The following is a 115,343-nucleotide window of genomic DNA, read 5'->3' on the forward strand; positions in this document are numbered from 1 at the left end:
CATCGGCCAGCAGTACGCGAGGGGCATGGCGACGGCCCACGTCATGGGCGATATTCAGCTGGTGGGGGATCAGGCTGGTGCGCTGACCGCGCAGGCCGCTCCACGGCATACGGTACTGTTCACTCTGGAACTTGCGCGCGCGATAGCGCAGCGAGAAGCGATCCATACGGTCAATTTGCCCGGCAAACAGGCGGTCCTGCGGCTTACTGAAAACCAGTTTGCTGTCGAGCAGCACTTCACGCAGGATGACATTGGCTTCGTCTGTATCAAGACGCGTACCAATGTAAGCGAGCAGTCCATTCTCTTCTTTTACGTCTTCAATCTTGAGCTGCCAGCCGTCATGGCTGGTCACGGTGTCACCCGGATTGAACATCACGCGGGTTACAGGGGAGTCATTGCGAGCGTACAGGCGGTTTTCACCGGTGGCAGGGAAGAGGAGGGTAACCATACGCGCATCGACGGCAACGACGGTTCCTAATCCAAGTTCGCTTTCTGTATCGCTGATCCAGCGTTGACCAAGTGTAAAAGGCATAGTTGTTCGGCTCTAATCTTTAATTGCAGGCAATAGTTCGACCCCCGTCAAAAAAAGACGGTCATCGAAAAATGGGTCCGGGAATGGAAAGGGCGCTATGGTACTGGATGGCAGCCATTTCGTCACGTGTCAAAATAGGCCAAGTTGCCCTGTCACTAGTGTAGCAAAATCGTCGTCGATGAAGGGCAAAATTCCGTCGGCGACCGGCTGAAGCTGACGCGTCAGGTAGTGATCGTAATCGAGCGGTGAGTATTGATAATCCACCGGTTCCGGACCGTTAATTGTCCAGACGTATTTGATCGTCCCCCGGTTCTGATACTGCGGGGCGCGGCCGCGCTTCACGTTCTCTTCATCCGCCAGGCGCGCGGCGCGTACGTGGGGAGGCACATTACGTTGATACTCTGCCAGCGGGCGGCGCAGGCGTTTGCGGTAAACCAGTTGGTTATCCAGATCACCCGCCATCAGGCTGGCGATGGTTTCGCGCACGTAATCCTGATAGGGCTCGTTGCGGAATACCCGCAGGTAAAGCGTTTGCTGGAACTGCTGCGCCAGCGGGGTCCAGTCGGTGCGAACCGTCTCCAGCCCTTTGAACACCATCCGCTGCGTGTCACCTTCCTGAATCAGCCCGGCGTAGCGCTTCTTGCTGCCCTGGTCGGTACCGCGAATGGTGGGCATTAAAAAGCGGGCGAAATGGGTTTCAAATTCCAGTTCTAACGTGCTGGTTAACCGCTCTTTTTGCAAACTTTCGCGCCACCAGGCGTTCACGAAGGCGACCAGTTCTTTGCCGATTCGCGCGGCGTCCTCTTCAGAATGGGCGGCTTTCAGCCAGACAAAGGTGGAGTCGGTATCGCCATAAATGACGTCATAGCCCCGGGATTCAATCAGCGCTTTGGTTTGACGCATGATTTCATGCCCGCGCATGGTGATGGATGACGCCAGTCTGGGGTCGAAAAAGCGGCAGGCGCTGGTGCCCAGCACGCCGTAAAAAGCATTCATAATGATTTTCAGCGCCTGCGAGAGGGGCTTATTGCCGTGACGCTTCGCCTCGTCGCGCCCGTGCCAGATGTTTCCCACAATTTCAGGCAGGCAGTGTTTTTCACGCGAGAAACGGGCGCCGAGAAAGCCTTCAGTGCTGTGCGCGTCGTCCGGCTGCGCCATCCCTTCCACCAGCCCCACCGGGTCAATCAGGTACGTGCGGATAATCGACGGATACAGGCTTTTATAATCCAGAACCAGCACCGAATCGTAAAGCCCTGGCCGGGAGTCCATCACATACCCGCCGGGGCTGGCCTGTGGCGGTACGTCCCCGAGGTTGGGGGCAACGTACCCTGCCCGGTGCATGCGGGGGAAATAGAGGTGGCTAAAGGCCGCTACCGAGCCGCCGTGCCTGTCGGCCGCGAGGCCGTTTACCGTCGCGCGCTCCAGCAGGAATGGCATGATCTCGGTTTTGTGGAAAATCTGCGTAACCAGCTCGCAATCTTTCAGGTTATAGGTGGCGAGCGCCGGTTTATCTTCGTTAAAGCGTCGGTCAATCTCATCCATTCTGTCCCAGGGGTTGTCAATGGATTTGCCCTCGCCAAGCAGCGCCTGTGCTACGGCTTCAAGAGAGAATGACGAGAAGTTCCAGAAGGCGGATTTCAGTGCCTCGATGCCGTCGATAATCAGGCGGCCATTGGCCTGGGCGAAGAAGACGCCATTCTTAAAGCCGTGCTCGCGCCACTCCAGCTCGCCGTTGCCGCGCCCGAGTATCAGCGGAATGCGATACCGCTCGGCATGTTTTTGCAGCACGCGCAGGTCGAACTGCACCACGTTCCAGCCGATCAGGACATCGGGATCGTAGTCGGCAAACCACTGGTTAAGCTTCTCCAGCAGCTGGGGTCGGCTATTGACATATTCAAGCCGGAAATCCAGCGTGGACGCATCGCCATTTGGCGGCCCAAGCATGTACACAACCCGATCGCCGCAGCCTTCCAGACCAATGCAGTACAGCTCGCCGTGGCGGGTGGTTTCAATGTCCAGGGAGACCCATTTTAGCGGCGGGCGATAGCCCGGGTTAGGCTTCAGACGAGCGTTAACGAGGCGACCGTTTTGCGCTGTGCCATCCACCCAGACGGGCGCGGTAATAAACCGTTCCATCAGGAAACGCTCGGGGGGGCGGATATCCGCTTCGTAGAGCGTTACGCCCGCCTCGCGCAGCAGCTTTTCATAGCGCATCAGTTGACGATGGGCGCGACAGTAAAGGCCATATACCGGCTGACGGTGGAAATCTTTCAGCTCAAGAGGGGTGATGCGCCAGCCGTTTTCGCCGCGCAGCAGTTGTTTGACTTTTTCGACGTGCGATTCAGGAATAAACGCCACGGACTCCTGCGGCGGCAGCGTTACGTGCACCGGGCCGCTGTCCGTCGCCAGCCAGAATTCAACCTCAGTGCCCTGGGGTGTATCCCGCCAGTGCCGGGTCAGTAAAAAGCCTTCTTGCGCCTGCGTCACACCGTTATTCCATAAACAAAACCAGGCTTGATTATAGCCTGGTTAAGGGGTGTTTGCTGGGGTTTTATACAGTGTCTTTTTTGCCGGATGGCGCTGCGCTTATCCGGCCTACAAGCTACTGCCCGTAATACGCTTTCGCGCCGTGCTTGCGCAGGTAATGCTTATCCAGCAGGGTTTGCTGCATATCCGGTAGCTGTGGCGCGAGCTGGCGACAGAAGATCCCCATATAGGCGACCTCTTCCAACACGATGGCGTTATGTACCGCGTCTTCCGCGTTTTTACCCCAGGCGAAGGGACCATGGGAGTGCACCAGCACGCCAGGCATCTGCGCCGCGTCGATACCCTGTTTTTCGAAGGTTTCGACAATCACGTTGCCGGTTTCCCACTCGTACTCACCGTTGATTTCCGCCTCGGTCATTAAGCGCGTGCAGGGAATGGTGCCGTAAAAGTAATCCGCGTGGGTGGTACCCGTGGCCGGAATGGACTGGCCCGCCTGCGCCCAGATGGTGGCGTGACGCGAATGGGTATGCACGATGCCGCCGATGGTCGGGAATGACTGATACAGCAGACGGTGGGTAGGCGTATCGGAGGAGGGTTTTTTGTTGCCTTCCACCACTTCACCCGTTTCGATGCTGACCACCACCATATCGTCTGCCGTCATCACCGTGTAATCCACGCCAGAGGGCTTGATCACGAACACACCTTTTTCGCGGTCAACGGCACTGACGTTGCCCCAGGTCAGGGTCACCAGGTTATGTTTCGGCAGCGCCAGGTTGGCTTCGAGCACCTGTCGTTTGAGATCGTCTAACATTGTTGTCTCCCTGCCCGGTGAACACGGTGCCACCGGGCATTTCGTACTTAGCGTTTCGAACCGTAATAGACTTCGTTCCAGCGCAGCGCATCTTTGAACGCAGGCAGGCGGGTGTCGTTATCAATCACGGTCAGTTCGATATCGTGCAGCTCGGCGAACTGACGCATGTCATTCAGATCCAGCGCGTGGCTGAACACCGTGTGGTGCGCGCCACCGGCCAGGATCCAGGCTTCTGACGCGGTTGGCAGGTCTGGCTGTGCTTTCCACAGGGCGTTGGCGACAGGAAGTTTTGGCAGTGAATGCGGCGTTTCAACTGCATCGACGCAGTTCACCAGCAGGCGGAAACGATCGCCCAGGTCGATCAGACTGGCGTTGATGGCCGGGCCCGTGCGGGTGTTGAAGATCAGACGAGCCGGATCGGCTTTACCGCCAATGCCGAGGTACTGCACGTCAAGAATCGGTTTCTCTTCCACCGCAATAGACGGGCACACTTCCAGCATGTGCGAGCCGAGTACCAGGTCGTTGCCGTTTTCGAAGTGGTAGGTGTAATCCTCCATAAAGGAGGTGCCGCCCTGCAGACCGGTTGACATCACCTTCATGATGCGAAGCAGAGCGGCAGTTTTCCAGTCGCCTTCGCCTGCAAAGCCGTAGCCCTGCTGCATCAGACGTTGTACTGCCAGACCCGGGAGCTGTTTCAGGCCGTGGAGGTCTTCAAACGTTGTCGTAAAGGCGTGGAAGCCGCCCTGTTCCAGGAAGCGCTTCATGCCAAGCTCAATGCGCGCGGCATCCAGCACGTTCTGGCGCTTGTCGCCGTTGATTTGTGCCGCAGGCGTCAGGCGGTAACGGCTTTCGTACTCGTCTACCAGCGCGCTCACGTCGCCATCGCTGATTTCATTCACTACCTGCACCAGGTCGCCCACCGCCCATGTATTGACGGAGAAACCGAACTTGATTTGTGCTGCGACTTTATCGCCATCGGTGACCGCCACTTCACGCATGTTGTCACCGAAACGCACCACTTTCAGATGGCGGGTATCTTGTTTCGATACCGCCTGACGCATCCACGAGCCGATACGGTTTTGCGCCTGGCTGTCCTGCCAGTGACCAGTCACGACGGCATGCTGCTGACGCATACGCGCGCCGATGAAGCCGAACTCGCGGCCGCCGTGCGCGGTCTGGTTCAGGTTCATGAAGTCCATATCGATGCTGTCCCACGGCAGGGAGGCGTTAAACTGGGTATGGAACTGCAGCAGCGGTTTGTTGAGGATAGACAGGCCGTTGATCCACATTTTGGCCGGTGAGAAGGTGTGCAGCCACACGACCAGACCGGCGCACTTGTCGTCGTAGTTCGCGTCGCGACAGATATGGGTGATCTCATCCGGCGTTGTACCCAGGGGTTTCAGCACCAGTTTGCATGGCAGTTTGGCTTCCGCGTTGAGGGCATTAACGACGTGCTCCGCATGTTTCGTCACCTGCTGCAGCGCTTCCGGCCCGTACAGGTGCTGGCTGCCAATCACAAACCACACTTCATAATTATTAAAAATGGTCATCATCGTGTCCTTAATGGGTCAGGGTTGCCGTCGTGTCCGCGGTGTGTTTTGACGGGGCGGCGACAGGGAGATAGTGAAGTTCGGCGCTTTTTGCCCATTGCTGGTAGCGCTGATAAAGCTGTTCAAAGCGTTGTGCCTGCTGGGCACGCGGCTGGAGTGTGTTTTCGACGGCGCTCGCCATATGCTGCTGCGCGGTGGGGATATCCGCGTGGACACCGGCTGCCACGGCGGCGAAAATCGCCGCGCCCAGCGCGCAGCATTGATCGGACGCGACAATCTGCAGCGGACGGTTCAGCACGTCGCAGCAGGCCTGCATAATGACCGGATTTTTACGGGCGATGCCGCCCAGTGCCATCACGTTATTCACGTCGATACCCTGTTCGGTGAAGCACTCCATAATGGCGCGCGCGCCGAAGGCAGTGGCGGCAATCAGGCCACCGAACAGCGCTGGGGCGTCGGTCGCCAGGTTGAGATCGGTAATCACCCCTTTCAGTCGCTGGTTGGCAAACGGCGTGCGGCGGCCGTTAAACCAGTCCAGCACCACCGGCAGGTGATCGAGAGACGGATTTTTCGCCCAGGCTTCCGTGAGCTGTGGCAGAAGCTGTTTTTTACTATCGGCGATCTGGCTTTTCAGTTCAGGATGCGCAGCCGCGAGCTGATCCAGCGGCCAGCCCAGCACGCGGCCAAACCAGGCGTAGATATCGCCGAACGCGGATTGACCCGCTTCGAGACCGATGAAGTCCGGCACCACGCTGCCGTCAACCTGGCCGCAAATGCCTTTTACCGCGCGATCGCCAACGGTGGCTTTATCCGCCGTCAGAATGTCGCAGGTGGAGGTGCCGATAACTTTCACTAGCGTGTTAGGTTGTGCGCCCGCCCCCACGGCACCCATATGGCAGTCAAACGCGCCCCCGGAAATCGCCACGTTCTGCGGCAGGCCGAGGCGTTTTGCCCACTCTTCGCAGAGCGTGCCCACCGGAATATCGGCTGTGAAGGTGTCGGTAAACAGCGGGTAGGTCAGGTTTTTATTGATAATTGGATCGAGTTCATCGAAGAAGGCTGCCGGAGGCAGACCGCCCCAGCTTTCATGCCACAGGGATTTATGCCCGGCGCTGCAGCGTCCGCGGCGAATATCCTGCGGACGGGTGGTGCCGGAGAGCAGGGCGGGAACCCAGTCACACAGCTCAATCCACGATGCCGCAGCCTGCGCAACGGTCGCATCGGCACGGGTGACATGCAGGATTTTGGCCCAGAACCATTCGCTGGAGTAAATTCCGCCGATATAGCGTGAGTAGTCTGTTTTGCCCGGCTGATGGCAAAGACGGGTGATGGCTTCGGCCTCTTCCACGGCGGTATGGTCTTTCCACAGCACGAACATGGCGTTCGGGTTGTCGGCGAATTCCGGGCGCAGCGCCAGTACGCGGCCTTCGGCATCCACCGGGGCTGGCGTTGAGCCGGTGCTGTCGACGCCAATCCCAACGACATCGGCCCGCTGGGCATCCGTCAGCTCCGCCAGAACGGTTTTGACGGCCGCTTCCATCGACTCGATATAGTCACGCGGGTGGTGACGGAACTGGTTATTTGGCGCATCACAGTAGCGCCCCTCTTGCCAGCGCGGGTACCACTCAACGCTGGTTGCTATTTCCTGGCCAGTCGTACAGTCCACTGCCAGCGCGCGAACCGAGTCGCTGCCAAAATCGAGGCCAATTGCAATTGCCATGGTGTTGCTCCATCCGAAAAACAGGTATGGAAGAACATTAGAGACTGGGGACAAAAATCGTCAGGCAGGATCCGCTAATCTTATGGATTAAATTGCTGTTACAGCGGAAAGTGTGACGCCGTGCAAATATTCAATGTGGACATTTCTGCCGCACTTATAGACACTTTTGTTACTGCTTATCTGCCTCCTCTGGCGGAGAAATCAGGGGGAAAGGCTGAAACATGGCGGACGTAAAAGAGGCGTGATGCTTTCTGGATCTTTTCGCAGACCATTTTTGACCTGCTTTTAGTGATATGGACAATTGGTTTCCTTCAGGACCGTTGGGAGAACTGAATCTATGGCCGAAACGCAAAACGATCCCTTGTTGCCGGGATACTCGTTTAACGCGCACCTTGTGGCAGGGCTGACCCCTATCGAGGCTGAGGGATATCTCGATTTTTACGTCGACCGACCGCTCGGGATGAAAGGGTATATCCTCAATCTGACCGTACGCGGAGAGGGGATCATCAAGAATGGCGACCAGCAGTTCGTCTGCCGCCCCGGCGATATCCTGCTGTTCCCGCCGGGGGAGATCCACCACTACGGCCGTCATCCGGATGCCAAAGAGTGGTATCACCAGTGGGTCTATTTCCGTCCGCGCGCCTACTGGCAGGAGTGGCTTACCTGGCCGGCTATTTTTGCGCACACCGGTTTTTATCGCCCGGATGAAGTGCATCTGGCGCAGTTCCGTGAGCTGTTCGCGCAGATTATTGACGCAGGGCAGGCTGGTGGTCGCTACGCTGAACTGCTGGCGATAAACCTGCTTGAACAACTGCTGCTGCGACGGATGGAGGCCATTAACGAGTCGCTTAATCCTCCGCTGGATAACCGCGTGCGCGACGCCTGCCAGTACATCAGCGACCATCTCGCCGACAGTCAGTTCGATATTGCCAGCGTCGCCCAGCATGTGTGTCTGTCGCCGTCACGGCTGTCACATCTGTTTCGCCAGCAGCTTGGCGTCAGCGTCCTGAGCTGGCGTGAGGATCAGCGTATCAGCCAGGCGAAACTGTTGCTCAGCACCACCCGGATGCCGATTGCCACCGTGGGGCGTAACGTTGGCTTTGAAGATCAGCTCTATTTTTCTCGCGTCTTTAAAAAATGCACCGGTGCCAGCCCGAGTGAATTCCGCGCGGGATGTGAATAAACGGTAAAAAAAGATAAACAAACAGGTGAACGTAGAAAGCTACCTGTAAACTATTCAGACAATTGTTGCCTTGACGCAGTGCGGGGCGCTAAGCAGAATCGCTGATTCGTTTTCTGACCGGAATAGTTATGCAGGCATTGCTGGAACACTTTATTACCCAGTCCGTTATGTATTCGCTCATCGCCGTGGCGCTGGTGGCCTTTCTGGAGTCGCTGGCGCTCGTGGGGTTAATCCTGCCCGGCACCGTGATGATGGCGGGTCTTGGCGCGCTGATTGGCAGCGGCGAGGTCAATTTCTGGCAGGCGTGGCTGGCCGGGATAATCGGCTGCCTGCTGGGCGACTGGATCTCCTTCTGGCTGGGCTGGCGCTTTAAGAAGCCGCTGCACCGCTGGTCGTTCATGAAAAAGAACAAAGCGCTGCTGGATAAAACCGAGCATGCGCTGCATCAGCACAGCATGTTTACTATTCTCGTCGGCCGCTTTGTGGGACCCACGCGTCCTCTGGTGCCGATGGTTGCCGGAATGCTGGATCTGCCCGTTGCAAAGTTTGTGGTGCCGAACATCATCGGCTGCGTCTTCTGGCCGCCGTTCTACTTCCTGCCGGGGATCCTGGCCGGTGCGGCCATCGATATTCCTGACGGCATGCAAAGCGGTGAGTTTAAGTGGCTGTTGCTGGCAACGGCGGTGCTGCTGTGGCTGGCTGCGTGGCTGTGCTGGCGGTTATGGCGCAGCGCGAAAGCCAGTGTCGATCGCCTGACACGCTATCTTCCGCGCACTCGTCTTTTGTGGCTGGCCCCGCTGATGCTGGGCGTTGCGGTGGTGGCGCTCGTCGCACTGATTCGCCATCCTCTGATGCCGGTGTACGGTGAAATCCTGTTGAAGGTGGTGAGCCGTTAATGTGTTTCCCTCTCCCTGCGGGAGAGGGCCAGAGTGATGGCATCAGACTGCGCTGATGCCCAGCAGCGACGACGCGGTAGCGTTACCCTTCAGAAGTTCTTCTGTCATCCCATCCCACACAATTCGTCCTTCGGCAATGACCACCGATCTGGGAGCAATCCGTGCGGCATCTTCGATGCTGTGCGAAACCATCAGCATCGTCAGCTGCTGGCGCTGAGAGACGTCCTGCACAAGCGTCAGCATCTCCTGGCGCAGCGCCGGGTCGAGCGCAGAGAACGGTTCATCCAGCAGCAGTATCGGCTGTTCGCGGACCAGACAACGGGCAAGCGCCACGCGCTGACGCTGGCCGCCGGAAAGCTCGCCGGGCAGCCTGTCGAGAAATTCCGCGATCCCCATCTGAGCGGCAATGACCTCTAGCTTCTGGCGCTGGGGGGCGTTCAGCTTGAGTCCCGGATGCATCCCCAGCGCGATGTTTTGCCGCACCGTCAGGTGGGTAAACAGGTTGTTTTCCTGAAACAGCATGGAGACAGGACGTTTTGCAGGCGGCGTATGGGTATGGTCCCGATTTTCAATGATTATCGATCCGCTTGCTGGCTGCAGAAACCCCGCAACCAAATTGAGCAGCGTGCTTTTTCCCGCACCGCTTGGGCCAAGCACCGCAATAATCTCTCCCTGACGCACGGAGAGCGTGAAGCGCATCGGCAGATGCTGGTAAAGCCAGGTTACATCAGTCAGTTTTAACATCACGCCCCGGAAGTTTTTCGATAACGGTAAAGAGTCCAAAGCACAGCAGGAGCAGCAGCAGCGCCGTGACGGCCCCGTCCTGGCTGCGGTAGGAGCCAATCTGCTGATAAAGCCAGAACGGCAGCGTGCGGAAATCGTCATTGCCGAAAAGGGCCACCACGCCAAAATCCCCGATGGAGAGTACGCAGGCGAAGGCCAGTGCCTGGGCGAGGGGTCGTTTCAGGGCGCGAAGTTCCACCACCTTTAACCGCCGCCAGCCGGTTATCCCAAGGGACTGACACAGGACGCTGTAGCGGCTGTTGACATCCCGCATAGGATTTTCCAGTACTTTCAGCGCGTAGGGGATGGCCATTAAGGCATTGGTAAAAATGACGATGCCGTCAGCACTTTCCGGCAGGCCGACGGTGGTGTTAAACAGCAGGAAGAAACCGGTCGCCAGCACAATGCCCGGCATCGCCAGGATCAGCATGCCCGTTAGCTCCAGCGCTTGTCCGGCTTTACGGGCATGACGCGCGTAGAGCTCGCGGCTGCTCCAGAGCAACATCATGGTCAGGATCACGCATAGCGCTCCGGCTGCCAGCGCAATGCGTACCGAGGTCCACGTCGCTTGCCACAGCACGGGCTGTTGCAGTACTGACACCACATTCCTGTTCAGGCCATCAACGATAACGGCCAGCAGCGGTGGCAACAGAAGCAGGAGTGCCAGCACGATCAGGATAAAATCGGAGACGCGGCTGTGCAGGCTATCCTGCGGATCGCGCCAGCCCGAGAGGCTATTGCTGCCCGGGGGAATCGCTTTGCTCAGGCGCTGGCTCAGCAGCACCAGCACCAGACAGCACGCCATCTGCACGATCGCCAGAAGCGCGGCGCGGCCCGGATCGTAGTCGTAACTTAAGGCCTGATAAATCGCCAGCTCAATGGTGGTCGCCTGTGGCCCGCCGCCGAGAGAAAGCACGGTGGCGAAGCTGGCGAAGCAGAGCATAAAGATCAGCGCGGCAACCGGGGCAATCTGACGTCTTAACCAAGGCCATTCGACAAAGCGGAAAAACGACCATCCACGCATGCCAAGCTGAGCGGCAATCTGGCGTTGTTCGCCGGGAATATTCTCCAGTGCCTGCAAAAAGAGGCGCGTTGCCATCGGCATATTGAAAAACACGTGCGCCAGCAGAATGCCCTGCAGGCCGTATGGCGAGAAGGTCCATTCCAGGCCAAGCCGGGCAAAGAGCAACGCCAGCCAGCCCTGTCGACCGTAAACACTCAGGATACCAAATACCGCGACCAGCACGGGCAGGATCAGCGTCATGGCGCACAGGCGCAGCAGGACTACTCTTCCGGGGAAACGCCGACGATACAGAGCCCGCGCAAGAAAAATAGCCGGGAGCGCTGACAGCAGGGCAGAAAGAAACGCCTGCCAGAAGGAGAAACGAATGACGTGCCAGAGATAGCTATCGCGCCAGAGCGCGAGCAGATCGCTCTCCGGCGCGTTGAACCACAACGCAAGGAATGCTCCCAGACTGACTACCACCATCAGCATGGCGGCGAGCAGTCCGGGAAGTAACCAGCCGGGAATTAACGGCTGACGGCGCGTTGCCATTCACTTACCCATGCTGCTCGCTGCGCGGCCACCTGCTGCGGCGTAAACTCCAGCGACGTTTGTGGTTTGGTTAACTGGTCGAAACCGGCTGGCAGTGCAACGTGGGTGACGGGATACATCCAGTTGCCCGCAGGAATGGCATTCTGGAACGCCGGAGAAACCATAAATTTCAGGAACTTCTCGGCGAGTTCCGGCTGTTTGCTGGCAGCGGTACGCGCGGCAACCTCCACCTGCAGATAATGCCCTTCGGCAAAATTCGCGGCGGCGTAGTTGTCTTTCTTCTCGGCGATAATGTGGTAAGCCGGCGAGGTGGTGTAGCTTAGCACCAGATCGCTTTCGCCTTTCAGGAACAGACCATACGCTTCACTCCAGCCTTTGGTCACAGTGACGGTTTTGGCGGCCAGCTTCTGCCACGCTTGCGGCGCGTTCTCCCCGTAGACCTTCTGCATCCAAAGCAGCAGTCCCAGGCCTGGCGTGCTGGTACGCGGATCTTCATAAATCACGCGCCATTTCTGGTCGCTCTCCACCAGCTCCTTCAGGCTCTTCGGCGGATTTTTCAGCTTGTTTTTGTCATAGACGAAAGCAAAGTAGCCGTAGTCGAACGGCACAAAGGTGTCGTTGTTCCAGCCGCCCGGCACGTTGACGGCCTCTGCCGCTACGCCGCTTTTGGCAAACAGTTTGGTGTGCGTGGCGGCTTCCAGCAGGTTGTTATCCAGCCCGAGCACCACGTCGGCTTTGCTGTTTTTCCCTTCCATACGCAGACGGTTAAGCAGCGACACGCCATCTTCCAGCGCCACGAATTTCAGCTCGCAATTACAGTCAGCTTCAAAGGCTTTTTTTATTACCGGGCCTGGGCCCCAGTCGGCAGAGAACGAGTCGTAGGTATAGACCGTCAGGACGGGTTTCGCGAACGCAGGCAGCGCAAACAGCGCCAGCAGAGGAAGAACTTTTTTTAACACTTTGCACCTCAGGGTTGAGTGGCAAAGGATTTTGAGAGACAGCCTCAAATCCCTTCGCCGGCGTTATCCGGATCAGGTTCGACGGGTATTATCTCAGCGCACATCTGTGATGCAGCACCCCGTTGAGAACGGCGCTATTGTAATGATTTGGTGAATATTACGAAAGCGTTATGGCTCCGGCGGCGCAAACCAGGCTGATTTGAAATCAAACCAGCCCAGGGTGTTCATCCGCAGACCGCGCATACTGCGTTGACCCTGGATCATCAGCCAGTGGTGTATCAGAGGTACAATCGCCTGTTCAGCCAGCAATTGCTGGCACCACACGGCAAGATTCATGTCGCCAGCGCGCCACTGGGCAGCGTCCTGCTGCCAGTCACGGTTGATACAGTGCTGGATCAGCGGGATCTCATACAGATGAGAAAAGAGCGAGAAATCGAGCGGCAGGGTGAAGTTGGCGCTGTTTAGCCAGATATCACTGACGATCTCCCCTCGGTGCCATTCGTCATAGTCCACTTCTCTGATCTCCAGCGTCACGCCTTCGGCTGCCAGCAGCCTGGCCATGATTCCGGCGATAAAACGATGCTCCACGTGCTCGCGGTAGTAGGTCAGGGTGATGGACTCCAGCCCGGCAGGTTTGTCGCAGTGCGCCGGGCGGGCGTGGTGCCAGCGCGGAAGCAGGCCGTACGCCGGGAACCAGTATGTCTGGTACTGCTCTTCCGCATGGTAGATCAGATTGGAGGGGGACAGCACGTGGCTGACCCACTGACGAACGGCCTGGTTTGCCCCGCGGTGGGTGCGGCTATCAAACAGCAGGTAGTAGCATCCCTCCTCCAGACGACTCTCCACCGCTTTTTCTCCCGTGGTGGGGCCTTCCAGCGTCAGCCCGCAGCTGAGATCTTCATTGAGATCCGGTAATACCCAGACGTTCACTTCGTCGATCAGTGCCCGATAGCCAAAGTAGTCATCAAACGCGCGAATTTTCAGCTGGTTGTTGTTATTGCGGGACACGGAGTAGGGGCCGGTGCCAATCGGCAGGCTGGCGAAATTGTTCAGCGACTCCCACTCGGCGGGCAAAATCATCGACGGCACATAGCCCAGCAGCCAGGGAAGCCATTTGTCCTGCTGCGACAGCTCAATATCCAGCGTCCATGCCGTCGGGGAATGAACGCGGGAAATGTGTGAATAAAGCGGTAGCTTGCGGGCACGTTCCAGAGAGGCGATGACGTCGCGCATGTCCAGCTCGCGACCGTGGTGAAAGTGGATGCCGGGGCGTAAGAAGAAGCGCCAGTGGCACGGGGAAAGTTGCTGCCAGTGATGCGCGATATCCGCTTCCAGTTCCCCATTTTCCTCATTTATCCGCGTCAGGCCGCTGAAAATCTGCCGGGCCATGTGGGTTTCAGAACGCCGTAACGCCGTGCCGGGTAACAGATTTTTCATCGGACGGTAGTAGAGCACCCGCAGAATGTGGCGGCCCTGACGAAAGCTACGTCCAAGATGTGAGACCAGCATCTGGCGCACGGCGGCTTTGTCGCCCACCAGCTGCACCAGCTGGTCGATGCGATCCTGCTCCAGCAGATCCTCCGCGCGCTGCTGCTGCAACGCCAGACCGGTATAGAGAAAGGTCAAACGTGAGCGCTTCCCGCGTCCTGCCTCCGCTTCCCAGCTTAACCAGCCCTGCTGCTGCATGGTGTTAAGCAGCGTGCGCATATGACGGCGCGAACAGTTGAGCAGGTCAGCCAGCTCGTTGAGCGTGGTCTCCTGCGATTGCCCCTCGCAGCACTGCCAGAGGCGGATAAATTGTTGTTGCAGACGACCAGAAGGCATAAAAGGGGAACTCCTGACAAAAAACCAGCAATTTATTTATCCCTATATTAGGCCAATAATTCTCCCCGATGAAGTGAGGAGGTAAATTATGAAGAGGTCTACCGCACGTCAGTTTTATCAGCAGTACTTTTCAGCGACAAAAGGAGCGTCCTGGCTGGCCCGCCGGTGTGCAGAGCAGCGGCTGAAAATGTTAGAAGAACTGATGCAGTGGGACGTTACGAAACCGACCTCTTCCCGCTAACTCGCCTCGATCATGTGTGACTGAGTATTGGTGTTTATCACCCGCCAGCAAAATGTTTTTGCTGGCTTTTTTCGTTTATTCTTTCACCCAATTTCGATTCGCTTTCACAAGGACTTGCGTATGCTGTGGTTGATGACGATGGGGCGCCGCCTGAATGGCGTATATGCCGCTTTTATGCTGGTAGCCTTTATGATGGGCGTGGCGGGGGCGTTGCAGGCGCCGACGTTGAGCCTGTTCCTCAGCCGCGAGGTGGGGGCGCAGCCGTTTTGGGTCGGCCTGTTTTACACCGTTAACGCCATTGCCGGGATCCTGGTCAGCCTCGCGCTGGCGAAACGATCGGACAGCCAGGGCGATCGCCGCAAGCTGATCCTCTTTTGCTGCGCCATGGCCGTGGGCAACGCGCTACTCTTTGCGTTCAATCGCCATTACCTGACGCTCATTACCTGCGGTGTCCTGCTGGCATCGCTGGCGAATACCGCCATGCCGCAGCTTTTCGCCCTGGCCCGAGAATACGCAGATAACTCCGCGCGGGAAGTGGTGATGTTCAGCTCGGTGATGCGTGCTCAGCTTTCACTTGCATGGGTCATCGGCCCGCCGCTGGCCTTCATGCTGGCGTTGAACTACGGTTTTACCGCCATGTTCGCCATTGCCGCGGCCATTTTTGCCATCAGCCTGGCGTTGATTGCCTTCGTGCTGCCGTCTGTGGCGCGCGTCGAACAGACGACGGATAAGCCGATTACGCAAGTGAGCGGCTGGCAGGACAAAAACGTCCGTATGTTGTTTATCGCCTCCACGCTGATGTGGACCTGCAATACCATGTACATCATTGATATGCCACTGTGGATCAGCAGCGATCTCGGTCTGCCGGACAAGCTCGCCGGGATCTTAATGGGAACGGCTGCCGGGCTGGAGATTCCGGCGATGATTCTTGCAGGGTATTACGTAAAGCGCTTCGGTAAACGCAAAATGATGGTGGTTGCGGTTGCCGCCGGGGTGTTGTTCTATCTTGGGCTGATCTTCTTCCATTCGCGCGAAGCACTGCTGGCGCTGCAGCTGTTCAATGCCATATTCATCGGGATCGTGGCCGGGATCGGCATGCTCTGGTTCCAGGACTTAATGCCGGGACGCGCTGGCTCGGCGACCACGCTTTTCACCAACAGCATTTCGACAGGCGTCATTCTGGCGGGGGTGATTCAGGGAGCGCTGGCGCAGAGCTACGGACATGCCTCGGTTTACTGGATGATTGCCGCGATTTCGGTCATCACGCTTGGGCTGACATGCCGGGTTAAGGATGTTTGATTCTGGAAGGCGGCTTCACGAAATGAAACGACTTTCTGACAGATGAAGGGAAGGCGCATAGAGTGCGTGGCGGGTGCTTGAGGCTGTTTGCCTCAGGCTTTCGCAAGAGGCAAACAGTGGAGAGTCCCACATCAATAAAACTGATGGGGAGACCAACTTCACAACCCACATTGCGAGGTTAGTCTCTTCATTGCCGAAAAGCAATAAGGAGGCTGGAATGCCAAAACGTACTCTGCTGTTAGGTTTGTTTCTGATCTGTACGACGCTGTTGATCTTCACCTGGATGGTGCGTGATTCGCTATGTGAATTGCATTTCAGACAGGAGAAAACAGAGCTGGCAGCAGTGTTGGCTTACGAAGCAAAACGTTAGCGGTATTGGCGGGGAAGGTTTCCCCGCCTCTCCAGAGTGGTTGAGCCTCAACGCACCCTTATCAATGGCCCGCTTTTCGCGGGCCATTGCCTTTAGCCCATAAACGCAGGCTGTTTTTTCTCGTACGCTGAGATGGCGTCTTCGTGCTGGAGCGTCAGACCAATACTGTCCAGACCGTTCAGCATGCAGTGACGGCGGAATGCATCAATGCTGAAGCTGTAGGTCTTCTCACCCGCTTTAACCACTTCCGCTTCCAGATCCACTTCAAACGCCATGCCCGGATTCGCCTTAACCAGCGCAAACAGCTCATCAACCTGTTCGTCACTCAGCGTCACCGGCAGCAACTGGTTGTTGAAGCTGTTACCGTAGAAGATATCCGCGAAGCTCGGGGCGATAACCACCTTAAAGCCGTAATCGGTGAGCGCCCAGGGAGCATGTTCACGCGAAGAACCGCAGCCAAAGTTTTCCCGCGCCAGCAGAATGGACGCGCCTGTGTATTCCGGGAAGTTCAGAACAAATTCTGGATTAGGCACTTCGCCTTTGTCATCCAGGAAACGCCAGTCGTTGAACAGGTGTGCACCAAAACCGGTGCGGGTCACTTTCTGCAAAAACTGCTTAGGAATGATGGCGTCAGTATCGACGTTAGCGGCATCCAGGGGGACAACCCGGCCTGTGTGTTGGGTAAATTTCTCTGCCATGATTGTCTCCTTATTTCAGGCTGCGAATGTCGGCGAAATGGCCGGTAACGGCTGCAGCGGCGGCCATTGCCGGGCTGACCAGATGGGTACGCCCACCGCGGCCCTGACGGCCTTCAAAGTTACGGTTGCTGGTGGAAGCACAACGTTCGCCTGGATTCAGACGGTCGTTGTTCATGGCCAGACACATGGAGCATCCCGGCAAACGCCACTCAAAACCTGCTTCGATAAAGATCTTATCCAGCCCTTCCGCTTCTGCCTGAGCCTTCACCGGACCGGAACCGGGAACCACCAGCGCCTGCACGCCCGGCGCAACTTTGCGGCCTTTAGCAATCTCTGCAGCAGCACGTAAATCTTCGATACGGGAGTTGGTACAGGATCCAATGAAGACTTTATCAATGGTCACGTCGGTCAACGGCACACCGGGCTCCAGTCCCATATAGGCCAGCGCTTTCTCCGCACTGGCACGCTCGACCGGATCGGCAAAGGAGGCCGGGTCAGGAATGCTGTCGTTAACGGAAATCACCTGACCCGGGTTGGTGCCCCAGGTCACCTGAGGCGCAATCTCTTCTGCCTGCAGCGTGACAACGGTGTCAAAGGTTGCCCCGTCGTCGGTTTTCAGGGTTTTCCAGTACGCGACCGCATCGTCAAAATCCTGGCCTTTTGGCGCGTGCAGACGACCTTTCACATAGTTGAAGGTCGTTTCGTCTGGTGCCACCAGGCCTGCTTTGGCGCCCATCTCAATGGCCATATTGCACAGGGTCATCCGACCTTCCATGCTCAGCGCCTGAATAGCGTCGCCGCAAAATTCCACTACGTGACCGGTACCGCCTGCGCTGCCGGTTTTGCCGATGATAGCCAGCACGATGTCTTTCGCCGTGATCCCCGGTGCGGCTTTACCTTTCACTTCAATCTTCATGGTTTTGGCGCGGCCCTGTTTCAGGGTCTGCGTCGCCAGAACGTGTTCCACTTCAGACGTACCGATACCAAACGCCAGCGCGCCAAACGCGCCGTGCGTTGCGGTATGAGAGTCACCGCAGACGATGGTCATGCCCGGCAGGGTAATCCCTTGCTCCGGCCCCATCACGTGGACGATGCCCTGATAAGGGTGGTTCAGATCGTACAACTCCACGCCAAATTCGTTGCAGTTCTTAATCAGTTCCTGCATCTGGATACGAGCCATCTCACCCGACGCATTGATGTCTTTGGTCTGAGTGGAAACGTTATGATCCATCGTCGCGAAGGTTTTTCCCGGCTGACGCACGGGACGCTTGTGCGCACGCAGGCCGTCAAATGCCTGCGGGGAGGTCACTTCGTGTACCAGATGACGGTCGATATACAGCAGTGGGGTTTCGTTTGGTGCTTCGTAGACAACGTGTGCATCAAACAACTTTTCATATAAGGTTTTGGCCATGATTACACCCCTTCAGCGACATAGCGGGCAATGATGTCGCCCATTTCATCAGTACTGACTGCTGCCGTGCCGCGTGCTAAATCACCGGTACGGACGCCTTCTTCTAACGCCCGGTTAATGGCGTTTTCAATTGCGGTTGCTGCATCACCTGCATCAAGGCTGTATCGCAGCAGCAGAGCCAGGGAGAGGATCTGTGCAATCGGGTTGGCGATGTTTTTGCCTGCGATATCCGGTGCGGAGCCCCCGGCAGGTTCGTACAGCCCGAAGCCTTCTTCATTCAGGCTGGCGGATGGCAACATCCCCATGGAGCCGGTGATCATCGCGCACTCGTCAGACAGGATATCGCCGAACAGGTTAGAGCAGAGCAGCACGTCAAACTGGGAGGGATCCTTAATCAGCTGCATGGTCGCGTTATCAATGTACATATGCGACAGCTCAACGTCCGGATACTGCTTCGCGACTTCGCTGACGATCTCACGCCACAAAATGGACGACTGCAGCACGTTTGCTTTATCAATGGAGGTCACTTTATGACGGCGTTTACGCGCCGACTCAAAGGCGATATGGGCGATACGTTCAATTTCGAAACGGTGATATACCTCGGTATCGAATGCTTTTTCATGCTGGCCGCTGCCTTCGCGGCCCTTTGGCTGACCGAAGTAAATTCCGCCGGTCAGCTCGCGTACGCAGAGAATATCGAAACCGTTAGCGGCGATATCCGCGCGCAGCGGGCAGAATTCTTCCAGCCCCTGATAGAGCTTCGCCGGACGCAGGTTGCTGAACAGCTTAAAGTGTTTACGCAGCGGCAGCAGCGCGCCGCGCTCTGGCTGCTCAGCCGGCGGCAGGTGTTCCCATTTTGGGCCGCCGACGGAGCCAAACAGCACGGCGTCGGCATTTTCGCAGCCTTCGACGGTGGCTTTTGGCAGCGGCGTACCGTGGTTATCAATGGCAATACCGCCCACGTCGTAATGGCTGGTGGTGATTTTCATCGCAAAACGCGAGCGAACGGCTTCCAGTACTTTCAGCGCCTGTGCCATCACTTCCGGGCCAATACCGTCACCCGGCAACACAGCAATATGGTAATTCTTCGACATTACACGGTTTCCTTGTTGTTCTCTTTATTCTGAGCTTTGCGTTGCAACTCTTTTTCGACTTCAGCGGCGCGCCAGATGTTGTTCAGGACATGCACCATTGCTTTCGCGGAGGATTCGACAATATCCGTCGCCAGACCCACTCCGTGGAAACGGCGACCGTTGTAATTGACGACGATATCCACCTGGCCTAAAGCGTCTTTACCATGCCCTTTCGCCGTCAGGTCATATTTCACCAGCTCAACGTCGTACTCGGTGACGCGGTTGATTGCCTGATAGATGGCGTCGACAGGGCCGTTACCGTTTGCCGCTTCGGCTTTAATCTCGTCACCACAGGCCAGTTTTACCGAGGCGGTGGCGATGTCGCTGGAGCCAGACTGCACGTTGAAGTAATCCAGACGGAAGTGCTCTGGCTCTTCCTGCTGTTTGTTAATAAAGGCCAGCGCTTCCAGGTCATAGTCGAACACCTGACCTTTTTTGTCGGCCAGCTTCAGGAATGCGTCGTACAGCTGATCCATGTTGTAATCGCTGTCCTGATAACCCATCTCTTCCATACGGTGTTTCACCGCGGCGCGGCCGGAACGGGAGGTCAGGTTCAACTGCACCTGGTTCAGACCGATAGATTCCGGGGTCATGATTTCGTAGTTTTCGCGGTTTTTCAGTACGCCGTCCTGGTGGATACCAGAGGAATGCGCGAACGCGCCCGTGCCGACAATCGCTTTGTTGGCCGGGATCGGCATGTTGCAAATCTGGCTGACGGTCTGGCTGGTGCGCCAGATTTCGTTGTGATTGATGCGGGTGTGCACGTTCATGATGTCTTTGCGCACTTTGATCGCCATGATCACTTCTTCCAGCGAACAGTTGCCCGCGCGTTCACCGATACCGTTCATCGCGCCTTCTACCTGGCGCGCACCGGCGTGGACAGCGGCGATGGCATTGCCCACCGCCAGCCCTAAATCATCGTGGGTGTGGACGGAGATAATTGCTTTATCAATATTCGGTACGCGGTCATACAGGCCGGTGATGATGTTAGAGAACTCAAACGGCATGGTGTAGCCGACGGTGTCCGGGATGTTGATGGTTTTCGCGCCCGCGTTGATGGCGGCTTCCACAACGCGCGCCAGGTCTTCGATTGGCGTACGGCCCGCGTCTTCGCAAGAGAATTCAACGTCATCGGTATAGTTACGTGCGCGCTTAACCATATACACCGCGCGTTCAATCACCTCATCCAGCGTGCTGCGCAATTTGGTTGCGATATGCATTGGCGAGGTAGCAATGAAGGTGTGAATACGGAAGGCTTCGGCCACTTTCAGCGACTCGGCCGCAACGTCGATGTCTTTCTCTACACAGCGTGCCAGGCCACAGACGCGGCTATTTTTAATGGTGCGCGCAATGGTCTGTACGGATTCGAAATCACCCGGAGAAGAGACCGGGAACCCCACCTCCATGACGTCGACGCCCATTCGCTCGAGAGCCAGCGCAATCTGCAGTTTCTCTTTTACACTCAGGCTTGCCTGTAATGCCTGTTCACCGTCACGTAAAGTAGTATCGAAAATAATGACTTGCTGGCTCATGGGTTAGGTCCTTGTCAGTCTTAGGGCGCCTTGCTACGAGCATAAAAAAACCCGCGCAGTGGCGCGGGTTTTTAGTCTTACTGGTGACGATTCAACGCTGAATTTCGCCCGCCAGTCTACCGCGCACAGAAGATGCGTTTAGTAGTAGTAGACCGGTGAAACGATGGGTGCGTGTCATGAATCGTGCTCCGTTAAATTCAATATACTTTTAGTGGTACTGGATACGGCTGTTCATGTCAACCCCTGACGGTAAAAACGGTTCCGACAGACTGAACAGACAGGTTATAGGCTTTAGCTTATTGTGCTGGATTTTGCTTTTCGGGCTATATGAATTGTCTAAAATTGGACTCAAAAAACATTTGCAGAAATAAGTACATTTAGCAGGTATTTTGAAATATGTATTTTTCGTCGTGGATGTTTTCTTTTTAAAGCATTTAATATCATTGATTTACCATTCACATAGGCATTCTTTCTCTCTGGCCTTGAATGAATGGGAATAACAGATTATTAACGTAAGTATACGCAAAGTCGATAACAGTTTAATTATACTTAAGTCATCCTTAACCAGATGACCATTGTATATTGACTTGGTTTATGGTTTCATTCTAACTATAAAGTCAAATATATCTGTTATGCCGGTTTTTATTTGTGTCTTATCGCGTGATCTTTATATATTCCGATTTTTAAACAATTCTCTTTTGTTGGACGTATTGGCATGGTAAATCATATTTTTCGGGATTATTACAATGCGTCGGCGAAGGACGTGCTGTGTAGCGTGACAGTGGAGTCAGAAGTGTCAGAAAATAATATTAAACAACCTCAAGTTACAGATGGGATTAAACCCCAGCTACGCACGGTGGATCTTAATCTACTGACGGTGTTTGATGCTGTCATGCAGGAGCAGAATATCACCCGGGCGGCGCAAGCGTTGGGGATGTCACAACCTGCCGTGAGTAATGCCGTTGCCAGGCTTAAGGTGATGTTCAACGACGAATTATTCGTTCGCTACGGACGAGGGATTCAGCCTACTGCGCGGGCATTCCAGCTCTTCGGCTCTATTCGCCAGGCTCTGCAACTGGTGCAAAATGAGCTGCCGGGCTCGGGTTTTGAACCGCTAAGCAGTGAACGCGTATTCCATCTCTGCGTCTGCAGCCCGTTAGATAATTATCTGACATCTATTATTTATAATAAGGTTGAAGAGATTGCGCCAAATATTAATCTGGTGTTCAAATCATCCTTAAATCAAAACACAGAACACCAGTTACGTTACCAGGAAACCGAATTTGTTCTGGGATACGAAGAGTTCCGTCGCCCTGAATTTTCGTGCGTGCCGTTGTTTAAAGATGAAATGGTATTGGTTGCCAGTAAAAAACATCCACGACTGAATGCTCCGCTACGTGAAAGTGATGTTTATAGCGAACAACATGCCGTGGTTGCGCTCGACAGATATGCCTCATTTAGTCTGCCGTGGTACGACACAGCAGATAAACAGGCGAGCGTGGCATATCAAGGAATGGCTATGGTCAGCGTATTAAACGTCGTTTCCCAGACGCAGCTGGTGGCTATTGCCCCGCGCTGGCTGGCGGAAGAGTTCTCTGACGCGTTAAATCTGCAAATTTTGCCTCTGCCGCTTAAGCTTAATAGCCGTACCTGTTATCTCTCCTGGCATGAAGCTGCAGGGCGGGACAAAGGGCATCAGTGGATGGAAGAATTACTTATCAGCATCTGCCGCCGTTAATCAGGTCAGGATAAATTGCATCTTTGCATGTGGTTTATCCTGGTTTTGTTTTGTTAACTACTATTTTATTCTGTTCTGGATCTTTTCTGACGGTTGCCAGACCTGTAAAAATAGATGATTTCCTGAATCATTGCGCTTTTCAGCGATGATTTATCATCTCCTCCTCTAATTACAGATGAATTAACCATATCCTCTGGCAATGTCTGTTTTTTCTGCTTTAACCGCCTCTTCGCTCTCCGGGTTTGCTAATTGCCTGCCTCATAACGAGCGGTTAAGGTAAGTATCACTCAGCTAATAGAAGACGGGTTCATCCCGATCGCAAGACGGTGCAGAAATGAATTCGGCGGTCCGTCTATAACAAAATGCCTGGAGGCAAAGCATGGAGATGTTGTCTGGCGCGGAAATGGTCGTCCGATCGCTTATCGATCAGGGCGTGAAACAAGTGTTCGGCTATCCTGGCGGCGCGGTCCTTGATATTTATGATGCACTGCATACGGTAGGCGGCATTGACCATATCCTTGTACGTCATGAACAGGCGGCGGTGCATATGGCTGATGGCCTGGCGCGTGCGACGGGGGAAGTGGGCGTGGTGTTAGTCACGTCGGGCCCCGGCGCGACAAACGCTATTACCGGCATTGCGACCGCGTACATGGACTCTATTCCTCTGGTGATCCTCTCCGGGCAGGTGGCAACCTCACTGATTGGCTACGACGCATTTCAGGAGTGCGACATGGTCGGGATATCGCGTCCCGTTGTGAAGCACAGCTTCCTGGTCAAGCAAACCGAAGACATTCCTGGCGTGCTGAAAAAAGCATTCTGGCTGGCGGCAAGCGGACGTCCGGGACCGGTGGTGGTCGATCTGCCTAAAGATATCCTGAATCCGGCAAACAAGCTGCCTTATGTCTGGCCGGAATCGGTAAGCATGCGTTCTTACAACCCCACCACGCAGGGCCACAAAGGCCAGATCAAACGTGCACTGCAGACGCTATTGACCGCTAAAAAACCGGTGGTCTATGTCGGCGGTGGGGCAATCAATTCTGCGTGTGAGCCACAGCTTCGTGAACTGATCGAAAAGCTCAATCTTCCTGTTGCGTCGTCGCTGATGGGACTCGGGGCGTTTCCCGCCACCCACCGTCAGGCGCTGGGCATGCTGGGTATGCACGGTACCTATGAAGCCAACATGACGATGCATTATTCCGATGTGATCTTTGCCGTCGGCGTGCGCTTTGACGATCGTACGACCAACAATCTGGCGAAGTATTGCCCGAACGCCACGGTGTTGCACATTGATATCGACCCCACGTCGATTTCAAAAACGGTGTCAGCTGATGTGCCTATCGTCGGCGATGCCCGGCAGGTACTGGAGCAAATGCTGGATCTGCTGACCCAGGAGAGCACGACTCAACCGCTGGATGAGATCCGCGACTGGTGGCTGCAAATTGAGCAGTGGCGCGCGCGCCAGTGTCTGAAATATGACACTCAAAGTGAGCATATTAAGCCTCAGGCCGTGATTGAAGCGGTCTGGCGACTGACGAAAGGCGACGCCTATGTCACTTCAGACGTGGGTCAGCATCAAATGTTCGCCGCCCTCTATTATCCCTTTGATAAACCGCGTCACTGGATCAATTCGGGGGGGTTAGGAACGATGGGGTTTGGTTTGCCTGCCGCGCTGGGCGTGAAGCTGGCACTGCCAAATGAAACCGTCGTCTGCGTGACCGGGGACGGCAGTATCCAGATGAACATTCAGGAACTTTCCACCGCGCTGCAATATGAGTTGCCGGTACTGGTGCTTAACCTCAACAACGGCTATCTCGGTATGGTGAAGCAGTGGCAGGATATGATCTACTCTGGCCGTCACTCTCAGTCATACATGCAGTCGCTGCCGGATTTTGTTCGTCTTGCTGAAGCTTATGGCCACGTGGGGATGCGGGTGACCGATCCCGCTTTGCTGGAATCGTCGCTCGCACAAGCGCTTGAGCAGGTTAAAAACAACCGCCTCGTCTTTATGGATGTCATCGTTGATGGGACCGAGCACGTTTATCCGATGCATATTCGCGGCGGTGGTATGGATGAAATGTGGTTAAGCAAAACGGAGAGAACCTGATATGCGCCGGATATTATCTGTATTGCTGGAAAACGAGTCTGGCGCACTGTCGCGCGTCATTGGGCTTTTCGCGCAGCGCGGCTATAACATAGAAAGCCTGACCGTTGCCCCCACGGACGACCCGACGCTGTCGCGTATGACGATTCAGACCGTTGGTGATGCCAAAGTGCTTGAGCAGATTGAGAAACAGCTGCATAAACTGGTTGATGTCCTGCGCGTGAGCGAGCTGGGGCAGGGGGCTTACGTTGAGCGTGAGGTCATGCTGGTAAAAATTCAGGCCAGCGGCTACGGGCGTGAAGAGGTCAAACGCAATGCGGATATTTTCCGCGGGCAGATCATTGACGTCACGCCTTCTCTTTATACGGTTCAACTGGTCGGGACCAGTGACAAGCTGGACGCTTTTCTGGCGTCCGTGCGGGATGTAGCAAAAATTGTTGAAGTGGCCAGATCGGGCGTTGTGGGTCTGTCACGCGGCGAGAAAATCATGCGTTAGTTGTCAAAAAGGTTCGCCTCTTTCTGCCCGGTCACCAAAGCCGGGCTTTTTTTTGCGTAATCAGCCAATAACGCAGATAAAAGCGGTTGCCGCGAAGGCTTTTCTGCGTTTAGATGTTAAAAGATTTAACCATAACCTTGACAGGGCCATGGACTCTTTTCTTTTTTTAAGGGGCAATTGTGAAACTGGATGAAATCGCCCGGCTAGCCGGCGTGTCACGAACAACGGCCAGCTATGTGATTAACGGTAAAGCAAAGCAGTACCGTGTCAGCGATAAAACCGTTGAAAAAGTTATGGCGGTGGTTCGTGAGCATAACTACCATCCGAATGCTGTCGCTGCCGGCCTGCGCGCCGGGCGCACCCGATCGATTGGTCTGGTGATCCCCGATCTGGAAAATACCAGCTATACCCGTATCGCCAACTATCTTGAGCGTCAGGCTCGCCAGCGCGGCTACCAGTTGCTGATTGCCTGTTCTGAAGATCAGCCGGACAACGAGATGCGCTGCATTGAACATCTGCTCCAGCGCCAGGTGGATGCCATCATTGTATCGACCTCCTTACCGCCAGAGCATCCATTCTACCAGCGCTGGGCGAACGATCCTTTCCCTATCGTTGCGCTGGATCGTGCGCTCGATCGCGAGCATTTCACTAGCGTAGTGGGTGCCGACCAGGATGATGCGGAAATGCTTGCCGCGGAGCTGAGAACCTTCCCTGCTGAAACGGTACTCTATCTTGGCGCATTGCCTGAACTTTCAGTGAGCTTCCTGCGTGAACAGGGGTTCCGAACCGCCTGGAAAGACGATCCGCGTGAAGTTCACTATCTCTACGCCAATAGCTATGAACGTGAAGCCGCTGCGCAGCTCTTTGAGAAATGGCTGGAAACGCACCCGATGCCCCAGGCGCTGTTCACGACATCCTTTGCACTCTTGCAGGGGGTGATGGATGTGACCCTGCGCCGTGAAGGTAAGCTTCCCTCCGACCTGGCTATTGCCACTTTCGGGGATAACGAGCTGCTCGACTTCCTGCAGTGTCCGGTGCTGGCCGTGGCACAGCGTCACCGTGATGTGGCTGAACGCGTACTGGAGATTGTTCTGGCGAGCCTGGATGAGCCGAGAAAACCGAAGCCGGGTCTGACACGTATCAAACGTAATCTCTATCATCGCGGAATTCTTAGCCGCCATAAATGAAATGACGGGGCGGTGAAAACGGCCCCTTATTGCGGGAATAATTCGCTGAGTTAATTCCCGCAATGAAATTAGGATAATTCCTGCAGGATCATAATCTCCTCATTTTCTTAATTCATTTTGGCTTTTAAACTGCCCTTTAAGGAGCTTGAAAGCGATTTTAAACCGCTATCTTTGTATTATTTTGTTACAAACCGGCTTCGGTCGATGAATATTCAGACGTTTTTCCGGAACCCTGACCAGCCAGCGTGGCAACGGCCGCCTTAACCACGCGTCTGAATGAATCTGGCGCTGTTATCCCCTGAGAATCTGTCATAAAATGCTGCCCGCGTCGCAAACTGACACTTTATATTTATCTGCGATGATATTGAGTGAGCTTTAACGCTAGTGTGCATATTCGGTTTTTTTCTTACAAATATTCATAACGTTAATTTTGCCTCGCCAGTTGTTCAGTTATTAGTCAGGTCTGTTTATCTCTGTAAATAGAGGGCTTTCGGGTCCTTATAGGGAGAGTCCTGGCTTGACAAGCTTTTCCCTCGCTCCGTAAACTCCTTTAGGTGGGAATTTGTGGGTTAAAGTGGTGAGGAGGGGTGAGACTGGCATGTTCCGTGGAGCTACGTTAGTCAATCTCGACAGCAAAGGGCGTTTATCGGTGCCAACCCGATACCGCGACCAGCTGATTGAGAACGCTTCGGGTCAAATGGTTTGCACCATTGACATCAACTCCCCCTGCCTGCTGCTTTACCCCTTACCCGAATGGGAAATTATTGAGCAAAAGCTGTCGCGACTGTCGAGCATGAACCCGCAAGAGCGCCGCGTACAGCGGCTGTTATTGGGACATGCCAGTGAGTGTCAGATGGATAGCGCCGGGCGATTACTGATTGCGCCTGTGCTGCGGCAACATGCCGGTCTGACTAAAGAAGTGATGCTGGTCGGGCAGTTCAACAAGTTTGAACTGTGGGATGAAACGACCTGGTATCAACAGGTCAAGGAAGATATCGACGCTGAGCAGTCCGATTCCGCAACTTTATCGGAACGGCTGCAGGACTTGTCTCTATAAATATGATGGAAAATTATAAACACAAAACGGTGTTACTGGATGAGGCCGTGAACGGCCTGAATATTCGTCCGGATGGCATCTACATTGATGGTACGTTTGGTCGCGGTGGTCACTCGCGTTTGATTCTCTCCCAGCTTGGAGAGGAAGGACGTCTGCTGGCAATTGATCGCGATCCGCAGGCGATTGCCGTTGCACAGACCATCAATGACCCTCGCTTTTCCATCGTGCATGGACCTTTCTCTGCGCTCGCCGATTACGTTGCCGAGCGCGGCCTGACGGGCAAGATCGACGGGATTCTTCTCGATCTTGGCGTCTCTTCACCACAGCTTGATGATGCTGAACGCGGTTTCTCCTTTATGCGTGATGGTCCGCTGGATATGCGTATGGACCCGACGCGCGGCCAGTCTGCTGCCGAATGGCTGCAGACCGCTGACGAAGCGGATATTGCATGGGTGATCAAAACCTTTGGCGAAGAACGTTTTGGCAAGCGCATTGCGCGCGCCATCGTTGAGCGCAACCGCGTTGAGCCCATGACCCGTACCAAAGAGCTGGCCGAAGTGATCGCGGCGGCGACGCCGGTGAAGGATAAGCACAAACATCCCGCGACCCGTACCTTCCAGGCGGTGCGCATCTGGGTAAACAGTGAACTGGAGGAAATAGAGCTGGCGCTAAAAAGCTCGCTCGACGTACTGGCCCCGGGTGGGCGGTTATCCATCATCAGCTTCCATTCGCTGGAAGACCGCATTGTGAAGCGCTTTATGCGTGAGCAAAGCCGCGGTCCTCAGGTTCCTGCGGGGTTGCCGATGACGGAAGAACAACTCAGGAAGCTGGGTGGTCGTCAGTTGCGAGCATTAGGCAAGTTGATGCCGGGCGAAGAAGAGGTGGCAGAGAATCCACGCGCCCGTAGTTCAGTGCTGCGAGTTGCAGAGAGGACGAACGCATGATCAGCAGAGTGACAGAAACCCTAAGCAAAGTTAAGGGATCGTTAGGAAGCAACGAGCGCCATGCCTTGCCTGGCGTGATCGGCGACGATCTTTTGCGGTTCGGGAAACTGCCACTCTGCCTGTTCATTTGCATCATTGTTACGGCAGTCACGGTGGTCACCACAGCCCACCATACACGTTTATTGACTGCGCAACGCGAGCAGATGGTACTGGAACGCGATGCGCTGGATATTGAATGGCGAAATCTGATCCTTGAAGAAAACGCGCTCGGCGATCACAGCCGGGTTGAACGGATCGCAACGGAAAAGCTGCAACTGCAGCATGTTGATCCTTCCCAGGAAAATATCGTAGTACAAAAATAAGGGAAAACGCGACGCATGAAAGCAGCGGCAAAAACGCTAAAACCAAAACGTCAGGAAGAACAGGCCAACTTTGTCAGTTGGCGTTTTGCGTTGCTTTGCGGCTGCATTTTACTGGCGCTGGGTTTCCTGCTGGGACGTGTGGCGTGGTTGCAAATCATCGCCCCTGACATGCTGGTACGTCAGGGGGATATGCGCTCTCTGCGTGTGCAGGAAGTGTCGACATCACGTGGGATGATCACTGACCGTTCTGGTCGCCCGCTGGCCGTGAGTGTGCCGGTAAAAGCGATTTGGGCCGACCCGAAAGAGCTGCACGACGCTGGTGGCATTACGCTGGACAACCGCTGGAAAGCGCTGTCAGATGCCCTGAAAATGCCGCTGGATCAGCTGGCTTCCCGCGTTAACGCCAACCCGAAAGGGCGTTTTATCTATCTGGCGCGTCAGGTTAACCCTGACATGGCGGACTACATTCGTAAACTGAAGCTGCCGGGCATACATCTGCGTGAGGAATCCCGTCGTTATTATCCGTCCGGCGAAGTAACCGCTCACCTCATCGGCTTCACTAACGTCGATAGCCAAGGGATTGAGGGCGTTGAAAAAAGCTTCGATAAGTGGCTCACCGGCCAGCCGGGCGAGCGCATTGTGCGTAAAGACCGCTATGGGCGCGTCATCGAAGATATTTCCTCTACGGACAGCCAGGCGGCACACAACCTGGCACTGAGTATCGACGAGCGCTTGCAGGCGCTGGTTTATCGCGAGCTGAACAACGCCGTAGCGTTCAACAAAGCGGAGTCTGGCAGTGCCGTGCTGGTTGATGTCAGCACCGGTGAAGTGCTGGCGATGGCTAACAGTCCGTCCTACAACCCGAATAACTTTACCGGTACCGCAAAAGATGCGATGCGTAACCGGGCAATTACCGACGTGTTCGAACCTGGCTCCACGGTGAAACCGATGGTGGTGATGACGGCGCTTCAGCGCGGCATCGTCAATGAAAACACGGTTCTGAACACGATCCCTTACCGTATCAACGGCCACGAGATTAAAGACGTGGCGCGCTACAGCGAATTGACCCTGACCGGGGTGTTACAGAAGTCGAGTAACGTCGGTGTTTCAAAGCTGGCGTTAGCGATGCCGTCCTCAGCGTTAGTAGAGACTTACTCACGTTTTGGACTGGGAAAGGCGACCAATTTGGGGTTGGTCGGAGAACGCAGTGGCTTATATCCTCAAAAACAACGGTGGTCTGACATAGAGAGGGCCACCTTCTCTTTCGGCTATGGGCTAATGGTAACGCCGTTACAGTTAGCGCGAGTCTACGCAACGATTGGCAGCTATGGCGTCTATCGCCCGCTGTCGATTACCAAAGTTGATCCACCGGTTCCGGGCGAGCGTATCTTCCCGGAATCCATCGTTCGTACCGTTGTGCACATGATGGAAAGCGTGGCGCTGCCCGGCGGCGGCGGCGTGAAGGCGGCGATCAAAGGCTATCGCATTGCCATTAAAACCGGTACAGCGAAAAAGGTGGGGCCAGACGGCCGCTACATCAACAAATACATTGCCTATACCGCAGGCGTAGCGCCTGCAAGCAATCCGCGTTTTGCGCTGGTGGTCGTCATAAACGATCCACAGGCGGGTAAATACTACGGCGGCGCCGTCTCCGCGCCTGTATTCGGCGCTATCATGGGCGGCGTGTTACGTACCATGAACATTGAACCGGATGCGCTGGCGACGGGCGAAAAAAGTGAATTTGTAATTAATCAAGGCGAGGGTACAGGTGGCAGATCGTAATTTGCGCGACCTTCTCGCTCCGTGGGTGCCAAATGCACCGGAGCGAGCACTGCGAGAGATGGTACTGGACAGCCGCGTTGCGGCTTCTGGCGATCTTTTTGTGGCGGTGGTCGGTCATCAGGCGGACGGGCGTCGTTATATCCCGCAGGCGATTGCGCAAGGTGTTGCTGCCATTATTGCTGAGGCCAAAGATGAGGCAACCGACGGTGAGATCCGTGAAATGCACGGTGTGCCGGTTATCTATCTCAGCCAGTTGAATGAACGTCTCTCTGCTCTGGCAGGACGTTTTTATCACGAACCTTCCGACCAGCTGCGTCTGGTTGGCGTGACGGGCACGAACGGAAAAACCACCACCACGCAGCTGATGGCGCAATGGGCCCAGTTGCTGGCTGAAACTGGCGCGGTAATGGGCACCGTGGGTAACGGCCTGCTGGGCAAAGTCAGCCCAACAGAAAACACCACCGGCTCGGCAGTTGACGTACAGCATGTTCTTGCCGGTCTGGCAGGGCAGGGGGCAACCTTTGCCGCGATGGAAGTTTCTTCGCACGGTCTGGTACAGCATCGCGTTGCGGCGCTGAAGTTTGCCGCGTCTGTGTTTACCAACCTGAGTCGCGATCATCTTGATTATCATGGTGATATGGAGCATTACGAAGCCGCGAAATGGCTGCTGTTCTCTACTCACCATTACGGACAAGCCATCATCAACGCCGATGATGAAGTCGGTCGCCGCTGGCTTGCGAAGCTGCCAGACGCGGTTGCGGTGTCGATGGAAGACCATATCAATCCCAACTGCCACGGCCGCTGGCTGAAGGCCGTTGACGTTAACTATCACGACAGCGGGGCGACGATCCGCTTTGCCTCTTCATGGGGCGAAGGTGAAATTGAAAGTCGCCTGATGGGCGCCTTTAACGTCAGCAATCTGCTGCTGGCACTGGCGACGCTGCTGGCGCTGGGCTACCCGATGGCTGAACTGCTGAAGACCTCCGCACGTCTGCAGCCTGTTTGCGGTCGTATGGAAGTGTTTAGCGCGCCGGGCAAACCGACCGTGGTTGTCGATTATGCCCACACGCCGGATGCGCTGGAAAAAGCGCTGGAAGCGGCCCGCCTGCACTGTACCGGTAAACTGTGGTGCGTCTTTGGCTGCGGCGGCGATCGCGATAAAGGCAAACGTCCACTGATGGGCGCCATTGCGGAACAGTTCGCGGATATTCCGGTAGTAACCGATGACAACCCGCGTACGGAAGAGCCGCGCGCCATCATCAACGACATTCTGGCGGGCATGCTGGACGCCGGTCGCGCCCGCGTGGTGGAGGGCCGTGCAGAAGCCGTGACCAACACCATCATGCAGGCCAAAGAAAATGATGTGGTTCTGCTGGCAGGTAAAGGCCACGAAGATTATCAGATTGTTGGCAATCGTCGTCTGGACTACTCCGACCGCGTAACGGCAGCGCGTCTGCTGGGAGTCGTCGCATGATTAGCATCACCTTAAGCCGGGCCGCTGCGGTACTGCACGGCGAACTGTTGGGTCCAGATCTGACCATTGACGCGGTAACCACCGACACCCGCAAAGTGACCGCGGGTTGTCTGTTTGTGGCGCTGAAAGGCGAGCGTTTTGACGCGCATGATTTTGCCGGGCAGGCTAAAGAAAACGGCGCAGGCGCGCTGCTGGTCAGCCGTAAACTCGATATCGAACTGCCGCAAATTGTAGTGAAAGATACGCGTCTCGCCTTCGGTGAACTGGCCGCCTGGGTTCGTCAGCAGGTGCCAGCTCGCGTTGTCGCGCTAACCGGATCATCAGGCAAAACGTCAGTGAAAGAGATGACGGCGGCGATCCTCAGCCAGTGCGGCAATACACTTTATACCGCGGGCAACCTCAATAATGACATCGGCGTGCCGATGACATTACTTCGCCTGACCAACGAGCACGAATTTGCGGTGATCGAGCTAGGGGCAAACCACCAGGGGGAAATCGCCTGGACCGTGAGCCTGACGCGCCCGGAAGCGGCGCTGGTGAATAACCTGGCGGCGGCACATCTGGAAGGCTTTGGCTCGCTGGAAGGCGTGGCGAAAGCGAAAGGCGAGATCTACACCGGTCTGCCCGCTGACGGTATTGCCATTCTCAATGCCGACAACAACGACTGGCTGAACTGGCAGAACATCATTGGCTCGCGTAAAACCTGGCGCTTCTCGCCGAATGCGCCCAACAGTGATTTTACCGCGACCAATATTCATGTGACGTCGCACGGTACAGAGTTCACGCTCACGACCCCAACGGGTGACGTAGACGTGCTGTTACCGCTGCCGGGTCGCCATAACATCGCCAATGCGCTTGCGGCTGCGGCGTTGTCGACGGCCGTGGGCGCGTCGCATGAGGCGATTAAAACCGGGCTGGCAACGTTAAAAGCCGTGCCGGGACGCCTGTTCCCGATCCCGCTTGCGGAAAACAAGCTGCTGCTGGATGACTCTTATAACGCGAACGTTGGCTCAATGACGGCGGCGGTGCAGGTGTTATCTGAAATGCCGGGTTACCGCGTCATGGTGGTTGGCGATATGGCCGAGCTGGGCGACGAAAGCGAAGCCTGTCATATCCAGGTCGGGGAAGCGGCGAAAGCGTCAGGGCTGGACTGTGTGCTGAGCGCAGGAAAACTGAGCGAGGCGATTAGCCGTGCCAGCGGCGTTGGCGAACATTTTGCCGATAAAGCTGCGTTGATTGAGCGCCTGAAGGCGTTGATTACAGAAAAACAAATTGTGACTGTGTTAGTGAAAGGTTCACGTAGTGCCGCCATGGAAGAGGTTGTGCACGCATTACAGGAGAACGGGACATGTTAGTTTGGCTGGCCGAACATTTGGTCAAATATTATTCAGGCTTTAACGTCTTTTCCTATCTGACGTTTCGTGCCATCGTCAGCCTGCTGACTGCGCTGTTCATCTCATTGTGGATGGGCCCGCGCATGATTGCCCGTCTGCAAAAACTCTCTTTCGGCCAGGTGGTGCGTAACGACGGTCCTGAGTCGCACTTCAGTAAACGCGGTACGCCGACCATGGGCGGGATTATGATCCTGACTGCGATCGTTGTCTCCGTGCTGCTGTGGGCGTATCCGTCTAACCCATACGTCTGGTGCGTGCTTACCGTGCTGGTGGGCTATGGGATCATTGGTTTTGTGGATGATTACCGCAAAGTCGTTCGCAAAGATACTAAAGGCCTGATTGCCCGCTGGAAGTACTTCTGGATGTCGGTGATCGCGCTTGGTGTGGCCTTCGCGCTCTATCTGGCAGGAAAAGACACGCCCGCGACCGAGCTGGTGGTGCCGTTCTTTAAAGACGTCATGCCGCAGCTGGGGCTGTTCTATATCCTGCTGGCCTACTTTGTGATCGTCGGAACCGGCAACGCCGTCAACCTGACCGATGGCCTGGATGGTCTGGCCATTATGCCAACCGTCTTTGTGGCGGCCGGTTTTGCACTGGTGGCGTGGGCGACCGGTAACATGAACTTTGCTAACTACCTGCACATCCCTTATCTGCGACACGCGGGTGAACTGGTGATCGTCTGTACGGCGATTGTCGGCGCGGGGCTGGGCTTCCTGTGGTTCAACACCTATCCGGCGCAGGTCTTTATGGGCGACGTCGGTTCTCTGGCGCTGGGCGGCGCGCTGGGCATCATCGCCGTGCTGCTGCGTCAGGAGTTCCTGCTGGTGATCATGGGCGGTGTGTTTGTGGTCGAGACCCTGTCGGTGATTTTGCAGGTCGGCTCCTTTAAGCTGCGCGGTCAGCGCATCTTCCGTATGGCGCCGATTCACCACCACTATGAACTGAAAGGCTGGCCGGAGCCGCGCGTGATTGTGCGCTTCTGGATTATTTCGCTGATGCTGGTGCTGATTGGCCTGGCAACGCTGAAGGTACGTTAATCATGGCAGATTACCAGGGCAAAAAAGTCGTTATCATCGGGTTGGGCCTTACCGGCCTTTCCTGCGTGGACTTTTTCCTTGCGCGTGGCGTGACGCCGCGCGTGATGGATACGCGTGTCTCTCCGCCGGGTCTGGACAAGCTGCCGGAACAGGTTGAACGCCACCTTGGTGGTCTGAATGATGACTGGCTGCTGGCCGCCGATCTGATTGTCGCCAGCCCGGGGATGGCGCTGGCGCACCCTTCACTCAGCGCTGCGGCTGATGCGGGGGTTGAGATTGTCGGTGATATCGAGCTGTTCTGCCGTGAAGTGCAGGCGCCCGTTATTGCGATTACCGGTTCTAATGGTAAAAGCACCGTCACCACTCTGGTGGGCGAAATGGCGAAAGCCGCAGGCATGAACGTCGGCGTGGGCGGTAATATCGGTCTGCCCGCGCTGATGCTGCTGGACAAAGGCTGCGAGCTGTATGTCCTTGAGCTTTCCAGCTTCCAGCTGGAAACCACCTCCAGCCTGCGCGCAGCTGCCGCGACGATCCTTAACGTGACCGAAGATCATATGGACAGGTATCCATTTGGTCTTCAGCAGTACCGCGCCGCCAAGCTGCGCGTGTATGAAAATGCCAAAGTCTGCGTGGTTAACGCCGATGATGCGCTGACCATGCCGGTGCGCGGCGCGGACGATCGCTGCATTAGCTTCGGTATCACCATGGGGGATTATCATCTGAACCGTCAGTTGGGTGAAACCTGGCTGCGCGTGAAAGGTGAGAAAGTGCTGAACGTGAAAGAGATGAAGCTCTCCGGCCAGCATAACTACACAAATGCTCTGGCAGCACTGGCGCTGGCGGATGCTGTTGGCCTGCCGCGCTCTTCCAGCCTGAAAGCGTTAACCACGTTTTCCGGTCTGGCGCACCGTTTCCAGCTGGCGCTGGAGCACAACGGCGTGCGCTGGATTAACGACTCCAAAGCCACCAACGTGGGAAGTACGGAGGCCGCGCTGAACGGTCTGCATGTTGACGGCACCCTGCATCTGCTGTTGGGCGGTGACGGCAAATCCGCTGATTTCTCCTCCCTGAAGCCGTACCTTTCAGGCGATAACATCCGCCTGTACTGTTTCGGTCGTGACGGCAGCGAGCTGGCTGAATTACGCCCGGAGATTGCCGAGCAAACTGAAACGATGGAACAGGCGATGCGGCTGATCGCCCCGCGCGTGAAGCCGGGGGATATGGTGCTGCTCTCTCCAGCGTGCGCGAGTCTCGATCAGTTTAAGAATTTCGAACAGCGTGGCGATATCTTTACTCGCCTGGCGAAGGAGTTAGGCTGATGCGTTTATCTCTCCCTCGCCTGAAAATGCCGCGCCTGCCAGGATTTGGAATTCTGGTGTGGCTGTTTGCGGCACTGAAAGGCTGGGTGATGGCTTCGCGGGAAAAAGACTCCGATAGCCTGATTATGTACGACCGCACCCTGTTCTGGCTTACGCTGGGGCTGGCGGCGATCGGCTTTATCATGGTGACCTCGGCCTCGATGCCCGTTGGACAGCGTCTGGCTAACGATCCTTTCCTGTTCGCCAAGCGTGACGGGCTGTACATCATTCTGGCGTTCTGTCTGGCGCTGGTGACGCTTCGTCTGCCGATGGCGTTCTGGCAGCGGCACAGTACGGCGATGCTGATTGCGTCAATTATCATGCTGCTGATCGTACTGGTTGTCGGGAGCTCCGTTAACGGGGCATCGCGCTGGATTGCGTTTGGCCCGCTGCGTATTCAGCCGGCGGAATTCACCAAGCTTTCGCTGTTCTGCTACCTGGCGAACTACCTGGTGCGTAAGGTCGACGAAGTGCGTAATAACCTTCGCGGCTTCTTAAAACCGATGGGCGTAATTCTGGTGCTCGCGATCCTGCTGCTGGCGCAGCCTGACCTCGGTACCGTGGTGGTGCTGTTTGTCACGACGCTGGCGATGCTTTTCCTGGCAGGGGCCAAGCTTTGGCAGTTCATCGCCATCATCGGAATGGGGATTTCAGCGGTAGTGCTGCTGATCCTCGCCGAGCCTTACCGTATCCGCCGTGTGACCTCGTTCTGGAACCCATGGGAAGATCCGTTCGGCAGTGGTTATCAGCTGACGCAGTCGCTGATGGCGTTTGGCCGCGGTGAGGTCTGGGGGCAAGGGCTGGGTAACTCGGTACAGAAACTGGAGTATTTACCGGAAGCGCACACTGACTTCATCTTCTCCATTATTGGGGAAGAACTGGGTTATATCGGTGTGGTATTGGCGTTATTAATGGTATTCTTCGTCGCTTTCCGCGCCATGTCGATTGGCCGAAAAGCGCTGGAGATCGATCACCGCTTCTCAGGTTTCTTAGCCTGTTCAATTGGGATCTGGTTTAGCTTCCAGGCACTGGTTAACGTCGGCGCCGCAGCGGGTATGCTTCCGACCAAAGGTCTGACGTTGCCGTTGATCAGTTATGGTGGTTCGAGCCTGTTGATCATGTCGACGGCCATTATGTTTTTGTTACGCATAGATTATGAGACGCGTCTGGAGAAAGCCCAGGCGTTTACACGAGGTTCACGATGAATCAACCGAAGCGGTTAATGGTGATGGCAGGCGGTACCGGCGGACATGTGTTCCCGGGGCTGGCGGTTGCGCACCATTTAATGGAGCAGGGCTGGCAGGTACGCTGGCTGGGAACCGCAGACCGCATGGAAGCCGATCTGGTACCGAAGCACGGTATTGAGATCGACTTTATTCGTATTTCCGGCCTTCGTGGCAAAGGTCTTAAGGCGCTGCTGCTGTCTCCGGTGCGTATTTTTAACGCCTGGCGTCAGGCACGCACCATCATGAAGCGTTTTAAGCCTGATGTGGTACTGGGCATGGGTGGCTACGTCTCTGGCCCAGGCGGGTTGGCTGCGTGGTCACTAGGTATTCCCGTCGTACTGCATGAGCAGAACGGTATTGCCGGTCTGACCAACAAGTGGCTGGCGAAAATCGCCACCAAAGTTATGCAGGCGTTTCCCGGTGCGTTCCCGAAAGCGGACGTGGTGGGTAACCCGGTGCGTGTGGATGTGCTGGCGCTGCCGCTGCCGGACACCCGCCTGACGGGGCGTGAAGGACCGGTACGCGTTCTGGTTGTGGGCGGCTCTCAAGGGGCACGCATTTTAAACCAGACGATGCCGCAGGTGGCTGCAAAGCTGGGTGATGCCGTGACCATTTGGCATCAAAGCGGGAAAGGCGCGCAACAGACCGTTGAGCAGGCTTACGCCGCTGAAGGCCAGCCGCAGCACAAAGTGACCGAATTTATTGACGATATGGCTGCAGCCTATGCCTGGGCCGATGTCGTGGTTTGCCGCTCTGGCGCACTGACGGTAAGCGAAATCGCTGCCGCCGGTTTGCCCGCGGTGTTTGTCCCGTTCCAGCACAAAGACCGACAGCAGTACTGGAACGCGCTGCCGCTTGAGAAAGCCGGTGCGGCGAAGATATTTGAACAGCCACAATTTACCGCCGACGCGGTCGCCACTACCCTGGCGGGCTGGAACAGAGATGCATTGCTGGAGATGGCACAACGCGCGCGCGCGGTGGCAATCCCGGATGCGACTGAACGGGTGGCAAAAGAAGTGAGCCTGGCAGCCCAGGCTTAACCCTCGCAGCGCGTGTTGCGCTGCACGAATTTTAAGTAGTCGATGGCGTTTAGAGAATGAATACACAACAACTGGCAAAACTGCGTTCAATCGTGCCCGAGATGCGTCGCGTCCGGCACATTCACTTTGTTGGCATCGGTGGTGCTGGCATGGGCGGTATTGCCGAAGTGTTAGCTAACGAAGGTTATCAGATCAGCGGGTCTGACCTGGCGCCAAACCCTGTTACGCAGCAACTGGCGTCGCTTGGGGCGACTATCTATTTCAACCATCGCCCTGAAAACGTGCGCGATGCAAGCGTGGTGGTGGTATCGAGCGCTATCTCCTCTGACAACCCGGAAATCGTTGCCGCGCATGAAGCGCGCATTCCGGTGATCCGCCGTGCTGAAATGTTGGCGGAACTGATGCGTTTTCGTCACGGCATCGCGATTGCCGGGACCCACGGTAAAACCACGACGACTGCGATGGTGTCCAGTATTTATGCCGAAGCGGGTCTCGACCCGACGTTCGTCAATGGCGGTCTGGTCAAAGCCGCAGGCGTGCACGCGCGTCTGGGTCACAGCCGTTACCTGATTGCGGAAGCAGATGAGAGCGATGCGTCGTTCCTGCATCTGCAGCCGATGGTGGCGATTGTCACCAATATCGAAGCCGACCATATGGATACCTACCAGGGCGACTTTGAGAATTTAAAGCAGACCTTTATCAACTTCCTGCACAACCTGCCGTTTTATGGCCGCGCGGTGATGTGTGTGGATGACCCGGTCATCCGCGAACTGCTGCCGCGAGTGGGGCGTCAAATCACCACTTACGGCTTCAGTGAGGATGCTGACGTTCGCGTGGAAGAGTACAAACAGGTTGGTGCGCAGGGGCACTTCACGCTGGCGCGTCAGGACAAAGAGCTGCTGCACGTTACGCTGAATGCGCCAGGGCGTCATAACGCTCTCAACGCCGCAGCGGCGGTGGCGGTGGCGACAGAAGAAGGCATCGATGATGAAGCGATCCTGCGCGCGCTGGAAAGCTTCCAGGGCACTGGACGTCGTTTCGATTTCCTCGGCGAATTCCCGCTGGAGGCAGTAAACGGTAAAGCCGGCACCGCTATGCTGGTGGATGACTACGGCCACCATCCAACCGAAGTGGACGCGACCATCAAAGCTGCACGCGCTGGCTGGCCTGAAAAAAATCTTGTCATGATCTTCCAGCCGCACCGCTATACGCGCACCCGCGATCTGTATGACGATTTCGCCAGCGTACTGTCGCAGGTGGATACGCTGCTGATGCTGGATGTTTATGCAGCGGGCGAAACTCCGATTCCGGGGGCTGACAGTCGTTCTTTGTGTCGCACGATTCGCGGACGCGGTAAAGTTGACCCTATTTTGGTTTCTGACCCGGTACAGGTGGCGGAAATTCTGGCACCGGTGCTGACCGGTAACGATCTGATTCTGATTCAGGGTGCGGGAAATATCGGCAAAATCGCCCGTACCTTAGCTGAAATCAAACTGAAGCCGCAAACTCAGGAGGATGAGCATCATGGCTGATAAGATTGCTGTCCTGTCTGGCGGCACGTCCGCCGAGCGCGAGGTTTCTCTGAATTCCGGCGCTGCCGTACTGGCGGGTCTGCGTGAAGGGGGCGTCAATGCGCACCTGGTCGATCCAAAAGAGGTCGACGTGACGCAGTTAAAAGCAATGGGCTTCGATAAAGTCTTTATCGCATTACATGGCCGTGGCGGAGAAGACGGAACCCTGCAGGGGCTTCTGGAGTTGATCGGCATGCCGTACACCGGCAGCGGCGTGATGGCGTCTGCCATCTCTATGGATAAACTGCGCAGTAAGTTACTGTGGCAGGGCGCGGGGCTACCGGTTGCACCGTGGGTGGCGCTGACGCGTCGCGAATTTGAATTGGGCCTGTCTGACAGCGTTAATACACGCATTGCGGCACTGGGCTTACCGGTTATTGTAAAGCCGAGCCGGGAAGGGTCGAGCGTAGGAATGTCAAAAGTCGATAAAGCTGAAGATTTAGCGTCGGCTTTAGCATTGGCATTTCAACACGATGAAGAAGTTCTGATTGAAAAATGGCTCAGCGGGCCGGAATTTACCGTCGCGATGCTTGGCGAAGAAATTTTACCGTCAATTCGCATCCAACCCGCCGGAGTCTTCTATGATTATGAGGCGAAGTATCTCTCTGATGAGACGCAATATTTCTGCCCTTGTGGTCTGGAAGCTGAGCGTGAAGCGGATTTACAGTCCCTGGTGCTTAAAGCCTGGAATATTCTCGGGTGTCGCGGCTGGGGACGCATTGATGTGATGCAGGACAGTGACGGGCAATTTTACCTGCTGGAAGCCAATACCTCTCCGGGAATGACCAGCCATAGCCTTGTGCCGATGGCTGCGCGTCAGGCAGGAATGAGCTTCTCTCAGTTAGTCGTATGTATTCTGGACCAGGCGGGCTGATATGTCTCAGGCTGCATTGAACACGCGCAACCGCGATGACGAAGAAGAATATGCTTCTTCACGCCGGAGTAATGGAACGCGTCTTGCAGGGATTATTTTCCTGCTCGGGGTGCTGTGCACCGTGTTTATCAGCGGCTGGATGGTGCTGGGCTGGATGGAAGATGCGCAGCGGTTGCCTCTGTCAAAGCTGGTGGTGACCGGCGAGCGTCACTACACGCGTAACGATGATATTCGCCAGTCAATTCTGGCGCTGGGATCGCCCGGCACCTTTATGACTCAGGACGTCAATATTATTCAGAGTCAGATTGAACGTCTGCCCTGGATAAAACAGGCGAGTGTCAGAAAGCAATGGCCTGATGAATTGAAGATTCATCTGGTTGAATATGTGCCCATTGCGCGTTGGAATGATCAGCACATGGTTGACGTAGACGGAAATTCCTTCAGCGTCCCATCCGATCGTGTCAACAAGCAAAATTTACCGATGTTGTATGGCCCTGAAGGTAGCGAAAACGAAGTCTTGCAGGGTTTTCGTGAAATGGGTCAGGTGCTGGCGAAGGACAGGTTTACGTTAAAAGATGCTGCAATGACGGCGCGCCGCTCCTGGCAGCTTACGTTGACGAACGGCATTAAGCTCAACCTGGGGCGCGGCGACACAATGAAACGTCTGGCGCGTTTTGTAGAACTTTACCCGGTTTTACAGCAGCAGGCGCAGACGGACGGCAAACGGATAAGCTACGTTGATTTGCGCTATGACTCAGGCGCAGCAGTCGGTTGGGAGCCGGCTCCGGTCGAGGAACCTAATCAGCAACAGAATCAGGCACAGGTACAGGCAGAACAACAATGATCAAGGCGACGGACAGAAAACTGGTAGTTGGACTGGAGATTGGCACCGCTAAGGTTGCCGCTTTAGTAGGGGAAGTTCTGCCCGACGGTATGGTCAATATCATTGGCGTGGGCAGTTGCCCGTCCCGTGGTATGGATAAAGGTGGGGTAAATGACCTTGAGTCGGTGGTGAAATGCGTGCAGCGCGCCATCGATCAGGCTGAATTAATGGCGGATTGCCAGATTTCTTCTGTCTATCTGGCCCTTTCTGGCAAGCACATCAGCTGCCAGAACGAAATCGGTATGGTGCCGATTTCCGAAGAAGAAGTGACGCAGGAAGACGTTGAAAACGTGGTGCATACGGCGAAGTCCGTGCGCGTGCGCGATGAACATCGTGTACTGCACGTGATCCCGCAGGAATATGCGATCGACTATCAGGAAGGGATCAAAAACCCGGTCGGTCTGTCTGGCGTGCGTATGCAGGCAAAAGTGCACCTGATCACATGTCACAACGATATGGCAAAGAACATTGTAAAAGCCGTTGAACGTTGTGGCCTGAAAGTTGACCAACTTATTTTCGCCGGTCTGGCGGCAAGTTATTCCGTGCTGACCGAAGACGAACGTGAACTCGGTGTCTGTGTGGTCGATATTGGTGGTGGTACAATGGACATGGCTGTCTATACAGGCGGTGCGCTGCGCCACACCAAAGTGATCCCTTATGCCGGGAACGTTGTGACCAGCGATATCGCATACGCTTTTGGTACGCCACCGAGCGATGCAGAAGCGATTAAAGTGCGCCACGGCTGTGCGCTGGGTTCAATTGTTGGCAAAGATGAGAGCGTTGAAGTGCCGAGCGTGGGCGGTCGTCCGCCGCGCAGCCTGCAACGTCAGACGCTGGCAGAGGTGATTGAGCCGCGTTATACCGAGCTGCTCAACCTGGTCAACGAAGAGATTTTACAGTTACAGGAACAGCTTCGTCAGCAAGGTGTGAAACATCATCTCGCGGCGGGGATTGTATTAACCGGCGGGGCAGCGCAAATTGAAGGTCTTGCGGCCTGCGCTCAGCGCGTGTTCCATACGCAGGTGCGTATTGGTGCGCCGCTGAATATTACCGGTTTAACGGATTATGCTCAGGAGCCGTACTATTCGACGGCTGTGGGCCTGCTCCACTACGGGAAGGAATCTCATCTCAGTGGTGAAGCAGAAGTGGAAAAACGCGTTTCAGTGGGGTCGTGGGTCAAACGACTGAACAACTGGCTGCGAAAAGAGTTTTAATTTTTTTAAGAGACCGGAGAGAATTAGCGGTCTCGGGCGACAGGCACAACGGAGAGAGAAATTATGTTTGAACCTATGGAACTGACCAACGACGCGGTGATTAAAGTCATCGGCGTCGGTGGCGGCGGCGGTAACGCCGTAGAGCATATGGTGCGTGAACGCATTGAAGGTGTTGAATTCTTTGCAGTTAACACCGATGCGCAGGCACTGCGTAAAACAGCAGTTGGCCAGACTATCCAGATCGGCGGTGGCATCACCAAAGGGCTGGGCGCTGGGGCAAACCCGGAAGTCGGTCGCAACGCGGCTGAAGAAGATCGTGAAGCCCTGCGTGCTGCACTGGAAGGTGCGGACATGGTCTTCATCGCAGCAGGTATGGGCGGCGGTACGGGTACCGGTGCAGCACCTGTTGTCGCAGAAGTCGCTAAAGATTTAGGTATCCTGACCGTTGCTGTCGTGACCAAGCCTTTCAACTTTGAAGGCAAGAAGCGTATGGCTTTCGCGGAGCAGGGTATCACCGAACTGTCCAAGCATGTGGACTCACTGATCACCATCCCGAACGACAAACTGTTGAAAGTTCTGGGTCGCGGTATCTCCCTGCTGGACGCCTTCGGCGCGGCAAACGACGTGCTGAAAGGCGCGGTTCAGGGTATCGCCGAACTGATTACCCGTCCTGGCCTGATGAACGTTGACTTTGCAGACGTTCGTACCGTGATGTCCGAAATGGGCTACGCGATGATGGGCTCTGGCGTGGCAAGCGGTGAAGACCGTGCAGAAGAAGCGGCTGAAATGGCTATCTCTTCTCCACTGCTGGAAGATATCGACCTGTCTGGTGCGCGCGGCGTGCTGGTCAACATTACCGCTGGCTTTGACCTGCGTCTGGATGAGTTCGAAACCGTGGGTAACACTATCCGTGCGTTCGCCTCTGACAATGCCACCGTGGTAATTGGTACGTCTCTCGACCCGGAAATGAACGACGAGCTGCGTGTAACTGTTGTTGCCACCGGTATCGGTATGGACAAGCGTCCTGAGATCACCCTGGTGACCAACAAACAGACTCAGCAACCGGTAATGGATCGTTACCAGCAGCACGGTATGTCTCCTCTGACTCAAGAGCAGAAACCGGCCGCGAAAGTGGTGAACGACCCAACGCCGCAAACGGCGAAAGAGCCAGATTATCTGGATATCCCGGCGTTCCTGCGTAAGCAAGCTGACTAAGAATTGGCTGGAATTTGGGGATTTGCGCTCTTTGTGCTAAACTGGCCCACCGTTAGTGATATACACTTTCGGTTGGATAGTTAATTTGGCGAGATTATACGATGATCAAACAAAGGACACTTAAACGTATCGTTCAGGCGACGGGTGTCGGTTTACATACCGGCAAGAAAGTCACACTGACGTTACGCCCTGCGCCGGCCAATACCGGGGTCATCTATCGTCGCACCGACTTGAATCCACCGGTAGATTTTCCGGCCGATGCCAAATCTGTGCGTGATACTATGCTCTGTACTTGTCTGGTGAACGAGCATGACGTGCGGATTTCTACCGTAGAGCACTTGAACGCCGCCCTGGCGGGTCTGGGTATCGACAACATTATGGTTGAAGTCGATGCGCCAGAAATCCCGATTATGGATGGCAGTGCTGCTCCGTTCGTTTATCTGTTGCTGGATGCCGGCATCGAAGAACTGAACTGCGCGAAGAAATTTGTTCGCATCAAAGAGACCGTTCGTGTCGAAGATGGCGACAAGTGGGCTGAATTCAAACCGTACAATGGTTTCTCGTTGGACTTTACCATCGACTTTAACCATCCGGCGATTGATGCCAGCACCCAACGCTATGCGATGAACTTCTCTGCTGATGCGTTTATGCGCCAGATTAGCCGCGCACGTACGTTTGGCTTCATGCGTGATATCGAATATCTGCAGTCCCGCGGCTTGTGCCTGGGCGGCAGCTTCGATTGTGCCATCGTTGTTGACGATTATCGCGTACTGAACGAAGACGGCCTGCGTTTTGAAGACGAATTCGTGCGTCACAAAATGCTGGATGCGATCGGCGACCTGTTTATGTGTGGTCATAACATCATTGGTGCATTCACCGCGTTTAAATCCGGTCATGCACTGAACAACAAACTGTTGCAGGCAGTCCTGGCAAAACAGGAAGCCTGGGAATATGTGACCTTTGAAGACGAAGCGGAACTGCCGCTGGCCTTCAAAGCACCAAGCACGGTTCTGGCTTAACGGTTCACACCGTTTCGTAAAAAATCGACTGGTTAACCTGGTACTCTCTCCGACCAGGAATACCAGTCGTTTTTATTTTTACCCGTCTTCGTTTGCCTCAGCATTCTCTCTTGTTTGTATTGCGCAGAAAATGTGTGCGTTAGCTGCATTCTTGACCGTTTTTCCCTGCAACGATGCCTCATTCCTGCTGTTGTGTAGCGGCATTAGTGGTAATATCTGGGCGCTTAAAAAAAATAACTGAATTTAGCCTGTAACTGGCGGGCTTATGTGGTGGAGCAAGTGAGCGGAATACTGACGCGCTGGCGACAATTTGGCAGACGATACTTCTGGCCGCATCTCTTATTGGGGATGGTCGCGGCGAGTCTCGGCTTGCCTGCGCTCAGCAACAGTGCCGAAGCGGCGACGCCAGCGAAAACCTCCACAACCAAACACGATCTCAACACGCGGGTTAACTTTACTAACCTCGCGTGGCTTGAAGCCAGTCGTCGCCCGAATTTCTCCGTTGATTACTGGCACCAGCACGCTATCCGCACGGTCATTCGTCATCTGTCATTTGCGATGGCGCCGCAGACAATGCCTGTTGCCGAAGAGACGTTGCCGGTACAGGCACAGCACCTTGCCCTGCTGGATACGCTCAACGCGTTGCTCACGCAGGACGGCCAGCCGCCGGTCATGGTTCGCCAGACGGCGCAAACTGTGCTCGCTCCGCCAGTCTCATTCTCTGTATCAACCTGGATTAGCCAGGCCCACGGCATCCGCGCCGGGCCGCAACGCCTCAGCTAAATTAACTTTTTCAATACCTTAATTTATCTGCCCACGATGGGGCGTTTGAGAATTTATTATGCTAATCAAATTATTAACTAAAGTTTTTGGTAGTCGTAACGATCGTACACTGCGCCGTATGCGCAAAGCTGTCGCTGTCATCAACGGTATGGAACCGGCGATGGAGAAGCTCTCCGATGACGAGCTGAAAGCAAAAACCGTGGAATTCCGCGCGCGTCTGGAAAAAGGGGAAACCTTAGAAAGCCTGATCCCGGAAGCCTTCGCCGTAGTGCGTGAAGCGAGTAAACGTGTGTTTGGCATGCGTCACTTCGACGTTCAGCTGCTGGGTGGTATGGTGCTTAACGAGCGCTGCATCGCGGAAATGCGTACTGGTGAAGGTAAAACCCTGACCGCAACGCTGCCGGCTTACCTGAACGCGCTGACCGGTAAAGGCGTTCACGTGGTTACCGTCAACGACTATCTGGCCCAGCGTGACGCCGAAAACAACCGTCCACTGTTCGAATTCCTCGGCATGACGGTCGGCATCAACATGTCCGGCCTGCCTGCGCCAGCCAAGCGTGAAGCGTATAACGCGGACATCACCTACGGCACCAACAACGAATACGGCTTCGACTACCTGCGTGACAACATGGCCTTCAGCCCTGAAGAGCGCGTCCAGCGTAAACTGCACTACGCGCTGGTGGATGAGGTGGACTCCATCCTGATCGATGAAGCGCGTACCCCGCTGATCATCTCCGGCCCTGCCGAAGACAGCTCTGAGATGTACCGCAAAGTCGACAAAATCATTCCGCACCTGCTGCGTCAGGAGAAAGAAGACTCCGACACCTTCCAGGGTGAAGGTCACTTCTCCGTTGATGAAAAAGCGCGCCAGGTGAACCTGACCGAGCGCGGTCTGGTGAAAATTGAAGAGCTGCTGGTCGCTGAAGGCATTATGGAAGAGGGGGAGTCCCTGTACTCTCCGAGCAACATCATGCTGATGCACCACGTAACGGCTGCACTGCGCGCCCACGCGCTGTTCACCCGTGACGTCGACTACATTGTGAAAGACGGCGAAGTCATCATCGTCGATGAACACACCGGCCGTACCATGCAGGGACGTCGCTGGTCTGACGGTCTGCACCAGGCTGTGGAAGCCAAAGAAGGTGTGGATATTCAGAATGAAAACCAGACCCTGGCGTCCATCACCTTCCAGAACTACTTCCGTCTGTACGAGAAGCTGGCGGGCATGACCGGTACTGCTGATACCGAAGCGTTTGAATTCAGTTCCATCTACAAGCTGGATACCGTTGTCGTTCCAACCAACCGTCCAATGATCCGTAAGGATATGCCGGACCTGGTGTACATGACCGAAGCGGAAAAAATTCAGGCAATCATCGAAGATATTCGCGACCGTACTGCCAATGGGCAGCCGGTTCTGGTGGGGACCATCTCCATCGAGAAATCTGAAGTGGTTTCCAATGAGCTGACGAAAGCAGGCATTAAACACAACGTTCTGAACGCCAAGTTCCATGCTAAAGAAGCGGATATCGTTGCTCAGGCGGGTTATCCGGCTGCCGTGACCATCGCTACCAACATGGCGGGTCGTGGTACCGATATTATGCTGGGCGGTAGCTGGCAGGCTGAGGTTGCTGAGCTGGAAAACCCAACGCCAGAACAGATTGCACAAATCAAAGCCGACTGGCAGGTACGTCACGACGCGGTTCTGGCTTCCGGTGGTTTGCACATTATTGGTACCGAGCGTCACGAATCTCGTCGTATCGACAACCAGCTGCGTGGCCGTGCGGGCCGTCAGGGGGATGCCGGTTCTTCTCGCTTCTACCTGTCTATGGAAGATGCGCTGATGCGTATTTTCGCCTCCGACCGCGTGTCCGGCATGATGCGTAAACTGGGCATGAAACCAGGCGAAGCCATCGAGCACCCGTGGGTCACTAAAGCGATTGCCAACGCGCAGCGTAAAGTGGAAAGCCGCAACTTTGATATTCGTAAGCAGCTGCTGGAGTATGATGACGTCGCGAACGATCAGCGTCGTGCGATCTACACCCAGCGTAACGAACTGCTGGACGTGTCCGACGTGAGCGAAACCATCAACAGCATTCGCGAAGATGTGTTCAAAGCGACCATTGACGGGCATATTCCACCGCAGTCTCTGGAAGAGATGTGGGATATCGAAGGCCTGCAGGAACGTCTGAAGAACGACTTTGACCTCGATCTGCCTATCAAAGAGTGGCTGGACAAAGAGCCTGAGCTGCACGAAGAGACGCTGCGCGAACGTATCTTTGAAACCGCGCTGGACGTTTATAAGCGTAAGGAAGAAGTGGTTGGCGCTGAGATGATGCGTCACTTCGAAAAAGGTGTGATGCTGCAGACGCTGGACTCCCTCTGGAAAGAGCACCTGGCGGCAATGGACTACCTGCGCCAGGGTATTCACCTGCGTGGCTATGCGCAGAAAGATCCGAAGCAGGAGTACAAGCGTGAATCTTTCTCCATGTTTGCGTCTATGCTGGAGTCGCTGAAGTATGAAGTGATCAGCACCCTGAGCAAAGTCCAGGTACGTATGCCGGAAGAAGTGGAAGCGATGGAACAACAGCGTCGTGAAGAAGCTGAGCGTCTGGCGCAGATGCAACAGCTGAGCCACCAGACTGACGAGAGCGAAGCTGCAGCGGCGATCGCCGCGCAGACTGGCGATCGTAAAGTGGGTCGTAACGATCCGTGCCCGTGTGGTTCCGGTAAAAAATATAAGGCCTGCCACGGCCGTCTGAGCTAAGTTCATAAGACAATGAAAAGGCGCAGATATCTGCGCCTTTTTTATGGAAGTGACAATATGAAAATACTGCAAATTGCCGTCGGGATTATTCGCAACCCGCAAAACCAGATCTTCATTACCCAGCGCGCTGCCGATGCCCATATGGCGAACAAATGGGAGTTTCCCGGTGGAAAAATCGAATCAGGGGAGACGCCGGAAGAGGCGCTGGTGCGTGAGCTTCAGGAAGAAGTAGGAATTACGCCAGTTGGCGCAACGCTGTTCGATAAGCTCGAATACCAGTTTCCGGACAGGCACATCACGCTTTGGTTCTGGCTGGTCGAAAACTGGGAAGGCGACCCCTGGGGAAAAGAGGGGCAACCCGGTAACTGGGTGGAGCTTCAGGCCAGTGATGCCGATAAATTCCCACCGGCAAATGCGCCCGTCATATCCCGACTGACGGACGACCTGTAGGCCTGCTAAGCGAAGCGCCAGCAGGCTTTAAAGCTATTGCTGCTCTTCACTCCAGTCATCGCTGTCCGAGAGATCGCCTTTGCTCGGAATGCGTTTCTCTTCCGCCGCCCATTCTCCAAGGTCAATTAACTGACAGCGCTTGCAGCAGAATGGACGGAACGGACTCATTTCGCCCCATACAACGGTTTTACCGCAGGTGGGGCAGTTTACGGTGGTCACTTCAGACATCGGCACTCCTTAACAACAGGCCAGTTCAAAATCGAGGCGTTCCGGCACGGTGCCATTCTCGCTGTCCAGAGGCATAAAGCGGATCGCAAAACGACTCTTATGCCCGGAAATCTGTGGGTAAAGCTGCTCGCCGAGCGATAAATTCAGACGCAGAAGATCGGCATCATCGCCGTTATCCTGATAGAAACCGTTCAGGCTGGTTTGCTTGCGGAACGGCGCCGAGTTACGGATGAGGTCGAGAATTAGCGACAGCGTCTGGTGCATGGGGGCGAGACTTTCCAGCCAGCTGTTCACCTGCGCATCACGCTGTGCTTGCGGCATATGCAGCCACATATGCAGCGTTGGCAGGTCGAAACTACAGCAGCCACCAGGAATACTCAGGCGCTGGCGCACCAGGCCGATCAGGCGATCTTCTCGCAAAAATTGCCCGACACGAGGTGCGGCCATCAGCGTACTGCTGCTGTTTTTAAGCTGCTGACGAAGTGAATCAATGCGGCTCTGATCCACGCCCGGCACTTCGGCCCAGGCCTGTAATTTACGCTGCTGGCGCTCCAGTTCTTTCAGAAGCTCTGTGCGGACGTCGCCCCGCTCAATGACATCCAGCAGATCCCCCACGTTGCGGAAGAAGTGCAACGCAGTGGCATGATCGCTGACGGGCAAATGTTGTGAAAGTTGTTGAATCAGAAATTCGATACGCAGCCAGGTACGCATTTTTTCGTTGAGCGGATGCTCAAAAAGGATGTGGGTCGACATTATGGTTTTTCCTGTGCAACGGCCTGCGCGGCGAACGCCAAATACTGCGCATGCAGGCGGGCAACATCCGATGCAATGGCATCTGGTGCGCCGTTATTATCAATAACATCATCCGCAACGGCAAGGCGCTGAGCGCGCGTGGCCTGAGCGGCAAGAATTTGTTCAGCCTGTTCGCGCGAGACACGATCGCGCGTCACGGTGCGCTGGATTTGCGTTTCAGGCGAGACATCAATGACCAGCACCCGATCGGCTTTATTGTGCAGCTGATTCTCTACCAGCAGCGGAACCACCCACAGAACATACGGCGAGCGGGCTGCGGCAATTTGACGCTGAGTTTCCTGGTGGATAATGGGGTGGAGCAGGGCATTAAGCCAGAGTTTTTCCGCAGAATCGGAAAAAATGCATTCGCGTAGCTTGCGGCGATTTAGCGTGCCATCTGCACTGATAATTGCCGGACCAAAATGGTTTTCGATGGCTTTTAGCGCGGGTGTATTGGGCTCTACCACCTGACGGGCAATGATATCGGCATCAATAATCGTGATACCCAGACGAGAAAATGCGTCCGCAACGGTACTTTTGCCACTACCGATGCCGCCGGTTAATGCGACGATATACCCCATTAAATCAAATCCTGGGAATTATTCATTATTAAAATCAGTTGGTTAAATTTCAAACGTGCTTCAGCCACTGTTTAGCCCTGTTTACCGGCTTTTTACCAGGTAAATTTATAGGATTGTAGCGTAAAAAAAGAGAATTTCGCAGTCTTGCGGAGCAGGTATTAGTGCGTATGATAGCGTCACTGGAGTTGTGCTTTTAACATATTTGCCTCTAACCCCAGGAATCCGCACATGCGTATCGAAGAAGATCTGAAGTTAGGTTTCAAAGACGTTCTTATCCGCCCTAAACGCTCTACACTGAAAAGTCGCTCAGACGTTGAACTCGAACGTCAATTCACCTTTAAACATTCCGGTCAGACCTGGTCTGGCGTGCCGATTATCGCCGCCAATATGGATACGGTGGGCACCTTCGGGATGGCAACCGCCCTGGCGCAGTTCGATATTCTCACCGCAGTGCACAAACACTACAGCCCGGAAGAGTGGAATGCGTTTGTTGCATCCGCCTCTGCGGATGTGGTGAAGCATGTGATGGTCTCCACCGGCACCTCTGATGCCGATTTCGAGAAGACCAAACAGATCCTGAATGCGAACCCGGCGCTCAATTTTGTGTGTATTGATGTGGCGAACGGTTACTCCGAGCATTTCGTGCAGTTCGTCAGCAAGGCGCGTGAGGCCTGGCCAACGAAAACCATCATTGCGGGCAACGTGGTGACCGGTGAAATGTGTGAGGAGCTGATCCTCTCCGGTGCCGACATCGTGAAAGTGGGCATTGGCCCGGGCTCCGTATGCACCACGCGCGTCAAAACCGGCGTTGGGTATCCGCAGCTGTCCGCCGTTATCGAATGTGCCGATGCGGCGCATGGCCTGGGCGGCCAGATCATCAGTGACGGCGGTTGCACCATGCCGGGCGATGTGGCGAAGGCGTTTGGCGGCGGCGCAGACTTCGTGATGCTCGGCGGTATGCTGGCCGGTCATGAAGAGAGCGGCGGCACCGTGGTGGAAGAAAACGGTGAGAAATTCATGCTGTTCTACGGTAGGAGCTCTGAGTCTGCAATGACCCGTCACGTTGGTGGTGTGGCAAAATACCGTGCGGCAGAAGGCAAAACCGTGAAGCTGCCTCTGCGTGGCCCGGTTGAAAACACCGCGCGCGACATCCTGGGCGGCCTGCGTTCAGCCTGTACCTACGTGGGTGCCTCCCGTCTGAAAGAGTTGACGAAACGTACGACGTTTATTCGCGTTCAGGAGCAGGAAAACCGCGTTTTCAATAGCCTGTAATGGTTTTCGCTGGCGCATGTCCGTGCGCCAGCACTATTGGCTATCCCGCGCTCATCGCATCCCCCAAATGGAAAATGGGCAAATACATTGCCACCACTAGCGTGCCGATGATGATCCCCGTGACAACCAGTAGTAACGGCTCCAGGAGTGCTGCCAGACTGTCGGCCAACTGGAAAGTTTGCTCCGTGTGATGACGAGCAAGGTTTGCCAGCATGATGTCCAGTGAACCTGACATTTCGCCCGTTCGTAAAAGCTGAATACAGAGCGGGGTAAAGATTGCCGCTTTCTGAAAGGATGACCAGACGGGAAGTCCTTTTTCAATATCTTCGCGTATTCTGCAAAGGATCCCTTGCCAGTAGCCGCTTTCTACGGTCTCTTCTGCGCTCTCAAGCCCCTGTAAAAAGGCAATGCCTGCCTGCTGTGTGAGCGACAGTACGGTGAAGATCTGCCCCAGCTTTTGCCCTTTCGCCAGCGCCCCCATTACAGGTAGATGCAGAAGAAATCGCTGCCAGCGAGGCGTGTGACGCAGAGTCCAGGCGGCGGCTACCGGAACAAGCAGCACCGCGAACAGTGCGAGAGCGTAGGACTGCATAAACGCGGATATACCCATCACCATCCGCGTCAGCGCCGGAAGGGGAGTGTTAAACGTTTTGTAGATTGCGGCGAACTCGGGCAACACTAGGGTGACCATGGCGAGTACGACGAGTACCGCCAGCGTCAGGATGATCGCCGGGTAGCGCAGCGCTTTTTTCACTTTCTGACCGAGCTGCTGCTGCGCTTTTTGTTGCTGGGCGAGCTGGCGACAGCACTCTTCCAGCTTCCCTGTCAGCTCACCCGTTTTTACCATTGAGATATGCAATGGGGTAAAGACCGCAGGCCACCGCCTGAGCGCCTCAGAAAAAGGGCACCCTTCACTGAGTTCATCGGCAACGCTTTGCAGCAGTGCCCGCCAAGGTTCTGATCGATGCTGGTCAGCCAGCATTTGCAGGCTATGCGCAAGCGTAAGTCCGGCCTGCAGCAGCGTGGCGAGCTGGCGAAATATCTCGTAGCAGTGATGAGGGTGCCAGCGGTGTCTCTGAGGGCATCGGGAGAGGGCCAGAGGATGCAGGTCGTTCCGCATTAGCCTGGTGAAGGCCGCGTTGCGGTCTGTGGCCCAGAGTGTCCCGCTTCGGGGTTCTCCTTCTGTGGAGAGGGCTCGCCAGCGCCAGAGGTGATTAGTGGCCATCGGGCATACCCAAAACACGCAATAATTCTTCGAGCGTGGTTAGCCCTTGCTCAATGGCCATACAGCCGTGTTCAAACAGCGAGATTAACCCTGCCTGCCGGGCACTGGCTTCTATCACCTCGGTGCCTGCCCCGCTGGCAATTGCCTGGCGCAGAGGGTTGTCGATTGCCAGTACTTCAAAAATCGCCACCCGGCCGTAAAAACCGTGATAGCAACGATCGCAGCCTGTGGGTTGCCAGCGGGGAAGTGGTCGCGGCCAAACCGGGCGGGGTAAGCCTGAATGCTCCCCGTTTTGCTGTCGGCAATGTGGACAAAGACGCCGAACCAGCCGTTGGGCAATCACCATAGAGAGTGCGGAAGAGATCATCCAGCGCGCGACGCCCATCTGCTCCAGGCGAATCAGGGTTTCCGTTGTCGAGTTGGTATGCAGCGTCGACAATACCAGGTGCCCGGTCTGCGCGGCATTAATAGCGATCTCTGCCGTTTCGCCATCACGAATTTCGCCGACCATAATGATATCCGGATCCTGACGCAGCAGCGCCCTTAGCACGCTCTGAAATGTCAGGCCCGCTCGCGGGTTAATCTGCGTCTGATTCAATCCCGCAAGCGGGATTTCAATGGGATCCTCTACGCTGCAGATGTTGACGTCAGGGGTGTTAAGCGCCTGTAACGCACTATAGAGGGTGACGGTTTTGCCGCTGCCTGTGGGGCCGGTAACCAGAATCAGCCCCTGAGGCTGGTGCAGTGACGCAGTAAAACAGGCCAGCTGCTCAGCGCTCATGCCGAGTGCTTTCGGTTCAAGAGCCTGCTGAACCTGATGCAGCAGGCGCAGCACAATTTTCTCACCGCCGTTGCAGGGAAGCGTGGCGATACGAAACGAGACCGGCTCGTTTGTCAGCTCAATGGTAAACTGACCATCCTGCGGTAAGCGGCGTTCAGCAATATCCAGATTACCCAGCACTTTTAACCGGGCGCTGAGCATCGTTGCCAGCGCGGCGGAAAGCGGAGGTTGCGGGCAAAGTACGCCATCGATACGTAAGCGAATCAGGCACGCGTGCTCCATCGGTTCAATATGGATGTCGGAGGCGCGCTGGTTTATCGCCTGTTGCAGCGTGTGGTTGAGGATATCCACCGCGGAATGTGCCTGCGAAACGTTAGGCAGATGCGATTGCGCGCTTAACTGCCGATGCTTTTCCATGCGTTCAGCGCTCCAGCACTCGATATCAATCCGTTTCTGCGTTGCGAAGCGCAGGGCTTCCATCAGTTCAGGTGCGGGGCTTCCCACGACGGCAATGCTGACCATGTCACTGTTGCTGGTGAGCAGCAGAGCATGATGGCGAAGGCAAAGTGCCACGAGTTGATCGGTGTTCATTGTCCGCCCCTCAGTTATTGTCGAAGCGGAAGACGTCTTCACAGGCCTGCTTAAGCTCGCTGTCAGCACTGATGTTGCAGTCACGCGTCCAGCCTGTCATACCGTTGCCGTTATTCCACTGTGGCGTCATGGTCACCGTCAGTCCGTTGAGACTCTCCTGACCCGTCAAGGTCACGATCCCTTTTGCCACGTTCATTGCTGAGACGTAACGCGTCGTCGTCGGGGAAGGGATGCCGTTACTGCCTGCGTCACAGCTCTCCACGCCACCGTGATCGAGCGCGCAAAGCTCAATGGCAGTGCGATAGGGAATGAAGGTTTGCAGCATATCGGTGAGGGCGGCTTTACGCAGGTAGTTCTGATAGGCGGGAACGCCGATGGCGCTCAGAATCGCAATAATGCCAATGACCACCATCAGCTCAATGAGTGTGAATCCTTGTTGTCTGTCCATATCTGCTCCTTATGCAAAGTGGCGCTACTCTGGCAGCGCGAAAGGAGAGAAACGAGGGGCAAAAAAGGGAACGGGAAAGGGGCTTCAGAGAATTCATGCAGTGTTGCAGGGAAGAACAACGGATTTGCGAGCAGGACTGAAATTCCCCTCTCCGGACGGAGAGGGGAAGCGTGTTATTTGAAGCGCATGGAGAGGTCAAGGGCGCGAACGTGTTTGGTCAGCGCGCCGACGGAGATGTAGTCCACACCGGTTTCGGCGAATTCACGGATCGTGTCGAACGTGACGTTCCCGGAAACTTCAAGCTGGGCGCGGCCGTTAGTCAGTTTTACCGCCTCGCGCATCTGCTCAGTTTCGAAATTGTCGAGCATGATGATATCGGCTCCGGCCTTAACGGCCTGCTCCAGCTCTTCCAGGCTTTCGACTTCCACTTCAACAGGGACGTCCGGGTGCAGCCAGAAGGCTTTCTCAACGGCCTGGCGCACGGAACCCGACGCAATAATGTGGTTCTCTTTGATCAGGAAGGCATCGGATAAGCCCAGTCGATGGTTGGCGCCGCCCCCACAGAGCACCGCGTACTTCAGCGCAGTGCGCAGGCCTGGCAGCGTTTTGCGGGTATCCAGCAGCTGAGTGTGGGTGCCGGCCAGGAGGTCAACATAGCGACGCACTTCGCTGGCGACGCCAGAGAGCGTTTGTACAAAATTGAGCGCGGTGCGTTCGCCGGTCAGCAAGACGCGCGAGGGACCGTCCAGCTCGAACAGCGGCTGATTGGCTGTAATCGCATCACCATCTTCAACGTGCCAGGTCACCTGCACATCATCGCCCGCCAGTTGAGTAAATACCTCTTCAACCCAACGCTTGCCGCAAAAAACGCCCTCTTCACGGGTAATAATGACCGCGTGGGAACGTGTCTCTTTTGGCAATAATTGTGCGGTAATGTCTTTATCGGCATTCACGTCACCCCCAAGGTCTTCTTTTAACGCATGGGCAACGCTTGCCGGAATATCCATATTAATACGTTCCAGAAGTGCTTCACGTCGGTGGTCGGGGTTGTAGCGGCGAGGCGGCATGATAAAACTCCAAATTGGTAACGAATCATAATATTGAAACATGCTACTCTGAACCGAGTCATTGCACCATACAGAAGGAGTTCCAGCATGTTGTTAGAAAACGGATGGCTGGTGGATGCGCGGCGTGTACCCTCGCCGCACCACGATTGCCGCCCGGAGGATGAAAAGCCCACACTGCTGGTGGTTCATAATATTAGTCTCCCGCCGGGTGAATTTGGCGGCCCGTGGATCGATGCGTTATTCACGGGAACGATAGATCCCAATGCCCATCCTTTCTTCGCTGAGATTGCGCATTTGCGCGTGTCGGCTCACTGTCTGATTCGTCGTGATGGTGAGGTGGTTCAGTATGTTCCTTTTGATAAGCGCGCCTGGCATGCCGGGGTGTCGATGTATCACGGGCGCGAACGGTGCAACGATTTCTCCATTGGGATCGAGCTGGAAGGCACGGATACTACGCCCTACACCGACTCACAGTATCAACAGTTAGCGGCTGTGACCCGTACGCTTATCGGACTCTACCCGGCAATCGCCGACAACATTACCGGACACAGTGATATCGCTCCGGCGAGAAAAACCGATCCTGGCCCGGCATTTGACTGGCCCCGCTTTCGCGCCATGCTCACCGCGTCGTCAGAATAAGGAGATACCATGACGTTGTTTACCATGCTGCTGGTTATCATCGCTGAACGTCTGTTCAAGCTCGGTGAGCACTGGCATCTGGATCACCGGCTGGAGGTGTTATTCCGCCGCATCAGGCACTTTTCCATGCTGCGCACGCTGCTGATGATGGCGGGTGTGATGGTGATTACCTTCCTGCTGCTGCGCGCGCTGTACGGACTCTTTTTCAATGTGCCGCTGCTGGTGGTGTGGATCCTGCTTGGCGTGCTGTGCATTGGTGCGGGCAAGGTGCGTTTGCACTACCACGCTTATCTTAAAGCGGCCTCCCGCGATGATGCCCACGCGCGCGGTGCCATGGCGAGCGAACTGACGATGATCCACGGCGTGCCGCCGGATTGCGACGAGCGCGAGTTCCTGCGCGAGCTGCAAAATGCGCTGCTGTGGATTAACTTCCGTTACTACCTCGCGCCGCTGTTCTGGTTTGTGGTGGGCGGCCCGGTGGGACCCGTCTTGCTGATGGGGTACGCGTTCCTGCGTGCCTGGCAGACCTGGCTTGCCCGTTATCTGACGCCGCATGAACGTTTGCTCTCCGGCATTGATGCCATCCTGCATGTGCTCGACTGGCTGCCGGTGCGTCTGGTGGGTGTGGTGTATGCGCTCATTGGCCACGGTGAAAAAGCATTGCCAGCGTGGTTTGCGTCTCTGGGCGACCGACACACCTCGCAGTATCAGGTGTTAACCCGTCTGGCGCAGTTTTCCCTGGCGCGAGAGCCGCATACCGACAAGATTGAAACGCCAAAAGCGGCGGTTTCAATGGCAAAGAAAACGTCGTTTGTGGTGGTGGTGGTGGTGGCGCTGCTGACCATTTACGGCACGCTGGTGTAAGCCAGCGCGCCGCAAACGCTATAGCGTATCCGCAGGCGGGATGCCGAAATCAGGCATCCCGCTTTCATTCCAGCGGACAAGCTTCAGTCGGGTATGGCGATTCGGATCGTACAGCGGGTCGCCCTCAATTTCGGTGTAATTCCGCGCGTGATACACCAGCACATCTTCCCCTTCCGGCGTTTGCGTAAAGCTGTTGTGACCCGGGCCGTACTGACGATTTTCGTAGCTGGTAACGAACACCGGACGCGCAGATTTGTGCCAGTTCGCCGGCTGTCGCGGATCGGCATTCAGGTCTATCCACAATAACCCCATGCAGTAGTTCTCATCGGTGGCGCTAGCGGAGTAGCTGATAAACAGCTTGTCGCCGTGAACCAGCACCGCCGGACCTTCATTAACCAGAAATCCGCGGCATTCCCAGTCATATTCAGGTTTACTGAGCATCACCGGCTCGCCTTTCAGCGTCCACGGATTTTCCATTTCACACAGATAAAGGTTGGAGTTTCCGGCGATATCCGGCGCTTTTTGCGCCCACAGATACCAGCGTTTCCCCTGATGGACAAAGGTGGTGGCATCGAGGGCGAAAGTGTCGAATGGCGTTTTTATTTGCCCCTTCTCGACCCACGTACCGGCGAGCGGATCGCTGTCGGTACACTCCAGCGCAAACATTCGGTGCTGGAACATGCCGAGGCTATCAAGCGCCTGGGTGTGCGTCGCGGCAAAATAGATGTACCACTTCCCGTCGATGTGATGCAGTTCTGGGGCCCAAATCAACTGGCTCATTGGACCGGTGTCGGGTTTGCGCCAGACCACTATCTCTTCGGCGCTGCGCAAGCCCTCCAGCGAGTCAGCACGGCGGATAGCCAGCCTGTCGTACTCCGGCACGGAGGCAATAAAATAGTATTGCCCCTCATGATGTAAAATGTACGGGTCGGCGCGTTGTTCAATAAACGGGTTTGGCCAGGTTTGCATGCAACTTTCCTTATTTTGTCTCTGCGGCTTTGAGTTCCTGATAAGCGTTCAGCTCGCGGTAGTTGGCGCGGCGCTTTTCCAGATCGGACTGGATCATCTTCATGGTTTCGCGGTCCACTTTCAGCAGGCGTACAACGCCCGCGGTAATTAAGTATCCAACGCCAGGAATAACGGTAAACAGCAGTACGATACCGTTAATGGCCTCCGCGCTTTGCGCTTTTGCGCCTGCGTCGTAACCGTACCAGGAGAGCAGAAAACCGACCATTGCCCCGGCAATCGCCAGACCCAGCTTCAGGAAGAAAATGTTGCCGGAGAAGCTGATCCCGGTGATGCGTTTCCCGGTTTTCCACTCGCCGTAGTCATCCACGTCAGCCATCAGCGACCAGTGCAGCGGAGACGGGATCTGGTGCAGGATGTTCAGCAGAACGTAGAGCACCACGATGGTGACGGTGGCTTTCGGGTCGAAGAAATAGAAGGCGCAGGAAAATATCGCCAGCACGATATTGGTCCAGAAGAAGACCTTCAGTTTACACCAGCGGTCGGTCAGCACTTTTGCCAGCACGCTGCCAAGCATCATGCCGATAACCCCCAGGCTGATAAACACGGTGGCGAAGTGGGTGCTCTGGCCCATCACCCAGGTGACGTAATACATGGTTGCCGCCATGCGGATAAAGCCCGGGCAGACGTTGCAGAGCGTCAGGAGCAAAATTCGCACCCACTGGTCGTTTTTCCACACGTCTTTCAGGTCATTTTTCAGCTCGTCGTGGGTCTGCACCGCCGGGCGCACGCGCTCGCGCACGGTGGCGAAGCAGAACAGGAACATGCAGGTGCCAATCAGCGCCAGTACGGTCATTGCCATCTGGTAGCCTTTGGCTTTGTTATCCCCGCCAAACCAGTCGGCCATCGGCAGCAGCGTCAATGACAGCAGCAACGTGGCGATGCCGACCAGCACGAAGCGGTAGGACTGGCAGGCCACACGCTCTTTCGGATCGTTGGTGATCACCCCTCCTAACGAGCAGTAAGGGATGTTGATGGCCGTATAGGTTAATGAGAGCAGGAAGTAGGTGACAAACGCATAGATAACTTTGCTGTTATAGCTCCACTCCGGTGTGGTGAACATCAGAATACTGAACAGCGCGTAGGGGAAGGCAATCCACAGCAGCCATGGACGAAAACGGCCATATTTACTGCGGGTGCGGTCGGCAATTGCCCCCATGATAGGGTCGGTGACGGCGTCAATCACACGGACCGACAGCAGTAAGACCCCCACCAGTGCAGGCGCGAGGCCAAATATGTCGGTATAAAAATAGTTAACAAACAGCATGATGGCGCCAAAGATGATGTTGCAACCTGCATCGCCCATCCCATAGCCGATCTTTTCTTTTACTGACAGTTTAGCGTTATCCATAGACTGCTCTCCGGGTTTCGGTATGGAGAGAATTATTTGCTGGCAAACGAATATATGCGTTGCAGTATCAGGGCGGTGATATGGATAAAAACGCTGTAGGGATGAAAGTGTGAGGGAGGTAACAACGCGCGGTACCCGCAAAAGCAGGTACCGCGGAGGAGGCTTAGTGGGCCTTCATGGCCTTGCGGCTTTTCTGGCTGAAGAGATAGCCAACGCCCAGCACGGCAATCCAGACCGGGATCAGGTAGACGGAGATTGCCATACCCGGCGTGATCAGCATGATCACCAGCACGGCCGTCATAAACAGCAGGCAGATCCAGTTACCCAGCGGATAGAGCAGGGCAGGGAAGCGCGTCGTCACGCCCTGCTGCTGTTTCGCGCGGCGGAACTTGATGTGCGCCAGGCTGATCATCGCCCAGTTGATGACCAGTGCAGAGACCACCAGCGCCATTAGCAGGCCAAATGCGGATTCCGGCGCCATGTAGTTAATCAGCACGCACAGCGCCGTCACGATGGCTGAAACAATGATGGTGTTGACCGGCACGCCGCGTTTATCAACGTTGAGCAGCATCTTCGGCGCATTGCCCTGCTGGGCCAGGCCGAACAGCATACGGCTGTTGCAGTATACGCAGCTGTTGTACACGGAAAGCGCCGCGGTCAGCACCACGACATTGAGCGCGTTCGCCACGACGGTATCACCCAGTTCGTGGAAAATCAGCACAAACGGACTGGTGTCGGCAGTGACGCGCGTCCATGGCAGCAGTGAGAGCAGGACCGCCAGCGAGCCCACATAGAAGATCAGAATTCGGTAGATAACCTGATTCGTCGCTTTCGGGATGCTCTGCTCAGGATTGTCGGCTTCTGCGGCGGTGATACCCACCAGTTCCAGACCGCCGAAAGAGAACATAATGATGGCCATCATCATCACCAGACCAGTCATGCCGTGAGGCAGGAAGCCGCCCTGTTCCCAGAGGTTACGCACGGTTGCCTGTGGGCCACCGTTGCCGCTGAACAGCAGCCAGCCGCCAAAGATAATCATCGCCACGACGGCGATCACTTTGATGATGGCAAACCAGAACTCCATCTCGCCGAACACTTTTACGTTGGTAAGGTTAATGGCGTTGATAATGACGAAGAAGGCTGCAGCGGAAGCCCAGGTTGGGATGTCAGGATACCAGAACTGAATATACTTCCCGACGGCAGTCAGCTCGGCCATGGCAACCAGAACGTACAGTACCCAGTAGTTCCAGCCGGAGGCGAAACCGGCAAAGCTGCCCCAGTACTTATAGGCAAAGTGGCTAAAGGAGCCAGCGACCGGCTCCTCGACAACCATTTCACCTAACTGGCGCATGATCAGAAAAGCAATGAAACCCGCAATCGCGTAACCCAAAATAATGCCCGGACCGGCAGACTGGATTACGGATGCGCTGCCCAGAAACAGGCCGGTACCAATAGCACCGCCCAGTGCGATGAGCTGAATATGGCGGTTTTTTAGCCCGCGCTTTAGCTGATCGCCGTGCTGTTGAGCTTCCATTTGAAACCTCGTGTGTGGTTGTTATGTCACGCTGTGCGTGTGTAATTATGAAAATCCATATTCTGTATTTATTTCTTTACGGTTAAACGAACCGAAAAAAGTGGAGATGACTTCCGTAAGCGCCAGAATAGTGGTAAGTGCCTGTGAATGCACCTGCTTTATGAAGGGCTGATGACGAGTTGAATAAAAAGAAAGCATTTGTAAATCACTCCGCTCTCGCTTCTTACCCCAACCTATAGAATAGAAATGCGCCTTAAGTGGGCGAATTTTCATAATTTGCCTTGTTGAATCGCTTCAGATTGCAAAAACCCTCGTTTCATTATGGTTAAAACTCCCACTTTGGGAGTAATCAACTCATTTGTGCAAAGTTACATTTCTGAAACGTTATTTCTGTAAGGTTGTTAAAATATGCAGGGTTTACTGATTTCAATCAAAACCAATATGGACAGAAGGTGAATACTTTGTTACTTTAGCGATACGAAATATAAATTGGTAAGACCAATTGACTCCGGGCAAAAAGGCGTAAGACAGGGAATATGGCCTACAGCAAAATTCGCCAACCAAAACTATCTGATGTGATTGAGCAGCAGCTGGAGTTTTTAATCCTCGAAGGGACTCTGCGCCCGGGTGAGAAACTTCCGCCAGAACGCGAACTGGCAAAACAGTTCGACGTTTCACGTCCCTCTCTGCGTGAGGCGATTCAACGCCTCGAAGCAAAGGGCTTGCTGCTTCGTCGCCAGGGCGGCGGAACCTTTGTGCAAAACAGCCTGTGGCAGAGCTTCAGCGATCCGCTGGTAGAACTTCTCTCTGACCACCCAGAATCCCAGTTTGACCTGCTTGAGACCCGTCACGCGCTGGAAGGTATTGCGGCCTATTACGCTGCCCTTCGCAGCACTGATGAAGATCGCGTGCGTATCCGCGAGCTGCATCAGGCCATTGAACGGGCACAGCAGTCCGGCGATTTAGACGCCGAGTCCAGCGCCGTCGTCCAGTATCAAATCGCCGTCACCGAAGCGGCACACAATGTGGTGCTCCTCCATCTGCTACGCTGCATGGAGCCGATGCTGGCCCAGAACGTTCGTCAGAATTTTGAATTGTTGTATGCCCGTCGGGAGATGCTCCCACTGGTAAGCAACCATCGCACCCGAATATTCGAGGCGATAATGGCCGGGGAACCGGAGCAGGCGCGCGAAGCGTCGCACCGTCACCTGGCTTTCATTGAGGAAATCTTGCTGGACCGCAGCCGTGAACAATCGCGTCGCGAACGTTCATTACGCCGCATACAGCAACGAAAGGATTAAGCGCCAGGTACTTTTAGAGCGCGGCAACTAAACGCAGAACCTGTCTTATTGTGTTCTTGCTGAAGAGCACAATGGGACAGGTTCCAGACAAATCAACGTATTAGATAGATAAGGAATACCCCCATGTCAGAACGTCTCCAAAATGACGTGGATCCGATCGAAACTCGCGACTGGCTACAGGCGATCGAATCGGTCATCCGTGAAGAAGGTGTTGAGCGCGCTCAGTATCTGATTGATCAGCTGCTTTCTGAAGCCCGCAAAGGCGGCGTGAAGGTTGCTTCAGGTGCAGGGGCTAGCAACTACGTAAACACGATTGCCGTTGAAGACGAACCGGAATACCCGGGCAATCTGGATCTGGAACGTCGTATCCGTTCAGCTATCCGCTGGAACGCCATCATGACTGTTCTGCGCGCGTCCAAGAAAGATCTGGAGCTGGGTGGCCACATGGCGTCCTTCCAGTCTTCTGCGACCGTTTACGAAGTGTGCTTTAACCACTTCTTCCGTGCAGCGAACGAGAAAGACGGCGGCGATCTGGTGTACTTCCAGGGCCACATCTCTCCGGGCATCTATGCACGTGCATTCCTGGAAGGTCGTCTGACTGAAGAGCAGATGAACAACTTCCGTCAGGAAGTTCACGGTAAAGGTCTGTCTTCTTACCCGCACCCTAAACTGATGCCTGAATTCTGGCAGTTCCCGACCGTATCCATGGGTCTGGGTCCAATCGGTGCGATCTATCAGGCTAAATTCCTGAAATATCTGGAACACCGTGGTCTGAAAGACACCTCTGAGCAGACCGTTTACGCCTTCCTGGGCGACGGCGAAATGGATGAACCAGAATCTAAAGGTGCGATCACCATCGCAACCCGTGAGAAGCTGGACAACCTGTGCTTCATCATCAACTGTAACCTGCAGCGTCTGGATGGTCCGGTAACCGGTAACGGCAAGATCATCAACGAACTGGAAGGCATCTTCGCGGGTGCTGGCTGGAACGTAATCAAAGTCATGTGGGGTTCCCGTTGGGACGAACTGCTGCGTAAAGACACCAGCGGTAAACTGATCCAGCTGATGAACGAAACCGTTGACGGTGACTACCAGACCTTCAAATCCAAAGACGGTGCCTACGTGCGTGAGCACTTCTTCGGTAAATATCCTGAAACCGCCGCACTGGTTGCAGACTGGACTGATGAGCAGATCTGGGCGCTGAACCGTGGTGGTCACGATCCGAAGAAAATCTACGCGGCACTGAAAAAAGCGCGTGAGACCAAAGGTAAAGCGACTGTTATCCTGGCCCATACCATCAAAGGTTACGGCATGGGTGATACCGCAGAAGGTAAAAACATCGCTCACCAGGTTAAGAAAATGAACATGGACGGCGTGCGTTATATCCGCGACCGTTTCAACGTTCCAGTGACCGATGAGCAGGTAGAAAACCTGTCTTACATCACCTTCCCGGAAGGTTCTGAAGAGCACAAGTACCTGCACGAACGTCGTCAGGCGCTGAAAGGCTACCTGCCAGCTCGTCAGCCTAACTTCACCGAGAAGCTGGAACTGCCAGCGCTGGAAGACTTCTCTCAGCTGCTCGAAGAGCAGAACAAAGAGATCTCTACCACTATCGCTTTCGTTCGTGCCCTGAACGTGATGCTGAAGAACAAGTCGATCAAAGATCGTCTGGTGCCAATCATCGCCGACGAAGCGCGTACTTTCGGTATGGAAGGTCTGTTCCGTCAGATCGGTATCTACAGCCCGAACGGCCAGCAGTACACCCCGCAGGACCGTGAGCAGGTTGCTTACTATAAAGAAGACGAGAAAGGTCAGATCCTGCAGGAAGGTATCAACGAGCTGGGTGCAGGCGCATCCTGGCTGGCTGCTGCGACCTCTTACAGCACCAACAACCTGCCGATGATCCCGTTCTACATTTACTACTCCATGTTCGGGTTCCAGCGTATCGGTGACCTGTGCTGGCAGGCAGGCGACCAGCAGGCTCGCGGCTTCCTGATCGGTGGTACTTCTGGTCGTACGACCCTGAACGGTGAAGGTCTGCAGCACGAAGATGGTCACAGCCACATTCAGTCTCTGACTATCCCTAACTGTATCTCTTACGACCCGTCTTACGCGTACGAAGTGGCAGTCATCATGCATGACGGTCTGCAGCGCATGTACGGTGAAGCGCAAGAGAACATTTACTACTACATCACCACCCTGAACGAAAACTACCACATGCCGGCAATGCCAGCAGGTGCCGAGGAAGGTATCCGTAAAGGTATCTACAAACTCGAAACTGTTGAAGGTAGCAAAGGTAAAGTTCAGCTGCTGGGCTCCGGCTCTATCCTGCGTCACGTGCGTGAAGCCGCACAGATCCTGGCGAAGGACTACGGTGTCGGTTCCGACGTGTACAGCGTGACCTCCTTCACTGAACTGGCTCGTGATGGCCAGGATTGTGAGCGCTGGAACATGCTGCACCCAATGGAAACTCCACGCGTTCCGTACATCGCTCAGGTGATGAACGACGCGCCAGCGGTGGCGTCTACTGACTATATGAAACTGTTCGCTGAGCAGGTTCGTACTTACGTTCCAGCTGATGATTATCGCGTACTGGGTACTGACGGCTTCGGTCGTTCAGACAGCCGCGAAAACCTGCGTCACCACTTCGAAGTTGATGCTTCTTACGTGGTTGTAGCAGCACTGGGCGAACTGGCTAAACGTGGCGAAATCGATAAGAAAGTGGTTGCGGACGCAATTACCAAATTCAACATCGATGCAGATAAAGTTAACCCGCGTCTGGCGTAAGAGGTAAAAGAATAATGGCTATCGAAATCAATGTACCGGACATCGGGGCTGATGAAGTTGAAATCACCGAGATCCTGGTCAAAGTGGGCGACAAAGTTGAAGCTGAACAGTCGCTGATCACCGTAGAAGGCGATAAAGCCTCTATGGAAGTCCCGTCTCCTCAGGCTGGCATCGTTAAAGAGATTAAAGTCTCTGTTGGCGATAAAACCGAGACCGGCAAACTGATCATGATTTTCGATTCCGCCGACGGTGCAGCAGCTGCTGCACCTGCGCAGGAAGAGAAGAAAGAAGCCGCTCCGGCTGCTGCTCCAGCAGCTGCCGCCGCAGCAAAAGAAGTGAACGTGCCTGACATCGGCGGTGACGAAGTTGAAGTCACCGAAATCCTGGTGAAAGTGGGCGACACCGTTGCGGCTGAGCAATCACTGATCACCGTAGAAGGTGACAAAGCCTCTATGGAAGTCCCTGCGCCGTTCGCGGGTACCGTTAAAGAGATCAAGATCAACACCGGTGACAAAGTGTCTACAGGCTCCCTGATCATGGTCTTCGAAGTGGCGGGTGCTGCACCTGCTCAGGCTGCTGCTCCGGCTCCGGCCGCTGCACCGGCTGCTGCTGGCGGCGCGAAAGACGTTAACGTACCGGACATCGGCGGTGACGAAGTTGAAGTGACGGAAGTGATGGTGAAAGTGGGCGACAAAGTTGCCGCTGAACAGTCACTGATCACCGTTGAAGGCGATAAAGCTTCCATGGAAGTTCCTGCGCCGTTCGCGGGTACCGTTAAAGAGATCAAAATCAGCACTGGCGACAAAGTGTCTACCGGCTCTCTGATCATGGTCTTCGAAGTGGAAGGCGCTGCGCCTGCCGCCGCTCCGGCTGCCGCTGCTGCTCCAGCACCGGCTGCTGCACCGGCTCAGGCTGCTAAACCTGCTGCTGCCCCTGCTGCGAAAGCAGAAAAATCTGAGTTCGCTGAAAACGACGCGTATGTCCACGCCACCCCGCTGATTCGTCGCCTGGCGCGCGAGTTCGGTGTGAACCTGGCGAAAGTGAAAGGGACTGGCCGTAAGGGTCGTATCCTGCGCGAAGACGTTCAGACCTACGTGAAAGACGCGGTGAAACGTGCTGAAGCTGCACCTGCTGCAGCCGCTGGCGGCGGTATCCCGGGCATGCTGCCATGGCCGAAAGTGGACTTCAGCAAGTTCGGCGAAATCGAAGAAGTGGAACTGGGCCGTATCCAGAAAATCTCTGGTGCTAACCTGAGCCGTAACTGGGTGATGATCCCGCACGTTACGCACTTCGACAAAACCGATATCACCGATCTGGAAGCGTTCCGTAAACAGCAGAACGCCGAAGCTGAGAAGCGTAAACTGGACGTGAAATTCACCCCAGTGGTCTTCATCATGAAAGCCGTTGCCGCTGCACTTGAGCAGATGCCACGCTTCAACAGCTCCCTGTCTGAAGACGGCCAGAAGCTGACGCTGAAGAAATACATCAACATCGGTGTTGCGGTTGATACGCCAAATGGTCTGGTTGTTCCGGTCTTCAAGGACGTGAACAAGAAGAGCATCACTGAGCTGTCCCGTGAACTGACCACCATCTCCAAAAAAGCGCGTGATGGTAAGCTGACTGCCGGCGAAATGCAGGGCGGCTGCTTCACTATCTCCAGCATCGGCGGCCTGGGCACTACCCACTTCGCGCCGATTGTGAACGCGCCGGAAGTGGCTATCCTCGGTGTGTCCAAGTCCGCGATGGAGCCGGTGTGGAATGGTAAAGAGTTTGTGCCGCGTCTGATGATGCCAATCTCTCTGTCCTTCGACCACCGCGTGATCGACGGTGCTGATGGTGCGCGTTTCATCACCATCATCAACAACATGCTGAGCGACATTCGCCGCCTGGTGATGTAATCGAAAAGCCGGCCAGTCGGCCGGCTTTTTTCTGGTAATCTCATGCTGTTTTTGAGGTTACTGGCGTAAGCAAAAATTCATGAGCCGTTTGTTGTTTCAAAATTGTTAACAATTTTGTAAAATGCGGGCGGATAGAACGACCCGGTGGACGACGGGTATAAATTAAGAGGTCATGATGAGCACAGAAATCAAAACTCAGGTCGTAGTACTTGGGGCAGGCCCGGCAGGTTATTCCGCAGCATTCCGCGCCGCGGATTTAGGTCTGGAAACCGTCATCGTAGAACGTTACAGCACCCTCGGTGGTGTTTGTCTGAACGTCGGCTGTATCCCTTCTAAAGCGCTGCTGCACGTCGCGAAAGTGATCGAAGAAGCCAAAGCGCTGGCTGAACACGGTATCGTCTTCGGCGAGCCGAAAACCGATATCGACAAAATTCGTACCTGGAAAGAGAAAGTTATCACTCAGCTGACCGGCGGTCTGGCGGGTATGGCCAAAGGCCGTAAAGTGAAAGTGGTAAACGGTCTGGGTAAATTCACCGGTGCGAACACCCTGGAAGTGGAAGGCGAAAACGGCAAAACCGTGATCAACTTCGACAACGCGATCATCGCGGCAGGTTCTCGCCCAATCGAACTGCCATTCATTCCACATGAAGATCCGCGCGTGTGGGATTCCACCGATGCACTGGAGCTGAAAACTGTTCCTAAGCGCCTGCTGGTTATGGGCGGCGGTATCATCGGTCTGGAAATGGGTACCGTGTACCATGCGCTGGGTTCAGACATTGACGTGGTTGAAATGTTCGACCAGGTTATCCCGGCTGCAGACAAAGACATCGTTAAAGTCTTCACCAAACGTATCAGCAAGAAATTCAACCTGATGCTGGAAACCAAAGTAACTGCCGTTGAAGCCAAAGAAGACGGTATTTACGTTTCCATGGAAGGCAAAAAAGCCCCATCCGAACCACAGCGTTACGACGCCGTGCTGGTGGCTATCGGCCGTGTGCCGAACGGTAAAAACCTCGACGCGGGCAAAGCTGGCGTGGAAGTGGACGACCGTGGCTTTATCCGCGTTGACAAACAGCTGCGCACTAACGTGCCGCACATCTTTGCTATCGGCGATATCGTCGGTCAGCCAATGCTGGCGCACAAAGGTGTTCACGAAGGTCACGTTGCCGCTGAAGTTATCGCCGGCATGAAACACTACTTCGATCCGAAAGTGATCCCATCTATCGCGTACACCGAGCCAGAAGTGGCATGGGTGGGTCTGACTGAGAAAGAAGCGAAAGAGAAAGGCATCAGCTACGAAACCGCCACCTTCCCGTGGGCTGCTTCTGGCCGTGCTATCGCTTCCGACTGCGCAGACGGTATGACCAAACTGATCTTCGACAAAGAGACTCACCGCGTGATCGGTGGTGCGATTGTCGGGACCAACGGCGGCGAGCTGCTGGGTGAAATCGGTCTGGCGATCGAAATGGGTTGTGACGCGGAAGACATCGCGCTGACCATCCACGCTCACCCGACTCTGCACGAGTCCGTGGGCCTGGCGGCAGAAGTGTTTGAAGGTAGCATCACCGACCTGCCAAACGCGAAAGCGAAGAAGAAATAAGTTTCTTCAGATGAAAAAAGCGGCTCAGGCCGCTTTTTTTATGCACTGCGTTCAGGGTGCCACAGGCTGCCAGGTTTTATCCGGGCTATACGCGGTCATCGCCCGGACTTTCTGCTCAGAATCGCGGCCGAGATCGGACTGGTAAACCTTGTCGTTCTGGTTTATCACGAAGCTCATCACGCCGGTTTGACCATAGCTGACCGGCCAGGCCACCATCGCGAAACCGTTATTATCCGGCAGGATGCGGAAGCGATAGCCGTGGTATCCCGCCCCAGGCTCTTTCGGACTGAACGCCGGACCAAGTGGGCTTGGCGTTTCGCCTGGCGAGACGGGCCAGTACAAACCATCCTTTTTCCCGTCCGCGCTGACAATTTTCTGCGCGTATTTCTGGTTCAGCGCAAAATAGTTCTGCTGGGCATCCACATAGGCATGTAAGGCTTCAATGGCGGCAAGCTCGTTACGCCCAATCTCGCGGGTCAGGATCTCCTCGGCCCCTTCTTTCATGTCAAATTGCCAGCCAGAAGCGGTTTTAACCACCGGGATGGGAAGCTGCCAGCCGCTGTCTCCGACAGCAAGATGTGCTGTGTTACCCTCGACAACCGTGTTGTGCCGGACTTTCCAGTCGCGCAGGAAGCGAGCAACGGCATCAGGATCTACCCCTTCAGGCGGCAGAAAGTCACGCCAGTTTTCGCCGAGCAGATTGCTCATCGCACTTTCGTTTTGCTCGCTGATGGCGCTGGCCAGCGCATCTGTTGCCTGTTCTGGCGTGCTGAAAGATTGCTGCGCCATCGCGGACGCCGACATCATGAACACCACCATTCCACAGAGAAGTTTATTTTTCATGTTTGCTCCCTTAACGATGACGGAATTCACGGTGTTCAACACGTCCGGCAGATGCCTGACGCGGCGGCTGATGACGGGCAGCCAGTTGTCTGCTTTGCGAACCACGCTGCTGCTGGGCTTGCCAGTTGGCGGAGCGACTGTCGTTACCGCTCAGCGCATTCGCCCGGGGCTGACTGGTTCTCTGCTGGAGCGCGTGTTGCTGCGCAGGTTGTGAGATTCGTTTCTCCTGTCGCTGCGTTGCGGTCTGGCGGTTTTCGCGCTGCTGTGTGGTTGTCCGCTTCGCCGTCTGAGGTTTGGTGTCATAGCCACGGTAGTTACTGCGCTGAGAAATCTGCTTCAGCTGTTCGCTTGAGGCCTGCCGCTGTGCATCTCTAATCCCCGGGTGCGCTGTCTGTGGGAAGGTTTTGCCTGTCGATTTCTCCATCTGGCTGAGGGCGGCCTGACGCTGGCTATCGCGGCTAACCGGTTTTTGCTGTGTTGCGCTGAGCCCCGTAGCCGTGTTGGTGGAGTGGAAGCGCGTGTTGAGCTGGTTTGTCGGGTAGGGCACACCTTCCCGATAGGCCGGGTTGTGCTGCCAGGTGCGGCTGGCGTCCGTCAGACGCTGACCACTGATTTTATTAAAGTTCTGAACGTTAATATTGATGTTGTTATCACCGTTGCGATTATAGCCGCCGTGATCCCAGTCATCGTCATGATGGTGATGATCCCAGTCATCATCGTCATCCCAGTCGATATTGCTGAAGATGGCGTAGGTTGTCGCCACGCCCAGGCTAAAGCCTAAGCCTTTCACCAGGCTGTCGGTAAATTGCTCGCCAGGCGAGGGCGGGAGATAGGTTGGCGGATACGCGGTGTTTGGCCAGGTACCGTAAACCGTATTGGGGTTATAGGTAGGGACATAAACAACCTGCGGATCGGCAGATTCAATTTTGATTACCGTTGGGGCGGGCGCGGAAGTCGTGGCTGTCGTTGTCTCAGTGGTGCTGGTTTTCGCTGGCGCCGGTTTTGTCACGGTGGTGACCGTCTGCTGAGGCGTGGATTGTAAAGCGCCGGTCTTCTGCGCCAGCGCGCGCAGGCGCTGAACGGAATCCATCACGTCCTTCGGCTGCGCGAGAAACGCATCGCCGAGGTTTTGTACCCACGGCGGATTTCCGCCCATCAGCGACATTAACTGAGGAAACGCGACCAGCGATTTCACGCTGGGATCCCACGGCTGGCTCGCCACCGCCTGAATCGCGGCATCGCCCTGCATGTTGGGGTTATCTTTTGACCACTGCGCGGCCTGGATAACGTTGGCCGGATAGGTCGATGCCATTAAAATTTGAGACAGCAGCGCGTCCGGATAGAGCGCAATCGGGGCGACCCACTGATCGATTTGCGCGGCCGTGTAAGCTGGTGCGACAACGGGAGCGGGGTGGGCCGCAGGTGTTGCCACCTGTTGTTGGGCGACAGGCGCGGGAGCGACAGGCTCTGATGCACGGCTTTTGACAAACATCACGCCAGAGGCGGCAAACAGCCCGGTACTGCACAGAAGGACGAGCAGATGTGGCTTAAAGGGCAACTTCATATAGTGACTCCAACGAGACAAGCGCTGTGCCGTGAGGCGTTACGGTTGGCGTGAGTATTATTCACCCGTCTTTTACGGTTTTGACTTTTCTTGGGAAGCGTCGATTTTGTCCGGACAAAGAGTGTGAATATTTATTACACAATTATATCGGATGGTTGAAAAACCGCCGGGGTTTCAGAAGGCCGCTCTTGCGAGCGGCCAGCAGCTAGTTGCCGAGGTTGACGACGAACAGCACCGTGATGTCGGATATGTTCCAGCCACCGTGTAGTGCGGTAAGCAGTAAACCGATCGCAACGATCAGCGCAGTGATTCGCATCTCCATTGCATGCGTTCCTGTACAGGCTACGCGGGTTCATTCTTCACCGGGAAAGGCAGAACCAGGCAAGTTGGGATTGCCGCGTAGGTTACGGAACTGCTCCCGGGCCCGGTGACTGGTTGCTACGCCAGCGAAGCAGGCCGGGGAGAAGAGTAATCGACTCAGCGGTCTTTCAGAAGACGAAAAATGAAGTTGAAAGGATTTTTATTCGAAGCAGGAAGGCGCTACGCAAAATCGACATAATGGCTTGCAAGCCAGCGTGGCGTGATGCAAAATTCATCGCGTTGGGATTGCCGCAAATCTGCCAACCCGGTGTGCTACCACCGCAAGGCAACAAATTAACCGCTGTGAGGCGGTTTTTTTGTACCCCGAATTCGTCTCGTTTCCCCGCTACACCATGCTTAACGATTCAGCAAATATTTTAATGTTGCTTTTTTGTAAACAGATTAACACTGTGCAGAAATCCTGCTATGCTGCCCGACGCGGTATCGGGCATTTACCCTACAAACTGCTGTCTCACAGGAGCGTGAAGAGAACGCCCGCCGCATATGACAATGAGAGCGAGGAGAACCGTCGTGCTAGAAGAATACCGTAAGCACGTAGCAGAACGTGCCGCCGAGGGAATTGTACCCAAACCGTTAGATGCAACCCAAATGGCCGCGCTCGTCGAGCTGCTGAAGAACCCGCCTAAGGGCGAAGAAGAATTCCTGTTAGATCTGCTGATCAACCGCGTACCGCCTGGCGTAGATGAAGCTGCCTACGTAAAAGCCGGATTCCTTGCTGCTATCGCCAAAGGCGAAGCCACCTCCCCACTGGTTACTCCTGAAAAAGCCATTGAACTGCTCGGCACTATGCAGGGTGGTTACAACATTCATCCGCTGATTGACGCGCTGGATAACGACACGCTGGCACCGATTGCCGCGAAAGCGCTCTCTTCAACGCTGCTGATGTTCGATAACTTCTACGATGTCGAAGAAAAAGCCAAAGCGGGCAATGTCTATGCGAAGCAGGTGATGCAGTCCTGGGCGGACGCCGAATGGTTCCTCAACCGTCCGGCCCTGGCTGAAAAAATTACCGTGACCGTCTTCAAAGTGACCGGTGAAACCAACACCGATGACCTCTCTCCGGCGCCGGATGCGTGGTCTCGTCCTGATATCCCTCTGCACGCCCTGGCGATGCTGAAGAACGCCCGTGAAGGCATTGAGCCGGATCAGCCGGGTAGCGTCGGCCCGATCAAACAGATCGAAGCGCTTCAGGAGAAAGGTTTCCCGCTGGCCTATGTGGGTGATGTTGTGGGTACCGGTTCTTCCCGTAAGTCCGCAACCAACTCCGTGCTGTGGTTCATGGGTGACGACATTCCGCACGTGCCTAACAAGCGCGGCGGCGGCCTGTGCCTCGGCGGCAAAATTGCCCCTATCTTCTTTAACACCATGGAAGATGCGGGTGCGCTGCCGATTGAAGTGGATGTCAGTAACCTGAACATGGGCGACGTGATTGACGTCTACCCGTATAAAGGCGAAGTGCGTAACCACGACACTAACGAACTGCTGGCAAGCTTCGAGCTGAAAACCGACGTGTTGATCGACGAAGTGCGTGCCGGTGGCCGTATCCCGCTGATCATCGGCCGTGGCCTGACCACCAAAGCGCGTGAAGCGCTGGGCCTGCCGCACTCAGACGTGTTCCGTCACGCGAAAGATGTTGCGGAAAGCAACCGTGGTTATTCGCTGGCGCAGAAAATGGTGGGTCGCGCATGCGGCGTTGCGGGTATTCGCCCTGGCGCATACTGCGAGCCGAAGATGACTTCCGTGGGGTCTCAGGACACCACCGGCCCAATGACCCGTGACGAACTGAAAGACCTGGCGTGCCTGGGCTTCTCTTCTGATCTGGTGATGCAGTCCTTCTGTCACACAGCGGCGTATCCGAAGCCGGTTGACGTGACCACGCACCACACGCTGCCAGACTTCATCATGAACCGTGGCGGTGTCTCCCTGCGTCCGGGTGACGGTGTTATCCACTCCTGGCTGAACCGCATGCTGCTGCCGGATACCGTGGGTACCGGTGGTGACTCCCACACCCGTTTCCCTATCGGTATCTCCTTCCCGGCGGGCTCCGGTCTGGTGGCATTTGCGGCTGCGACCGGCGTGATGCCGCTGGATATGCCGGAATCAGTGCTGGTGCGCTTCAAAGGTAAAATGCAGCCGGGTATCACCCTGCGCGACCTGGTTCACGCGATCCCGCTGTATGCGATTAAACAGGGCCTGCTGACCGTTGAGAAGAAAGGGAAGAAAAACATCTTCTCTGGCCGCATTCTGGAAATCGAAGGTCTGCCGGATCTGAAAGTGGAGCAGGCGTTCGAGCTGACCGATGCCTCCGCTGAGCGTTCTGCGGCGGGCTGTACCATCAAGCTGAACAAAGAGCCGATTATTGAGTATCTGACCTCCAACATCGTGCTGCTGAAGTGGATGATTGCAGAAGGCTACGGCGACCGTCGTACGCTGGAGCGTCGTATCCAGGGCATGGAGAAATGGTTGGCGGATCCGCAGCTGCTGGAAGCGGACGCTGACGCAGAGTATGCGGCAGTGATCGACATCGATCTGGCGGATATCAAAGAGCCAATCCTGTGTGCACCGAACGATCCTGACGATGCGCGTCTGCTCTCTGATGTGCAGGGCGATAAGATCGACGAAGTGTTCATCGGCTCCTGCATGACCAACATCGGTCACTTCCGTGCTGCCGGTAAGCTGCTGGATACCCATAAAGGCCAGCTGCCGACCCGCCTGTGGGTGGCACCGCCAACCCGTATGGATGCCGCACAGCTGACGGAAGAAGGTTACTACAGCGTGTTTGGTAAGAGTGGTGCGCGTATCGAAATCCCAGGTTGTTCCCTGTGTATGGGTAACCAGGCGCGCGTGGCGGACGGTGCGACGGTGGTCTCCACCTCTACCCGTAACTTCCCGAACCGTTTAGGTACCGGTGCGAACGTTTACCTGGCTTCTGCGGAGCTGGCTGCGGTTGCGGCGCTGATTGGCAAGCTGCCAACGCCGGAAGAGTACCAGACCTTTGTGGCTCAGGTAGATAAGACGGCGGTGGACACCTATCGCTATCTGAACTTCGACCAGCTCTCTCAGTACACCGAGAAGGCTGACGGGGTTATCTTCCAGACCGCGGTATAAACGGCAAAACCGTCTCTGTTGAGACGGTTTTTAGTGTTTGCACCCTCTCCCGTGGGAGAGGGACGGGGTGAGGGCATCAGGCCGCTGGGTCTTGCTCTCACTTTTTATTTTCATTCCTCCCGCCTCTCCCGCTTTTTTTCTTCCTCTCTGCTGCGATAATTACCCTAATGGCTTTGCAGAGGAAAATACTATGGATTACGAATTTCTGCGCGACATCACCGGAGTGGTGAAAGTGCGTATGTCGATGGGGCACGAAGCCGTTGGCCACTGGTTTAACGAAGAGGTGAAAGAGGATCTCGCGCTGCTGGATGAAGTTGAACAGGCGGCGAAGACGGTAAAAGGCAGTGAACGCTCCTGGCAACGTGCCGGACATGAATACACGCTGTGGATGGATGGCGAAGAGGTGATGGTGCGCGCCAACCAGCTGGAGTTTTCGGGTGATGAGATGGAAGAGGGGATGAGCTACTACGATGAAGAGAGCCTGTCGCTGTGCGGCGTCGAGGACTTTTTGCAGGTGGTAGCTGCGTACCGGGCGTTTATGAAACAGAAGTAACGGAAATTCCCTCCGGAGAGTACCGGAGGGAATCTGCGGGTTTTACGCTACAGTAAAAATCTCACAAAATTAGCGGTAGGGTTGGTCGCTGCAACGGGCGTTGCCCTCCCGGCGCTGAACGACCACGCCTGGCATTGAGACGCGACTGGCATACCGTCGTTACGTACAAGGAATTTCACCCCACCCGGGTTTTGCGGCGGATCGCTGACCGGCATTCCGCAGGCGATCAGAAAATCAATGTCGCTGTTTTTGCTCTGCAGCTCCGCTATCCGTTGCTCCCAGCCCGCCGGGCGAACATTCCCCTGCGTGAAGTAATCCAGACAGATATCAATGCTGAACGGCTTATCGCCCGCATAAGTATTGGTGAAGTAATCGGTGACAACGATCCCATGCAATGATTCTGCCGACACTTCGCTGCTGTCGCCGATATGAATGATCTGACCATCCGGCAATTGGGCAGAAATATGCCCCGGGATCGCGTGGCCGTCCGTCTGAGGAAAGAAATCAATCGTGGAAACGTAGCGTTTCGGCCACATCGTCAGGGATTTATCGCTACGGGTATTTTGCCCGCACAGCAGCCAGTTCACGGCGTGAAAAACGGCGTCGTGGCAGGGCGTCTTCTCACTCTCGTCATCGTCTCGATACAGGATGGCACAGGTTCCCGCCAGAAAGGTGATGGCAGAGGAGGGATCCCCGGAACGGGCAGGGAAGGCATCAATCAGTCTGTTAACGTAGTCGCTGACATTGCTCATGTAGAAATCACCGAGCTTCATGATGTCATCTTCACTGTGCACATTACTCCAGCGGGTATTCCAGAAGAATTCTGGAAGCGTGACAAAGGTATGGTCCCAGCTGCCGGAGTCGGTTTCCAGTACCGTTTTGAGCTGAGCACTGACCTGACTCAGACGGAACGCCATCCGCTCTTTGGCGTGTGCCAGCAGATCTTCATCCGCCCCTCGCAGGTCGTCTGCCTCGTGCGTAAAGGAGTCAGCACACCAGGAAAGAATTCGAATTGTCATGTTACACCTCGTGATTAATCAGGATAAAAACAGGTTTTTTTCAGCGTTCCGACGTGCTGTCAGGCCCGCCAGAACCTGGCCACCGGCATGGTTCCATTTCGGAAATTCTTCAGCTGCGCCGTTGAAGTCTCCGCTGTTCACTTTGCGCAACAGGGTTGAACTCTTCAGATTGGCTGGCCCCAGGTTAAAGGCGAAGCTCACCAGGGCATCGAACTGGTTCTGGGTGACTTCCACCGTCAGCATGTTGTTGACGTCATGCTCAAAACGCTGCAAGTCCTCACGTAGGATCTGCTCCGCGTCTTCAGCGGTGATGGTTCGCGTGCCGCCTGGTGGGATCGGGTTTTCGACATGGCCATAACCGATGGTTGGAATGCCGACGGCATCTTTGTAGGTGGTTAAACGCAGGCCTTCATACTGTTTGATAAGGGCAATGCCGCCATTGCCCGTTGTTTTCAAAGCATCACTCATGGTTTTTCTCCTTTACGGGGACGGGAGTCATACGGTGGATGAATTCATCAAGCAGGCGCAGTACCGCTTCTGGCGGCTCCTGAGCGACAAAATCAATTTCAATATCAATGTTTTGGGTGTCCGTTTTACCTTCATGGGGCTGGGGCGCCATGGTGACGAGGAAGTGGCCACGCTCTCCCTGTCCCGTTAGCGTGCTTATGGATTCGGTTGCATCACCGCGAACGGTCAGGCGCATCTTCATTCTCTCCATCGAGAGATTGCGCGGTGGTGCAAGCGTTACCAGCGGCACGTTCAAACGATGCTCATCATCCAGCTGAAGCTCGGCGTAGTCGGGTTTGTAGCTACCGTCCGGAGCCTGCTCAAACAACTGGGAGAGCACGGCGATGTACTGATGGGTCATATACTGGTTGGCACTGAAAGCCGCGTGCTGGAGCCCTTGTACCAGGGTATCTAAGCCCATAGCGTGGTTGCCCTTGTTGCCGGCAGGAGGCGGCGGCGTACCGTTATCGCCTCCACCGGCACCGCCTTTATTTCCCCCGTCATTGCCTCCGGTGTTGCCGTTTTCGCCGGAGGGAGCATGGGACGGCGTTATGTCCGGTGGATCTTCTGATGACAGCGTTGTCGGTTTATCCGCCGGGGTTTCGGGACTGGTTTCAGGCGTTACAGCGTCGGGCGATTTACGGCTGAACCAGAATCGACGTGAATCAGGCATGCTTTTTCTCCTTCAGGCAGGTGTCCGTTAGCCGGGCACCTGCCTGGGGTATTAAATGCGTTTGAATGTGTGGTGTGGGTTAACCGTTACCCCCTTGAGGCGGCGCGACCGGGGCAGGGGCCGGTGCTGGGGTAATCAGACCTGAACTGTTGGTGGCAGGCAGTGTGGCAGGCTGATCTTCTGCGCGTTGTGCCGGTTTGGTGGCAGCATTTGTCAGATAATCGACCACGCGGCTGAGCGCCTCCGGCATCGGCTGACGTTTTACAGAGGTGTGGATGGAGTATTTGGCTCGGGTATCGGTCGAGCGGGTCTGTTCTGACTTATGGCTAACACTCCCCTTCACGCTGACGGAGAATGGACCCCAGCCGATTTTGCCCTCCAGGGAGCCTTCCTGGCTGCTGCTTTCGTTGCTGGCTGCGCTCTGGTGGATCTCAAGCTCGAAGTCGATAGTCCCTTCTTCGATACAGATGATGGGATGCACGACTGCCGCGAGCAGAGGAATACGCATGACTTTGGTCTGCGTACCGGTCGTCACGCCTTTCTCATCGACGAGCGTTTCCTCATAATCAAACTGTACCGAAACGGCCTTGCCGTCCTTAATACAGACACTTAATAAGAAATCGGTATAACTTTTTGCTGCCTGGGTTTGGGCTTTAATCATTGCCTGTAGTGGCGCAGAAATCATACTGTCTAGCGGCAATGAACTAATAACTGAACCTATAAATCCGGCATCAACATTTGCATCTGGCATAATTCATTCCTCGATATTTTGGTGGTTGCAGAATATGTCTGCCCCTTAATCATGGATATCGATGAATAAAGCATCTATGAGCGTAAAGTAATGTTTTCAGAAATCATTCCGTCTGTATGGGGTGGTCTGTATCGAAAGTTACATGGCGAAATGTGACGGGCTGTGCTTAATAAATTAAACCGGCATTACTCCTGCAATTGAAAATTTCATCTGGTGTTATTGCTTTTCATCGCACAGCAGCTCTCGCGTTGAGGTCTGTATGAGGTTTTTAAGTGCCGCTAACAAGATAACGATTATTTAAGTGGGACGACAATGAATATACTTATTTATGATGAATTGCCGCTGTTCATTCATGGCATCCGATGCCTTTGGGCTGAACTTGCGCCCGCACTACATATCACAGCAGCACATAGCGAAGATGAGGTCTGGAAAGGTTTAATAAAAAACCGGGCTGATATTATTATTCTGGATGCTGATTACGAGATTGAGAAAAAAATAGCATTATTAACGCAGTTAACATCACAGGCGGATCATGTTTTCGTGTTGATGAACTTTTCACGGCTGGATAATGTAAACCCGATTTATTTTTTGGAGAATGGCGCTGCCGGGATTTTGACAAAGAAAATGGAGTCGGAAGAGTTATTGCAGGCGATCGAATGGGTGCGGCAAGGGAGAATATATTTACCGGATAGTTGCCTGCGTGAGCATAAATTAATACGAATGCATAATTCCCCGCCCCCTTTGCGCACACTCTCACCCCGGCAGCGCGAGATCCTGCATCTTGTTGTCCAGGGACACAGTAATAAACAAATTTGTCGTGTGCTGGGGATTGCGGAAGGAACGGTTAAGAATCATCTCCATGCCTTGTTTCGTCAACTGGGTGTCAGAAATCGTACGGAAGCGGCGATGATACTGGCACAAACGCCGGTTTAAGAAACAAACAAAATAATAAAGAAGGAAAAATCATCGCTTTTCCTTCTTTATCCGTTTGCATGCGTGTTACACGGCAGGAATATTGCGGCCGTAGTAGATTTCCCGCATCTCTTTCCAGAGCAGGTCGGTAATGGCCTTGCGCTCGTCTTCGCTCAAATCTTCTGGCCGGGTGTGGAACATGTAGTGCTTAAGGTCAAACTCCTTAAGTAACATCTTGGTATGGAAGATGTTTTCCTGATACACGTTCACATCCATCATGTCATACAGCGACTTCATGTCGTCAGACATAAAGTTCTGGATGGAGTTGATCTCATGGTCGATGAAGTGCTTCATCCCGTTGATATCGCGGGTGAAGCCGCGCACGCGATAATCAATGGTCACGATGTCCGATTCCAGCTGGTGGATTAAATAGTTCAGCGCGTTCAGCGGGGAAATCACGCCACAGGTCGACACTTCTATGTCAGCCCGGAAAGTACACAGCCCACCTTCCGGGTGGCTCTCCGGATAGGTGTGCACGCAGATATGGCTTTTATCGAGGTGCGCGACGACCACTTCCGGCAGCGGGCCCGGATGCTCCGTTTTGTCGATAAGCTTAGGGTCGACCGGCTCTTCGCTGACCAGAATGGTCACGCTGGCACCCTGGGGTTCGTAATCCTGACGTGCAATGTTCAGGATGTTGGCGCCAATGATTGAACAGGTTTCTGTCAGGATCTCGGTCAGACGGTTGGCGTTGTAGAGTTCGTCGATATAGGCGATGTAACCATCGCGTTCTTCCGCTGTTTTGGCATAGCAGATATCGTAAATACAAAAACTCAGGCTTTTGGTCAGGTTGTTAAAGCCATGCAGTTTAAGCTTTTTCAATTAGCTCACCCCCTTAGTGGATAATGCGTCTTGCAGGTACTGCGGCAGCGCAAACGCGGCGGTATGAATTGCCGGGTTGTAGTAGCGGCATGTGAGCCCAGCCTGATGGAAGCGGGCCTGAATAATTTCAGTCGAGAGGTGGCGCAGCACGTCGTTATCCGTCGCCCAGGCAAAGGTCATGATCCCGCCGTAATAGGTAGGAATGGCCGCCTGATAGAAGCTGACGTCAGAAAAATAGGTGCTGAGCTTGCGATGGCTGTCGAGCGCTTCATCCTGCTGCAGGAAGCAGACGCCGTTTTGTGCGACAAAGATCCCGCCAGGGTTCAGGCAGCGCTTACAGCCTTCGTAGAACGAGGAGGTAAACAGCGATGCACCCGGGCCGATAGGGTCGGTGCAGTCGGAGATAATGACGTCAAAGGTCTGCGAGGTCTGGTTAACGAAGTTAACGCCGTCGTCAATCACCAGGTTAAACCGCGGATCGTCATAGCTACCGGCATTGTGGTTGGGCAGGTACTGACGGCAGAAAGAGACCACACCCGCGTCGATCTCGACCATCGTAATGGTTTCAATCGATTGATGACGGGACACTTCACGCAGCATTGCGCCGTCGCCACCGCCGATAATCAGAACGTGTTTCGCGTGCCCGTGCGCCAGCAGCGGAACGTGGGTCATCATCTCGTGATAGATAAACTCGTCACGCTCGGTCGTTTGTACTACGCCATCCAGTGCCATGACGCGGCCAAAAGCGGCATTCTCAAAGATGATGAGATCCTGGTGATCGGTTTTCTCATGATAGAGCACGTTATCAACGGCAAAATACTGACCAAACTGGTCATGCAGTGTTTCATGCCACAACGTGTGGTCGGCCATACGCGGACTCCTCCTTTGTTAACATCCGTAACACTCATAAAAAATGAGCGAAACATGATAGCTAACTATAACCATGGTTGCACGGTTATAGGGTGAACAGGGGGCGTCGGGAAGATTATTTCACGTAGGCGAGCAGGCTGAGTGAATCGCGAGCCAGCGCTTTGCATTTTTTAGCCGTGGGAATGCCAATACCGCTCAAGTCACGGTAACTGTCTTCACCGAGCGCCTTCATGTCAAAGCTGTCGTAGTTGCTGAGATCCCATTGGTTCTGCTGGGCGAAAAAGACCAGCGCACGGCGAATTTGCCCGTTGGGTAAATTCTGGTAGCCACAATCATTTTTCAGGAATACAAAAACCGCCGTCAGGTCGGCCATATCTTCCGCTTCATTTTCACTGAGCGCATAGCTGTTCGCACACATTGCCATCAGGCTACCGAACAAAATTGTCCTGAAAAACGTCTTCATTGCTTCTACCACTTCTTCACGGAAAATTAACGTTAGCATACTTGATGCCAGTGCGACGATCTTTATTATTGCCGCCCGACTTGACCTTCCGGTAAGGGGAGGGTTTATGCTCAAAAGATCGCCTGCTGGAAATAAGGAAATGAACATGCAACGTCGTGATTTTTTAAAATATTCCGTTGCGCTGGGGGCTGCCAGCGCACTACCACTCTGGAGCCGCGCCGTTTTCGCGGCTGAAAGACCTGCCTTACCCATCCCTGATTTACTGACCGCTGACGCCCGTAGCCGTATCCAGCTCGTTGTTCAGTCCGGTCAAACATCCTTTGGCGGGCACAACGCCACGACGTGGGGCTATAACGGCAATTTGCTCGGTCCGGCGCTTCAGCTACGTAAAGGGAAAGCGGTGACGGTGGATATCCACAACACGCTCGCAGAAGAGACGACGCTTCACTGGCACGGGCTGGAAGTGCCGGGTGAAGTCGACGGTGGACCACAGGGCATTATCAAGGCCGGTGGTAAACGTAGCGTGACTTTTACGCCCGAGCAGCGTGCGGCGACCTGCTGGTTCCATCCGCATCAGCATGGCAAAACCGGCCATCAGGTGGCGATGGGGCTGGCCGGGCTGGTGCTGATTGAAGACGATGAAAACCGCCTGCTGCGTCTGCCGAAACAGTGGGGCATCGATGATGTGCCGGTGATTGTGCAGGACAAAAAATTCACCGCAGACGGGCAGATTGACTACCAGCTGGACGTCATGAGCGCGGCGGTCGGCTGGTTCGGGGATACGCTGCTGACCAACGGTGCGATTTACCCTCAGCACGCCGCGCCAAAAGGCTGGCTGCGTTTACGTCTGCTTAACGGCTGTAATGCGCGTTCCCTTAATTTTGCGACCAGTGATAAACGCCCTTTGTACGTGGTCGCCAGCGACGGGGGGCTTCTGCCCGAGCCAGTTAAAGTGGATGCGCTGCCGATGCTCATGGGGGAGCGCTTTGAGGTGCTGGTGGATATCAGCGACGGCAAGGCGTTTGACCTGGTGACCCTCCCGGTCAGCCAGATGGGGATGGCGGTTGCGCCATTTGATAAGCCGCATCCAGTGTTACGCATTCAGCCGTTACTGGTTACCGCGTCGGGCACGCTGCCGGATACGTTAACCACGCTGCCTGCACTCCCGTCGCTTGACGGGCTCACGCAACGCAAGCTTCAGCTCTCCATGGACCCGATGCTCGACATGATGGGCATGCAGGCGCTGATGAAGAAGTATGGCAATCAGGCAATGGCGGGAATGCAACACGGTCAGATGATGGGCCATATGAATATGGACCACGGCAAAATGGGCGGCATGGATCATGGCGGCCATGGCTTTGATTTCCACAACGCCAATAAGATCAACGGTAAAGCGTTTGATATGAACACGCCGATGTTTGCCGCTACAAAAGGGCAGTTTGAGCGCTGGGTGATTTCAGGCGAAGGCGACATGATGCTGCACCCGTTCCACATCCACGGCACGCAGTTCCGCATTCTTTCTGAGAACGGCAACGCGCCGGATGCGCATCGCGAAGGCTGGAAGGACACCGTGAGAGTGGAGGGCGGCGTGAGCGAGGTGCTGGTGAAGTTTGACCACGACGCGCCGAAGGAGTTTGCCTACATGGCGCATTGCCATCTGCTGGAGCATGAAGATACGGGGATGATGCTCGGTTTTACCGTATAAAAAAAGCCGGGTGGCGGCTTCGCCTTACCCGGCCTACTTTTCGCTGGTGCGGCCTGATGCCCTCACCCTGACCCTCTCCCACGGGGAGAGGGAACAGACACTAAAAACGGCAACTTTCGTTGCCGTTTTGCTTTTACCTTGCGTCGTCAGGCAGCGCATACGCGACGATATAGTCGCCCATCTTCGTGCCAAACGAACCGTGACCACCCGCAGAGATAACAACGTACTGCTTGCCATTCACTTCATAGGTCATCGGCGTTGCCTGTCCACCCGCAGGCAGACGGCCTTGCCACAGTTTCTCACCGTTGGTCATGTTGTACGCGCGCAGGTAGTTATCTGCGGTTGCCGCGATGAACAGCACGTTACCGGCGGTAGAGATTGGGCCACCCAGCATTGGCATACCCATATTGAACGGCACCGGAACCGGCATCGGGAACGGCATGCTGTCCTGTGGCGTACCAATACGTTTTTTCCACACAATCTGGTTGGTTTTCAGATCCAGACCGGAGATGTAACCCCAGGCAGGCTGTTTACACGGCAGACCAAACGGTGACAGGAACGGGTTCAGGGTCACGCCATACGGTACGCCATACTGCGGCTGGATACCGGCTTCGGTACCGCTACCTTTCGCATCTTTCGGCTGCTCCATTGGGTTGCCCGGACCGCGTGGGATCAGGCGGGAAACGAACGGCAGCGCCATTGGGTTGGCAATAGCAACCTGACGGTTCGGGTCGACGGAAATACCGCCCCATTCGAACATCCCCAGGTTACCCGGGAAGACCAGCGTGCCCTGCTCAGAAGGTGGTGTGAAGATGCCTTCATAGCGCAGCTGATGGAACATCACGCGGCATACCAGCTGGTCAAACATGGTGGCACCCCACATGTCTGCCCCGCTCAGGTCTTTCTTCGGACGGAAGCTCAGGTCAGAGAACGGCTGCGTTTTAGAGACGTAGTCGCCTTTCGCCGCGCCCTGCGGAACCGGTTTTTCCGGCGCAGGCACAACCAGCTTGCCGTTGCTGCGATCCAGCACGAAGATGTTGCCCGTCTTGGCCGGAGCGTAAATCACCGGAACGGTTTTGCCGTTAACGGTAATGTCGGCCAGCGTCGGCTGGGACGGCATATCCATATCCCACAGATCGTGGTGAACGGTCTGGTAGCTCCAGGCCAGCTTACCGGTGGTCGCGTTCAGCGCCACGATGGCGCTCGCATAGCGCTCCTGCTCCGGCGTACGGTTACCGCCCCAGATATCTGGAGTGGTCACACCCATCGGCAGGTACACCAGGTCCAGCTTCGCGTCATACGCGGCAGGCGCCCAGGAGTTTGGCGAGTTGAAGGTAAACGTGTGTTCGTCTGACGGAATCGCGTTAGGATCTTTCGCGCCCGGATCGAAGGCCCACAGCAGTTTACCGGTATTCACGTCGAAGCCGCGGATCACGCCCGAGGTTTCACGCGTGGAGAAGTTATCCGTCACCGAACCGGCAATCACGATGGTTTTATCGGTGATGATTGGCGGAGAAGTCGGTTCATACAGACCCGGCGTGGTGTCCGGCATGTTGGTCTGCAGATTCAGGATACCTTTGTTGGCGAAGGTTTCGCACAGCTTGCCGGTTTCTGCGTTGATAGCGAACAGACGACCATCGTTGACCGGCAGCATAATGCGGCGCGGACAGTCGGCAATGACTTCCGGGCTGGCATTATCGGCACGCGCTTCATGGTAAGAGACACCGCGGCAGGTCACGTGCTGGAACGACGGGTTGGAGTTCAGCTGTGGATCGAAGTGCCATTTCTCTTTACCGGTGGCCGCGTCGAGCGCGAACAGGCGCTGGTGCGCCGTACACAGATAAAGCATGTTGCCGACTTTAATTGGCGTCACTTCGTTGGTCAGTTCGCCCGGATCGTTCGGCATCTTCAGGTCGCCGGTACGGAATACCCAGGCTTCTTTCAGGTTTTTAACGTTGTCCGCGTTGATCTGCTTAAGCGGGGAGTAACGCTGACCTTCCTGGTTACGGCCATAGGCCGGCCAGTCACCGTCAGCAACCTGCGAGATAGCCGCCGCAGGGGTAGACTCCGCATTCAGCGTCCCGTTGATCTCCTGTGGATCGTTAAAACCGGCCCAGGTGAGCATACCGCCGCTGATGAGCAACGCCACCAGCAGTGCCGCCACGGCACCGCGGGAAGGCACAATCAGGCGACGCCAGACGAACGGCAGGATCAGCCAGATACCGAAGAAGACCAGGATGTCGCTGCGCGGCGTCAGTGCCCAGAAGTCGAAGCCGACTTCCCAGACGCCCCAGATCATGGTTGCGAGGAGTAAAACTGCATACAGCCACAGTGCAGATTGTTTTCTACGCCAGAGCAGGACGGTTACGCCAAGCATAACCAGGCCCGCGATTGGGTAGTACCAGGAGCCGCCGATCGCGACCAGCCAGACGCCACCGATTAACAGGTACAGGCCGCAGAAGGCGGCGAATAACGCTGTTAGTGTCACCAGTAGACGCGGCTGTTTAGAGTGTGTTTCAGCCATAGAAAGTGTACTCGTCAGTTTTTGTTAATAATTTGCTAGCAACTAATTATAGGTATTAACAAGTGTGATCGGAATCACAATATTTGCTTTTTATAACTCATACGCCAGGCTTATCCATTTGCTGATATAATGGCTGGCTTGCGTATCAATGCCTGAAGTGAGTTCATCTGCATTGAGAGATTTTCATTAAAATCATATGGTTAGTAATATGAAACATACTGTTGAAGTGATGATCCCGGAAGCCGAGATCAAAGCGCGTATCGCCGAACTGGGTCGTCAAATCACCGAACATTACAAGGACAGCGGCAGCGAAATGGTGCTGGTTGGTCTGTTGCGTGGCTCTTTCATGTTCATGGCGGACCTGTGCCGTGAAGTGCAGGTGCCTCACGAGGTCGATTTTATGACCGCCTCCAGCTACGGCAGCGGCATGTCCACAACCCGTGATGTGAAAATCCTGAAAGATCTGGATGAAGATATTCGTGGCAAAGACGTGTTGATCGTGGAGGATATTATCGACTCCGGTAACACGCTCTCTAAAGTGCGCGAGATCCTGAGCCTGCGCGAGCCGAAATCACTGGCAATTTGTACGCTGCTGGATAAACCTGACCGTCGCGAAGTGCAGGTCCCGGTAGAGTTTGTCGGTTTCTCCATTCCGGACGAATTCGTGGTGGGTTACGGCATCGACTACGCACAGCGTTATCGTCATCTGCCGTATGTGGGAAAAGTGGTATTACTGGACGAGTAAACGAGTTGGGTGCGGCCTGATGCCCTCACCCCGGCCCTCTCCCACAGGGAGAGGGAGCAAATCCAAAAAACGGCAACCTGGTTGCCGTTTTGCTTTTACCTCGGCGCCACCCGGCTTTTTAACGTGCACTTATTTGTGGTTCACATGCTTAAGCTTGAGGTTGGCAATCCCTGAGCGGTAACGCTGTTCCAGCGTTTCGCGGTTGGTGGCGGTGACTTCCAGATTGCGCAGCAGACCATCGTGAATACCGTACGCCCAGCCGTGGATAGAGACCTTCTGCCCGCGTTTCCACGCTGACTGCATGATGGTCGAATGCCCAAGGTTATACACCTGCTCCATCACGTTGAGTTCGCACAGAGTGTCCATGCGACGCTCCTGCGGCATTTCGCCCAGCAGTGAGCTATGTTTGAACCAGATATCGCGGATGTGCAGCAGCCAGTTATCAATCAATCCCAGTTCCGGGTTTTCAACCGCCGCCTGCACGCCGCCGCAGCCGTAGTGGCCACAAATAATGATGTGCTCGACTTCCAGAACGTCAACGGCATACTGAACCACAGACAGGCAGTTGAGATCGGTGTGAATCACCAGGTTGGCGACATTACGGTGAACAAACAGTTCTCCTGGCTCAAGGCCAGTCAGACGTTCCGCCGGCACGCGGCTGTCGGAACAGCCAATCCAGAGAAAGCGCGGGTTCTGGGCTTGTGCGAGTTTTCCAAAAAATCCGGGGTCTTCCTCCACCAGCATTTTTGACCATAGTGCATTGTTGCTAATGAGTGTATCTATGTCGTTCATGGAGGTTAGCGACCTGTAACCAAGTAATTGCGTTGCGCTACTATAGGGTAACCCGACTTTTAATGAAACCACACAACGTGTGTAAGAACTGAAGGTAAGTTAAATTCATGGCAATTGCACTGGAGCTTGAGCAGCTTAAAAAAACCTATTCGGGTGGCGTTCAGGCGCTACGCGGGATAGATCTTAAAGTAGAGGCCGGGGATTTTTACGCGCTTCTGGGGCCGAATGGGGCAGGGAAATCTACCACCATCGGGATCATCAGCTCGCTGGTGAACAAAACCTCCGGCCGCGTTAGCGTGTTCGGATACGATCTGCAAAAAGATGTGGTTAACGCCAAACGCCAGCTGGGGCTGGTACCGCAGGAGTTCAACTTCAACCCGTTCGAGACGGTGCAGCAGATCGTCGTTAACCAGGCGGGTTATTACGGCGTTGAGCGCAAAGAGGCGCTGGAGCGCAGCGAAAAGTACCTGAAGCAGCTCGACCTGTGGGAAAAACGTAACGAACGTGCGCGGATGTTGTCCGGCGGGATGAAACGTCGCCTGATGATTGCCCGTGCGCTGATGCATGAGCCAAAACTGCTGATCCTCGATGAACCGACCGCGGGTGTGGATATCGAACTGCGCCGCTCGATGTGGGGCTTCCTGAAGGATCTGAACGATAAAGGCACCACCATTATTCTGACTACCCACTATCTGGAAGAGGCTGAAATGCTGTGCCGCAACATCGGCATCATTCAGCACGGCGAGCTGGTGGAAAACACTTCGATGAAAAACCTGCTTTCCAAGCTGAAATCAGAAACCTTTATCCTCGACCTGGCGGCAAAAAGCCCGCTGCCGAAGCTGGAAGGGTACCAGTATCGTCTGGTGGATACCTCGACGCTGGAAGTGGAAGTGCTGCGCGAGCAGGGGATCAACAGCGTGTTCTCTCAGCTGAGCGCGCAGGGGATTCAGGTTTTAAGTATGCGTAACAAAGCGAACCGACTGGAAGAGCTGTTTGTCTCTCTGGTGCAGGATAAACAAGGAGACAAGGCATGACGCATCTTTATTGGGTCGCGCTGAAAAGCATCTGGGCGAAAGAGATTAACCGCTTTATGCGTATCTGGGTGCAAACCCTCGTGCCACCGGTGATCACCATGACGCTCTATTTCATCATCTTCGGTAATCTGATTGGTTCCCGGATTGGTGAGATGCACGGTTTTACCTATATGCAATTTATCGTGCCGGGTCTGATCATGATGGCGGTGATCACCAACGCCTACGCGAATGTGGCGTCGTCGTTCTTTAGCGCCAAATTCCAGCGCAATATTGAAGAGCTGCTGGTGGCACCCGTGCCGACGCATGTGATTATCGCCGGGTACGTGGGCGGCGGCGTAGCGCGCGGTCTGTGCGTGGGGATCCTGGTGACGGCGATTTCGCTGTTCTTCGTCCCGTTCCAGGTCCACTCCTGGCTATTTGTCGCGCTGACGCTGCTTCTGACGGCAATCCTGTTCTCGCTGGCCGGTCTGCTGAACGCGGTATTTGCCAAAACGTTTGACGACATCAGCTTGATCCCGACCTTCGTGCTGACGCCGCTCACCTACCTCGGCGGGGTTTTCTACTCCCTGACGCTGCTGCCGCCCTTCTGGCAGGCGCTGTCGCACCTGAACCCGATCGTCTACATGATCAGCGGCTTCCGCTTTGGCTTCCTCGGTATTACCGATGTACCGCTGTTTACGACGGTGGCGGTGCTGGGGGTATTCATTGTCGCGTTCTACCTGCTGTGCTGGTATCTGATTCAGCGCGGTCGCGGTCTTCGCAGCTAACCTTTTGCCCGGCGACGCTCTGTTTGCCGGGCGCTTTCTTTGACAGTTATCACCGTAAGCTAACCTTCACTCCGCTAAACTACTTGCCTGCTAAGGAGAGAGTTATGCTGGGATGGGTTATCACCTGCCACGATGAACAGGCGCAGGAAATGCTGGACAAGCTTGAGGCCAGATTGGGTCCGCTGGTGCAATGCCGGGCGGTTAATTACTGGCGTGGGTTAAGCACCAACATGCTCAGCCGGATGATGTGCGATGCGCTGCATGAAACAGACACCGGCGACGGGGTAATTTTTCTGACGGATAAATCAGGCGCTGCACCTTATCGGGCCGCCGCGTTGCTGAGCCACAAGCACGAAAATTGTGAAGTGATCTCCGGTATCAGTCTGCCTTTACTCGAAGCCATGTATCCCCTTCGCGCCTCATTAAGCAGCGCGGAGTTTCGTCACGCCATTGTGGGGGAGGGCATGCCTGGGGTGAGCAGCTTGTGGCACCAGCAGCAGAAGAACCCGCCTTTCGTTCTGCTTCACGATCTGTATAAACATTAAACATTGGTATTGATGTCGCTTTTGCTACAATGGCGACTGATTTTCCGTGTCGATTTATATCCTATGTTCATGCGCGTTATCTTTATCCTTTTGCTGCTGGTGTCCGGTGGGGCGTCTGCCAGCCTGGTGAGTCAGCAAGGTCTCCCTGCTCACTATATGCAAACCACTGAGGATGCAGCCATCTGGGCCCAGGTGGGTAACGACGTGGTTAACGTGGGCAATGTGCGCGCCGGGCAGATCCTCGCGGTCTTTCCCGCCGCGGCGGATTATTATGAATTTCGCTTCGGATTCGGCACGGGGTTTATTGATAAAGCGCACCTTGAAAACGTGCAGGGCAAGCAGCGTGTAGAGGACAGTCTGGGCGATCTGAATAAGCCGCTCAGTAACCAAAACCTCATCACCTGGAAAGATACGCCCGTCTATAACGCGCCCAGTAGCGGAAGTGCGCCCTTTGGCACCCTTAGCGCCAACCTGCGTTACCCCATTCTGAATAAGCTCAAAGACCGTCTGAATCAGACGTGGTATCAAATCCGCATTGGCAATCGCCTGGCGTGGATCAGCAGCCTGGATGCGCAGGAAGATAACGGCATCCCGGTTCTCACCTACCACCATATTCTGCGCGACGAAGAAAACACCCGTTTTCGCCATACCTCCACGACCACCAGCGTACGTGCGTTCAGCAACCAGATGACCTGGCTTCGCGATCAGGGATACGCGACGCTGACGATGTACCAGCTGGAAGGCTACGTGCGTAACAAGATGAACCTGCCCGCGAAGGCGGTGGTGATTACGTTTGACGATGGGCTGAAGTCGGTGAGCCGTTACGCTTACCCGGTTTTGAAAGAATATGGCTTCAACGCGACCGCGTTTATTATTTCGTCACGCATCAAAGGTCATCCGCAGAAGTGGGACCCAAAATCGCTGCAGTTTATGAGCGTTCAGGAAATTAAGGGCATACAGGACGTGTTCGACATTCAGTCTCACACTCACTTCCTGCATCGCGTGGATGGGTATAAACACCCGATTTTATTGAGCCGCAGCTATCACGTGATCCTGTTCGATTTTGAACGTTCCCGACGTGCGCTGTCGCAGTTCAACCCGCGCGTGCTGTACCTTTCTTACCCGTTTGGCGGTTATGACAATAAAGCGATCAAGGCAGCGAACGACGCCGGTTTTCATCTGGCGGTAACGACGGTGAAGGGGAAGGTCAAACCGGGGGATAATCCGTTCCTACTGAAACGCCTCTATATCTTAAGAACGGATTCGCTGGAGACGATGTCGCGGCTGATCAGCAATCAGCCGCAGGGGTAGGATTAATTGTAGGAGATGGTGAACACGCCGGAGGCGCTAAACGCGCCGGGGGTGATCATGCTGCCATCTGCGATCAGTTGGGCCACGAAGTTTATCTGCGTCGACGTGGGGACGCCTGTTTCCGTCATAACATATGACGAGTTCGCATCATTGGGAATAAGCTGCGAGTTTCCGTTGTTATACAAGATCTTCACGCCCGCACCTTGCGCCCCTGTTGAAAGCGTATTGCCGAGAAGGTCATGGTCTATACCCGTCAGTTTGGTTGTCGTGAGCTTAGTGGTATATTGCGCCACGCTGGTGCAGTCGTTGAAATTTATGCTAAAAGGCACGTCCTTGACGCGCTTGTATCTGATATCGGAAACAAAATAATCTCCCAGATCCAACGTGTGCGTGCCGTTACCCAGCATAACGATATCACAGGTAGGCAATACGACGGGGATCTGGAATGAGTTCTCATCTATTGTAAATGTCCAGGGCTGGTTATTGCTGTCCGCGGGATCGCCTATCGACATTTTCCCCAGGGTACCCGGTCTCGGTTTTATAACGGTTTCCCTGTTTGGGTTACCCTGGTAGTCATAACCGACGTAGAGAAATATGTACGTATTAAGCCACTTACCGTCCAGCGGTGTATTTGGCCCCCATGCTGCTGTCGTATACCAGCCGGTAGTATTCGTGCCAAAAAGGCCGCCGATTCCGGTGTCGGACGTTTTAACCTTCACGCTGTAATAGATGCCGGGGATATTGGTCGCAAACATGCCCTCATTGTACTTGCTGCCTGCCAGCAGCTCAGGGTTGGTTTGCGCCATCAGATTGTAGCCGTCATTCCCCTTAACCGGACTACAATTTATCTGGATGCCCGGCGTCAGGTTAACGGTAAAGATTTCATTGATATACGCCCCCTGATCGGGTAAGCGAATTGTTGCCCCCGAGTATTCAGAGTTGACCAGTTTTGTTGTACCGCCATAGCCATCACCCATTCGGCATTCTCCCGCCCAACCTGACTGGCAAAAAGAGAAAAGCAGGCCGGTTAAGGCAACCTTCACAGCACCGTTAATAAAGGGGCTGTGTGTGAATTCTTTGAACATTCTCATCCATTTCCTGTTCTGGTTATTATTCATAAGTGACGTCAACGCGTATTTTGCTGGTCACCGTCCCGCCAGTAACAACGCCTGTGTTTTGATATCTGACGTAGAATTCATAATCCGTTATATATGCAGAACCCTCACCACTCACGTCGTAAACGACTTTTGACGTTCCGTCGTTATTTAATACGTTGGCTTTATTTTTTCCGGAAAAAATCACCACGCCGACGTTTCTCGCCGTTCCTGCAGCAGTATCATCGCTTTTAAATACCTGGTTTTGTCCCGGCCAGAATCCTGATTGAGGAGAGAAGCTGAAATTCAGCTTTGCAGGGTTGCCGCTTTCACCATAGCAGTCATCGACATGAATCTTAAAAGGTGTACCGCCTGCATCATCGCCAGGAACATAGCGATCGCTACCATCAGCGTTATAAAACCAACTACGTATAACCGTGGGGAGATAGATTTCTCCTCCATTATCAACGGTTACCTTACAACTGCTATTAACAATGTTGGCGGTAATGTTCGTATCCAGGCCTGAATTTGCCCGGCCTACGTCAGGTAAAAGCCCACCAGCCAGGCCGACAAGCAACACAAGACCGGGCTGGCGAAAGAGAATCGGTAATTGTTGCATGACAATTCCTGTATTACTGATAGGTTACGGTGAAGGTCACAGGCGCAGTTACCGAGCCTGTACCCACATCAGCGATGGTCTTATCCTTCGCGATCACGATACGGGAGTTCATCGGGAACTCACCCACGCCGCTGGTGATGGTAACCGCCTGCGCTGCGGGGGGCGTCTTACAGTTCAGTTGAAGGCCGGAATCCACCGCGCCAGACCAGAGCTCAAAGGCGGTGTTCTGGCCCGCGGCATAAGCGTCCCCGTCCAGGTTATTACCTGAGCATGAGCCGCCTGTACCGGACGCCGCAGACACCATGGCTTTTTTCACGCCTGCACAGCCAGTAAATGAGATCTTCAGCGGTTCTACGCGACTTTTGTTTTCCAGATCAGCTTTATACACATCACCAAAGTTCACCTCAGTGGCATCCGCGCCCGCGCTGTTGGTCACTTTCGCCGTACAGGTGCCAGCGGTGATGGTTGACTGGACGGTTAGTTTGGCGCTGGGGGTGCCTGTAATCGCTGCATTTGCCGTGCCGGTAGCGAAAAGGGCAGCAACGGACAGGGCGAGTAAAGTTGAGTTAAATTTCATTTGAGTGCTCCGTTATCTGCACAAATCATTCGTAGCTGAATTCAAACGTCACTATGGCTTCGAAATCGCCTGTGGTCATTTTGCCGGTTTGGGTTTCTTTCAGAGTCGCCACCAGGGGGATTTCCTTGCTGGTGATTTCCGCCGCGGACCAGACCAGACGCTGAGCATCGTTGGTCGAGTTAATGGTGAACGGTGCGTCCGGGGCGGATGCACGGGCAATGGTGACGGCTGCATAATCTGCACCGCCGCTGGCGGTCGTTTTCGAGTTACTTACACCCGTTAACAGATCGGTGTTCTGCGTACCCTTCACCGTGGTTTTCAGGTCGCTCAGCGAGGACGGACATTCAACGATGGCCAGCTTGAATTCAGCTGTCGCTGTACCGGCCTGCACCTGGTCGAGACGGATTTTGCCCTGTGAGTCTCCGATTTTAAGCGTCTGCTCGGTATTGGAACCTGAGCCGCCAACCAGCTTCATATCACAGGTCGTTTCACGAAGGTTGGCGGTAAAGTTAACCGTAAGATCGGTACTGTGTGCCGTCCCTGAAAGCGTCAGCGCTGTCATGACAATGACAGACAGGCTGAGAAGCATCTTTTTCATATGATTTCTCTTAATTTCCCTGATTACATTTCACATGTTTGGTTATTGAGGAGGGTAATGAGCCCGGCTTTCTCTAAATCGGGTTTCAGCTGATAGCGCACTGTGCAGGAACCGTCCTTGTCACCGCTCCAGACCACGCGGAGCGCGCCGCTGTTCTCGATACCGCGAACATAGGCCTGACCGGCCTGGCCCACGGAACCCACCGATTCATTTTTTTCATTCAGCACGTCAGCGCCCAGTGGAATAAAGCCGTTATCGTTACGCTTAAGCTCAAGAACGACCGAACGTCCTTCGTCGGTTTCAAAATTCACCAGCACGACAGAACCGCTGCGCGGTACGGTGGTGGTGGTGGTATTTTTCACTTCAACGTCGTTTTCGAGGGTCCTGATATCCAGCGAAACCCGGTTTTCCCGATACGCGGACATATACGGCAGAATGCCGTAGCCGGAGTCGTCAATTGTGCCTGCGCCGTAGCCCACACCCGCGCCCTTCGCACCGCTGGCCTTGACTACCGCGATGGCATCGTTATCGCCAATGCTGCCCGGTGCGAAGGCGATACCGCCCGCGTGTGCGACCATCCCGCCGCTGTAAGAGGCGGAGAACTGCTTGCTATTGTCGTCACCAAACGAGGCGGAAACGCCGAGCGGACCATAGCTGCTATTTAGCGAGCTATAACCACTGATTTGGTTCAGGTTGCCGTAGTTACCGCTGCTGGACGACGTACTTACGGAGTAGCTGACCTTGTTATCCTGAGTGTTGCCACTCGCGGAGCTGTTGAAGTTAGTACCGCCTTTAAGATCGGAACGCAGGCCCATGTTGACGTTCGAGAACCCAGCTAAACGCGAGTTGTCCTGCGAGAAGACGCTCAGCGGCACGCTCAGGCTGAGGTAAACGCTGTCATCCTGTTGACCGCGCTGGTCGTAAGTCCGCTGTAACGACAGGCTATAGCTACCGTAGGCGAAGCTGTTGTTGTAGCCCACGTTGTAGTTAGAGTTAGAGCCTTCCCCGTTCCAGTAATCTTGCCAGGTTCCGCTGACGTACAGCGAACCGTAATCCTTTTCAGCCGCCCTCAGAGGCTGGTTGAGGCTGATTTGGATCTGGTTTTTAGTACGCTGGTAGTCATCGTAAAGAGCCGTATTTGACTCATAGCTACGGTTGGCATAGTTCTGCTGTTTGATGCTGTTACGCAGTTGCGCGGCATCGTTCAGGCTCAGATAGTCTTCGGTAGAGAAGCGATAGGCCGCCACGTTGAACGAGGTGTTCGTGGCTTCAATGCGCTTACTGTATGTCAGACGATAACTCTGCCCACTGCGCGTGCCCAGGTCTTCGATATCCGCGTGCGACTGGGTGATGTCCAGCGCGAAAGCACCGATGGGGGTGTTCATTGCCAGGCCGAGGATGCCTGCATAGAAATCCATGTCGGTGTACTGGGCGCCAGCATAGCCCGTGAAGGTATTGTTGAGGCCGTAGTAGAGCGTACCGTAGCCTACCTGGGGCTTGTCGATCAGCGAGTCGTCGTTCAGTTCACCCATGCCAACGTCCCAGCGTGAGGATCCAGGGCGTAGCATCTGGGTCACGGACGAGAACGGCACCGTGAACGTGCGCTTGCTGCCGTCCGCCTCTTCAATGGTGACCAGCAGATCGTTACCGTAGCCCGTGGTGCTCAAATCGTTGATCTCAAACGCGCCCGGCGGTACCGAGGTCTCATAAATTTTATTGCCGCTCTGCGTGACGCTGACTTTGGCATTGCTGTTTGCCACGCCGCGAATCACCGGTGCATACCCCGTTGAACCGTTTGGCAGCATACGTTCGTCGCTATACAGACGTGTTCCGCGCAGGCTCAAGGAGTCGAAGGCTTCTCCGTTGGTAAAGGAGTCACCGAGTACCCATTGCGCGTCAAGAGAGGTGATGTCACGCTGAAGATAAATATCCTGGCTGCTGTAGTGCGTGCCGTTGTCTTTATCCCAGTTCAGACTGCCGCGCGATCGCAGGCGCCATGGTCCCATGTTGAGACCATAGCGCAGGCCCGCATAGGCGCTTTCAGAGGTTGAACCGCTGTTTTCGCTGTGCCAGCCGTTGAGATCGTAAGACAGAAGCGCCGCCGGAATGCCGTTATCCCAAAGGGACGGGTCGACATAGCCTAACGGGCGCTTAACCACGTAAATTTGCGGGAAGTTGAGGTTCAACACCTGCTTAGCACTGTCGTAGTTGACCGACGCTTCAGGATAGAATTTTTTTACATCGATGCAGGTCTCGTTGTCGTCGTCGTCCAGCTCGTCTCCGAGTGCGCGGGTATCCACACCGGACTGCGAGAGCAAAAGCCTCGTAATACAGGGTGTCGCGCGCGGCGTCCCGTTATCTTTAAAGATAATGTCAACCGTCGATTTTAACGTGCCGTTTAAATTGACCCTGGTACGGTACGTACCCGGCGCCACCGGGTTACCATGCGCAAAGCGGCTTACGTCAATATTTGTGCTTCTTGAGAGAAGAAACTGTTCGTTAAATTCGACCGCATCTTCGTTTTCCTGCGCGGTGTCATTAGCTGCGTGACTGTCTGCACAAACATGTAAGGGGAATGCCGTGCCGATCGCAAGGCATAAAAGAGAACGTCGGAACACCATGGCACATCCATTTATCAGTGCGGATAAACATATCCGCAGAGCTCATGCTATCTATTGTTATGTTGTCGGGTGGCAAATTACTTCAGCGTGGTTTCGTGGTTGTCGACCCCACCGTTATCGTTAATTGTTTCGTATGCCACTTTGCCGGTTGTGGTGGTGGTTAATCCTTTGACCAGCATGGCTTTCTCGCTGAAAGGCAGAACAGACTGGTGGGCTACCTCATAGGTCTTTTGGCCCGACTTAAGTTTGACCATTGAAATCGCTACGTTGTACGGGGACTCGTTATGGGCGACGAGGCTGACGCCGTTGCCGTCTTTCTTCATGGTCCAGGTGACATGGTCGGCGGCTTCCAGCGCTGAGCCTTTCAGTCCGTCTGGACGGAAAAAGAATTTAATGCGGGTGCGGAACGCCAGCTGAAGCTGGTTTGTATTTTCGGCGTTGGCATTTTTAGGTTTTGGCGGAATTTCTAATACGTTAAACCAGAACAACGATTCGCGGTCTTTTGGCAGCGACTGACCCATGTAGGTGATGCGCAAAGACTGACCTTGCTTAGGGTCGATACGTGAAACTGGCGGGGTGATCACGAACGGGAGCTTAAGTTCTTCCGGGCTTTTTTCGTCGCGACCGTCGTCCAGCCAGGACTGAACCAGCAGAGGTTTTGCACCACGGTTATCCAGGTTAACGATGACGTCTTTTGATGATTCAGGGTAAACAATGCGGGTGCCAGAAATAACGATATCGGCACTGGCGTGTGATGCTGCAAATACAGCCGTAGTAAACAGCGCGGTCTTTAATCCTTTAATTACGGATGCGTTAAACATATTTTTCCCACTTCCTGTTGGAATGATACGAATAATCCCCCTTAAGCGGGGGATTAATTAAAACTAAAAAAACAAACAGGTTTATTCGTACATCATGGTGAAGGCAACTTGCGCCTGCACGGTACCTGCTGATACTGGGTTAGTGGTTTGATCCCAACCCTGGCCCTGGGTATAAGCTACTTTGTAGTACAGCTTAGCCGCGCCGCTTGTATCAACAGTTGCCTGCTGAGTGTTGTTAGTCTGGTCGATTTTCACCAGATCGGTTTTGGTGTTGCCATCGTTGCTCAGCACGAGGTTAACGTTTTTCGCTGCACCTTGAGCGTTCGCAGGTGGAACCAGCAGGCCGCCTTCGGTAGAAGAAGAACCTGCCCAGGAGTTGAACTGTGCAGATGCTTTAGCCACGGTAGCAGTATCACAACCGGTCAGCGCCAGGTTGAATTTTTTCTGGCCCAGGGTGCTGGTAGTACCCAGAGCAGTGGTGCCAAAATCAGCAACAGATACGGTGTCCAGGGTGACATCGAAATCGTTACCACTCTGGTCAATTTTCTGATCCAGAGAAACTTTACAGGTGGTGTTAGACACCATGCCGTGGAAAGTAATCGTACCCGTGTCATTTGAAGCCGTTGCTGCAACTGCGGAACCTGCGCTCAGAGCCAGTGCAATTGCCATACCCATGCTAACTTTTTTAAAAGACATACCAATATCCATATTTTGAAGTTAATACATTTAAATCAATAATTTTTTGAAGAACTATTGATTTAAAGTCTGAAATGTTATTTCGTGGCGAATTCTAGAGATTTATTTAGGATAAGACTAGTCAAGGGGGGTGATTAAAACTGCAGGTTGGTTTAAGTTTTTCTTAATGGGTGGGAATTATGATTTGAGAATTATATAATATAATTCTCTGAGATTTCTTTGGTTATTTATTTAAATTCTATTAAATGCGCTATAATTGATCGCGGCTTGCGCAAAAAAGACTGGACTCATTTTGATAGTGAATAGGATAAAAATGAGTCCAGGGAAAAGAAATCAGGCGACCTGAACAGGAATAGCTTTCGCCGTGCGCTTCATTTCGTTATCGCCTTCAAAATAGGCCACTTTTGGCTGCCAGCGACGCGCTTCTTCGTCAGACATCATCACGAAGCTGGCGATGATCACGATATCGCCCACCTCTGCGCAGTGTGCTGCCGCGCCGTTGACGGAGATGATTTTGGACCCGCGTTCGGCGGCAATTGCATAGGTAGAGAAGCGTTTGCCGTTATTGACGTTCCAGATATCGATCGCTTCGTTCTCAAGAATACCCGCCGCGTCGAGGAAATCCTGGTCAATGGCGCAGGAGCCTTCATAGTGCAGGTCTGCCTGAGTCACTTTCACACGGTGAAGCTTACCTTGCAGCATTTTGCGAATCATTACGTTTACCTTTCATCTTCCGGGTAGAAAAACTACGCCAGCTCAACCACTTTGTTGTCAATCAGGCGAGCCTGGCCAAGCCATGCCGCCACCAGAATTACCGCACGTTTGCTTGTCTCTGCAAGTTCGAGCAGCGTATCAGCATCGCGGATTTGTACATCGTCAGCCCGGAGACCTTTGTCGTTCAGCGCCTGTTCCGCAAGAGCAATAATCTCTTCTGCGGTTAATGCTTTCGCCAGAAGCTGTTCTGCCATGCTGTTCATGACCTTGCTTAACGCGGGGGCGATTTTACGCTGCTCGGCGGTCAAATAGCCATTGCGGGAGCTGAGCGCCAGCCCGTCTTTAGCGCGCACGATCGGCACGCCTACAATCTCAATATCATATCCCATGTCCGCCACCATTTTGCGGATCAGCGCCAGCTGCTGGAAATCTTTCTCGCCGAAGCAGGCGATATCCGGCTGCACCAGGTTAAACAATTTGCTGACGATGGTGGAGACGCCGCGGAAATGGCCCGGACGGCTGGCGCCTTCCAGCATGGTCGAAATTCCCGGAACGTCCACGTAGGTTGCTTCGCCGGTTCCCTGAGGATAAACGTCTGCCGGAGACGGCGCGAAAACAATGTCCGCCTGACGCTTTTTGAGCTTCTCGCAGTCTTCCTGCAGGGTACGCGGGTAGCGCGCCAGGTCGTCTGCGCGGTCAAACTGCATGGGGTTTACGAAGATACTGACCACCACGATATCTGCACGGGCTCTTGCTTCGTCGACAAGCTTCATATGGCCGTCATGCAGGTTGCCCATGGTCGGGACCAGTGCGATACGTTTACCTTCCTGACGCGCGCGACGGATGTGCTGGCGAAGCAGCGGCAGGGTTTCAATGATTAGCACAACGAGACTCCTTAATGGAAACTGTGTTCTTCACCCGGGTAAACACCGGATTCAACGTCGGCAATATACTGCCTGACCGCGGCGCGCATGTCGCCCGCTTCGGTAAGGAAATTTTTCGCAAATTTCGGGATATGCCCACCGGTAATACCAAAGGCGTCGTGCATCACTAAAATTTGCCCGTCGGTCACGTTGCCAGCACCAATACCAATCACCGGAATCGACAGCGCTTCAGTGATACGTTTCGCCAGTTCAACAGGCACGCACTCCAGTACCAGCAATTGCGCGCCTGCAGCTTCCAGCGCCAGGGCATCATCAAACAGCGTCTGTGCCGCATCGCCACGGCCCTGCACCTTGTAGCCGCCAAAGATGTTGACGGACTGTGGCGTCAGGCCCAGATGGCCGCACACCGGCACGGCGCGTTCGGTGAGCATCTTCACCGTATCCACCAGCCAGGCTCCGCCTTCAATTTTGACCATATTGGCCCCGGCCCGCATGACCGCCGCCGCGTTTTCGAATGCCTGCTCCGGTGTGGCATAGGCCATAAACGGCAGATCGGAAAGCAGGAGGCAGGCTGGCGCACCGCGGCGCACGGCGCGGGTATGGTAAGCAATATCCTCAACCGTGACCGGCAGGGTGGAATCATGTCCTTGTACCGTCATCCCTAACGAATCTCCGACCAGCATGACGTTGATACCCTCTTCGGCAAACAGTTTGGCGAAGCTGTAGTCATACGCGGTGATGGTGGCGAAGCGTTTTTTTTCCTGTTTGCATTTCTGCAGTAAGGAGATGGTGGTTGGTTTCATACTGTTTCCTGATAGCCCAAAGCGAATCTTTGCGCATTCTAACAGTAACATTCCGGGGAACAATGATTTTAGGCAACCGATTAACCACAATTATTTAGCGGCCAACCGGTGGGGGAGAGGTTTACCAGCGAGCGGGTTTTTCCGCGTTCAGGTTGTCCAGAACGGTCTTTAACGAGGTACCGTCCGGGAAGGTGATATCGGGGGCGACTTCAAAGAGCGGCCAGAGCATAAATCCGCGATTTTTCATATCATAATGCGGTACGGTGAGGCGATCGGTATGAATCACCTCCTGGCCAAACAGCATGATGTCGAGATCGAGGGTGCGCGGTCCCCAGCGTTCGGCTTTGCGCACGCGGCCCTGCTGGAGCTCAATGCGCTGGGTATTATCCAGCAGCGCTTCTGCATCAAGGGCTGTTTCCAGCACCACGGCAGCGTTCAGATAATCAGGCTGATCCTGTGGGCCGAGCGGCGGGGTACGATAAAACGACGAGACGGCGACGATCCGGCTTTGCGGAATCTCGCCCAGCGCCTTTACGGCAGCGTTAACCTGCTCCAGCGGAGAGGCTAAGTTACTGCCGATGGCGATACAGGCGAGTGTCATGCTGAACCTTCACGACGCGGCGCACGTTTGCGCGGACGACGATGACGGCGACGCGGTGCGGGCTCTTCATCCAGCCCGGTCAGCATATCCTTCTGTTCCGGCGGAGCGGAAACCTGGAATTCAGCCCACCACTGCGCCAGACGCTGCAGCTCCTGATTGCGTTCAATTTCCGCACGCAGGGACAGCAGATCGAACGCGGCGCGGAACTTTGGATGTTCCATCAGTTTCCAGGCGCGTTTGCCCTGGCGACGGGACATGCGCAGCTGAAGCTGCCAGATGTCGCGCACCAGCGTGGTAATACGTTTCGGGATCGCCAGCGTACGGCACCCTTCGTCCAGCACGTCGTTTGCGGCCAGCGCGAAGGCATCGTAATAGGCCAGGCCGCTCTCCTGAGTAATTCTTTGCGCGGTTTCCAGCAGGGGATACCAGAACATCGCCGCAAACAGGAATGCCGGGTTCACGCGCATGTCATTCTGGATGCGGGTGTCGGTATTTTTCAGCACCTGCGCAATCATGCGCTCCATCGGGCTGTCACCGTTTTCGGTGAAGTAGCGCGTAATGGTCGGGAACAGCGGCTGGAACAGGTTGTATTCGCGCAGCAGCTTGTAGGTTTCAAACCCGTAGCCAGCCTGCAATAGCTTCAGCGCTTCTTCAAACAGACGGGCAGGCGGCACGTCGTTGATCAGCGTCGCCAGACGCGGGATCGGCTCTGCCGTCTCCGGGCTGATGCGCATGTTGAGCTTGGCGGCGAAACGCACGGCACGCAGCATACGCACAGGATCTTCGCGATAACGCGTTTCTGGCGTGCCGATCAGGCGGATCAGGCCCTCTTTCAGGTCCTGCATACCGCCCACGTAATCACGCACGGTGAAATCCGCCACGCTGTAATAGAGGCTGTTGATGGTGAAGTCGCGGCGCTGGGCATCTTCTTCGATAGAACCGAAAATATTGTCACGCAGCAACATACCGTTCTGGCCGCGCTGGGAGGTCGTGCGATCGGATGCGCCCGCTTCGTGGTGGCCGCGGAAGGTCGCCACTTCGATAATTTCTGGCCCAAACATGACGTGAGCAAGACGGAAACGGCGGCCAACAAGACGACAGTTACGGAATAACTTGCGCACCTGCTCAGGCGTGGCGCTGGTCGTCACGTCGAAATCTTTTGGTTTTTTGCCCAGCAGTAAATCACGCACCCCACCGCCAACGAGATAGGCCTCGTAGCCCGCTTTATTCAGACGATAGAGCACCTTGAGGGCATTTTCACTGATATCTTTGCGGGAAATAGTGTGCTGCTCACGCGGAATAACCGACATGTGTGGCTGTGCAATAGCATCGTTCGCCATGCTCTCTTCGCGGCTTAGCACTTTACGGCAAAAATTAGCGACTCGGGTAAAAATGGTACACCTCGTAGTGTGTTTTGTTATGAAAAAAGCGGCTAATCATAGCTCAGCGCAACGCATTTGAGAATGCTGGATTTTTGGCACCGCCGTGAGCGTCCATTGCGCGATGGCCATTTTCAGCAGTTCGTCAATACGCAGATCCTGCCATTCGTGGGTTACATTTTGGTTGAGAAATCGCAGCGCGTCGATCAAAACAGGACGCGGATCGCCGTCTGGCAGGGCTGGGGCGTGGTTTTGCTTGGACAGTTTAATGCCCTGCGCATTGACCGCCAGCGGCAAATGAAGATAACCCGGTACCGTCCAGCCAAACTGCTGATACAGCGATATTTGCCGCACGGTAGGTTCGACCAGGTCTGCCCCACGCACAATTTCCGTGACGCCCTGGAAATGGTCGTCGACGACCACGGCCAGGTTATAAGCAAACAGACCATCACGACGGTGAATAATAAAATCTTCGCGCGCCAGACGTTCATCGGCACGGATCTCTCCGGAGAGCAGATCGTGGAAACGGGTGACGGGCGCACGTTGCAGCAGGCGCACGGCGGCGTTCTCCGGGGGATGATTGAGCGTGCGGCAGTGCCCGTCATAGACGCCGCCAACGCTCTGGATACGCGCGCGGGTGCAGGTGCAGTTGTAGGAAAGCCCTTGCTCAGCGAGCCAGGCCAGACGCTCCCGATACGCCTCGTGGCGTTTTGACTGCCAGAGAACCTCGCCGTCCCAGTGCAGGCCGTAATGTTCCAGCTGACGCAGTATGGTCTCTGCAGCACCGGGAACTTCACGCGGCGGGTCAATATCTTCTATGCGGACGAGCCATTTGCCCTGGCTGGCGCGAGCCTGCAGGTAGCTGCCGAGCGCGGCAATTAATGAGCCGAAGTGTAATTCACCGGAGGGAGATGGCGCGAAGCGCCCGATATAGTGTGATTCAGACATATCAACGTTAACAAGGCGGGAGAGACTCCCGCCTTTGGAGTGGGTAAACAGCGCTGGTATTAACCGGCCATCTGTTTTTCGCGGATTTCGGCCAGTGTTTTACAGTCGATGCACAGATCGGCGGTTGGACGCGCTTCCAGGCGACGAATACCGATTTCAACACCGCACGATTCGCAGTAGCCAAAATCTTCGTCTTCGACTTTTTTCAGCGTTTTCTCGATCTTTTTGATCAGTTTGCGTTCGCGGTCACGGTTACGCAGTTCGAGGCTGAACTCTTCTTCCTGAGCGGCACGGTCTACCGGATCCGGGAAGTTTGCAGCTTCATCCTGCATATGCGTAACGGTGCGATCGACTTCATCCCTGAGTTGATTACGCCATGCTTCAAGAATACGCTTGAAGTGCGACAGCTGGGCTTCGTTCATATACTCTTCGCCCGGTTTCTCTTGATACGGCTCCACCCCAGCGATGGCGAGAATACTCAGGGACGATGTTTTACGGTTTTGCCCTTCTTGCATGTTGCTTCTCCTTAACACGCACTATCGATCCCCGTGTTGGGGGAAAAATCAGGTCGCTATAAATAGCAGATGCTTTTCCGTATGGCAATTATCTAAACGTAACACTTGACAAGCCTGTGAGGAAAAGCGTATTTGCGCACGCGGCCAGAACACATAATCATCAATCGTCTAATCCCTTATAAGACAATGGGAAGAGAGGATCTCAGAGTCATATTATCGGCAGAAAGTTCCGCCTTATAAGCGAAAACCTCTACCCCCTGCTTTTGTGCCTCATTCAACAATTGCGCGTATTTAGGGTCAATATGACGGGCAGGGGAGAACCGTTCAATGGCTGAATGCAGTACCGCAAACAGCAGTACGGCGCGTTTGCCCGCCGCCGCAACACTCATTAGCTCCCGCAGGTGCTTCTGTCCACGTAGCGTAACCGCATCCGGGAAGTAGCCATTTTCCTGTTCCGCTAACGTCACTGATTTTACTTCAATATAGCACTCCGGCCTGTCTTCCGCCTGTAACATGAAGTCAATTCTGCTGCTTTCATCGCCATATTTCACTTCACTTTTATGCGTACCATAACCCACCAGTTCGGGAATAGTGCCATGGGTCAGCGCTTCCTTAACCAGCTGATTGGCGCGCAGGGTATTAACGCAAATAAATGCCCCACTTTGTGTCTCAGTTATTTCCCAGGTATGGGGATATTTGCGTTTAGTATTTTCTGAAGTGGAATACCAGACCGTGTCACCCGGCGTGGCGCAACCGGTCATGGCTCCGGTGTTGGGGCAGTGCAGAGTGAGCGTTTTCCCCTCAGGTGTCACCACGTCGGCGAGGAAGCGTTTGTAGCGTTGGATCAGCGTGGCGGGCTGGAGTGCAGGGCTAAACTTCATCAGGATTCCTTCATCGTGTCGCCCAGCGTCCAGCGCTGTAGCGGCGTATAGCGTGTGCGTCCTTGAGCAAAGACAGATTCATAAAGCGCGAATGCATTGACCGGGAAAGCCCAGTGAAAACCCGGGGCCGGGAGGGCAACGGCCTGACCGGCATCGCGCAGCAGCGTGATATGCGGATGAAATGGCTGCGGGCTCTGATAACAGCCGCTGCGCGCCGCCTGCGCGCGCAGCATATTCGCCAGCTGCAATAATCCGCGCGGTGGCTGGCGCGTGCCCAGCCAGACCACGCGCGAACGTAGCCATTGCCCTGCATCGTCGAGGTGCAGCGTAAACGGCGGCTGAGAAATCCGCCCGGCCATGGCGGCTAACGCCCGCTGTTTCCCGGCACTTACGTCGCCCAGGAATGCCAGCGTCAGATGCAGGTTCGCGGCCGCAACGGGCCGACCTGCTTCCGGTGGAAAATGTTCAGCGCGCCAGCGAACGATTTGCCGCTGAACAGGGGCGGGCAGCTCAATGGCAAAAAACAGTCGTTTTGACTCAGACATACGGGGGACTCGGTAATGATATGCGCCGATGCTACAATGTACGCCGACTAATGTTAACCCTCTGGAGCTGTTAGTGTCCTCATTGCCGGTCGCCGTCGTCCTTCCCGAGCTTCTTGCCGCCTTACACCACGCCCCGCAGGTTTTGCTTAACGCGCCTACGGGGGCGGGCAAATCCACCTGGCTGCCGCTACAGATCCTCAAAGAAGGGAAGATTGCCGGAAAAATCATCCTGCTGGAGCCGCGCAGGCTCGCCGCACGCAACGTGGCGCAGCGACTGGCGGAACTGCTGAACGAAAAACCGGGCGAAACGGTAGGTTATCGGATGCGTGCCGAAACCTGCGTTGGCCCGTCCACGCGCCTTGAAGTGGTTACCGAGGGCATTCTCACCCGCATGCTGCAAAACGATCCGGAACTGACCGGCGTGGGGCTGGTGATCCTGGATGAATTCCACGAACGCAGCCTGCAGGCGGATCTGGCCCTGGCGCTGTTGCTGGACGTCCAGCAGGGGCTGCGCGACGACCTACGGCTGCTCATTATGTCGGCGACGCTGGATAACGCGCGGCTGCAGCAGACGCTGCCTGATGCCCCAGTGATTGCCTCCGAAGGTCGTGCATTCCCGGTGGAGCGGCGCTATCAGCCGCTACCTGCCCATCAGCGTTTTGACGAAGCGGTGGCTGTCGCCACGGCTGAACTGCTTCGTCAGGAGCCGGGGTCGCTGCTGCTATTTTTACCCGGTGTGGGAGAAATCCAGCGCGTACAGGAGCAACTGGCATCACGGGTGAGTAGCGACATTATTCTGTGTCCGCTCTATGGCGCGTTGTCGCTGGCCGATCAGCGTAAAGCGATCCTTCCCGCCCCGGCGGGGCAGCGCAAAGTGGTGCTGGCGACCAATATCGCGGAAACCAGTTTGACCATCGAAGGCATTCGCCTGGTGGTGGATAGCGCCCAGGAGAGGGTGGCCAGTTTTGACCCGCGCACCGGGCTGACTAAGCTGCTCACGCAGCGCCTCAGCCAGGCGTCGATGATCCAGCGTGCGGGCCGTGCCGGGCGTCTTGCGCCGGGCATTTGTCTGCATTTGACCAGCGCGGAGCAAGCTGAGCGTGCCGCACAGCAAAGCACGCCAGAAATTTTACAAAGTGATTTGTCTGGCCTGGTGATGGATCTCCTGCAATGGGGCTGTCCTGATCCTGCCCAGCTCACATGGCTCAACCCTCCGCCAGCGGTTAACCTCACGGCGGCGCGCAGCCTGCTGACTCAGCTTGGCGCGCTGGAAGGCGAGCGTCTGACGGCGCGCGGGCAGAAAATGGCGGCGCTGGGTAACGATCCGCGTCTGGCTGCTATGCTGGTGGCCGCGCAGGGGAACGATGAAATTGCCACGGCGGCAAGGCTGGCGGCTATCCTTGAGGAGCCGCCGCGCGGTGGCACTAGCGATCTGGGACAGGCATTTTCGCGTAATCAGGGGAACTGGCAGCAGCGGGCGCAGCAGCTGGCCAAACGCCTGAATAGCCGGGGCGGTTCACCTGACAGCGATAAAATTGCCTCCCTGCTGTCAGAGGCCTTCCCGGACAGAATTGCCCGCCGCCGCGGGCTGGACGAGCGCTATCAGCTGGCAAACGGCATGGGGGCGATGCTGGACAGCGATGATGCGTTAACGCGTCACGAATGGCTGATTGCCCCGCTTTTGCTTCAGGGGAGCCACTCTCCTGACGCACGTATTTTACAGGCGTTTGCCGTAGACATTGATGCGCTGACCCGCGCTTGTCCGCAGCTGCTGCAGCAGTCCGATATCGTGGAATGGGATGAGACTCAGGGCACGCTAAAGGCGTTTCGCCGCAGTCAGATTGGCAAACTGACGCTCGGGACGAAACTGCTGGCGAAGCCGTCAGAAGAAGAGTTACACCAGGCGATGCTGAACGGCATCCGGGAAAAAGGGCTGAGCGTACTGAACTGGACGCCGGAAGCTGAACAGTATCGTATACGCCTGCACTGCGCCGCGAAGTGGCTGCCGGAACACGGCTGGCCAGCGGTGGATGATGAGACGCTGCTGGCTACGCTTGAGCACTGGCTACTGCCGCAAATGAGCGGCGTACACTCCTTGCGTGCGCTCAAGGCGCTTGATGTTAAGACCGCGTTACAGAATTTACTGGACTGGTCATTACGTCAACGTCTGGATAGTGAGCTGCCTGGGCATTACACTGTGCCCACCGGGAGCCGGATTGCCATTCGTTATCATGAGGATAATCCTCCGGCGCTGGCGGTACGGATGCAGGAGATGTTTGGTGAAGCCACCACACCGTCTATCGCAGAAGGGCGTGTGCCGTTGGTGCTTGAGCTGCTGTCGCCTGCGCAGCGTCCGCTGCAGATCACCCGCGATCTGGGCGCGTTCTGGGCGGGAAGTTACCGGGACGTGCAGAAAGAGATGAAAGGGCGCTATCCCAAACACGTCTGGCCGGACGATCCGGCGAATACGGCGCCGACACGGCGGACGAAGAAGTATTCGTGAATCAGGGGAAGAGGGGAGTGCGGCCTGGATTGTGCGGGCTGGATTGTGCGGCCTGATGCCCTCACCCCGGCCCTCTCCCACGGGGAGAGGGAGAAAACTAATTTTGAGAGATTTCTTCTTTCACAGGTCAGTGGAAGAAATGAGAATCGGGCCTTTGCGCCTGAACGTTGCGGAGAAAAAGCATGGCGGGGAATGACCGCGAGCCAATAGGACGTAAGGGAAAACCCACGCGTCCGGCGAAAGAAAAGGTAAGCCGTCGTCGCCTCAGAGATGAGGACTATGACGATGACTATGAAGACGATTATGAGGATGAAGAACCGATGCCGCGTAAAGGAAAAGGCAAAGGGCGCAAGCCTCGGGGCAAACGCGGCTGGTTCTGGCTGCTGCTGAAGCTGTTCATTGTTTTTGTTGTGCTGATGGCGATTTACGGCGTTTATCTGGATCAGAAGATCCGCAGCCGTATCGACGGTAAAGTCTGGCAGTTACCTGCGGCAGTGTATGGCCGTATGGTGAACCTTGAGCCAGATATGTCCATCAGTAAGAACGAGATGGTGAAACTGCTGGAAGCGACCCAGTATCGTCAGGTGTCGAAGATGACGCGCCCTGGCGAATTTACCGTTCAGGCGAAAAGCATTGAGATGATCCGCCGTCCGTTCGACTTCCCGGACAGCAAAGAGGGGCAGGTGCGCGCGCGTCTGACCTTTGACGGCGATCGTCTGGATACCATCGAGAACATGGATAACAACCGTCAGTTCGGTTTCTTCCGTCTCGATCCGCGTCTGATCACCATGCTCTCGTCGGCTAACGGCGAGCAGCGCCTGTTTGTAGCGCGTAACGGCTTCCCGGATCTGCTGGTGGATACGCTGCTGGCAACCGAGGACCGTCACTTCTACGAGCACGACGGCATCAGCCTTTACTCTATCGGCCGTGCGGTACTGGCGAACCTGACCGCGGGTCGTACCGTGCAGGGGGCGAGTACGCTGACTCAGCAGCTGGTGAAGAACCTGTTCCTCTCCAGCGAACGCTCCTACTGGCGTAAAGCCAACGAAGCGTACATGGCCGTGCTGATGGATGCGCGTTACAGCAAGGATCGTATTCTTGAGCTGTACATGAACGAGGTTTACCTCGGTCAGAGCGGCGATAACGAAATCCGCGGCTTCCCGCTGGCAAGCCTGTACTACTTTGGCCGCCCGGTGGAAGAGCTGAGCCTTGACCAGCAGGCATTGCTGGTGGGCATGGTGAAAGGGGCGTCCATCTACAACCCGTGGCGTAACCCGAAACTGGCGCTGGAGCGTCGTAACCTGGTCCTGCGTCTGCTGCAACAACAGCAGGTGATCGATCAGGAACTGTACGACATGCTGAGCGCGCGTCCGCTTGGCGTGCAGCCGCGCGGTGGGGTGATCTCTCCTCAGCCTGCGTTTATGCAAATGGTGCGTCAGGAGCTGCAAAGCAAGCTCGGTGATAAGGTCAAAGATCTCTCCGGCGTGAAGATCTTCACCACCTTTGACTCCGTGGCCCAGGATGCAGCAGAAAAAGCCGCGGTGGAAGGTATTCCGGCACTGAAGAAACAGCGCAAGCTGAGCGATCTGGAAACCGCCATGGTGGTGGTTGACCGCAACACTGGCGAAGTACGCGCGATGGTGGGCGGTGCCGAGCCGCAGTATGCGGGCTATAACCGTGCCATGCAGGCGCGTCGTTCGATTGGTTCTCTGGCAAAACCGGCGACCTATCTCACCGCCCTGAGTCAGCCGAATCTGTATCGTCTGAACACCTGGATTGCCGATGCGCCAATCTCACTGCGTCAGCCTAACGGTCAGGTCTGGTCCCCGCAGAACGATGATAAACAGTTCAGCGGCCAGGTTATGCTGGTGGATGCGTTGACCCGTTCCATGAACGTCCCCACGGTTAACCTCGGTATGGCGCTGGGCCTGCCTGCGATTGTCGACACCTGGCAGAAACTGGGCGTGTCGAAAGATCAGCTGCATCCGGTTCCGGCGATGATTCTGGGGGCACTTAACCTGACGCCGATCGAAGTGGCACAGGCGTTCCAGACCATTGCCAGCGGCGGTAACCGTGCGCCGCTTTCGGCCCTGCGCTCGGTGATTGCCGAGGATGGATCCGTGCTGTATCAGAGCTTCCCACAGGCAGAACGTGCGGTGCCTGCGCAGGCGGCCTATATGACGCTGTGGACCATGCAGCAGGTTGTGCAGCGCGGTACTGGCCGTCAGCTGGGGGCGAAATATCCGGGTCTGCATCTGGCGGGTAAAACCGGGACCACCAACAACAACGTCGATACCTGGTTTGCCGGTATTGATGGCCGTGAAGTGGTGATCACCTGGGTAGGCCGTGATAACAACCAGCCAACCAAGCTGTACGGTGCAAGCGGGGCGATGTCGATTTACCAGCGCTATCTGGCGAATCAGTCTCCGGTGCCGCTGAACCTGGTTGCGCCGGAAGATATCGTCGATATGGGCGTGGACGGTTCCGGTAACTTTGTTTGCGGCGGTGGGATGCGTACCCTGCCGGTCTGGACCACCAATCCGGACTCCCTCTGCCAGCAGAGCCAGCCTGAACAGCCAACGGGCAACCCGTTCGATCAATCTTCTCAGCCTCAGCAGCCGCAGCAACAACAGCCGCAGCAGCAGAATGAGAAGAAAGACAGCGATGGCGTAGCCGGCTGGATTAAGGACATGTTTGGCGGGAATTAATTAATTCCCTGAATAAAAGGCCGCTTTATTTTAAAGCGGCCTTTTTTATTGTTTACAGTCCGCAATCCTTTAAAAAAAGTTAATTCAAAATTAAGAATTCCTAAGATTCATTATTTTTTATTTAAAACATAGTCTTGTGCGCCATTATGTGCAGGAGGTTTTTAGGCTATCTGGACACTGGTAAGAATGATCTGATTTAATCGCCTCAAGGAATCACAGGCTTTCCTGAAACATGGCTGGGTTAATTACCCCTGTATGAGTGATATGAGCGCTTAAATAACATTCTGACGCACAGTATTGGGGCGGGAATGGATGACTGCATCGATATATATAAGGATATGATTATGAGTAAGTATGTTCTTTCTTCATTTTTGGCTGCAAGCATAATGGCAGCGCTGTCTCTGCCAGCATTTGCCGGAAACGATTCTGGCACGGTGAACTTTGCCGGGAAAGTGGTGGCCGACACCTGTGAAATTAATGTTGATGGCTCCGGTACGACCTCGTCAACCGTCACGTTCCCCGATACCTATGCGTCGGACTTTGGCACTGATGGCGCAGTGGGCACCAGCAAAACGTTTAATATTGAAGTGAAAAAATGTGACCCGCTGGTTGCCAAACTCAACCTCAAATTCAGCGGAACGACAACGGATGCCGCGCATAAACGTCTGAAGAACGACCTCAGCGGCGCCGGTAATGCCACCAACGTTGGCATCATCGTCAGCAATGAAAACGGCACGAAAGACGATGTGGTATTTGATGGCTCCCTGCCTTCGACGGGAACGGATGTGGCTAACGATGCGACGGGAACAAATGCGTCAGTCTTTAACTACATCGCGAAGGTGATTCAGATTGGTGATACTGCACCCACCGCAGGCCGCTATTCTTCTTCGGCAACTTTCGAGGTTGTCTATCGCTAAGTCATTACTGGCAGCCTTTATGGCTGCCTTTTGGAACGTTGTATGAAGACTTTATTTAAATTGTTATGTGGTTGTTTAATTATTTCTTGTCTGTCAGCGCAGGCCAGCGTGGTTCTGGGTGGTACTCGTATTATTTATCCATCAAATAAAGCTGAAGTACAAATAGCCCTTAAAAATAAAGATCCCCATACGCGTTATCTGGTACAAAGCTGGGTCAGCTATGTCAATAATGCAAAAGCGCCCTTCGTTATTACCCCTCCTGTTTATAAGCTGCAGGAAAATCGTCAAACCCTTTTACACGTTATTTTTACTGGCGATAAAAAAAGCCTGCCATCAGACCGTGAATCGCTGTTCCTGGCGAATGTGAAATCGGTCTCCGCGCTGTCGCCTGAGCTGAAAGAGAAAAATACCCTGCAGTTCGCGATGAAAACGCGGCTGAAGCTTTTCTGGCGCCCGTCTCAGTTAAAAGAGGCCGATGCGCTGGTGGCGGATGAAAAAATCACGTTCCGTCGTCAGGGCGACACGCTTATTGCCAACAACCCCACACCGTTTTACGTCTCCTTTGGCGAGCTGGCCGTGGGCGGGAAAAGCGTACCGGTGAAAGAGACCGAAACCACGCCGGGGGCTATTTCGATGATGGTTGCACCGTTTAGCGAGCAGCATTTTGCGTTGCCAAAAGGGGCGACGGGTGCGGTGACCTGGACGGCAATCAATGATTTTGGGGCGCAAACCCCTCAGCGCAAGCAGGCCCTTTAACGGGATCGTGTTGGAATGCTATGTCCTCTCCCTTTCGCCAAAAACAGGTATGGTCCGGGATCGTGCTCGCGCTGTTCGTCGCGATCCCGCCTGCGTGGGCTGATGACGAATTCAACCTGCGGATCCTTGAGCTGGATACGCCGCTGGAAAATACCGCTACGCTCAAAAACTTCATTAATGATAACGGCTTGCTGGCAGGGCGCTATCTGACCACCATCATGTGGGATCGGGACGTCGTGGATAAACGCGAGGTCACCTATGTGCTTTCTGACGATAAGCAGCAGCTTCTGCCGGAGCTGACCAAAGCGGATCTGCGTGAATTCGGCGTGAACGTCGACGCGGTGCCGGATCTCAAAGATATGGACGATGCGGCCTGCAGTCGGGATATCTCCCATTTTATCGAACATGCTCGCTACGATTACAATCAGGATAACCAGACCCTGACGCTGGTCATTCCCCAGGCCTACCGCAACCGCGCGGCTGCGGGCGCCATTAACCCGAAATTCTGGGATGACGGTGCTCCGGCGGCTTGGACAAGCTATCAGCTCAGCGGTTCTCAGCAGCATTACAGCACGGGCCAAACCTCATCAACCTGGCTTGGCCTGACATCGGGTCTTAATCTGGGCGCGTGGCGGCTGCGCAACAACAGTACCTGGAGTGACTCTTCGGGCTGGGAAGCCATCGCCACCACCCTGCAGCGCGATATCAAAGCGCTGAAAAGCCAGCTTGAACTGGGCCAGACGTACACCAACAGCGAGCTGTTCGACAGCGTGCAGATGACCGGCCTGACGCTGGAAACGGATACGGCGATGCTACCGGTCAGCCAGCAGGGGTTTGCGCCAGTCGTGCGGGGGATTGCCAACAGCGATGCAAAAGTCACCATTAAGCAAAACGGCTACACCCTTTATCAAACCAACGTCTCGCCGGGGCCATTTGAGATCCGTGATTTAAGCCAGGTCGCCTCCGGCGCGGATCTGGAAGTCACCGTTGAAGAGGCGGATGGCTCGGAGCATAGCTTCATACAGGCCAGCGCGTCGGTGCCGGTCCTCCAGCGTGAGGGCGGGTTTAAGTATTCGCTGGCGGCCGGGCGTTATCGCGGCAATGAAGGGGAAGATGAGCCCACCTTTGTGCAAGGTACGGCTATTTATGGCCTGCCGTATGGCGTGACGGCCTACACCGGCGCTCAGGGTGCGTCGATGTATCATGCACTATTGCTGGGGGTTGGCGCGGATTTGGGTCATCTGGGCTCAGCCTCGGTGGATATCACCACCGCGAGAACCGCCTTTGATGACGGACGTGATGACGCAAATGGACTTTCATGGCGAGCGCAGTATTCAAAAGATATTCCCGACACAGATACCACCGTCACGCTTGCCAGCTACCGCTATTCCACCTCCGGGTTTTATACCTTTCAGGAGGCTATCGATCAGCGCGACAGCGAGATTGATGACGGCATTTATACCTATCGCAGAACCAACAACCGCCGAAGCCGCATGCAGGTAAACCTTTCCCAGCGGCTTTCTGACTGGGGCTCGGCGTATCTTAACGGCTATCAGCAGGATTACTGGGATATGGACGGCCACGAGCGCAGCGTCAGCGCCGGGCTGAGCTCCAGCTGGCGGGATATTACCTGGTCGATAAGCTACAACCTGACCCGCACGCCAGATGCCGATTCCGATCGGCAACTGGCGCTGAACGTCAATATCCCGTTATCGCACTGGCTCTCTAACGCGTGGGCAAACTACAGCGTAAATACCGCAAGCGGCGGGTATGTCTCGCACCAGGTGGGGATCGGGGGGACCGCGCTTGAGGATAACAAGCTGAGCTATAACCTCCAGCAGACCTACGCCAACAAAGATACGGGCTATGGCGGCAGCGTATCCGGGCGCTATCGCGGCTCGTCCGGCGAAGTTGGCATGGGGTACAGCTACGGCGGGGATAACCGCCAGTGGAACTATAACGCTCAGGGATCCATCGTGGCTCACGGTCAGGGCGTTACGCTGGGGCAGCCCGTGCGGGACGCTTTCGCGATTGTACACATCAACGACGGAGAGGATGTCAACGTTCAGAGCGGCCGCGGCATTTATACCGATGCGTTTGGTAATGCCATCGTGCCGTCGCTTACCGCTTACCGACACAACACCCTCACGGTAAACACGCAGGAACGCAGCGATATTGATATTGACGCGGCAACGTTAGATCTCGTGCCGACAAAAGGCGCAGCGATACTGGCGAACTTCGAGGCCCGCGTTGGGCGTCGCGCGCTGGTCACTCTGCGTCATCAGGGTAAACCAGTGCCGTTTGGTGCCATCGTGGCGCTTGATAACACCACCGCGATTGTCGGGGATGATGGCGAGGTCTACCTCTCAGGGCTTAACGGACACACATCGTTCAGCGCGCAGTGGGGAGAGGCGGGCGACGAACAGTGTCATGGCGTCATCGATTTACCCGATGACAATGGCGAGGGAATCATTAATACCGCGGTCAATTGCCAATGAGGCTGGAGAGAAAATGCGCGTGACTATTCTGGTGAGAACCGTTATCTCTGCCGTACTGCTGGTCGCCGCCGTGCGGGTACATCCGGCATTTGCTCAATGTACTTTCAGCGGCGGGGATGGATCTGGCGGCATTGTTACCTTTCAGCTTCCAGCGGTCTTTATGCTCGATCCCGATACCCCTGTGGGGACCGTAATTTATGACAATGCCGTCGAATCCAATGAAATTACGGTGCACTGTGGCGGAGCTGACGCGCAAATCCGGCGCGGTTATTTGACCCTGACGGATGCCGACGCGCGTGAGGACGTTCTGCCGGGAGTCTATAAAACCAACGTGCCGGGGATTGGCATCCGTGCGGCGGCGTCAAGCGAACGGTTGCCCGACTATATAGAGGAGGACCTCATTCGTCCCTGGCAGTATTATGGCTACAAACATGGCGGGTCTGATGGCACCCACGTCTTTCGGGCCGCCGCTCAACTGGTGGTCATCGGCCAGGTCCAGGACGGGATGCTGGATACCTCGCGCCTGACCTCGCAGGATACGCTCGGCGGTGTCGTGGTCGGTGAAATGCGTTTTTCGCCCACCAGCGTCCATATTACGACCAATACCTGTAATCTGGTTGACCGTAACATTTTTGTTCCTCTCAAAACGGTCAATTCTCAGGATTTTGACGGGCAATACTCAGAGATACTGACTGACGGTGGTTTTAAGATTGCAATAAACGACTGCGCGGCGGGAACAAAGATTGACTATCAGTTCACCCGCACGGGGTCGACGGGG

Annotated in this window: 102 protein-coding genes and 1 riboswitch (2 of these 103 cut by a window edge); of the genes, 50 read left to right on the forward strand and 52 right to left on the reverse strand. The window is 55.1% G+C overall.

Translation table 11 applies throughout. From position 1 onward, the window contains the following. The 5 genes from rapA to araB form a co-directional block, all read right to left on the reverse strand. On the reverse strand, positions 1–532 hold the beginning of the coding sequence (rapA, locus tag L383_RS01920) for an RNA polymerase-associated protein RapA (protein ID WP_014882511.1). The gene continues 2,375 nt to the left of window position 1, outside the view; the window shows 532 of its 2,907 coding nt (coding positions 1–532); the start codon lies at positions 530–532; its stop codon lies beyond the left edge, outside the window. Positions 533–661: 129 nt separating this feature from the next. Then, positions 662–3,019, reverse strand: coding sequence for a DNA polymerase II (polB, locus tag L383_RS01915; RefSeq protein WP_023332070.1), 2,358 nt, complete (start codon positions 3,017–3,019; stop codon positions 662–664). A 115-nt stretch (positions 3,020–3,134) separates the two neighbouring features. Continuing rightward, positions 3,135–3,830, reverse strand: coding sequence for an L-ribulose-5-phosphate 4-epimerase (gene araD, locus L383_RS01910; protein ID WP_014882513.1), 696 nt, complete (start codon positions 3,828–3,830; stop codon positions 3,135–3,137). A gap of 47 nt (positions 3,831–3,877) precedes the next feature. Next, positions 3,878–5,380 carry an L-arabinose isomerase gene (araA, locus tag L383_RS01905; protein WP_014882514.1) on the reverse strand — a complete coding sequence of 501 codons (1,503 nt, stop codon included), beginning with the start codon at positions 5,378–5,380 and terminating at the stop codon, positions 3,878–3,880. A 10-nt stretch (positions 5,381–5,390) separates the two neighbouring features. After that, positions 5,391–7,100: a ribulokinase gene (gene araB / locus L383_RS01900; RefSeq protein ID WP_023332071.1), complete on the reverse strand. Its 1,710-nt coding sequence runs from the start codon at positions 7,098–7,100 to the stop codon at positions 5,391–5,393. 337 nt (positions 7,101–7,437) lie between these two features. Here araB and araC point away from each other — a divergent pair, with 337 nt between their 5' ends. Next, the gene (gene araC / locus L383_RS01895) at positions 7,438–8,283 is read left to right on the forward strand and encodes an arabinose operon transcriptional regulator AraC (RefSeq protein WP_014882516.1); all 846 of its coding nucleotides are present in this window, start codon (positions 7,438–7,440) and stop codon (positions 8,281–8,283) included. 128 nt (positions 8,284–8,411) lie between these two features. Next, positions 8,412–9,179, forward strand: coding sequence for a DedA family protein (locus L383_RS01890; RefSeq protein ID WP_014882517.1), 768 nt, complete (start codon positions 8,412–8,414; stop codon positions 9,177–9,179). A 42-nt stretch (positions 9,180–9,221) separates the two neighbouring features. Here the strand turns inward: L383_RS01890 and thiQ are convergent, their stop codons facing one another. The 4 genes from thiQ to sgrR form a co-directional block, all read right to left on the reverse strand. Next, positions 9,222–9,923, reverse strand: coding sequence for a thiamine ABC transporter ATP-binding protein ThiQ (thiQ, locus tag L383_RS01885; RefSeq protein ID WP_023332072.1), 702 nt, complete (start codon positions 9,921–9,923; stop codon positions 9,222–9,224). Further along, a complete protein-coding gene (thiP, locus tag L383_RS01880) occupies positions 9,907–11,517 on the reverse strand; it encodes a thiamine/thiamine pyrophosphate ABC transporter permease ThiP (RefSeq protein WP_032629718.1) in 1,611 nt (536 codons plus the stop codon). The genes thiQ and thiP overlap by 17 nt, the downstream gene beginning before the upstream one ends. Beyond that, on the reverse strand, positions 11,493–12,476 hold the full coding sequence (thiB, locus tag L383_RS01875; protein ID WP_023332074.1) for a thiamine ABC transporter substrate binding subunit: 984 nt from the start codon (positions 12,474–12,476) through the stop codon (positions 11,493–11,495). Before thiB ends, thiP begins: the two co-directional genes overlap by 25 nt. Positions 12,477–12,507: 31 nt before the next feature. Next, positions 12,508–12,608: riboswitch (TPP riboswitch) on the reverse strand. 36 nt (positions 12,609–12,644) lie between these two features. Beyond that, positions 12,645–14,300 (reverse strand): HTH-type transcriptional regulator SgrR, encoded by a 1,656-nt coding sequence (gene sgrR / locus L383_RS01870; RefSeq protein ID WP_014882528.1) that lies wholly within the window; start codon positions 14,298–14,300, stop codon positions 12,645–12,647. An 88-nt stretch (positions 14,301–14,388) separates the two neighbouring features. Between sgrR and sgrT the strand changes: the two genes are divergently transcribed. From sgrT to L383_RS01855, 3 genes are all read left to right on the forward strand, one after another. Further along, positions 14,389–14,541 carry a glucose uptake inhibitor SgrT gene (sgrT, locus tag L383_RS01865; RefSeq protein WP_014882529.1) on the forward strand — a complete coding sequence of 51 codons (153 nt, stop codon included), beginning with the start codon at positions 14,389–14,391 and terminating at the stop codon, positions 14,539–14,541. A gap of 120 nt (positions 14,542–14,661) precedes the next feature. Beyond that, on the forward strand, positions 14,662–15,840 hold the full coding sequence (locus tag L383_RS01860; protein WP_023332075.1) for a sugar efflux transporter: 1,179 nt from the start codon (positions 14,662–14,664) through the stop codon (positions 15,838–15,840). A gap of 217 nt (positions 15,841–16,057) precedes the next feature. Then, entirely contained in the window at positions 16,058–16,210 is a 153-nt protein-coding gene (locus L383_RS01855) for a Hok/Gef family protein (protein ID WP_010427008.1), read from the forward strand. A 92-nt stretch (positions 16,211–16,302) separates the two neighbouring features. On the opposite strand, the gene leuD is transcribed toward L383_RS01855, so the two are convergent. The 5 genes from leuD to leuL form a co-directional block, all read right to left on the reverse strand. Next, a complete protein-coding gene (gene leuD, locus L383_RS01850; RefSeq protein WP_014882531.1) occupies positions 16,303–16,908 on the reverse strand; it encodes a 3-isopropylmalate dehydratase small subunit in 606 nt (201 codons plus the stop codon). A gap of 10 nt (positions 16,909–16,918) precedes the next feature. Then, complete coding sequence (leuC, locus tag L383_RS01845; RefSeq protein WP_023332076.1) at positions 16,919–18,319, reverse strand: 3-isopropylmalate dehydratase large subunit; 1,401 nt, start codon at positions 18,317–18,319, stop codon at positions 16,919–16,921. Positions 18,320–18,321: 2 nt separating this feature from the next. After that, positions 18,322–19,413, reverse strand: a complete 1,092-nt coding sequence (gene leuB / locus L383_RS01840) for a 3-isopropylmalate dehydrogenase (RefSeq protein WP_014882533.1) — start codon at positions 19,411–19,413, stop codon at positions 18,322–18,324. Further along, on the reverse strand, positions 19,413–20,984 hold the full coding sequence (gene leuA, locus L383_RS01835; RefSeq protein ID WP_014882534.1) for a 2-isopropylmalate synthase: 1,572 nt from the start codon (positions 20,982–20,984) through the stop codon (positions 19,413–19,415). The genes leuB and leuA overlap by 1 nt, the downstream gene beginning before the upstream one ends. 91 nt (positions 20,985–21,075) lie before the next feature. After that, positions 21,076–21,162, reverse strand: a complete 87-nt coding sequence (leuL, locus tag L383_RS26595) for a leu operon leader peptide (RefSeq protein ID WP_099458923.1) — start codon at positions 21,160–21,162, stop codon at positions 21,076–21,078. 615 nt (positions 21,163–21,777) lie between these two features. Between leuL and leuO the strand changes: the two genes are divergently transcribed. The 23 genes from leuO (at position 21,778) to mutT (ending at position 48,953) form a co-directional block, all read left to right on the forward strand. After that, complete coding sequence (gene leuO / locus L383_RS01830; RefSeq protein ID WP_032629721.1) at positions 21,778–22,722, forward strand: transcriptional regulator LeuO; 945 nt, start codon at positions 21,778–21,780, stop codon at positions 22,720–22,722. A gap of 379 nt (positions 22,723–23,101) precedes the next feature. Then, on the forward strand, positions 23,102–24,826 hold the full coding sequence (gene ilvI / locus L383_RS01825) for an acetolactate synthase 3 large subunit (protein ID WP_023332078.1): 1,725 nt from the start codon (positions 23,102–23,104) through the stop codon (positions 24,824–24,826). A 1-nt stretch (position 24,827) separates the two neighbouring features. Next, the gene (gene ilvN, locus L383_RS01820; RefSeq protein ID WP_014882536.1) at positions 24,828–25,319 is read left to right on the forward strand and encodes an acetolactate synthase small subunit; all 492 of its coding nucleotides are present in this window, start codon (positions 24,828–24,830) and stop codon (positions 25,317–25,319) included. 179 nt (positions 25,320–25,498) lie between these two features. Then, positions 25,499–26,506, forward strand: a complete 1,008-nt coding sequence (gene cra / locus L383_RS01815; protein WP_014168621.1) for a catabolite repressor/activator — start codon at positions 25,499–25,501, stop codon at positions 26,504–26,506. Positions 26,507–27,104: 598 nt separating this feature from the next. Continuing rightward, a complete protein-coding gene (mraZ, locus tag L383_RS01810) occupies positions 27,105–27,563 on the forward strand; it encodes a division/cell wall cluster transcriptional repressor MraZ (RefSeq protein ID WP_014882537.1) in 459 nt (152 codons plus the stop codon). A gap of 2 nt (positions 27,564–27,565) precedes the next feature. After that, positions 27,566–28,507, forward strand: coding sequence for a 16S rRNA (cytosine(1402)-N(4))-methyltransferase RsmH (rsmH, locus tag L383_RS01805; RefSeq protein WP_014882538.1), 942 nt, complete (start codon positions 27,566–27,568; stop codon positions 28,505–28,507). Next, positions 28,504–28,869: a cell division protein FtsL gene (ftsL, locus tag L383_RS01800; protein ID WP_014068894.1), complete on the forward strand. Its 366-nt coding sequence runs from the start codon at positions 28,504–28,506 to the stop codon at positions 28,867–28,869. Before rsmH ends, ftsL begins: the two co-directional genes overlap by 4 nt. Before the next feature lie 15 nt (positions 28,870–28,884). Beyond that, positions 28,885–30,651 (forward strand): peptidoglycan glycosyltransferase FtsI, encoded by a 1,767-nt coding sequence (locus tag L383_RS01795; RefSeq protein WP_014882539.1) that lies wholly within the window; start codon positions 28,885–28,887, stop codon positions 30,649–30,651. Next, positions 30,638–32,125 (forward strand): UDP-N-acetylmuramoyl-L-alanyl-D-glutamate--2,6-diaminopimelate ligase, encoded by a 1,488-nt coding sequence (gene murE, locus L383_RS01790; RefSeq protein ID WP_023332080.1) that lies wholly within the window; start codon positions 30,638–30,640, stop codon positions 32,123–32,125. The genes L383_RS01795 and murE overlap by 14 nt, the downstream gene beginning before the upstream one ends. Next, positions 32,122–33,480 (forward strand): UDP-N-acetylmuramoyl-tripeptide--D-alanyl-D-alanine ligase, encoded by a 1,359-nt coding sequence (gene murF, locus L383_RS01785; protein ID WP_023332081.1) that lies wholly within the window; start codon positions 32,122–32,124, stop codon positions 33,478–33,480. Before murE ends, murF begins: the two co-directional genes overlap by 4 nt. After that, positions 33,474–34,556, forward strand: a complete 1,083-nt coding sequence (gene mraY / locus L383_RS01780; RefSeq protein ID WP_008501985.1) for a phospho-N-acetylmuramoyl-pentapeptide-transferase — start codon at positions 33,474–33,476, stop codon at positions 34,554–34,556. The genes murF and mraY overlap by 7 nt, the downstream gene beginning before the upstream one ends. 2 nt (positions 34,557–34,558) lie before the next feature. Beyond that, positions 34,559–35,875, forward strand: coding sequence for a UDP-N-acetylmuramoyl-L-alanine--D-glutamate ligase (gene murD / locus L383_RS01775; RefSeq protein ID WP_023332082.1), 1,317 nt, complete (start codon positions 34,559–34,561; stop codon positions 35,873–35,875). After that, complete coding sequence (gene ftsW, locus L383_RS01770; RefSeq protein ID WP_014882543.1) at positions 35,875–37,119, forward strand: cell division protein FtsW; 1,245 nt, start codon at positions 35,875–35,877, stop codon at positions 37,117–37,119. Before murD ends, ftsW begins: the two co-directional genes overlap by 1 nt. Beyond that, the gene (gene murG / locus L383_RS01765; RefSeq protein WP_014882544.1) at positions 37,116–38,180 is read left to right on the forward strand and encodes an undecaprenyldiphospho-muramoylpentapeptide beta-N-acetylglucosaminyltransferase; all 1,065 of its coding nucleotides are present in this window, start codon (positions 37,116–37,118) and stop codon (positions 38,178–38,180) included. Before ftsW ends, murG begins: the two co-directional genes overlap by 4 nt. 56 nt (positions 38,181–38,236) lie before the next feature. Continuing rightward, the gene (murC, locus tag L383_RS01760) at positions 38,237–39,712 is read left to right on the forward strand and encodes a UDP-N-acetylmuramate--L-alanine ligase (RefSeq protein WP_014882545.1); all 1,476 of its coding nucleotides are present in this window, start codon (positions 38,237–38,239) and stop codon (positions 39,710–39,712) included. After that, a complete protein-coding gene (locus L383_RS01755) occupies positions 39,705–40,625 on the forward strand; it encodes a D-alanine--D-alanine ligase (RefSeq protein ID WP_023332083.1) in 921 nt (306 codons plus the stop codon). The genes murC and L383_RS01755 overlap by 8 nt, the downstream gene beginning before the upstream one ends. Position 40,626: 1 nt before the next feature. Further along, positions 40,627–41,469, forward strand: a complete 843-nt coding sequence (gene ftsQ, locus L383_RS01750) for a cell division protein FtsQ (protein WP_014882547.1) — start codon at positions 40,627–40,629, stop codon at positions 41,467–41,469. Continuing rightward, positions 41,466–42,722, forward strand: a complete 1,257-nt coding sequence (gene ftsA, locus L383_RS01745) for a cell division protein FtsA (protein WP_006173845.1) — start codon at positions 41,466–41,468, stop codon at positions 42,720–42,722. The genes ftsQ and ftsA overlap by 4 nt, the downstream gene beginning before the upstream one ends. A gap of 63 nt (positions 42,723–42,785) precedes the next feature. Beyond that, positions 42,786–43,937, forward strand: coding sequence for a cell division protein FtsZ (gene ftsZ / locus L383_RS01740; protein ID WP_008501978.1), 1,152 nt, complete (start codon positions 42,786–42,788; stop codon positions 43,935–43,937). Between the two features lie 101 nt (positions 43,938–44,038). Next, positions 44,039–44,956, forward strand: a complete 918-nt coding sequence (gene lpxC / locus L383_RS01735; protein WP_014882548.1) for a UDP-3-O-acyl-N-acetylglucosamine deacetylase — start codon at positions 44,039–44,041, stop codon at positions 44,954–44,956. A 279-nt stretch (positions 44,957–45,235) separates the two neighbouring features. Continuing rightward, positions 45,236–45,739, forward strand: a complete 504-nt coding sequence (gene secM / locus L383_RS01730) for a secA translation cis-regulator SecM (RefSeq protein WP_072169721.1) — start codon at positions 45,236–45,238, stop codon at positions 45,737–45,739. Positions 45,740–45,797: 58 nt separating this feature from the next. Continuing rightward, positions 45,798–48,503, forward strand: coding sequence for a preprotein translocase subunit SecA (gene secA / locus L383_RS01725; RefSeq protein ID WP_014882550.1), 2,706 nt, complete (start codon positions 45,798–45,800; stop codon positions 48,501–48,503). Positions 48,504–48,560: 57 nt separating this feature from the next. Next, positions 48,561–48,953 carry an 8-oxo-dGTP diphosphatase MutT gene (mutT, locus tag L383_RS01720; RefSeq protein WP_014882551.1) on the forward strand — a complete coding sequence of 131 codons (393 nt, stop codon included), beginning with the start codon at positions 48,561–48,563 and terminating at the stop codon, positions 48,951–48,953. A 33-nt stretch (positions 48,954–48,986) separates the two neighbouring features. On the opposite strand, the gene yacG is transcribed toward mutT, so the two are convergent. The 3 genes from yacG to coaE are packed head-to-tail and all read right to left on the reverse strand — an operon-like array spanning position 48,987 to position 50,554. After that, on the reverse strand, positions 48,987–49,181 hold the full coding sequence (gene yacG, locus L383_RS01715) for a DNA gyrase inhibitor YacG (protein WP_014882552.1): 195 nt from the start codon (positions 49,179–49,181) through the stop codon (positions 48,987–48,989). Positions 49,182–49,190: 9 nt separating this feature from the next. Further along, complete coding sequence (gene zapD / locus L383_RS01710) at positions 49,191–49,934, reverse strand: cell division protein ZapD (RefSeq protein ID WP_014882553.1); 744 nt, start codon at positions 49,932–49,934, stop codon at positions 49,191–49,193. Then, positions 49,934–50,554, reverse strand: coding sequence for a dephospho-CoA kinase (gene coaE, locus L383_RS01705; protein WP_023332085.1), 621 nt, complete (start codon positions 50,552–50,554; stop codon positions 49,934–49,936). Before coaE ends, zapD begins: the two co-directional genes overlap by 1 nt. Before the next feature lie 228 nt (positions 50,555–50,782). On the opposite strand from coaE, the gene L383_RS01700 reads away from it, so the two are divergent. Next, positions 50,783–51,826 (forward strand): GMP reductase, encoded by a 1,044-nt coding sequence (locus tag L383_RS01700; protein WP_023332086.1) that lies wholly within the window; start codon positions 50,783–50,785, stop codon positions 51,824–51,826. A 40-nt stretch (positions 51,827–51,866) separates the two neighbouring features. Here the strand turns inward: L383_RS01700 and hofC are convergent, their stop codons facing one another. The 4 genes from hofC to nadC form a co-directional block, all read right to left on the reverse strand. Next, positions 51,867–53,051, reverse strand: a complete 1,185-nt coding sequence (gene hofC, locus L383_RS01695) for a protein transport protein HofC (RefSeq protein WP_023332087.1) — start codon at positions 53,049–53,051, stop codon at positions 51,867–51,869. Beyond that, on the reverse strand, positions 53,041–54,423 hold the full coding sequence (gene gspE, locus L383_RS01690) for a type II secretion system protein GspE (RefSeq protein WP_023332088.1): 1,383 nt from the start codon (positions 54,421–54,423) through the stop codon (positions 53,041–53,043). Before gspE ends, hofC begins: the two co-directional genes overlap by 11 nt. A 10-nt stretch (positions 54,424–54,433) precedes the next feature. Next, positions 54,434–54,871 carry a prepilin peptidase-dependent pilin gene (gene ppdD, locus L383_RS01685; protein ID WP_014882558.1) on the reverse strand — a complete coding sequence of 146 codons (438 nt, stop codon included), beginning with the start codon at positions 54,869–54,871 and terminating at the stop codon, positions 54,434–54,436. A 173-nt stretch (positions 54,872–55,044) separates the two neighbouring features. Further along, positions 55,045–55,938, reverse strand: a complete 894-nt coding sequence (nadC, locus tag L383_RS01680; RefSeq protein ID WP_014882559.1) for a carboxylating nicotinate-nucleotide diphosphorylase — start codon at positions 55,936–55,938, stop codon at positions 55,045–55,047. Between the two features lie 87 nt (positions 55,939–56,025). Here nadC and ampD point away from each other — a divergent pair, with 87 nt between their 5' ends. Beyond that, the gene (ampD, locus tag L383_RS01675) at positions 56,026–56,577 is read left to right on the forward strand and encodes a 1,6-anhydro-N-acetylmuramyl-L-alanine amidase AmpD (RefSeq protein ID WP_023332089.1); all 552 of its coding nucleotides are present in this window, start codon (positions 56,026–56,028) and stop codon (positions 56,575–56,577) included. Positions 56,578–56,586: 9 nt separating this feature from the next. Continuing rightward, a complete protein-coding gene (gene ampE / locus L383_RS01670; protein ID WP_023332090.1) occupies positions 56,587–57,441 on the forward strand; it encodes a beta-lactamase regulator AmpE in 855 nt (284 codons plus the stop codon). A gap of 18 nt (positions 57,442–57,459) precedes the next feature. On the opposite strand, the gene L383_RS01665 is transcribed toward ampE, so the two are convergent. The 4 genes from L383_RS01665 to L383_RS01650 all read right to left on the reverse strand — a co-directional run bounded on the left by L383_RS01665 (position 57,460) and on the right by L383_RS01650 (position 61,625). Beyond that, positions 57,460–58,410, reverse strand: a complete 951-nt coding sequence (locus L383_RS01665) for a glycoside hydrolase family 43 protein (RefSeq protein ID WP_023332091.1) — start codon at positions 58,408–58,410, stop codon at positions 57,460–57,462. A gap of 10 nt (positions 58,411–58,420) precedes the next feature. Further along, on the reverse strand, positions 58,421–59,818 hold the full coding sequence (locus L383_RS01660; RefSeq protein ID WP_014882563.1) for a glycoside-pentoside-hexuronide (GPH):cation symporter: 1,398 nt from the start codon (positions 59,816–59,818) through the stop codon (positions 58,421–58,423). Positions 59,819–59,981: 163 nt separating this feature from the next. Then, a complete protein-coding gene (gene aroP, locus L383_RS01655; protein WP_023332092.1) occupies positions 59,982–61,352 on the reverse strand; it encodes an aromatic amino acid transporter AroP in 1,371 nt (456 codons plus the stop codon). 45 nt (positions 61,353–61,397) lie between these two features. Then, complete coding sequence (locus tag L383_RS01650) at positions 61,398–61,625, reverse strand: hypothetical protein (protein WP_080350631.1); 228 nt, start codon at positions 61,623–61,625, stop codon at positions 61,398–61,400. A 263-nt stretch (positions 61,626–61,888) separates the two neighbouring features. Between L383_RS01650 and pdhR the strand changes: the two genes are divergently transcribed. The 4 genes from pdhR to lpdA all read left to right on the forward strand — a co-directional run bounded on the left by pdhR (position 61,889) and on the right by lpdA (position 68,938). Beyond that, positions 61,889–62,653 (forward strand): pyruvate dehydrogenase complex transcriptional repressor PdhR, encoded by a 765-nt coding sequence (gene pdhR / locus L383_RS01645; RefSeq protein WP_014882565.1) that lies wholly within the window; start codon positions 61,889–61,891, stop codon positions 62,651–62,653. Positions 62,654–62,776: 123 nt separating this feature from the next. After that, entirely contained in the window at positions 62,777–65,440 is a 2,664-nt protein-coding gene (aceE, locus tag L383_RS01640; RefSeq protein WP_014882566.1) for a pyruvate dehydrogenase (acetyl-transferring), homodimeric type, read from the forward strand. 14 nt (positions 65,441–65,454) lie between these two features. After that, the gene (aceF, locus tag L383_RS01635; protein WP_023332093.1) at positions 65,455–67,338 is read left to right on the forward strand and encodes a pyruvate dehydrogenase complex dihydrolipoyllysine-residue acetyltransferase; all 1,884 of its coding nucleotides are present in this window, start codon (positions 65,455–65,457) and stop codon (positions 67,336–67,338) included. Positions 67,339–67,513: 175 nt separating this feature from the next. Next, positions 67,514–68,938 carry a dihydrolipoyl dehydrogenase gene (gene lpdA, locus L383_RS01630; RefSeq protein ID WP_023332094.1) on the forward strand — a complete coding sequence of 475 codons (1,425 nt, stop codon included), beginning with the start codon at positions 67,514–67,516 and terminating at the stop codon, positions 68,936–68,938. Positions 68,939–68,989: 51 nt separating this feature from the next. On the opposite strand, the gene L383_RS01625 is transcribed toward lpdA, so the two are convergent. Continuing rightward, on the reverse strand, positions 68,990–69,781 hold the full coding sequence (locus L383_RS01625; protein ID WP_023332095.1) for a DUF2950 family protein: 792 nt from the start codon (positions 69,779–69,781) through the stop codon (positions 68,990–68,992). Positions 69,782–69,791: 10 nt separating this feature from the next. Further along, the gene (locus tag L383_RS01620) at positions 69,792–71,345 is read right to left on the reverse strand and encodes a DUF3300 domain-containing protein (RefSeq protein WP_023332096.1); all 1,554 of its coding nucleotides are present in this window, start codon (positions 71,343–71,345) and stop codon (positions 69,792–69,794) included. 891 nt (positions 71,346–72,236) lie between these two features. Here L383_RS01620 and acnB point away from each other — a divergent pair. Together acnB and yacL are read left to right on the forward strand one after the other, a co-directional pair. Continuing rightward, a complete protein-coding gene (acnB, locus tag L383_RS01615; RefSeq protein WP_023332097.1) occupies positions 72,237–74,834 on the forward strand; it encodes a bifunctional aconitate hydratase 2/2-methylisocitrate dehydratase in 2,598 nt (865 codons plus the stop codon). A 190-nt stretch (positions 74,835–75,024) separates the two neighbouring features. After that, positions 75,025–75,387, forward strand: coding sequence for a protein YacL (gene yacL / locus L383_RS01610; protein WP_014882574.1), 363 nt, complete (start codon positions 75,025–75,027; stop codon positions 75,385–75,387). A 47-nt stretch (positions 75,388–75,434) separates the two neighbouring features. Here yacL and L383_RS01605 read toward each other — a convergent pair whose 3' ends face one another. The 4 genes from L383_RS01605 to L383_RS01590 form a co-directional block, all read right to left on the reverse strand. Further along, on the reverse strand, positions 75,435–76,406 hold the full coding sequence (locus L383_RS01605) for a hypothetical protein (RefSeq protein ID WP_023332098.1): 972 nt from the start codon (positions 76,404–76,406) through the stop codon (positions 75,435–75,437). A gap of 18 nt (positions 76,407–76,424) precedes the next feature. Then, a complete protein-coding gene (locus L383_RS01600) occupies positions 76,425–76,874 on the reverse strand; it encodes a lysozyme (RefSeq protein WP_023332099.1) in 450 nt (149 codons plus the stop codon). Beyond that, positions 76,867–77,586, reverse strand: a complete 720-nt coding sequence (locus L383_RS01595; protein WP_023332100.1) for a DUF2589 domain-containing protein — start codon at positions 77,584–77,586, stop codon at positions 76,867–76,869. The genes L383_RS01600 and L383_RS01595 overlap by 8 nt, the downstream gene beginning before the upstream one ends. Before the next feature lie 79 nt (positions 77,587–77,665). Beyond that, a complete protein-coding gene (locus L383_RS01590) occupies positions 77,666–78,337 on the reverse strand; it encodes a DUF2589 domain-containing protein (protein ID WP_023332101.1) in 672 nt (223 codons plus the stop codon). Positions 78,338–78,649: 312 nt separating this feature from the next. Here L383_RS01590 and L383_RS01585 point away from each other — a divergent pair, with 312 nt between their 5' ends. After that, positions 78,650–79,270, forward strand: coding sequence for a LuxR C-terminal-related transcriptional regulator (locus tag L383_RS01585; protein ID WP_023332102.1), 621 nt, complete (start codon positions 78,650–78,652; stop codon positions 79,268–79,270). Positions 79,271–79,336: 66 nt separating this feature from the next. On the opposite strand, the gene speD is transcribed toward L383_RS01585, so the two are convergent. The 3 genes from speD to L383_RS01570 all read right to left on the reverse strand — a co-directional run bounded on the left by speD (position 79,337) and on the right by L383_RS01570 (position 81,464). Then, a complete protein-coding gene (speD, locus tag L383_RS01580; protein ID WP_014882580.1) occupies positions 79,337–80,131 on the reverse strand; it encodes an adenosylmethionine decarboxylase in 795 nt (264 codons plus the stop codon). Then, complete coding sequence (gene speE, locus L383_RS01575) at positions 80,132–81,001, reverse strand: polyamine aminopropyltransferase (RefSeq protein WP_014882581.1); 870 nt, start codon at positions 80,999–81,001, stop codon at positions 80,132–80,134. Positions 81,002–81,116: 115 nt separating this feature from the next. Beyond that, the gene (locus L383_RS01570) at positions 81,117–81,464 is read right to left on the reverse strand and encodes a YacC family pilotin-like protein (protein ID WP_014882582.1); all 348 of its coding nucleotides are present in this window, start codon (positions 81,462–81,464) and stop codon (positions 81,117–81,119) included. Positions 81,465–81,609: 145 nt separating this feature from the next. Here L383_RS01570 and cueO point away from each other — a divergent pair, with 145 nt between their 5' ends. Further along, on the forward strand, positions 81,610–83,169 hold the full coding sequence (gene cueO / locus L383_RS01565) for a multicopper oxidase CueO (protein ID WP_032629726.1): 1,560 nt from the start codon (positions 81,610–81,612) through the stop codon (positions 83,167–83,169). A 133-nt stretch (positions 83,170–83,302) separates the two neighbouring features. Here cueO and L383_RS01560 read toward each other — a convergent pair whose 3' ends face one another. Then, on the reverse strand, positions 83,303–85,693 hold the full coding sequence (locus L383_RS01560) for a glucose/quinate/shikimate family membrane-bound PQQ-dependent dehydrogenase (RefSeq protein ID WP_023332104.1): 2,391 nt from the start codon (positions 85,691–85,693) through the stop codon (positions 83,303–83,305). Positions 85,694–85,901: 208 nt separating this feature from the next. On the opposite strand from L383_RS01560, the gene hpt reads away from it, so the two are divergent. Continuing rightward, positions 85,902–86,438, forward strand: coding sequence for a hypoxanthine phosphoribosyltransferase (hpt, locus tag L383_RS01555; protein ID WP_014882585.1), 537 nt, complete (start codon positions 85,902–85,904; stop codon positions 86,436–86,438). A gap of 129 nt (positions 86,439–86,567) precedes the next feature. On the opposite strand, the gene can is transcribed toward hpt, so the two are convergent. After that, positions 86,568–87,230 (reverse strand): carbonate dehydratase, encoded by a 663-nt coding sequence (gene can / locus L383_RS01550; protein WP_014882586.1) that lies wholly within the window; start codon positions 87,228–87,230, stop codon positions 86,568–86,570. A gap of 107 nt (positions 87,231–87,337) precedes the next feature. Between can and L383_RS01545 the strand changes: the two genes are divergently transcribed. The 4 genes from L383_RS01545 (at position 87,338) to L383_RS01530 (ending at position 90,887) form a co-directional block, all read left to right on the forward strand. Then, entirely contained in the window at positions 87,338–88,264 is a 927-nt protein-coding gene (locus tag L383_RS01545; protein ID WP_023332105.1) for an ABC transporter ATP-binding protein, read from the forward strand. Continuing rightward, entirely contained in the window at positions 88,261–89,031 is a 771-nt protein-coding gene (locus tag L383_RS01540; RefSeq protein WP_023332106.1) for an ABC transporter permease, read from the forward strand. Before L383_RS01545 ends, L383_RS01540 begins: the two co-directional genes overlap by 4 nt. A 104-nt stretch (positions 89,032–89,135) precedes the next feature. Beyond that, positions 89,136–89,576, forward strand: a complete 441-nt coding sequence (locus L383_RS01535; protein ID WP_023332107.1) for a PTS sugar transporter subunit IIA — start codon at positions 89,136–89,138, stop codon at positions 89,574–89,576. 63 nt (positions 89,577–89,639) lie between these two features. Continuing rightward, positions 89,640–90,887, forward strand: a complete 1,248-nt coding sequence (locus L383_RS01530) for a polysaccharide deacetylase family protein (RefSeq protein ID WP_014882590.1) — start codon at positions 89,640–89,642, stop codon at positions 90,885–90,887. A gap of 2 nt (positions 90,888–90,889) precedes the next feature. On the opposite strand, the gene L383_RS01525 is transcribed toward L383_RS01530, so the two are convergent. The 16 genes from L383_RS01525 to thpR all read right to left on the reverse strand — a co-directional run bounded on the left by L383_RS01525 (position 90,890) and on the right by thpR (position 105,183). Beyond that, positions 90,890–91,972, reverse strand: a complete 1,083-nt coding sequence (locus tag L383_RS01525; protein ID WP_157860792.1) for a fimbrial protein — start codon at positions 91,970–91,972, stop codon at positions 90,890–90,892. A 25-nt stretch (positions 91,973–91,997) separates the two neighbouring features. Next, a complete protein-coding gene (locus L383_RS01520; protein WP_014882592.1) occupies positions 91,998–92,600 on the reverse strand; it encodes a fimbrial-like protein in 603 nt (200 codons plus the stop codon). A gap of 13 nt (positions 92,601–92,613) precedes the next feature. After that, the gene (locus L383_RS01515; RefSeq protein WP_014882593.1) at positions 92,614–93,177 is read right to left on the reverse strand and encodes a fimbrial protein; all 564 of its coding nucleotides are present in this window, start codon (positions 93,175–93,177) and stop codon (positions 92,614–92,616) included. 25 nt (positions 93,178–93,202) lie between these two features. Further along, positions 93,203–93,775 (reverse strand): fimbrial protein, encoded by a 573-nt coding sequence (locus L383_RS01510; protein WP_023332110.1) that lies wholly within the window; start codon positions 93,773–93,775, stop codon positions 93,203–93,205. Positions 93,776–93,798: 23 nt separating this feature from the next. Beyond that, a complete protein-coding gene (locus L383_RS01505) occupies positions 93,799–96,396 on the reverse strand; it encodes an outer membrane usher protein (RefSeq protein ID WP_023332111.1) in 2,598 nt (865 codons plus the stop codon). A gap of 77 nt (positions 96,397–96,473) precedes the next feature. Beyond that, the gene (locus tag L383_RS01500) at positions 96,474–97,217 is read right to left on the reverse strand and encodes a fimbrial chaperone (protein ID WP_023332112.1); all 744 of its coding nucleotides are present in this window, start codon (positions 97,215–97,217) and stop codon (positions 96,474–96,476) included. A gap of 81 nt (positions 97,218–97,298) precedes the next feature. Continuing rightward, positions 97,299–97,913 carry a fimbrial protein gene (locus L383_RS01495; protein ID WP_023332113.1) on the reverse strand — a complete coding sequence of 205 codons (615 nt, stop codon included), beginning with the start codon at positions 97,911–97,913 and terminating at the stop codon, positions 97,299–97,301. Positions 97,914–98,246: 333 nt separating this feature from the next. Beyond that, the gene (gene panD / locus L383_RS01490) at positions 98,247–98,627 is read right to left on the reverse strand and encodes an aspartate 1-decarboxylase (protein ID WP_014882598.1); all 381 of its coding nucleotides are present in this window, start codon (positions 98,625–98,627) and stop codon (positions 98,247–98,249) included. 32 nt (positions 98,628–98,659) lie between these two features. Further along, the gene (gene panC / locus L383_RS01485) at positions 98,660–99,511 is read right to left on the reverse strand and encodes a pantoate--beta-alanine ligase (RefSeq protein WP_014882599.1); all 852 of its coding nucleotides are present in this window, start codon (positions 99,509–99,511) and stop codon (positions 98,660–98,662) included. A gap of 11 nt (positions 99,512–99,522) precedes the next feature. Next, positions 99,523–100,314: a 3-methyl-2-oxobutanoate hydroxymethyltransferase gene (panB, locus tag L383_RS01480; protein ID WP_014882600.1), complete on the reverse strand. Its 792-nt coding sequence runs from the start codon at positions 100,312–100,314 to the stop codon at positions 99,523–99,525. 121 nt (positions 100,315–100,435) lie between these two features. Continuing rightward, positions 100,436–100,915 carry a 2-amino-4-hydroxy-6-hydroxymethyldihydropteridine diphosphokinase gene (gene folK / locus L383_RS01475; RefSeq protein ID WP_014882601.1) on the reverse strand — a complete coding sequence of 160 codons (480 nt, stop codon included), beginning with the start codon at positions 100,913–100,915 and terminating at the stop codon, positions 100,436–100,438. Beyond that, positions 100,912–102,309, reverse strand: coding sequence for a polynucleotide adenylyltransferase PcnB (gene pcnB, locus L383_RS01470; RefSeq protein ID WP_072093610.1), 1,398 nt, complete (start codon positions 102,307–102,309; stop codon positions 100,912–100,914). The genes folK and pcnB overlap by 4 nt, the downstream gene beginning before the upstream one ends. Positions 102,310–102,351: 42 nt before the next feature. Beyond that, positions 102,352–103,242: a tRNA glutamyl-Q(34) synthetase GluQRS gene (gene gluQRS / locus L383_RS01465; protein WP_014882603.1), complete on the reverse strand. Its 891-nt coding sequence runs from the start codon at positions 103,240–103,242 to the stop codon at positions 102,352–102,354. Between the two features lie 59 nt (positions 103,243–103,301). Further along, positions 103,302–103,757, reverse strand: a complete 456-nt coding sequence (gene dksA, locus L383_RS01460) for an RNA polymerase-binding protein DksA (protein WP_001155232.1) — start codon at positions 103,755–103,757, stop codon at positions 103,302–103,304. Between the two features lie 176 nt (positions 103,758–103,933). Then, entirely contained in the window at positions 103,934–104,638 is a 705-nt protein-coding gene (gene sfsA / locus L383_RS01455; protein ID WP_023332114.1) for a DNA/RNA nuclease SfsA, read from the reverse strand. Then, positions 104,638–105,183 carry an RNA 2',3'-cyclic phosphodiesterase gene (gene thpR / locus L383_RS01450; RefSeq protein ID WP_023332115.1) on the reverse strand — a complete coding sequence of 182 codons (546 nt, stop codon included), beginning with the start codon at positions 105,181–105,183 and terminating at the stop codon, positions 104,638–104,640. The genes sfsA and thpR overlap by 1 nt, the downstream gene beginning before the upstream one ends. Before the next feature lie 73 nt (positions 105,184–105,256). Between thpR and hrpB the strand changes: the two genes are divergently transcribed. The 6 genes from hrpB to L383_RS01420 all read left to right on the forward strand — a co-directional run. Beyond that, entirely contained in the window at positions 105,257–107,686 is a 2,430-nt protein-coding gene (gene hrpB, locus L383_RS01445) for an ATP-dependent helicase HrpB (RefSeq protein WP_023332116.1), read from the forward strand. A 182-nt stretch (positions 107,687–107,868) separates the two neighbouring features. Next, positions 107,869–110,394: a bifunctional glycosyl transferase/transpeptidase gene (gene mrcB / locus L383_RS01440; RefSeq protein WP_014882607.1), complete on the forward strand. Its 2,526-nt coding sequence runs from the start codon at positions 107,869–107,871 to the stop codon at positions 110,392–110,394. Between the two features lie 344 nt (positions 110,395–110,738). Further along, entirely contained in the window at positions 110,739–111,311 is a 573-nt protein-coding gene (locus L383_RS01435) for a fimbrial protein (RefSeq protein WP_023332117.1), read from the forward strand. A gap of 42 nt (positions 111,312–111,353) precedes the next feature. Beyond that, positions 111,354–112,067, forward strand: coding sequence for a fimbrial biogenesis chaperone (locus L383_RS01430; RefSeq protein WP_023332118.1), 714 nt, complete (start codon positions 111,354–111,356; stop codon positions 112,065–112,067). A 20-nt stretch (positions 112,068–112,087) separates the two neighbouring features. Further along, positions 112,088–114,565, forward strand: a complete 2,478-nt coding sequence (locus tag L383_RS01425) for a fimbria/pilus outer membrane usher protein (protein ID WP_023332119.1) — start codon at positions 112,088–112,090, stop codon at positions 114,563–114,565. A gap of 13 nt (positions 114,566–114,578) precedes the next feature. Further along, positions 114,579–115,343, forward strand: the 5' portion of a protein-coding gene (locus L383_RS01420) for a fimbrial protein (RefSeq protein WP_023332120.1). The gene runs 240 nt beyond the window's last position; the window shows 765 of its 1,005 coding nt (coding positions 1–765); the start codon lies at positions 114,579–114,581; the stop codon falls past the right edge of the window.

The organism is Enterobacter sp. MGH 37 (assembly GCF_000534515.1).
Taxonomy (GTDB): Bacteria; Pseudomonadota; Gammaproteobacteria; order Enterobacterales; family Enterobacteriaceae; genus Enterobacter; species Enterobacter kobei.

What these genes read in the sequence shown, in the direction of transcription:
- araD (WP_014882513.1), bottom strand. Translation starts at nt 3,830, where the DNA reads ATGTTAGACGATCTCAAACGACAGGTGCTCGAAGCCAACCTGGCGCTG.
- araA (WP_014882514.1), bottom strand. Translation starts at nt 5,380, where the DNA reads ATGACCATTTTTAATAATTATGAAGTGTGGTTTGTGATTGGCAGCCAG.
- araB (WP_023332071.1), bottom strand. Translation starts at nt 7,100, where the DNA reads ATGGCAATTGCAATTGGCCTCGATTTTGGCAGCGACTCGGTTCGCGCG.
- araC (WP_014882516.1), top strand. Translation starts at nt 7,438, where the DNA reads ATGGCCGAAACGCAAAACGATCCCTTGTTGCCGGGATACTCGTTTAAC.
- L383_RS01890 (WP_014882517.1), top strand. Translation starts at nt 8,412, where the DNA reads ATGCAGGCATTGCTGGAACACTTTATTACCCAGTCCGTTATGTATTCG.
- thiQ (WP_023332072.1), bottom strand. Translation starts at nt 9,923, where the DNA reads ATGTTAAAACTGACTGATGTAACCTGGCTTTACCAGCATCTGCCGATG.
- thiP (WP_032629718.1), bottom strand. Translation starts at nt 11,517, where the DNA reads ATGGCAACGCGCCGTCAGCCGTTAATTCCCGGCTGGTTACTTCCCGGA.
- sgrR (WP_014882528.1), bottom strand. Translation starts at nt 14,300, where the DNA reads ATGCCTTCTGGTCGTCTGCAACAACAATTTATCCGCCTCTGGCAGTGC.
- sgrT (WP_014882529.1), top strand. Translation starts at nt 14,389, where the DNA reads ATGAAGAGGTCTACCGCACGTCAGTTTTATCAGCAGTACTTTTCAGCG.
- L383_RS01860 (WP_023332075.1), top strand. Translation starts at nt 14,662, where the DNA reads ATGCTGTGGTTGATGACGATGGGGCGCCGCCTGAATGGCGTATATGCC.
- L383_RS01855 (WP_010427008.1), top strand. Translation starts at nt 16,058, where the DNA reads ATGCCAAAACGTACTCTGCTGTTAGGTTTGTTTCTGATCTGTACGACG.
- leuD (WP_014882531.1), bottom strand. Translation starts at nt 16,908, where the DNA reads ATGGCAGAGAAATTTACCCAACACACAGGCCGGGTTGTCCCCCTGGAT.
- leuC (WP_023332076.1), bottom strand. Translation starts at nt 18,319, where the DNA reads ATGGCCAAAACCTTATATGAAAAGTTGTTTGATGCACACGTTGTCTAC.
- leuB (WP_014882533.1), bottom strand. Translation starts at nt 19,413, where the DNA reads ATGTCGAAGAATTACCATATTGCTGTGTTGCCGGGTGACGGTATTGGC.
- leuA (WP_014882534.1), bottom strand. Translation starts at nt 20,984, where the DNA reads ATGAGCCAGCAAGTCATTATTTTCGATACTACTTTACGTGACGGTGAA.
- leuL (WP_099458923.1), bottom strand. Translation starts at nt 21,162, where the DNA reads ATGACACGCACCCATCGTTTCACCGGTCTACTACTACTAAACGCATCT.
- ilvI (WP_023332078.1), top strand. Translation starts at nt 23,102, where the DNA reads ATGGAGATGTTGTCTGGCGCGGAAATGGTCGTCCGATCGCTTATCGAT.
- ilvN (WP_014882536.1), top strand. Translation starts at nt 24,828, where the DNA reads ATGCGCCGGATATTATCTGTATTGCTGGAAAACGAGTCTGGCGCACTG.
- mraZ (WP_014882537.1), top strand. Translation starts at nt 27,105, where the DNA reads ATGTTCCGTGGAGCTACGTTAGTCAATCTCGACAGCAAAGGGCGTTTA.
- rsmH (WP_014882538.1), top strand. Translation starts at nt 27,566, where the DNA reads ATGATGGAAAATTATAAACACAAAACGGTGTTACTGGATGAGGCCGTG.
- ftsL (WP_014068894.1), top strand. Translation starts at nt 28,504, where the DNA reads ATGATCAGCAGAGTGACAGAAACCCTAAGCAAAGTTAAGGGATCGTTA.
- L383_RS01795 (WP_014882539.1), top strand. Translation starts at nt 28,885, where the DNA reads ATGAAAGCAGCGGCAAAAACGCTAAAACCAAAACGTCAGGAAGAACAG.
- murF (WP_023332081.1), top strand. Translation starts at nt 32,122, where the DNA reads ATGATTAGCATCACCTTAAGCCGGGCCGCTGCGGTACTGCACGGCGAA.
- mraY (WP_008501985.1), top strand. Translation starts at nt 33,474, where the DNA reads ATGTTAGTTTGGCTGGCCGAACATTTGGTCAAATATTATTCAGGCTTT.
- murD (WP_023332082.1), top strand. Translation starts at nt 34,559, where the DNA reads ATGGCAGATTACCAGGGCAAAAAAGTCGTTATCATCGGGTTGGGCCTT.
- ftsW (WP_014882543.1), top strand. Translation starts at nt 35,875, where the DNA reads ATGCGTTTATCTCTCCCTCGCCTGAAAATGCCGCGCCTGCCAGGATTT.
- murG (WP_014882544.1), top strand. Translation starts at nt 37,116, where the DNA reads ATGAATCAACCGAAGCGGTTAATGGTGATGGCAGGCGGTACCGGCGGA.
- murC (WP_014882545.1), top strand. Translation starts at nt 38,237, where the DNA reads ATGAATACACAACAACTGGCAAAACTGCGTTCAATCGTGCCCGAGATG.
- L383_RS01755 (WP_023332083.1), top strand. Translation starts at nt 39,705, where the DNA reads ATGGCTGATAAGATTGCTGTCCTGTCTGGCGGCACGTCCGCCGAGCGC.
- ftsQ (WP_014882547.1), top strand. Translation starts at nt 40,627, where the DNA reads ATGTCTCAGGCTGCATTGAACACGCGCAACCGCGATGACGAAGAAGAA.
- ftsA (WP_006173845.1), top strand. Translation starts at nt 41,466, where the DNA reads ATGATCAAGGCGACGGACAGAAAACTGGTAGTTGGACTGGAGATTGGC.
- ftsZ (WP_008501978.1), top strand. Translation starts at nt 42,786, where the DNA reads ATGTTTGAACCTATGGAACTGACCAACGACGCGGTGATTAAAGTCATC.
- lpxC (WP_014882548.1), top strand. Translation starts at nt 44,039, where the DNA reads ATGATCAAACAAAGGACACTTAAACGTATCGTTCAGGCGACGGGTGTC.
- secA (WP_014882550.1), top strand. Translation starts at nt 45,798, where the DNA reads ATGCTAATCAAATTATTAACTAAAGTTTTTGGTAGTCGTAACGATCGT.
- mutT (WP_014882551.1), top strand. Translation starts at nt 48,561, where the DNA reads ATGAAAATACTGCAAATTGCCGTCGGGATTATTCGCAACCCGCAAAAC.
- yacG (WP_014882552.1), bottom strand. Translation starts at nt 49,181, where the DNA reads ATGTCTGAAGTGACCACCGTAAACTGCCCCACCTGCGGTAAAACCGTT.
- zapD (WP_014882553.1), bottom strand. Translation starts at nt 49,934, where the DNA reads ATGTCGACCCACATCCTTTTTGAGCATCCGCTCAACGAAAAAATGCGT.
- coaE (WP_023332085.1), bottom strand. Translation starts at nt 50,554, where the DNA reads ATGGGGTATATCGTCGCATTAACCGGCGGCATCGGTAGTGGCAAAAGT.
- L383_RS01700 (WP_023332086.1), top strand. Translation starts at nt 50,783, where the DNA reads ATGCGTATCGAAGAAGATCTGAAGTTAGGTTTCAAAGACGTTCTTATC.
- hofC (WP_023332087.1), bottom strand. Translation starts at nt 53,051, where the DNA reads ATGGCCACTAATCACCTCTGGCGCTGGCGAGCCCTCTCCACAGAAGGA.
- gspE (WP_023332088.1), bottom strand. Translation starts at nt 54,423, where the DNA reads ATGAACACCGATCAACTCGTGGCACTTTGCCTTCGCCATCATGCTCTG.
- ppdD (WP_014882558.1), bottom strand. Translation starts at nt 54,871, where the DNA reads ATGGACAGACAACAAGGATTCACACTCATTGAGCTGATGGTGGTCATT.
- nadC (WP_014882559.1), bottom strand. Translation starts at nt 55,938, where the DNA reads ATGCCGCCTCGCCGCTACAACCCCGACCACCGACGTGAAGCACTTCTG.
- ampD (WP_023332089.1), top strand. Translation starts at nt 56,026, where the DNA reads ATGTTGTTAGAAAACGGATGGCTGGTGGATGCGCGGCGTGTACCCTCG.
- ampE (WP_023332090.1), top strand. Translation starts at nt 56,587, where the DNA reads ATGACGTTGTTTACCATGCTGCTGGTTATCATCGCTGAACGTCTGTTC.
- L383_RS01665 (WP_023332091.1), bottom strand. Translation starts at nt 58,410, where the DNA reads ATGCAAACCTGGCCAAACCCGTTTATTGAACAACGCGCCGACCCGTAC.
- L383_RS01660 (WP_014882563.1), bottom strand. Translation starts at nt 59,818, where the DNA reads ATGGATAACGCTAAACTGTCAGTAAAAGAAAAGATCGGCTATGGGATG.
- aroP (WP_023332092.1), bottom strand. Translation starts at nt 61,352, where the DNA reads ATGGAAGCTCAACAGCACGGCGATCAGCTAAAGCGCGGGCTAAAAAAC.
- L383_RS01650 (WP_080350631.1), bottom strand. Translation starts at nt 61,625, where the DNA reads ATGAAAATTCGCCCACTTAAGGCGCATTTCTATTCTATAGGTTGGGGT.
- pdhR (WP_014882565.1), top strand. Translation starts at nt 61,889, where the DNA reads ATGGCCTACAGCAAAATTCGCCAACCAAAACTATCTGATGTGATTGAG.
- aceE (WP_014882566.1), top strand. Translation starts at nt 62,777, where the DNA reads ATGTCAGAACGTCTCCAAAATGACGTGGATCCGATCGAAACTCGCGAC.
- aceF (WP_023332093.1), top strand. Translation starts at nt 65,455, where the DNA reads ATGGCTATCGAAATCAATGTACCGGACATCGGGGCTGATGAAGTTGAA.
- lpdA (WP_023332094.1), top strand. Translation starts at nt 67,514, where the DNA reads ATGAGCACAGAAATCAAAACTCAGGTCGTAGTACTTGGGGCAGGCCCG.
- L383_RS01625 (WP_023332095.1), bottom strand. Translation starts at nt 69,781, where the DNA reads ATGAAAAATAAACTTCTCTGTGGAATGGTGGTGTTCATGATGTCGGCG.
- L383_RS01620 (WP_023332096.1), bottom strand. Translation starts at nt 71,345, where the DNA reads ATGAAGTTGCCCTTTAAGCCACATCTGCTCGTCCTTCTGTGCAGTACC.
- yacL (WP_014882574.1), top strand. Translation starts at nt 75,025, where the DNA reads ATGGATTACGAATTTCTGCGCGACATCACCGGAGTGGTGAAAGTGCGT.
- L383_RS01605 (WP_023332098.1), bottom strand. Translation starts at nt 76,406, where the DNA reads ATGACAATTCGAATTCTTTCCTGGTGTGCTGACTCCTTTACGCACGAG.
- L383_RS01600 (WP_023332099.1), bottom strand. Translation starts at nt 76,874, where the DNA reads ATGAGTGATGCTTTGAAAACAACGGGCAATGGCGGCATTGCCCTTATC.
- L383_RS01595 (WP_023332100.1), bottom strand. Translation starts at nt 77,586, where the DNA reads ATGCCTGATTCACGTCGATTCTGGTTCAGCCGTAAATCGCCCGACGCT.
- L383_RS01590 (WP_023332101.1), bottom strand. Translation starts at nt 78,337, where the DNA reads ATGCCAGATGCAAATGTTGATGCCGGATTTATAGGTTCAGTTATTAGT.
- L383_RS01585 (WP_023332102.1), top strand. Translation starts at nt 78,650, where the DNA reads ATGAATATACTTATTTATGATGAATTGCCGCTGTTCATTCATGGCATC.
- speE (WP_014882581.1), bottom strand. Translation starts at nt 81,001, where the DNA reads ATGGCCGACCACACGTTGTGGCATGAAACACTGCATGACCAGTTTGGT.
- L383_RS01570 (WP_014882582.1), bottom strand. Translation starts at nt 81,464, where the DNA reads ATGAAGACGTTTTTCAGGACAATTTTGTTCGGTAGCCTGATGGCAATG.
- cueO (WP_032629726.1), top strand. Translation starts at nt 81,610, where the DNA reads ATGCAACGTCGTGATTTTTTAAAATATTCCGTTGCGCTGGGGGCTGCC.
- L383_RS01560 (WP_023332104.1), bottom strand. Translation starts at nt 85,693, where the DNA reads ATGGCTGAAACACACTCTAAACAGCCGCGTCTACTGGTGACACTAACA.
- hpt (WP_014882585.1), top strand. Translation starts at nt 85,902, where the DNA reads ATGAAACATACTGTTGAAGTGATGATCCCGGAAGCCGAGATCAAAGCG.
- can (WP_014882586.1), bottom strand. Translation starts at nt 87,230, where the DNA reads ATGAACGACATAGATACACTCATTAGCAACAATGCACTATGGTCAAAA.
- L383_RS01545 (WP_023332105.1), top strand. Translation starts at nt 87,338, where the DNA reads ATGGCAATTGCACTGGAGCTTGAGCAGCTTAAAAAAACCTATTCGGGT.
- L383_RS01540 (WP_023332106.1), top strand. Translation starts at nt 88,261, where the DNA reads ATGACGCATCTTTATTGGGTCGCGCTGAAAAGCATCTGGGCGAAAGAG.
- L383_RS01535 (WP_023332107.1), top strand. Translation starts at nt 89,136, where the DNA reads ATGCTGGGATGGGTTATCACCTGCCACGATGAACAGGCGCAGGAAATG.
- L383_RS01530 (WP_014882590.1), top strand. Translation starts at nt 89,640, where the DNA reads ATGTTCATGCGCGTTATCTTTATCCTTTTGCTGCTGGTGTCCGGTGGG.
- L383_RS01525 (WP_157860792.1), bottom strand. Translation starts at nt 91,972, where the DNA reads ATGTTCAAAGAATTCACACACAGCCCCTTTATTAACGGTGCTGTGAAG.
- L383_RS01520 (WP_014882592.1), bottom strand. Translation starts at nt 92,600, where the DNA reads ATGCAACAATTACCGATTCTCTTTCGCCAGCCCGGTCTTGTGTTGCTT.
- L383_RS01515 (WP_014882593.1), bottom strand. Translation starts at nt 93,177, where the DNA reads ATGAAATTTAACTCAACTTTACTCGCCCTGTCCGTTGCTGCCCTTTTC.
- L383_RS01510 (WP_023332110.1), bottom strand. Translation starts at nt 93,775, where the DNA reads ATGAAAAAGATGCTTCTCAGCCTGTCTGTCATTGTCATGACAGCGCTG.
- L383_RS01505 (WP_023332111.1), bottom strand. Translation starts at nt 96,396, where the DNA reads ATGGTGTTCCGACGTTCTCTTTTATGCCTTGCGATCGGCACGGCATTC.
- L383_RS01500 (WP_023332112.1), bottom strand. Translation starts at nt 97,217, where the DNA reads ATGTTTAACGCATCCGTAATTAAAGGATTAAAGACCGCGCTGTTTACT.
- L383_RS01495 (WP_023332113.1), bottom strand. Translation starts at nt 97,913, where the DNA reads ATGTCTTTTAAAAAAGTTAGCATGGGTATGGCAATTGCACTGGCTCTG.
- panD (WP_014882598.1), bottom strand. Translation starts at nt 98,627, where the DNA reads ATGATTCGCAAAATGCTGCAAGGTAAGCTTCACCGTGTGAAAGTGACT.
- panB (WP_014882600.1), bottom strand. Translation starts at nt 100,314, where the DNA reads ATGAAACCAACCACCATCTCCTTACTGCAGAAATGCAAACAGGAAAAA.
- folK (WP_014882601.1), bottom strand. Translation starts at nt 100,915, where the DNA reads ATGACACTCGCCTGTATCGCCATCGGCAGTAACTTAGCCTCTCCGCTG.
- gluQRS (WP_014882603.1), bottom strand. Translation starts at nt 103,242, where the DNA reads ATGTCTGAATCACACTATATCGGGCGCTTCGCGCCATCTCCCTCCGGT.
- dksA (WP_001155232.1), bottom strand. Translation starts at nt 103,757, where the DNA reads ATGCAAGAAGGGCAAAACCGTAAAACATCGTCCCTGAGTATTCTCGCC.
- sfsA (WP_023332114.1), bottom strand. Translation starts at nt 104,638, where the DNA reads ATGAAGTTTAGCCCTGCACTCCAGCCCGCCACGCTGATCCAACGCTAC.
- thpR (WP_023332115.1), bottom strand. Translation starts at nt 105,183, where the DNA reads ATGTCTGAGTCAAAACGACTGTTTTTTGCCATTGAGCTGCCCGCCCCT.
- mrcB (WP_014882607.1), top strand. Translation starts at nt 107,869, where the DNA reads ATGGCGGGGAATGACCGCGAGCCAATAGGACGTAAGGGAAAACCCACG.
- L383_RS01435 (WP_023332117.1), top strand. Translation starts at nt 110,739, where the DNA reads ATGAGTAAGTATGTTCTTTCTTCATTTTTGGCTGCAAGCATAATGGCA.
- L383_RS01430 (WP_023332118.1), top strand. Translation starts at nt 111,354, where the DNA reads ATGAAGACTTTATTTAAATTGTTATGTGGTTGTTTAATTATTTCTTGT.
- L383_RS01425 (WP_023332119.1), top strand. Translation starts at nt 112,088, where the DNA reads ATGTCCTCTCCCTTTCGCCAAAAACAGGTATGGTCCGGGATCGTGCTC.